Raw genomic sequence first — 113,281 nt, forward strand, 5'->3', positions numbered from 1 at the left:
GTTCGCGCACCAGGCGCTGCTCGTAGAAGCCGTCGCCCAGGCGCTTTTGCGTGGTGTCGGGGTTGTAGCCCAGCTGGTTCAGGTACCAGTCGCTGGAGAGCCAGGTCTGCTGGTTGGTGAAGGCGGGGTTGGTTTCTACCAGGTAGTGGCTGGTGGGGTTGGGGGCCAGGTGGAACAGGCCGCCACTGGAGCCGGGCAGTGTGATGTTGTTCAGCACGCTGGGCGCGGTGAGGGTATTGACGGCCAGGTTGCCACCCACCAGGCCGGTGGCTACCAGGTTGGGGTTGCTTTGGGGTGTGCTGCTGCGGGTGGGGACGCTGGCGCCGCTGGCGCTGCTGTGGCCCACGGCCAGGGCGTTCAAGCTGTTGGCGGCGGCAATGGCTCCCACCACGGCGATGTTGGGCGCAAAGGCTCTGCTGCCTGCCTGGGTCTGAACAGGGCCACTTGTGCCAGACGCTGCCGCTGCCGCACCGGCGCCATTCAACAGGGTGACGCCTACGCCGCTGATCGTACCGAGCGCTGTGAAGCTGCTGTCGTAGCCAGCTAGCACGACGTCGTTGGTTTGTGGTCCCCAGCGGCTGTCGAATGCGCCGTACGTCAATGTGCCGCTGGCCGAATAGGTAGGCCAGATATGGCCGTCGTAGGTGCGGTAGACATAGACACCGCTGCTGACTGTGCGCTCCAACAAAGGCGTGGCACCGCGCCAGGAGTCGTTGTCTACGGTGGCACTACCCAGGGCGATGCTGCCGGTGGCGGCGACCTTGCTCCAGTAGTTTTGCAGCAAATTGGCATCAAAGCTGATGTTGCCGCCTGCGAGGATGCGTGCTTCAGGGCTGACGCTGGTGAGCGCGTTGCGCTGGGTGGTTTGCGTGTAATCGGTGTAGAGGTAGTCGCTGTTGAATTGGCCACCGTGGGGCATCTCGATATAGCGGCCACCGACGACGTTCGGGTTGGCCTCGGTCCACGTGACCCGGCCGCTGGTGCTGGTGCCGTAGTCGGTGAAGGTGTCACCCGCCGTGAGGGTACGACGGGTGTTGGTGATCTGGTTGGCGGCCAGCAGCATGCTGGCGCCGGATTCGATCTGGGCGGATTGGTTGAGGATGCTTTGTGCGCGGATGGCGTTGCCGTTGGCGTCCACGCCGCCGGCCAGGATGACGTTGCCCATGCCGTAAATGAGGGTGCTGGGGGTGGTGTCGGTGGCGGTAGTGTCGTCGCGGTTTTCTATCACGGGGGCGAGCAGGGCCAGGGTACCGCTGCTGCTGGCCGCGCCCAGCAGGGCGCCGGGGCCGGTGTTGCGGATGGCCTGGCCGGCTTGCAGCGTAAGGCTGCCCATGCCCACGATGCTGCCTTGGTTGGCGATGGTGTCGCCGGCGGTGAGGGTGACGTCCTGCCCGGCGATTTGCGCGGTGGAGGTGTTGCTGATGTTGGCTGCATCTATGCGCAGGTCGCCCAGTACCTGCAGCGTAGCAAGGTTGGTGAAGTTACCGGTAAAGGCCAATGACAGTGCGCTGTCGGCCTGCCATTGCGCAGCGCCAGTGTGGGTGTAGTCGCCTAGCAGCTTGGCGCTAAGGGTGCCTTGGCTGGTGACACTGCCGTCAAAGCTGAGACTGGCGCTGTCGATCAGGACGCTTTGGCCGGCGCCGAGGCTGCCGCCGGTGTTGGTGAGCGCCAGGGTTTTGGCCAGGCTGTTGCTGGTGGTGTTGGCCTGGCTGTCCTGGATGCTCAGGCTGCGCGCGGATGTGAGCACGCCTTGGCTGTTGTTCAGGCTGCCGGACCCGGTGATGCTGAGGCTGTTGTCCGCCCGGATGTTGCCGTTCTGGTTGTTGATGCTGTTGGCTTGCAGTGTGACGTTGTAGCCAGCGATGCCTTTGGTGGTGCTATTGGTGCTGCTGTTGTTGATGCTGGCGGCTTGCAGCAGGGTACTGCCGCCCGCGCGGATGGAGCCGGCGGTGTTGTTGATAGCGCCCGAGGCTACGTTCACGCTGAGGTTGCCTACGGCTTGAATCTGGCCGCTTGCGCTGTTGTCCAACCCTGTGCCGCCCAGTAATAGGTTGCCACCGCTGGCCAAAACGCCGCTCGTATCGTTGGCAATGTGTGCCGCGGCAATGGTGAGGTCGCCTCTGGTCGCCAAATAGCCCGCGCTGTTGAGGAGGTCACCCGTGGTTAGGTTGGCGTTGCCTTGGGCCAAGATGCCGCCAGTGGAGCCGCTGTGCGTGTTGGTGAGGGTTTGGCCAGCGGTATTGATGGTCAGGTTGTTGCCCGCCTGGAGCAAGCCGGTGTCGTTGTTCAGTGCGCCACTGTTGATGGTCAGGTCGCCACTTCCCGTATTTCCAGCATTCGTACTTCCGGTGGCGATGATGCTGCCGCTTTGGTTGCCAAGGGCTTGGCCGTGGGTTTGGATTTGGATTTGGACACTGTCGCCCGTTATTGCGCCGCCGGTGTTGGTGAGCGTGCCGGTGTCGAGCGATGTGTTGCCCGCGGCTTGCAGACGGCCAGTGTTGTTGTCGAGCGCCGCTTGGCTGACCACCGCCAGGCTGCCTTGTGCGCTGATGATGGCGCCGGCATGGTTGCTCAGACTGGCTGCCTGCAGGTCCAATGCGCCATTGCTGGCGATGGTGCCGCTGGTGTTGTCGAGGCTGCCGGGTAGCTGGAGCTGGAAGCCGCCGGTACCCGTCTGCAGAATGGTACCGCCTACATTGGACAGGTCGTGTACGCTGATGCCCAGCTGGGCGGCAGAAACGGTGCCAGCGTCGGTGGTGATGGTCTGCGTGCTGCTGGCAGTCAAGGTTTGGCTGGCCACCAGCGTGGCGGTGCTGGCGGTGAGTGCGCCTGCGTTGGCGGTAATGGACAAGTTGGCCGCGCTGGTCTGGCTGCCAGAGATATCGACGCTGGCGCCACTGAGGCTGGCGTTACCACCGGCCACGTTTTGCCCATGGGCTGCCAGGGCCTGGCCGGTGCTGACGGTCAGGTCGCCGGTGCTGGCGAGGCTGCCGTTGGCCTGCAGGCCGGCGGCCAGCAAACTACCGGTGGCACTGCTGAGGCTGTCTGCGTTGATGTTGGTGTTGCCCTGGGCGGCAATCACGTTGCTGTTGCTAAGGATGCCGGTGGCGCTGAGGTTGGCATCGCCGCTGGCGTAGACGGTGCCGGTGTTGGACAGGTTGGCACTGCTGGCAATGTCCAGGCTGTGGCCAGCCAGCAGGCTACCCTGGTTGCTGATGTCGCCCTGGCTGCCGGTGCTGTGCAGGTGCAGGTCGTGGCTGGCGGCGATCTGGCCGGTGCCGGTGTTTTGCAGTGCGCCGCTGGTGGTGATGTTGAGGTCCTGTGCGCTGATGCTGCCGTTGGCGTTGTTCAGGCTTTGCGCGGCGATGGTGGCCATGCCGGCGGTTTGTACGGTGCCACCGCTGTTGTTGAAGCTGCCGGGCAGGTTCAACTGGAATGCACCGCTACCGGTTTGCACGATCTGGCCACCAATGTTGGACAGGTCGTGTGCACTGAGGCCGATGCTGGCGGCCGAGACGATGGCACTGTCGGTGCGCAGGGTTTGCGTGCTGCTGGCGTTCAGGCTTTGGGTAGCTACCAGCGTGGCATGGCTGGCGTCCAGATTGCCGCTGGTGGCGCTAAGCGTGAGATTGCTGGCGCTGGTCTGGCTACCGCTCAGGTCCAGGGTGGAGCCGCTCAGGCTGGCATTGGCTGCGGCGATGTTTTGCCCATGGGCGCTGAGGTTCTGGCTGGTGCTGACGGCCAGGCTGCCGGTGCTGGCCAGCGTGCCAACAAGCGTCCCGTCAGCCAGGAGGCCGGCGGCGAGCAGGCTGCTGGTGCTGCTGCTCAGGCTTTGCGCGGTGACCGCGGTGTCGCCCCGTGCAGCCAGTACCCCGCTGTTGCTGACGGCTCCGCTGGCGTCCATGGTCTGGTTGCCCACGGCATACAGCGTGCCGCTGTTGTTGACTGTGCTGGCCTGCGTGTGCAAGTTGGCGCCTGCGAACACGCTGCCGGTGTTGCTGAAGTCGGCTACGGTCAATGTGGTATTGCCGTTGGTGGCCTGCAGGGTGCCCCGGGTGTTGCTGAGCGTGCCGCCGTTGATCTCGAGGTTCTGGCTGGCGGCGATGCTGCCGTCGGTGTTGTCCAGCTGGGTGGTGGCGCTGACACTGGCGGTGATGCGGGCGCTCTGGTTGGCGGTAATGCTGCCGTGGTTGTTGTTGATGCTGGGGGCGCTGAGCACCAGGTTGCCATTGCTGGCCAGCGTGCCGCTGCTGTTGTTGACGCTCTGGCTGGCATTGACGGTGGTCTGGCCGGTACCGGTCTGCTGGATGCTGCCGTGCTGGTTGCTGAGCGTGGTGGCCGTGATGTTTAGCAGGTCCGCCACCAGCGTGGCGTTGTCGTGCACTACGGTGGCTGCGCTCAGATTCAGTGAGCCGTTGGAGGCGGTTTGCCCAGCCTGGCCGTTGAACGTGCTGGCGGTGATGGCCAGGGTACCGGTGCCGACATGGGTGATGTGGCCGCTGGTGTTGTCCAGGGTTTGGGCGATTAGGCTCAGGTTCTGGCTGTTGGCTGCGATGGTTCCGCCGGTGTTATCCAGGTTGCCCGCCAGGTTTAGCGCCAAGTCACCGGTGCCGGTTTGCAGCAGCTGCCCGCCTGCGTTGGACACGTCATGCGCGGCCAGGCTGAGCTGGTTGGCTGAGAACACGGCGCCATCGGTGCGCAGGGTTTGGGTGGTGCTGGCGGTCAGGGTCTGGCTGGCGATGACGGTGGCGCCGGTGGTGGCGACATCACCTGTGGAGGCTGCCAGGCCGAGGTTGCGGCCGCTGAGCTGCCCGTGGCTGATATCGACGCCGCTGCCGGTGAGTTGCACATCGGCACCGGCCAGGCTTTGGCCCGCCAAGGTAGCTGTGCCTGTGGCGGTGACGGCGAGGTTGCCACTGCTGCCCACGGTATTGTCTGCGGCCAGCCCGGCAGCCAGCACGGAGCCACTGGCGCTGGTGATGCTGCCGCCGCTGGTGACTGTGGTGTTGCCCAAAGCGGCGATCAGCCCGGTGTTGTTGGTATCGCCTCCGCTGGTGACGGCGGTGTTGCCGCTGGCGTACACGGTACCGCTGTTGGTGATAGCGCCACTGGTTTGTGCGCTAAGGTTCTGGCTCGCCGTCAGGCTGCCGGTATTGCTGAGCCAGCCATCGTTGCCCAGGACCAGGTCGCCCGCGTTGGCCACCAGTACCCCGGCGTTGCGCACGCCCAGGCCGGCTTCGGTACCGATCAGGGTGATCTTGCCCGCGTACATGCCGCCGATGGCCGATACGTCCAGAGCGAAGCCGGGGGCACTGCCGGTGCCGGCGATCGCTGTGGTGGCAGTGGCCGTGGTGGTACCTGCATCGACACTGATCTGGTTGGCGCCGGTGGTGATGTTCAGGGTGCTGGCCCAAATGCCAGCATTGAGGCTGACGGCCCGCGCCAGGATGGCGGTGTAGTCCGTGCTGCTGGCATCCAGCCCGGCGCCGGTGATGGTGATGGTGCCGGTTTGTACGCGGTAGCCGTCCAGACTTCCACCGTTCAAGATGGGCGTGCCGGTGGTGAGGGTGGCACGGCTGGTGTTGATGAAGCCTGCGCCGTCCACCAGGATGCCGGCCGGGTTGGCGATGACTACCTCGGCGCGCTGGCCCGCGACTTCGATGGCACCGCGCAACTGGCTGGGGTTGCTGGAGTTCACCTCGTTCAGGATGATCTTGGCGCTGCCAGTCGCCAGCCAGGGGTTGCCCTGCACCCAGCCGCCGAGCTGGGTTTGCACATTGGTGCGGCTGTTGTTCAGCACCGCGCCGTTGTTTTGCACGTCGAACTGGCTGTAGGTGTTGCGCGATACGCCAGCGGCGCTGGGGGTCTGGATGTTCACCAGGGGGATGTTGTTGCCGCTGCCGGTGGTCAGCACCGTGGGGCGCTGGTTGGCGGGGGCGCTGGGGTCGGCAACGATTTGCGCCTGTGCCTGAGGGGCTACCGCTACGGACGTGAGCAGCGCTGCCGAGGCCATGGCTAGCGCGAGTGTCTGCAGACCCGAGGCCAGCCGTGTGGGATACCCCGCCCCGCTATCAGCCGCACCACCCGCGGTATTGCGACGCTCACCGGCCTTGCCCTGCGCAGCAGCCGTTTCCGCCACGGCCATCAGGCAGCCACGGGCTTTGTTGAAGACGATGCGGTAGAGGTGCTGGTTCATGGCAGGAGGTGCGGGTCAGGAATAGGAGGAATCACTCGGCAATATCAAAATTGATAGCTGCTTGCGTAGGTGGAATATGCGCAGGGGGACGATTGAGCTATGAATGCATGTCAGAAACTCATAGTCAGGTTGAACCCCGCAGTGGTACCCGCCGTCTTGAAGCCATCGGGCTGGCGTACCGGCTGGCCGGCGAAGATGTCGTAGCCCAGGCTGCGTAGGTTTCCGCGCAGCCCGATGGCGGCTCCGGTGAGCCGGTGGCCGACCAGGTTCTGGCTGCTGGGGCCCCCGACTTCGCCATGGTCCAGGGCGATGTACAGCTCCTGCCCGCTTTGTCCTAGAGCAATGCTGAGCTCTTGGCGGATGAGCCAGCCGCGCTCTGCAGACAGGCTGGATTCGCCATCGAATCCGCGCACGGTGTTGCGCCCGCCGATGGCAAAGCGGTCTTGCGGCGTGAGGGGGCTGCGGTTCCACTGGGCGCGCCAGTTGTTGCTGTAGCGCAGGCTTTGACCGGCCAGATGGAATGGACTGTTCAGGCTGGCATCTGCAGTGAACAGTGTGAAGCGAGAAGTACCTTCACCAAAGGCTTCTTCCGGTGCGGGCATGGCGCCGAACGCACCGGTTCCGTGCCGGTAAGCCAGATTGCCTTCGACGCTGCCGGTGCCCAGGAATTCTTTGTGTCCCAGGCCCAGTTCCCAGCCGCCGACGACGCGGCGCTGTACTTCGACTTCGGTGTCGTCAATGAAGTTGTTGGACAGGCGCTGGAAGGCGCGCATCGATACCGTAGTTTTGCGGGTCTGGTCGCGGTACACCAGCCGCGACAGTTTGAGTTCGGTGTTGGCACTGGTACCGCGGTAGACGATGTCTTGGTTGGCACCGGCCACGCTTTGGTAGTAGCTGCTCTGGCTGTGGGTAAAGCCGAGCAGCCAGTAACCCCAGGGCAGGGAGTAGTGCACGGTGTGGCCGCTGGTGCCGCGCGCGCCGGCATCGGTGTCGCCCGGCAGTGCACTGTGGGCCAGGGCGCCACCCACGTTGTTGTTGAGGGTGATGTAGAACAGGTCGTTCAGGGTCCACCAGTTGTCATAGCTCAGCGTGATGCTGGCTTGGTTCTTACCGGTGCTTTTGCTGCCGCTGTCGTCGGCGGTCAGGCTCAGGCGCACTGGAAAGGCTTGCTTCCAACTGATGACGAGGTCACTGCTGCCGGGTTCTTGCGCGGGTTCGATCTGGATGTCGGCATCGGCGCTGGGGATGCGCTTGAAGTTTTCCAGGGCTTGCTCTACGTCGCGCAGGTTGAGGATGTCGCCAGGGCGGGCCGGCATGGCGTTCCAGGCGGTGGCACGTGCGTCTGTGTTGGCTGCAAAGCGGATGGCGTGGATGCGGCCGGGTAAAAAGCGCAGGACCAATTCACCGGATTTGAAGTCTTGCGGCTCGGCCAGCACGCGGCTGGTGACAAAGCCTTTGGCGATCAGGGCGTCCTGGGCACGCTGGATGACCAGGCCGATGCCTTGGGCGCCCAGGCATTGCTGGAGAGGGCTGTCTGTGCCTTGTGGGCCGGCGATGGCACCCAGCACCCACTGAAAGTGCTCGGCTTGGTCACCGCGCAGAGCGACGTTGTGCAATGCAAAACAAGGGGCTTCGTTGCGCGGCAGGCTTTGCGTCGGCGCGGCTGCGGGGCTGGGTAGCCGCACGTCCGGGCTGGGCTGCAGGCGTTCGCGCTCCAGCCGCTCGCGTTCTTGCTGGCGCTGCAGTTCCAGGGTGGGGTCCGGCGAGGCGCTGGGCGGGGGAGGTGTTTGTGCCCATGCGGCGGTGCCGCATAAGGCGCCGAGCGCGTATATCAATAGGCCGCTGCTCAGGCGCTGTGGAAGCCGTGCGGATGGTCTTTGTATGTAAGGCAATTGGTAACAAATGTATTTTTAAAGTTACATATATTGTCCTTCGTACAAAAAACTCACACGATTAACCAAGGGTTAACTCGCAGGGGAAATCCTCAAATTGGAGGATGCGTCCCTTTGTAAAGCTTATTGGCTGCGTGACTTATTTCACAAACGTGTGTAAATGAGCCACTTCATTCAAAGAGGCTCATTTATTTTTCCGCGCAGATCACACCACCGCCCAGGCATACCTCGCCGTCGTACAGCACGGCCGACTGGCCGGGGGTTACGGCCCATTGCGCGTCGGGGAATTGCAGTGCAAAGCCGTCGGCGCTGGCGCTGGTCAGCGTGCAGGGCGCGTCCGCCTGGCGGTAGCGGCTCTTGGCGGCGTAGGCGCCGGGCGTCGGGGCGTGGCCGGCGACCCAGCTGGCGTCGTCTGCGGTCAGCTGGTGCGACTGCAGCCAGGGGTGGTCGTGGCCTTGCACCACCCACAGGGTGTTGCGTTCCATGTCCTTGCGGGCCACGAACCAGGGCGCGTGCTCGCCGCCGCCGCGCTGCGCGCCCTTTTCCTTGATGCCGCCGATCCCTAAGCCCTGGCGCTGGCCCAGGGTGTAGAAGCTCAGGCCCACGTGCTTGCCCAGCACACGGCCTTTTTCGTCCTTGATCGGGCCGGGCTCCTTGGCGATGTAGCGGTTCAGAAAGTCGCGGAACGGCCGCTCGCCGATGAAGCAAATGCCGGTGGAGTCTTTCTTGGTGGCGTTCGGCAGCGCCATCTCTGCGGCGATGCGGCGCACTTCGGTCTTGTGCAGCTCGCCCACCGGAAACAGCGTCTTGCTCAGTTGCGCCTGGTTCAGGCGGTGCAGAAAATAGCTTTGGTCCTTGGACGGGTCCAGGCCCTTGAGCAGCTGGAACTGGCCGCCCACCTCGCGCACACGGGCGTAGTGGCCGGTGGCAATCTTCTCGGCACCCAGGCGGATCGCGTGGTCCAGAAAGGCCTTGAACTTGATCTCGGCGTTACAGAGTATGTCGGGGTTGGGCGTGCGGCCGGCTTGGTATTCGCGCAGGAACTCGGCGAACACGCGGTCTTTGTATTCGGCGGCGAAGTTGACGTGCTCTATCTCGATGCCGATCACATCGGCCACGGCGGCCGCGTCCACGAAGTCGACGTTCGACGAGCAGTACTCGCTGTCGTCATCGTCCTCCCAGTTTTTCATGAAGATGCCGATGACCTCGTAGCCCTGTTGCTTGAGCAGATAGGCGCTGACGGCCGAATCCACGCCGCCGCTCAAGCCGACCACCACCCGTTGTTTGCTGTGTGTACCCATGGCCCGATTGTAAAAACCTGGGGCACATCGGCGGCCTGGCGCCTGCAGTGGCGCCAGGCCGTGTAAGGGAATCACTGCAAAAATGAGAGCTGCTGGCGCAGGTGCTGCCTACGCTACAGGTCTTTTTCTTATAAATCTGCAGACGCGACGTTGGCCTACAGCCAAGCACGGCGCGGGACGCTAAGCTCAGGCTTTTTTGTGCAGGAGCCGCTTTTGCTACGACGCCAATTCCTCTCCCACAGCAGCAAGACACTCAGCGCCGCGGGCTTGGCCACCGGTTTACCCTGGCTGTCGTCATTGGCCCAGGCAGCGGGGTTGAAGCGCATGGGCCAGGCCCAGCCTTTCGACTACGCCTGGCTCAAGGGGCGCGCGCGCGAGCTGTCCGGCAAGCCCTACCAGGCGCGCTCGACTACGCTGCCGGCCGGTATTGCCAACCTGAACTGGGATCAGCACCAGGCCATCCGCTTCCGCGACGACCACGCGCTGTGGGGCGACGACAAGGCGCGCTTCGTGGCCAAGTTCTTCCACTTGGGTCTGTTCTTCAAATCGCCTGTGCGCATGTACGAGGTCAGTGGCGGCCAGGCGCAGGAGCTGGCTTATGACCCGGCCATGTTCGATTACGGCAAGAGTGGGGTGGACGGCAGCAAACTGCCGGCCAACCTGGGCTTTGCCGGCTTCCGGCTGAACTACCACACCGATCCGGTGCGCGATGTGGCGGCCTTTCTGGGCGCCAGCTATTTCCGCGCGGTGGGTGGCGAATGGCAGTACGGTCAGTCGGCGCGGGGCCTGGCGGTTAACACGGCCCAGCCCTATCCGGAGGAGTTTCCCGACTTCATAGCCTACTGGCTGGAAAAGCCAGACCCGAAGTCGCCCACCCTTACCGTCTACGCGCTGCTGGATTCGCCCAGCGTCAGCGGCGCCTACCGCTTCCTGATCACACCGGGCGATACGCAGACCATGGATCTGGACGTGGCGCTGTACCCGCGCAAGACCATCGAGCGCATGGGTATTGCGCCCTGCACCAGCATGTTTCAGACTGGCGAGAACGACCGCCGGATGGGTTGGGACTGGCGTTACGAGATCCACGATACGGACGGCCTGGCAATGCATACCGGCGCAGGCGAGTGGGTCTGGCGGCCGCTGAGCAACCCGGCGCAACTGCAGTTCAATGCCTTCCAGGACAACAATCCGCGCGGCTTCGGCCTGATGCAGCGCGACCGCAACTTCGACCATTACCAGGACGACGGGGTGTTTTACGAAAAACGCCCCAGTCTGTGGGTGGAGCCGAAAAGCGGCTGGGGCGCGGGATCGGTGCAGCTGGTGGAAATTCCCACCGTGGACGAAACTTTTGACAATATCGTGGCCTTCTGGAACCCGGCCGAAAAGCCGCAGCCGGGTCAGGAGCTGCTGTATGCCTACCGTCTGCACTGGGGCGGCAATCCGCCTGCGGTACGCATGGAGCTGGCGCGTTGCGTGGCGACACGTACCGGCCTGGGCGGTGTGGTAGGGCAAAAGCGAACGGCGTATTCGCGCCGTTTTGCTGTAGATTTTTCTGGCGGGGACTTTGCGCTGCTGAACGAGAAAACCAAGGTGGAGGCGGTGATCAGCGCCTCGCGCGGCAAGGTGGAGCTGACTTCGGCTCGCCCGCTGGCTGCCATCAATGGTTGGCGGGCGATGTTCGATCTGCGCCCTGACGGAGACAGTACCGCACCCATCAACCTGCGCATGTACTTGCAGGCCGACGGCCAGCCGCTGACCGAAACATGGCTTTACCAGTGGGCGCCGCCCCCGCTGGCGGAGCGCACGCTGTATTGAGCCAGCCTGGGGCCGGCCGCCGCTACCATGTCGGTCCAAACATTGCGCACGCGTCGAAGGTGTGCAGCAGCGAGTCAGGACTTTTTATGAAAATCTGTATTTATGGTGCCGGCGCCATTGGTGGCTGGATTGGCGCACGCCTGGCGGCCCAGGGCGAGTCTGTGAGCGTGCTGGCGCGTGGCGCCACGCTGGAGGCGCTGCGTACGCACGGCCTGCGCCTGCAGCAGGACGGCAGCCTGTTGCAGCTGCCCGTGCAGGTGGCCGACAACGCCGCCGCCCTGGGCGTGCAGGACCTGGTGGTGGTGGCCGTCAAGGCGCCGGCGCTGGCCGACGTGGCACGCGGCATCGCCCCGCTGCTGGGGCCGCAGACGATGGTGCTGACCGCCATGAACGGCGTGCCATGGTGGTTCTTCCAGGGCTTTGGCGGCCGCTACCAGGGTACGCCACTGCGGGCGGTGGATGCCACGGGCGCGATCGCGGCGGCCATACCGGCGGAGCAACTCATTGGCTGCGTGGTGCATGCGGGCACCTCGGTGCCCGAGCCGGGCCTGGTGCAGCACCATTTCGGCAACAAGCTGATTTTGGGTGAGCCGGCCGGCGGGCGCAGCCCACGGGTGCAGCAACTGGCGGAGTTGCTGGCGCGGGCCGGCTTCGAGGCGCCGGTGTCCGACTGCATACAGAAAGACATCTGGTTCAAGCTCTGGGGCAATATGACAGTCAATCCGGTGAGCGCGCTGACCGGCGCCACCACCGACCTGATCATGGCCGACCCGCTGGTCTGTGGCTTCACCACCCGGGTGATGCTGGAGGCCAAGGAGATTGGTCAGCGGCTGGGCATTCCCATCGACCAGCAGCCGGAAGACCGGCACGCCATCACCCGCAAGCTGGGGGCTTTCAAGACCTCCATGCTGCAGGACGTGGAGGCTGGCAAGTCGGTGGAGTTGGACGCTTTGGTGACGGCGGTGCAGGAGCTGGGCCGGCTGACCGGCGTGGACACGCCATTCATGGACGCACTGCTGGGTATGGCCCGCCTGCACGCGCGGGTGCGCGGCCTGTACCCGGCGGCCTAGCTTATTTTGGGCGCGGTGTACACCAGGTCCAGCGGGTAACGCCGACCGGCCAGGTAGTCCTCCACGCAGCGCAGCAGTAGGGGGCTGCGGTGACGTGCGGTGCTGGCGCGGATCTCGTCGGGTGTCATCCACAGCGTGCGCACAATGCCTCGGTCCAGCTTGCGCTGCGGCTGCAGGGCACCCAGGTCGCCGCAGAAGGCAAAGCGCAAATAGGTGGTGGACTCCTGTGTGCTGGTGTTGCGTAGCTGGGCCTGGTAAATGCCGACCAGGGCCGTGGGGTTGAAGAGGTAAGTGGTTTCCTCCAGCGCCTCACGCGCGCAGGCTTCCACCAGGGACTCACCAGCCTCCAGGTGACCGGCCGGGTTGTTCAGGCGCAGGCCCTCGGGGGTGTGTTCTTCCACTAACAGGAAGCGGCCGTTGTACTCCACCACGGCGGCCACGGTGACACTGGGTTTCCATCTGCTTTTCATGCATCCATTATGCGGACTGGCTGTCGCCTGGGTGTCGGTGTGTCCGGCGGGCGCGGCAAACTCAGTTAAGCTTGTCGGCAGAAGACATTAACTTTGGCGAAATTCCGCGAAAAGTATTGATGTACACCACCTTGATCCCATCCAGAGGAGACAAATATGCTGATTGGCGTGCCTGCCGAGACTGCGACCGGTGAGACCCGCGTTGCTGTCACCCCCGAAACCGCCAAAAAGCTCGCAGCGCTTGGCCACGCGGTACGCGTGCAAAGCGGTGCCGGCATCGCCGCCAGCGTGACCGATGCCGCCTATGCCGCTGCCGGGGCCGAGATCGTGGACGCCGCCGGCGCCTTCGGCTGCGATCTGGTGCTCAAGGTACGCAGCCCCTCGGACGCCGAAGCCGCGCTGATGCGCCCCGGCACCACCCTGGTCGGCATGCTCAACCCGTTTGACGCCCCTGGTCTGCAGCGCCTGGCTACCGCCGGCCTGACCAGCTTCGCGCTGGAAGCCGCCCCGCGCACCAGCCGCGCGCAAAGCATGGACGTACTCTCCAGCCAGGCCAATATCGCCGGCTACAAGGCCGTCATGATGGCCGCCGACAAATACCAGCGCTTCTTCCCCATGCTGATGACCGCCGCCGGCACCGTCAAGGCCGCCCGCGTGGTGATCCTGGGCGTCGGCGTGGCCGGCCTGCAGGCCATCGCCACCGCCAAGCGCCTCGGCGCCGTCATCGAAGCCAGCGACGTGCGCCCCAGCGTCAAGGAACAGGTCGAATCCCTGGGCGGCAAGTTCATCGAAGTCTCCTACGACACGCCGGAAGAGAAAGAAGCCGCCGTCGGCGTCGGCGGCTATGCCAAGCCCATGCCGCCCAGCTGGCTGGCGCGCCAGCAGATCGAAGTCGCCAAGCGCGTGGCCCTGGCCGACGTGGTGATCTCCACCGCCCTGATCCCCGGCCGCGCCGCGCCCACGCTGATCACCGAGGACATGGTCAAAAGCATGAAGCCCGGCTCGGTCATCGTTGACATTGCCGCCGGCAAGGGAGCGAACGGTGGCGGCAACTGCCCACTGTCCGAAGCCGACAAAACCGTGGTCAAACACGGCGTGACCCTGATCGGCGAAACCAATCTGCCGGCTCTGGTGGCGGCTGACGCCTCGGCCCTGTATGCCCGCAATGTGCTGGACTTCCTCAAGCTGGTGCTGACCAAGGAAGGCACGCTGAACGTCGACATGGCCGACGACATCGTCGCGGCTTGCCTGGTGACGCAGGGTGGAAAGGTGACGCGGGTATGAAGTTGAAATTGAAAAATATCTATGCCGCACTGGCCATGGGCGTGGCGGTGCTGACGGTGGCTAGGGCCGAACCAGTAGAGGGCTCGGCAATCACCATAGGCCGCGTCAAAGTGGCCCTGGCCGAAAGTAACTGGGAAAAGTACCCTGCACCGTCCTTGGGTATCAAAGTGTCAGGGGGCAATGGTGAGGTCCGCAGTGAAGCCGGGTTGCTGGTACTGCGCCACGCGGATGGCCAGGTGGCGGCGGCTTTCATGGTGGGCGCGACCTGGGGCCGCAGTCAGCTCTACATCAACAACAGCTGCCAAGCCCAGGAGCCGCTATATGCGCATGACTTCAGTGGGGGCCAGGCCAAGGCCATGGAATGTGCGCGGACCGGTGGTCCGTTCTCGACAGAGATGCTGCTGAAGCAAGCCATGCCTAAGCTGAAGGCGGCCGTTGAGCCGCTGTCGCCATCGCTAAAGTTGCCTGAAGTGGCGTATCCGGTATGGATCTTCATGTCCAACCACAATGCCTCCATTGTGATGGTGGAGGGCGTGGTGGCTAGGGATTTTGCAGGCTTGCCAAACCACGAGCCGCTGGACAAATTGCCGGTCAATTTGCGCCCGGTGGTTGCAGCCTGGGCTGACGCGCTGGGCGCGGCATCGAAAGAGGCGGTGAACTCGATGGGCGGTGAATTGCTGATGCCCGCCGTGGCGTTCAATGCCAACCAGCCTTCCCCATAAACAAGGAGACAAGAGCATGGACATACTTTCCCACACGGTCATCAACCTGATCATCTTCGTGCTGGCCATCTACGTGGGCTACCACGTGGTCTGGACCGTCACCCCGGCGCTGCACACCCCGCTGATGGCGGTGACCAATGCCATCTCGGCCATCGTCATCGTCGGCGCCATGCTGGCCGCTGCGTTGACCGAAACCGGCCTGGGCAAGACCATGGGCGTGCTGGCCGTGGCGCTGGCGGCGGTGAATGTGTTCGGTGGCTTCATGGTCACCCGGCGCATGCTGGAGATGTTCAAGAAGAAGGACAAGAAGGCTGCCGCCAAGGAGGCAGCATGAGCTTGAACCTCGTCACCCTGCTGTACCTGTTCGCCAGCGTCTGCTTCATCCAGGCGCTCAAGGGCCTGTCGCATCCCACCACATCCATCCGTGGCAATCTGTTCGGCATGGTGGGCATGGCGGTGGCTGTGCTCACCACCATTGCGCTGATCTTCAAGCTGGCCGGCCAGATGGGTGTGGACGGCGGCACCGGCATTGCCTGGGTATTGGGGGCTTTGGTGGTCGGCGGCAGCGTCGGCACACTGATGGCCAAGCGGGTCGAGATGACCAAGATGCCCGAGCTGGTCGCCTTCATGCACAGCATGATCGGCCTGGCGGCGGTGTTCATCGCCGTGGCCGCGGTGGCAGAACCCTGGGCATTTGCGATTGTGGAAAAAGGCGGCGCAATTCCCGGCGGCAACCGCATCGAGCTGGCGCTGGGCGCCTTCATCGGCGCGGTGACTTTCAGCGGCTCGGTGATTGCGTTTGGCAAGCTCAGCGGCAAGTACAAGTTCCGCCTGTTCCAGGGCACACCGGTTAGTTTTGCCGGTCAGCACAAGCTGAACCTGGTGCTGGGCCTGGCGGCGGTGTTCTTTGTGTTCGGCTTCTGGCATTCGCAAAGCTGGCTGGACATCTGCCTGGTGATTGCGCTGGGCTTTCTGCTGGGCGTGCTGCTGATCATCCCCATCGGTGGTGCAGACATGCCGGTGGTGGTGTCCATGCTGAACAGCTACTCCGGCTGGGCCGCGGCCGGCATCGGCTTCAGCCTGAACAACAGCATGCTGATCATTGCCGGCAGCCTGGTGGGCTCCAGTGGCGCCATCCTGAGCTACATCATGTGCAAGGCCATGAACCGCTCGTTCTTCAATGTGATCGGCGGTGGCTTTGGTGGCGATGCGGCGGCTGCAGCGTCCGGCGCGGCTGTGCAGCGCGCGGTGAAGAGCGGTAGCGCCGACGATGCGGCCTTTGTGCTGGGCAATGCCGAAACCGTGGTCATCGTGCCCGGCTACGGCCTGGCCGTGGCACGGGCCCAGCACGCAGTCAAAGAGTTGGCGCAAAAGCTCACAGCGAAGGGCGTCAACGTCAAATACGCCATCCACCCAGTGGCCGGCCGTATGCCAGGCCACATGAACGTGTTGCTGGCCGAGGCCGAGGTCCCTTACGACCAGGTGTTTGAGATGGAAGACATCAACGGCGAGTTCGGCCAGGTGGACGTGGCCATCATCCTGGGGGCCAACGACGTGGTGAACCCTGCCGCGCATGTGAAGGGCAGCTCCATTTACGGCATGCCGATCCTGGAGGCCTACAAGGCCAAGACCATCATCGTCAACAAGCGCTCCATGGCCGCTGGCTACGCGGGGCTGGACAACGAGCTGTTCTACATGGACAAGACCATGATGGTGTTTGGTGATGCCAAGAAGGTGGTCGAAGATATGGTCAAGGCCATTGAATAGGCTCGCCCCCAGGCTTGCCCACTTCGTGTGGCCTCCAACCCCCTGCAGGCGGCAACAGCAGCGGCCCGGCAAAGCCGGTTCCGCGCTGTACTGGGTTAATTGCTGTGTGTATGTATTTTTGAAGGAACGTGAATGACCGAGCGCATTTGGCTCAACAGCTATCCACCGGGCGTACCCGCCGACATTGATCCGGCGTGCTATCCCTCATTGCAGGCGCTGATCGAGGAGAGCTTCCAGAAGTATGCCGACCGCACGGCCTACAGCTTCATGGGTAAGGACTTGCGCTACAGCGAGACCGATGCGCTGAGTCGCAAGTTCGCCGCCTATCTGCAAGGTCTGGGCCTGGTCAAGGGCGATCGCGTGGCGGTGATGATGCCCAATGTGCCGCAGTACCCGGTGGCCGTGGCAGCTCTGCTGCGGGCCGGTCTGGTGCTGGTCAACGTGAATCCGCTGTACACACCGCGTGAGCTGGAGCACCAGCTCAAGGACTCGGGCGCCAAGGCCATCGTGATTCTGGAGAACTTTGCCGCCACGCTGGAGCACTGCATCGCTGCCACGCCGGTGAAACACGTGGTGCTGTGCGCCATGGGCGACCAGCTGGGGTTGCTCAAGGGCGCACTGGTCAACTACGTGGTGCGCAAGCTCAAGAAGCTGGTGCCACCGTTCCAGTTGCCGGGCGCGGTGCGCTTCAATGCAGCATTGGAAAAGGGCAGCCAAGGCGTCTTCAAACCGGTACCGGTGCAGCACGACGATGTGGCCGTGTTGCAGTACACCGGCGGTACCACCGGCGTGTCCAAGGGTGCGGTGCTGCTGCACCGCAATGTGATCGCCAACGTATTGCAGTCCGAGGCCTGGAACCAACCGGTGATGGACGCTGTACCCGCTGACGAACAGCCGACCAGCGTTTGCGCGCTGCCGCTGTACCACATCTTCGCTTTTACCGTGGGCATGATGCTGTCCATGCGCACCGGTGGCAAGCTGATCCTGATTCCGAATCCGCGCGACCTCAAGGCCGTGCTGAAGGAGCTGTCGCAGCACCGCATCCACAGCCTGCCGGCGGTGAATACGCTGTTCAACGGCCTGGCCAACCACCCCGACTTCAACACCGTGGACTGGAGCCACCTGAAGGTGTCCATCGGCGGCGGCATGGCGGTGCAGGCGGCCGTGGCCAAGCTCTGGCTGGAGAAGACCGGTTGCCCCATCACCGAAGGCTACGGGCTGAGCGAAACCTCGCCCACCGCCAGCTGCAACCCGCCCACTAGCAAGTCCTACAGCGGCTCGATTGGTGTGCCCCTGCCCAGCACCTATTTCAAGTTGCTGGACGATGCAGGCGTGGAAGTGCCCATGGGCCAGCCGGGCGAGATCGCAATCAAAGGCCCGCAGGTCATGGCCGGCTACTGGCAGCGCCCGGACGAAACCGCATCGGCCATGACGGCCGACGGCTATTTCAAAACCGGCGACATCGGCACCATGGACGAGCGTGGCTTCTTCAAGATCGTGGACCGCAAAAAGGACATGGTGCTGGTCAGCGGCTTCAACGTCTACCCGAACGAGGTGGAAGACGTGGTGTCGGCCATGCCCGGCGTGCTGGAGTGCGCCTGTGTGGGCGTGCCTGACGAAAAGACCGGCGAAGCCGTGAAGCTGGTGATCGTGAAGAAAAACCCCGAGCTGACCGAAGCCCAGGTACGCGAATACTGCAAGGCCAAGCTCACCGGCTACAAGCAGCCGCGCGTTATCGAGTTCCGCACCGAGCTACCGAAGACCCCGGTGGGCAAAATCCTGCGGCGAGAGTTGCGCGTCAAGGCGTGATCTGACATGACCCTGGCCATCTTGAGCGCCCTGGCCGAAGAGCAGCAGGGCATCTTTGAGCAGCTGGGGCAAGCGCGGCAGGTGCAGCACGCGGGGCGTGAATTTGGCTTGGGTGTCTGGTACGGCCAGCCGGTGGTGCTGGCGCTGTCGCGCATAGGCAAGGTGGCCGCGGCCACGACAGCTACGGCGCTGATCGAGAAATTCCAGGTCAGCCGCATCGTCTTTACCGGCGTGGCCGGAGGCGTAGGCGAGGGCGTGCAGGTGGGGGACGTGGTGGTGGCCCGCGACTTCATCCAGCACGACATGAACGCGGCACCGCTGTTTCCCACCTTCGAAATACCGCTCTATGGCCAGGCCCGCTTTGCCTGCGACCCGGCGCTGACTGCTATGCTTTTGCAAGCGACTACCGCAGGTATTTCCTGCGCTAGCGGCCTTTTTTCTTTAAATGCATCCAAGCCCCAAGTGCACCATGGCTTGGTGGCCAGCGGTGACCGTTTCGTCTCTGCCGCCACTGAAGTGCAGCGCTTGCAAGCTGTTTTGCGTGGCGCCGGCCATGAAGCCTTGGCCGTGGAAATGGAAGGCGCCGCCGTGGCCCAGGTCTGCCATGACTACGGCATTCCCTTTGCCGCCATGCGCACCATCTCCGACCGTGCCGACGACAGCGCGCACGTGGACTTCCCCGAGTTCGTCCGCACAGTGGCCAGCCGCTATGCGCAGGCCATCCTCACAGAATTTGTGCAGCGCTTGGGCTAAGTTAGCCATCCCCGTTTGTAGAAGTACCACATGGGTACCAGTGCGCTGGCCACCATCAGTGTGACGGTATAGGGGTAGCTCCAGCCGCCCAAAAATTCCAACTCAGGGAATTTCAAATTCATGCCGTAGACGCTGGCCACCAGGGTCGGCGGCAGCAGGGCCACGCTGGCCACCGAAAAGATCTTGATGATCTTGTTCTGATTGATGTTGATGAAACCGACGGTGGCGTCCATCAAGAAGTTGATCTTGTCGAACAGGAAGGCGGTGTGCGAGTCCAGTGAGTCGATGTCGCGGTGGATCTGGCGGGCCTCTTCAAACTGCTCGGCATTCAGCATCTTGCTGCGCATCATGAAGCTCAAGGCGCGGCGTGTGTCCATCATGTTGCGGCGGATGCGGCCGTTCAAATCCTCATGCCGTGCGATAGAAGCCAGCACCTCGCCCGCCAAGGCGTCGGTCATATTGCCGGCCAGTACCCGGCGGCTGACCTTTTCCAGGTCCACGTAGATGTCTTCCAGTGTGTCGGCGGAGTACTCTGCGTCGGCATCGAAAAGTTTCAGTAAAACTTCTTTCGCGTCTTCGATCAAGCCTGGCGCCCGGCGCGCGCGCATGCGCAGCAGGCGGAACACGGGCACGTCTTCATCGTGGATGGAAAACAGTACGCCGCGGCTTTTCAGCTCGGTGTTGTGTTGGTTCAGGATGAAAGCCACCCGCACGGTACGCGGGTCGGATTCGTCGGCTACCAAGAAGTCGCTGCGGATATGTAGTTCGCCGTTGTCTTCCTGGTAGAACCGGGCCGATTCTTCGATATCTTCGTCCATCGCGTCTTCTGGGATGGACAGGCCGTAGTACTGCTTGATCCAGCGCTTTTCTTCCAGCGTCGGCGACTCCAGGTCGACCCATATCGGTTGAAAACGGGACAGCTCTTCCAGCGATTCGATTTCCTCCTGGAATAAACGACCGTTGGCGAGCGAAAAAATATTGAGCATGGGGGCACTCCCTGGAAATGATGGCTACGGGCGGGGGAATGGGTTGGCTTTCAACCCCCACAGCAGCGCAGGGAGGTGAAAGCTACCGACTAGGTATGCTTTCCATGGGTTATTTCCGATGTGGTAACGCTATGGATTATGGCATCGCAAAAGTGCTGGTTTTTGTGTGCGTTTTGCGGTGTTGAATGGTGTATTGGCGTACTTATTCACGTTTTCGTTAGCCGTTGTAACAGCCATGTCATCAGGTCGGGTTAGTGCTTGCGTTCCGCCTGTATCGGGCGCATAGTTAATTGACTTTCAACGGTGAAAGTAATGCACTAGGAGGCTGTACATGAACTTGACGATCAGCGGACACCATCTGGAGGTGACTCCCGCACTGCGTAGCTACGTGACCACCAAGCTAGACCGAATAACCCGGCATTTTGACCAACTGGTGGATGTCAAAGTTCTTCTGACAATCGAGAAGCAAAAGGAAAAGCAGGGACGACAACGCGCCGAGTGCAACATCCACGTCAAAGGCAATGACATGTTCGCCGAGAGCTCCCATGCGGATTTGTATGCTGCCGTGGACGAGTTGGTCGACAAGCTGGATCGCCAGGTGGGACGCCACAAAGACCGTGTGCAAGACCACCACCATGAAGCGCCCAAGCGCCTGATGTAGTCTCGGGCGCTGCGCGCCAACCACAAAGCCGCCCGCATAATCAGGCGGCTTTTTTGTTGTGCGACGCAGCACGTGCATAATTCACTCCCCACCATGAACCGACTCGCCTCCATCCTGCCCTCCGCTCAAGTGCTCGTGAGCGTTGACGCGTCCAGCAAAAAGCGTGCTTTTGAAGAAGCCGGCTTGCTGTTTGAAAACCTGCACGGCCTGAGTCGCGCCCTGATCACGGACAGCCTGTTTGCCCGAGAGCGTCTGGGCTCCACCGGTTTAGGGCATGGGGTGGCCATTCCGCACGGACGCATCAAGGGGCTGAAGTCGCCCATGGCCGCTGTGGTGCAGTTGGCCCAGCCCATCGGTTTTGATGCACCCGACGAATTGCCCGTGGGCCTGCTGATTTTTTTGCTGGTGCCCGAGGCTGCAACCCAGAAACATCTGGAAATCCTGTCGGAAATCGCCGAGCTGCTCAGCGATGCGCCCCTGCGTGAAAAGATCAAGACCGCCGAAGACGCTGCGGCCCTGCACGGCCTGATCAGCACCTGGCAGTCGGCGCAACCCGCCTAGTCTGTTGGCTGTTTAATAGCGTCCAGGGTCGGTACCGTCTTTGAAACCCACCGTCGTCAGCGCTGACGTCCTGTTTGAAGCTTTTCGTGGCCTGTTGCGCTGGGAGTGGATTGCGGGCCTCGGTGCTTCGGAGCGGCGTTTTGACGAGGTGGCTGTGCGTGCGGCCCGTTCTGGTGCCGATCTGGTCGGCTACCTGAACTACATCCACCCCTACCGTGTGCAGATTCTGGGTGAGCGTGAAGTTGCTTACCTGACCAGCGCCTCTGGTGAGGACTGCGCGCGCCGCATCGCCCGCATCGTCACGCTGGAGCCGCCGGTGCTGGTGATCGCCGATGGCCAGGCGGCACCGGACGCATTGCTGTCCATGTGCGAACGCGCGCAAATCCCGATGTTTTCCACCCAGGATTCATCGGCCTTCGTGATTGACGTGCTGCGCGCCTACCTGTCCAAGCATTTCGCTGACCGCACCTCGATGCACGGCGTGTTCATGGACATTCTGGGCCTGGGCGTGATGATCACCGGTGAATCCGGCCTGGGCAAAAGCGAGCTGGGCCTGGAGCTGATTTCACGTGGCAACGGCCTGGTGGCCGACGATGCAGTGGATCTGTACCGCATCAACCAGACCACCATTGAAGGTCGCTGCCCCGAGCTGCTGCAAAACCTGCTGGAAGTGCGTGGCATTGGTTTGCTGGATATCCGTGGCATCTTTGGCGAGACCGCGGTGCGGCGCAAGATGCGGCTCAAGCTCATCGTGCACCTGGTACGCAAGGAGACCATGGAGCGCGAGTATGAGCGCCTGCCCTACGAGCCGCTGACCCAGGACGTGCTGGGTGTGCCGGTGCGCAAGGTCATCATCCAGGTGGTGGCTGGCCGCAACATCGCCGTGCTGGTCGAGGCGGCCGTGCGCAATACGATCTTGCAGCTTCGTGGCATTGACACCTACCAAGAGTTTGTCGAGCGCCACCGCAAGGCCATGGAAAACGAGGGCTAGGGCTTTTCAGGCCCTTGAGCAGGTTTTTAAGCCTGCTTTGCGCTGCAGTCGGCGCACAGTCCGTACAGCGACATGGCGTGGTCTTGCACCGTCCAGCCTTTTTCCTTGGCCACGATTTTTTGGCGCTGCTCGATTTCTGCGTCGTAAAACTCTTCCACCTTGCTGCAGGATGTGCAGATGAAGTGGTCGTGGTGGCGGCCTTCGTTCAGCTCGTACACCGACTTGCCCGATTCGAAGTTGCTACGCGACAAAATCCCGGCTTGTTCAAACTGGGTCAGCACGCGGTAGACGGTGGCCAGGCCGATGTCTGAATGCTCCAGCAGTAAAACCCGGAATACATCTTCTGCTGTCATGTGGCGCAGTTCGCCTTTCTGGAAAATCTCCAGAATCTTCAGTCGTGGCAGGGTGGCTTTGAGGCCGGTATTTTTGAGCTCGTCGATGTTGGCCATGGTGTCGTATCTTTCGGGTGCGGGGTGGCTGGGAGGCAGCCGCTACAATCGTTTGATCATATCGCCAGAGCCTTTATCCATGTTCGAACCTTTATTGCGCGGTACCCGTTGCGCCCTTGTGCTTGCTGTTTGCGCGGCCTCGGCGGCGTGCAGCGGAGTGGATACGAAAACGCGTAGTTTGCTGGCTGTCGTGTCGCCCTACAAGATAGAAGTGGTGCAAGGTAATTTTGTTTCCAAGGAGCAGGTTGAGGCCATCAAGCCCGGCATGTCCCGCGAGCAGGTCAAGGACATTCTGGGGACCTCTTTGCTGCAAAGCGTCTTCCATGCCGACCGTTGGGACTATGTTTTTACCTTGGATCGCCAAGGTACCGAGCCCCAGTCGCGCCAGCTGACTGTGTATTTCAAGGGTGATGCGGTAGACCGTGTAGAAGGCGACCCCATGCCGAGCGAGAGCGAATTCGTGGGCTTGCTGGCCCGCTCCCGTCCTGTCAAGACGGTACCTCTGCTGGAGGCCGATGAAAGCAGCCTGAAGTCCTTCCCCGCGCCCGCCGCTGCCGCATCTGCTCCGCAAGCGCCCGCCGCCCCGGTGACGGCGGCCACAACCTACCCCCCTTTAGAAGCCCCTGCGGCGCCTTAATTCTGGCTTTTCCATGACCGATTCTCTTTCCTTACAGGCCACCACGGCGGGCGTGCCCCACGCGATTGCTGTTGCTGGCGCTTCTGGCCGTATGGGCCGCATGCTGGTGGAGGCCATCCACAATGCCGACGACTGCGTGCTGGCTGGCGCCCTGGGTTTGGCTACCGACCCGAATATCGGCGCCGATGCCGCTGCATTTTTGGGCCATAGCACCGGTGTGGCCATTACGGCCGACGTGAAGGCCGGCCTGCAGAATGCCCGTACCTTGATCGACTTCACCCGGCCCGAAGGCACCATGCACCATCTGCGCATCTGCCGCAGCCTAGGTGTGAACGCCGTAGTGGGTACCACCGGTTTCAGCGACGAGCAAAAGGCCGAAATCGCCGACATCGCGCAAGACATCGCCGTCATGCTGGCGCCGAATATGAGCGTCGGCGTGAACGTCACCCTGAAGCTGCTGGAAATGGCCGCCAAGGCCCTGTCCACCGGCTACGACATCGAGATCGTCGAGGCCCACCACCGCCACAAGGTGGATGCACCGTCCGGCACCGCGCTGAAGATGGGCGAAGTGATTGCCGATGCGCTGGGCCGCGATCTGAAAGACTGCGCCGTGTACGCCCGTGAAGGCATCACTGGCGAGCGCGACCCGTCCAGCATTGGCTTCGCCACTATCCGCGGTGGCGACATCGTGGGCGACCACACCGTGCTATTTGCCGGCATTGGCGAGCGCATCGAGATCAGCCACAAGTCCTCCAGCCGTGTGACCTACGCACAGGGCAGCCTGCGTGCTGTGCGCTTCCTGGCCGACAAGCGCAAGGGCTTGTTCGACATGTTCGACGTCTTGGGCCTGAAATAACACCATGGATCCGCTACAGGTGCTGCTGCGGGGCGACATCGTCAGCCGCATCGTGGCGCTCGTGCTTTTGTGCATGTCTGTGGCCAGCTGGATGGTGATTTTCTGGAAGGGCTGGCTGCTGCGTCGTGCGCGCACCGACGTGGCCCGCAGCACCGCTGCGTTTTGGCAGTCGCCTAGCGTGGCCGAGGCCTCGGAACGTCTGGTGTCTTTTGACCCTCTGGCGCTCGTACTACCTTTGGTTGTAGCTACAAAAATGGAAGCAAGTGGTACCTTGGCCGCAGCCGGTGACCGCGCCCAGCAACTGACCCGCGTGTTGCGCAATGCCTTGCATTCCGTGCTGCACAAGCTGCAGTTTGGCCAGGTATTGCTGGCTACCGTGGGTTCCACTGCGCCGTTTGTCGGCCTGCTGGGCACGGTCTGGGGCATTTACCACGCGCTCGGCGCCATCGCACTCGAAGGCCAGATCAGCATCGACAAGGTGGCCGGCCCGGTGGGCGAGTCGCTGGTGATGACGGCCGCCGGCCTGGCAGTGGCAATTCCGGCGGTGCTGGCCTACAACGTGTTTGGACGCCTGATCGGCAGCATCGAGGCCGATCTGGAAGGTTTTGCCCGCGACCTGCGCGAGCTGTTGGCCAGCCATACGGCCTAAGGCCTGAGACCCAACATGGCATTCGGCCGTCTTGAGCGCACCAAGGGTTCCGAGCCCATGAGCGACATCAATATGACGCCGCTGGTGGACGTGATGCTGGTGCTGGTGGTGATCTTCATCATCACCGCGCCGCTGCTGTCCAGCTCCATCAAACTGGACCTGCCCAAGACCGATGCGGCCAAGTCGCAGGCCGCGCCCCAGTCCGTCACCTTGGTGGTGGACAAGTCCGGCCAGGCCTTTCTGGACGACAAACCGGTCAACGCGGCCCAACTGGCGACCCAGCTGGCCGCCGTGGCCGAGCAAAACCCTGATACCGAGGTGCAATTGCGTGCCGATACCACCGTGCCCTATGGCCGCGTGGTGGAAGTCATGGGTGCCGCGCAGGCCGCCGGCCTGAATCGCATAGGATTTGTGGCCCAGCCTATGGCCACGCCCTAAGAACCTGCTTAAGGTCTTTATGGGGCCGCGCAGCTGCCTTTTCGGGAGGGGCTGGTAGGCGCGGCTCGCCGCCCATAGCCTGGCTATGGGCAAGAGTCGCAACGTCCCAGACTGCCCGAAAAGGCAACTGCCCTGCGGGTTGGGGAGCAATCGGGCGATTTGCCCGCCATCACCTTTGCATGGGCAGAGAGCCCATGCTGCAGGCGCTGACAGTCAACTCATCCCGATTGCTCCCCAACGCGGCCCCATAAAGATCTTAAACAGGTTCTAGAATCAGCCCCTTGCGGCTTGTGTGCCGCCCCGTCTTTCTGCTTCTTCCCGCTTTTTACGCCTGCCATGCTCGAAAAATACAACCATCTCGACGTCGAACCGTCTGCGCAAAACTATTGGAATGGCCGCGACGCCTACCGCGTCACCGAAGATGCATCCAAGAAGAAGTTCTACGCCTGCTCCATGCTGCCTTACCCCAGCGGCAAGCTGCACATGGGCCATGTGCGCAACTACACCATCAACGACATGCTGGCGCGCCAGCTGCGCATGCAGGGCTACAACGTGCTCATGCCCATGGGCTGGGACGCTTTCGGCCTGCCAGCTGAAAACGCGGCGATGAAGAACGGTGTGCCGCCCGCGCAGTGGACCTTTGACAACATCGCCTACATGAAGAAGCAGATGCAGGCCATGGGCCTGGCCATCGACTGGAGCCGCGAGGTCGCCACCTGCACGCCCGAGTACTACAAGTGGAACCAGTGGCTGTTCTTGAAGATGCTGGACAAGGGCATTGCCTACCGCAAGACCCAGGTGGTCAACTGGGACCCGGTGGACATGACCGTGCTGGCCAACGAGCAGGTCATCGACGGCAAGGGCTGGCGCACCGGCGCCGTGGTTGAGAAGCGTGAAATCCCCGGCTACTACCTGAAGATCACCGACTACGCCGATGAACTGCTGGGCCAGGTCAAGGACGATCTGCCCGGCTGGCCCGAGCGCGTCAAGCTGATGCAGGAGAACTGGATCGGCAAGAGCGAAGGCGTGCGTTTTGCCTTCCCGCACACCATCCAGGACAGCAGCGGCCAGCTGATCGGCGACGGCAAGATGTATGTCTTCACCACCCGTGCCGACACCATCATGGGCGTGACCTTCTGCGCCGTGGCGCCCGAGCACCCGCTGGCCACGCATGCGGCCCAAACCAATCCCAAGCTGGCGGCCTTCATTGAGAGCTGCAAGCAGGGCGGCACTACCGAGGCTGAGCTGGCGGTGCGTGAAAAAGAAGGCATGCCCACCGGTCTGCAAGTCATCCACCCGCTGAACGGCCACAAGATCGACGTCTGGGTTGGCAACTATGTGCTGATGGGCTATGGCGACGGCGCGGTAATGGGCGTGCCCGCCCACGACGAGCGCGACTTCGCCTTTGCGCTGAAGTACGAGCTGCCCATCGTCCAGGTAGTGCACGTAGACCACCTGCATTACGACTACCACCACTGGAACGACTGGTACGGTGACAAGCAACGCGGCGTGACCATCAACTCCGACAGTTTCAGCGGCCTGGGCTTCCAGGACGCGGTGAATGCAGTGGCCCACGCGCTGCAGGTCAAGGGCCTGGGCGAGAAGAAGACCACCTGGCGTCTGCGCGACTGGGGCGTGAGCCGCCAGCGCTACTGGGGCACGCCCATCCCCATCATCCACTGCGAAGAACACGGCGCGGTGCCGGTGCCAGAGAAAGATCTGCCAGTGGTGTTGCCACAGGACTGCATCCCCGACGGCTCTGGCAACCCGCTGAACAAGCACGAAGGCTTCCACGCTGGCGTGGTCTGCCCGATCTGTGGCGCCAAGGCCCGGCGCGAGACCGACACCATGGACACCTTTGTGGATTCCAGTTGGTACTTCATGCGCTATTGCGACCCGCACAACACCGACAAGATGGTGGCCGAGGGCGCCAACTACTGGATGCCCATGGACCAGTACATCGGTGGCATCGAGCACGCCATCCTGCACCTGCTGTACGCGCGCTTCTGGACCAAGGTGATGCGCGACCTGGACTTGGTTCAGGTGGACGAGCCCTTCAGCAAGCTGCTGACCCAGGGCATGGTGCTGAACGGCGCCTTCTCGCACAAGCCGGCCAGCGGTGGCATCCAGTACCACTGGGAGAGCGAAGTCGATGTGAAGCGCAATGAGCGCGACCAGATCGTCGGTGGCACGCTGAAGGCCGACGGCACACTGCTGGACTACGAGCTCACCACCATGAGCAAGAGCAAGAGCAACGGCGTCGACCCGCAGGACCTGATCGAGAAGTACGGCGCCGATACCGCCCGCCTGTACACCATGTTCACCGCGCCGCCCGAAGCCACGCTGGAGTGGAATGACGCGTCTGTTGAAGGCAGTTACCGTTTCCTGCGCCGTGTGTGGAACTTCGGTGTCAAACTGGCTGCTATGGATTCCGTAGCGGCTGTCGCAAGTGTTACGGGCGCTAGCAGCCTGAAAGACGTGGAGTTCAGCAAAGAGGCCAAGGCCTTGCGGCTGGAGGTGCACACCGTGCTGCGCCAGGTGGACTACGACTACCAGCGCATGCAATACAACACCGTGGTGTCCGGCTGCATGAAGCTGCTGAACGCGCTGGAAGACTTCAAGGCGCAGGACTCTGCCGGTGCCCAGGTGGCGCTGATCGAGGCTTTCAGCATCCTGCTGCGCTGCCTGTACCCGGCCACGCCCCACATCACCCATGCGCTGTGGACCGAGCTTGGCTACGCAGACCGTTTTGGCGATCTGCTGGATGCGCCCTGGCCGGTGGTGGACCCGCTGGCCCTGGTGCAGGACGAGATTGAACTGATGCTGCAGGTCAACGGCAAGCTGCGCGGCTCCATCTTTGTGGCCGCCACTGCCGCCAAGCCCGAGATCGAAGCTGCGGCCCTGGCCTGCGAGGCGTTTACCAAGATCGCCGCCGGAGCGGCACCTAAAAAAATCATCGTGGTGCCCGGGCGCCTGGTGAACCTGGTGCTGTGATGCGCCGCCGCCTGCTTTTGGCATTGCCCGCTGCGATTTCCGCGCTGGGCCTGGCGGGCTGCGGCTTCCAGCTGCGCCAGGCACCCAACTATGCGTTCACCACCATTTTTGTGCGTGTGGCCGAGGCGTCTTCGCTGGGCATTGAGCTTAAGCGCAACATCAAGGCCAGCGGCAAGGTCGAGGTCATCACCGACCCGGCCAAGTTGGCGACGGCCCAGGTGGTGCTGGAGGTGCTGCAGGACCAGCGCGAGAAAACCGTGGCCTCGCTCACCTCGTCGGGCCAGGTGCGTGAATTCCAGCTGCGCGTGCGCATGAAGTTCCGCCTGCGCACGCCAGACGGCAAAGAGCTGATCCCCGATTCCGAGATCGTGCAGCAGCGCGACATTAGCTATTCGGAAAGCACGGCCCTGTCCAAGGAAGCCGAAGAGCAGCTGCTGTACCGCAGCATGCAGACCGACGTGGTGCAGCAGATCATGCGTCGGCTTGGCTCCGTCAAAGAACTCTAGCCGCCGCGATGCAACTGGCTCCCGGCCAACTCACGGCGCAGCTGCAAAAAGGGCTGCGCTCGCTCTACACCCTGCACGGCGACGAGCCGCTGCTGGTGCAGGAGGCGCTGGACGCGATCCGTGCCGTGGCGCGCAGCCAGGGCTTTACCGAGCGCACGGTGCATACCGTGTCCGGCGCGCATTTCGATTGGAGCGAAGTGCTGGCCGCCGGTGGCTCGCTCAGCCTGTTTGCTGACAAGCAGATGTTGGAGGTTCGCATCCCGTCCGGCAAGCCGGGCAAGGAGGGCAGCCCGGCCTTGCAGCGCCTGGCCGAGCAGGCTGAGGGCAATACCGACACCCTGACCTTGGTGGTCTTGCCGCGCCTGGACAAGCAGGCCAAGTCTGCCGCCTGGTTTGTGGCGCTGGAGCGTTACGGCGTGACGGTGCAGGTGGAGCCGGTGGAGCGCGGCGCCCTGCCGCAATGGATCGCCCAGCGCCTGCAGGCCCAGGGGCAGCGGGTCGAAGCCGGTGTCGAGGGCCAGCGCACTTTGCAGTTCTTTGCCGACCGGGTCGAGGGCAATCTGCTGGCCGCGCACCAGGAAATCCAGAAGCTGGCTCTGCTGTATCCGGCGGGCGAGCTGCAATGGCAGCAGGTGGAGGCCGCGGTGCTGAACGTGGCCCGTTACGACGTGTTCAAGCTGTCCGAGGCCGTGCTGGCCGGCCAGCGCCTGCGGGTGCAGCGCATGCTCGACGGCCTGCAGGCCGAGGGCGAGGCCGAGGTACTGGTGCACTGGGCGATTGCCGAAGACATCCGCGCGCTCAAGCGTGTGAAAGACGCCATGGACGCCGGCAAGCCCCTGCCCATGGCGCTGCGCGACAACCGCGTCTGGGGCGCCAAAGAGCGCTTGTTCGAGCGCGTGCTGCCGCGCCTGGGCTCCAACACCATCGCAGAGCTGCTGGCGGCCGCGCACCAGGTGGATGGCATTGTCAAAGGCCTGAAGCTGCCGAATTGGCCGGCCGATTCCTGGCAGGCCCTGCACCGTCTCGCCGGCATGCTGTGCCAGGCTTGTGTGCCCCCAGCCGGGCGCTAAATATTCTTGCGTGAGAAAATAGGGCGATGAACGCTCTGAACATCGCCGAATACACCCAGACTTTGGGTTTGCAAGCAAAAGTGGCTTCTGCGCAGATGGCGCGTGCGCAAGCAGCTACTAAAAACATAGCATTGCGCACCCTGGCCCGCCTGCTGCGCGACAACACCGCCGCACTGCAGATTGAAAATGCCAAGGACCTGGACCGCGCCCGCGCCGCCGGCCTGGCCGCGCCCATGGTGGACCGCCTCAAGCTCAGCCCGCAGACGCTGGAAACCTGCGCCCAGGGCTGCGAGCAACTGGCCGCCATGCCTGACAGCATTGGCGAAATCATCGGCCTGCAGCAGCAGCCCAGCGGCATCCGCGTGGGCCAGATGCGTGTGCCGATCGGCGTGTTCGGCATGATCTTCGAGAGCCGCCCGAATGTGACCATCGAGGCCGCGAGCCTGTCGATCAAGAGCGGCAATGCCTGCATCTTGCGCGGCGGCTCCGAGGCCATCGAATCGAACAAGGCGCTGGCTTTGCTGGTCCAAAAAGCGCTGACCGAGGCTGGCCTGCCGGCCGACGCGGTGCAGCTGGTGCAGACCACCGACCGCGAAGTCGTCGGCCAGCTGATCACCATGCCCCAGTACGTGGACGTGATCATCCCGCGCGGCGGCAAGAGCCTGATCGAGCGCATCAGCCGCGACGCCAAGGTGCCGGTGATCAAACACCTGGACGGCAACTGCCATGTCTACGTGGACGACCCCTGCGACATCGCCATGGCGGTGAAGGTGGCCGACAACGCCAAGACGCAAAAGTACAGCCCCTGTAACGCCACCGAGGGCCTGCTGGTCGCGCGTGGTGTGGCGGCCGAGTTCCTGCCATTGATCGGCGCCATTTATGCCGCCAAGGGCGTGGAAATGCGATGTGATCCGGCTGCGGCGCAGATACTGTCTGCACATGCAGCTACCAAAGATGTAGCAAATATCGTGGCCGCCACCGAGCAGGACTGGTCCGAGGAGTACCTGGCGCCGGTCATCAGCATCAAGATCGTCGAAGGTGTCGACGAGGCGATTGCCCATATCAACAAGTATTCGTCGCACCATACCGACGCCATCCTCACGCGCGACCACATGCATGCTCAAGCGTTCCTGCGCGAGGTAGATTCGGCCAGCGTGATGGTGAACGCCAGCACCCGTTTTGCCGATGGCTTCGAGTACGGTCTGGGCGCAGAAATCGGCATCAGCACCGACAAGTTCCACGCCCGCGGTCCGGTCGGCCTGGCTGGCCTGACTTCGCTCAAATATGTGGTCTTAGGCCAGGGCGAGGTGCGCGGTTAACAAAAGAAAAGCAGGCTAAGAATTCTCTGCTTGCCAGTTACCAGCGCCCGAAATAGTCGCTACGGTTTTTATCCCAGGAACCCGTGGAACCGGCTCCGCCGGGCCACTGGGTTCGCCCCCTGCAAGGGGGTTGGCGGAAACACGCAGTGTGGAGCCTGGGGGTGTGCTAATTTAAGTCGCCGACCTTGTCGCTGGGGTACTTGAACGAGTCGCGCAGCATATAGGGCATGGGCAGTGCCAGGTTGATGCCCTTGGGCGGTATCGGTAGCTGGAACCAGCGCGCGTACAGGGCGTTGATCTCGCCGCTCTGGATGATGCGGCGCATTTCCTGGTCCACTACTTTCTTGAACGGCGCGTCGTCCTTGGGCAGCATGATGGCGTAGGGCTCGATGGTCAGCGGCTTGCCCGTCACCACAAAGTCCTCAGGCTTGCTGGCATTGGCCCGCAGACCCGACAGCAGCACGTCGTCCATCGCGAACGCCGCGGCTTGGCCAGCGGCCACCATAGCGAAGGCCTGTGCGTGGTCGGCGGCCTCCACCACATTGATGTGCAGCGACTGCTCGTTGTTGATGCGCCGCAGGCGCTCCAGCGGCGTCGTACCCTTGGTCGAGACCACGGTCTTGCCCGCCAGCTGGGCCAGGGATTCGATGTGGTCATTGCTGCGCACCAGCAGACGTGCGCTGGAGATAAAGTGCGGAATCGTGAAGTCCACCGTCTTGCGGCGTTCCGCATTGTTGGTGGTGGAGCCGCATTCCATCGCGGCCTGGCCCTCGGAGATGGCGCTAAGGCGCTTGTCGGGCGTGACCAGCAGGTATTTCACCGCCAGCTTGTCCATTTTCAATTCGTGCTTGATGGCCTCCACCACTTTCAGGCACAGGTCCAGGGCATAGCCCATGGGGCGGCCGTCGGCTTCCACATACGAGAAGGGAATGGATGCATTGCGGTGCGCCAGGGTGATTTCACCACTGGCGCGGATGTTTTCCAGCGTGCCGGCACCTGCCGTCAGGCTGCAGCAAAAGACCATACAAGTGGACAAGCAAAAGGAGCGAAAAGCCATGGCAGGTGCAGGGGTGGGGAAAAAGTTGCGAATGGGCGGCGGCTGCATCTTGCAGAGCCGCAAAGAATCCGCATATTCTGTGCCAATGCCTTCGCGCGTGCAGGGATTTTTGCGTTGACCCATCCGGCTGCCTGGCGCCGGGTCTGTCTTGCCAGCTTCCTACAATGCGCTTATACCCTTCAAAGAAAAACCCATGGTTCCCCATCTCATTACTGCGCTGACCGGCCCTATCAATGAACTGGAGCAGCGCATCCTGGACTCCATGCCCGCGATCGAGCGCTGGTTTCGGTTGGAGTGGATGGAGCACACCCCGCCGTTTTATTGCGCGGTGGATATCCGCAACGCCGGTTTCAAGCTGGCACCGGTGGATACCAACCTGTTTCCCGGCAGCTGGAACAACCTGACGCCGCAAATGCTGCCCCTGGCCGTGCAGTCAGCCATGGCCGCCATCGAGAAGATCTGCCCCGAGGCCAAGAACCTGCTGCTGATTGCCGAAAACGATACGCGCAGTACCTTCTACCTGGCGAACCTGGCGCAGCTGCAGCGCATCTTCCACATGGCTGGCCTGAACGTACGCATTGGCTCCATCAGCCCCGACGCAAAGGAAGCCAAGACCATCAATTTGCCGAATGGCGAGCAGGTCACACTGGAGCCAGTGGTGCGCAGCAAGCGCCGCCTGGGTCTGAAGGATTTCGACCCTTGCACGATTCTGCTGAACAACGACCTGTCGGCCGGCCCTCCGGGCATTCTGGAAGACCTGCATGAGCAGTACCTCCTGCCGCCGCTGCACGCGGGTGGCTCGGTGCGGCGCAAAAGCACCCATTTCCGCAGTTACGAAGAGCTGGCCAAGCGCTTGGGCAAGCTGCTGGGCATAGACCCCTGGCTGATCAACCCCATGTTCAACCAGTGCGGCGCGGTGGACATGGCCGAAGGCCACGGCATGGACTGCCTGACCACCAATGTGGACGCCTTGTTGGGCAAGATCCGGCGCAAATACAAGGAATACGGCATCCATGAGAAGCCGTTCGTCATCGTCAAGTCAGACTTCGGCGCCCCCGGCATGGGTATTTTGACGGTGCGCGACGTGAAGGATCTGGCCGTGTTGCACCACCGTGCCAAGACCCGCAAGGACGATCTGCCGGTGCGCGACACCATCATCCAGGAAGGTGTGTTGACCAATGAGCGCATCAACGACGCCGTGGCCGAGCCCGTGGTTTACATGATGGACCGCTACGTGGTGGGCGGTTTCTACCGCATCCATGCCGAGCGCGGGGTGGACGAATACCTCAACGCACCGGGTTCCAGCTATGTGCCGCTGGCCTTCGCTGAAAGCGCCCATCTGCCCCAGGTGGGTGTGCGCCCTGGCGCCAGCGCGCCGAACCGTTTTTACATGTATGGCGTGGTGGCGCGCCTAGCCATGGCGGCAGCCAGCTATGAGCTGGAAGCCACCGACCCGGACGCTGAAACCTACGATTGAAGTAGCAGGGGGAATGAGTTGCTGCATTGCAACATTTTTTCAATTCCCCCCGAATAGGCAGTCTGCCCGGCTTGAAAGCGCTTGTGCAAGGCGCAAAATACGCTTCCCAAAGTTTATGGAACCCCGCTGACCTTATGGAGGTCGTCCCCGCGGGACCTTATTTGTGCAAAGTTCAAAATCTTCGCTTACGGCGCTCACACTCGGTGCACTCGGTGTGGTCTACGGCGATATCGGTACCTCTCCCCTCTACGCATTCAAAGAAGTTTTTGCCCACGGCCATGTGCAGGTAAGCGAGTTCAATGTGCTCGGCGTCCTGTCCCTGTTCTTCTGGGCTTTGATGGTGGTGGTGTCACTCAAATACGTGGTGCTCATCATGCGGGCCGACAACAACGGTGAAGGCGGGCTGATGGCCCTGCTGGCGCTGGCGGCGGAGTCGGTCAAGACCAGCCCTCGTCTGCGACAAGCTTTGCTCATGCTGGGCGTGTTCGGCCTAGCACTGTTTTTTGGCGATGGCGTGATCACCCCGGCCATCTCCGTGCTGTCGGCGGTCGAGGGCGTGGAAATCATCACACCGGGCGCAGCGCCTTACGTGAAAGCCATTTCCCTGGTGATCCTGGTGCTGCTGTTCATGGTGCAGCGCCGGGGTACGGGTGACATCGGCAAGTTTTTCGGCCCGGTGACACTGCTGTGGTTTGGTTTGCTGGCGGTGATGGGTGTCGCCCAGATCCTGCGCTACCCCGCCGTGCTCATGGCCCTGTCGCCTATTTACGCGCTGAAATTCTCGTTTCAGAACCTGCACATTGCCTTCATTACGTTGGGCGCGGTGTTCCTGTGCCTGACCGGAGCCGAGGCACTGTATGCCGACATGGGGCACTTTGGCAAACAGCCCATCCGTATTGCCTGGTTTGCGGTGGTGATGCCGGCGCTGACGCTCAATTATTTTGGCCAGGGCGCGCTGGTGTTGATGGACCCTGCGGCTGTTGACAACCCCTTTTACCTGATGGTTCCCGACTGGGCACTGATTCCGACGGTGGGCCTGGCGACTGCCGCCACGGTGATCGCCTCGCAGGCGTTGATTTCCGGTGCCTTCTCAGCCACCAAGCAAACCATCCAGATGGGCTATTTGCCGCGTCTGAGCATTTTGCACACCTCGGTGCGCGACACCGGGCAAATCTATGTGCCGGTAGTCAACTGGACCCTGCTGGCCGGGGTGGTGGCGGCGGTGCTGATGTTCGGCTCGTCCGATGCGTTGGCTGCGGCGTACGGCATTTCGGTCAGCCTGTTGATGGTTATCACCACCGCGCTGACCTTCTTTGTGGTGCGCTACGGTTGGGGTTATTCCCTGCCGTTGTGCTTGGCTGCGACCGGTTTCTTCCTGGTGGTGGATGTGGTCTTCCTGGCGTCCAATTCGCTGAAGATCCTGCAAGGCGGCTGGTTTCCGCTGGCCATGGCCATTGTTCTGTACATCGTGATGTCCACCTGGAAGGACGGCCGCCGGCTGCTGGCCCTCAAGCAGCGTGAAAACGCCATGGACCTGCAAAGCTTTCTGGACTCGGTGTTTATCAGCCCGCCCATGCGCGTGGAAGGCACTGCCGTGTTCATGACCGCTGACAAGGGCATGGTGCCCAATGCCTTGCTGCACAACCTCAAACACAACAAGGTGCTGCATGAGAACAACCTCTTCGTTACCGTGCACAACCACCCGATTCCCTGGGTGGGCATGGACAAGCGCCTGGAGGTGATCGCCTTGGGCCATAACTGCTGGCAGGTCACCATCCACTACGGCTTCAAGAACGGCCCGGACGTTCCACGTGCCCTGGAGCTGATCCGCGGCCGTGGTTGCGAGCTGGAGGTCATGACCACCAGCTACTTCCTGTCGCGCGACACCGTCATTCCTACCCTGGGCGGCGGCATGGCGCCATGGCGTGAAAAGCTGTTTGCCCAGATGCACCACAACGCCAGCGACGCTGCCGACTTCCTGCGTCTGCCCAACAACGCGGTGGTTGAGCTGGGCTCCAAGATAGAAATTTAGCCGCACCGCCAGGGTGCGACAATCCGGTCCGCACAGTGCCCCGGGCCCCCGGGGCTTTTCCGATTTGCCGCTTGCTTCCGGACCCATCCCACCGTGTTGTCTTCCCCATCCCCCCTGGATTTCGATGTCTTGATCGTGGGCAGCGGCCTTGCCGGCCTGAGCGCTGCGCTATTGTTGGCCCCCACCCACCGCGTAGCGGTACTCACCAAGCGTGGCCTGAACGACGGCGCCAGCGCCTGGGCCCAGGGCGGTATTGCGGCGGTGCTGGGCCAGGGCGACAGCTTTGCCGCCCATGTGGACGACACCCTGGTGGCCGGCGGCGGCCTGTGCGATGTGGACGCCACCCGCTACGTGGTCGAGCACGCGCCCGAATGTATCGCCTGGCTGCAGTCCATGGGCGTGCCGTTTTCCATGGAAGACGGCCAGCTGCACCTGACCCGCGAGGGCGGCCACAGCCACCGCCGCATCGTGCACGCCACCGATGCCACCGGCGCGGCCGTGCAGCAGACCATGATCGAGCAGGTGCTCCACCACCCGCACATCAGCTTGTTTGAAAACCACACCCTGGTGGACCTGATCGTGGGCAGCAAACTGGGCCTGGCCGAGCAGGGCTGCGTGGGACTGTATGCGCTGGACGGCGACAGCGACACCGTGCGCACCTTCAGTGCGCCCAACACCATCCTGGCCACCGGTGGCGCGGGCAAGGTGTATCTGTACACCTCGAACCCCGATACCGCCACCGGCGACGGCATTGCCGCCGCCTGGCGCGCCGGCTGCACGGTGGCGAACATGGAATTCATCCAGTTCCACCCCACCTGCCTGTACCACCCACAGGCCAAATCGTTTCTGATCACCGAGGCCGTGCGCGGCGAAGGTGGCCGCCTGCTGCGCCCCGATGGCAGCCGCTTCATGCCCGAGCACGACGAACGCGCCGAACTGGCCCCGCGCGACGTGGTGGCCCGTGCCATCGACTTCGAGATGAAGAAGGGCGGCTTCGACTGCGTCTACCTCGACATCTCGCACCAGCCCAAGGAATTCTTGCTGGAGCACTTCCCCAACATCTACGCGCGCTGCCTGGAGCTGGGCATAGACATTTCGCGCCAGCCTATCCCGGTGGTGCCCGCCGCCCACTACACCTGCGGCGGCGTGCTGACCGACCTGCAGGGCCGCACCGATGTGCCCGGCCTGTACGCGCTGGGCGAAACCGCTTGCACCGGCCTGCACGGCGCGAATCGCCTGGCCAGCAACTCGCTGCTGGAATGCATGGTGTTTGCCCGCGCCGCCGCCCAAGCCCTGGCCCTGCTGGAGCGCAAACCCGCCCCCCAGCTGCCAGACTGGGACGACAGCCAGGTCACCGACAGCGACGAGCTGGTGGTGCTGTCGCACAACTGGGACGAGTTGCGCCGCTTCATGTGGGATTACGTGGGCATCGTCCGCACCACCAAACGGCTGGAGCGCGCGGCCCACCGCATCGCCCTGCTGCAGAGCGAAATCCACGAGTTCTACGCCCGCTTCCATGTGACCCGCGACCTGCTGGAACTGCGCAATTTGCTGCAGGTGGCCGACCTGATCGTGCGCAGCGCCCGCTCCCGCCTGGAAAGCCGCGGCGGCCACTTCAGCCGCGACTATCCGGAACTGGCGCCGTCCTCCGAGTCCACGGTGCTGGTGCCTGGGAATTTATAAGAAATGAGGCGCTGGCGCAGATACTACCTGCGCCAGTAGCTACAAAAACAGTAGCTAAACCAGATCCGCGTCGATCCAGCCGCGCAGGCTGTTCACAAACGCGAAAGCCTGCAAGCGTGGCAGCTCGTCCACCCGTACCACAGCTTCGACCAAGCGGCCTTCCTGCAGGGCCACGGCCCGGCCTATGCCGCCCAGCAGGCCGCAGGCCAGGGGCGGCGTGACCCAACGGCCGTCCAGCAGCAGCGCGATATTGCCGCGTGTGCATTCCGTGATCTCGCCGGCCGGGTTCCACAGCAAGGTGTCGAAGATGCCGGGCGGTGTGGCGAAGGCGTCGTAGTGGGCGCGGCGGGTGGTTTTGAAGCGCACGAATTCGCCATAGGCCTCGGCCAGTGGGCGGTCCGCCAGCTGTAGCCGTACCCGGGCCGGCGAAGCTTCGAGCGCATAGGCCTCGGCCGTGGCCTGGCCTTGCGCATCGAGCAGCAGGCGCACGCGCCAGGACTTTTCTGGGTGGCCGGCGATCAAGGTGTCCAGGGTGTGCGCGACATGCTCTGGGTTCCACGGCGTGCCGAAATATGCGGCCGCTTGGGCCATCCGCGCCAGGTGCTCGGCGCGGTTGCGCAGCCTGCCATCGACCAGGGCCAGGGTTTCCAGCAGCGCGAACGGCGCACTGGCGCGCTGCACAAAAGCCTGCTTGTTGGCCCATTCCTGCCACTCGCCTTCGGCGCTGGCGTCGGAGGTGATGCCGCTGCCGATGCCGCATTGCGCGTGGGTGCCGCGCAGGGTCACGGTGCGGATAGGTACGTTGAAGGTCGATGTGCCGCCCGGCTGGACCACGCCGATGGCGCCGCAGTAGACGCCGCGCGCGTTGGGTTCCAGCGATTGGATCTTGCGCATGGCCTGCACCTTGGGCGCGCCGGTAACCGAGCCGCAGGGGAATAGCGCGGCGAATACCTCCGCCAGGCTGCAGCCGGCACGGGTGCGGGCACTCACATCCGAGGTCATCTGCCATACCGTCGGCAGTGCCTCGGTATGGAACAGCCGTGGCACTTGGACGCTGAACGGCTCGGCGATGCGCGACACGTCGTTGCGCAGCAGGTCGACGATCATCACGTTCTCGGCCCGTTCCTTGGGCGATGCGCGCAGCGCTGCCGCCAATGCTGCGTCCTCGGCCTCGGTCGCGCCGCGGCGTGCCGTGCCTTTCATCGGGCGGGCCAGGATATGACCGTCACGCCAGTCGAAAAACAGTTCGGGCGAGACCGACAGGATTTGTGTGTCACCGGTATCGATGAAAGCCGCATAACCGCCCGGCTGGGCACGCTGCAAGGCGGCGAACAAGGCCTGCGGTGCGCCGCTGAAGCGGCCCTGCATCTGCGCCGTCAGGTTCACCTGGTACAGCTCGCCATCGGCAATCGCCTGCAGCAGCGTTGCCATCGCGGCGTCGAAATCCGCGCGGGCGATAAAGCCTTGCCAATCGATCTGCGCAGTGCCTACAGCAAGCTCAGGCCAGGGCAGGGGTTTGTCGTACACCGCGAACCAGGCCAGCGGACCATCGGCCTTGTGCACCGCCAGCGCCGCATCGAAGGCTGGCGCGGCCTCGTACTGCAGATAGCCCACGCACCACAGGCCTTGGGCGCTGGCGGCCTGCACGGCATCCAGCAGCGGCCGCACCTGGTCCCGCGTGTGGGCTACCAGCGTCTGCAGCGGCGTGCCAAATGCATGGCGCAGCCGCGGCGCGTTGGGCTGTGAGGGATCGCTGAAGTCGACCAGCGCGGTGATACCGTCCATCAGGCTGCGCCGATATGCGGCACCAGGCCGGTCGTGGGCTGGCCGTTCTTCAGCGCTGCGGTGAAGGCCAGCATGCGGTCGATGGGCACGCGGGCGCGCAGGCCCAGCGCGGGGTTGATGTGGATCTCGTTGGTGCCCAACTCCAGCACTTGGGCCAGGCCGGCCAGGCCGTTCATCGCCATCCACGGGCAGTGCGCGCAGCTCTTGCAGGTGGCGCTGTTGCCGGCCGTGGGGGCTTCGATGAACAGTTTGTGCGGGTTCTGCGTGCGCAGCTTGTGCAGCATACCGTTGTCGGTGGCGACAATGAAGGTGGTAGCAATCATGGTCCGCGCGGCGTTCAGGATGGCCGAGGTCGAGCCCACGGCATCGGCCAATGCCACCACGTCGGCCGGCGACTCGGGGTGTACCAGTACCTTGGCTTCAGGGTGCTCGGCTTTCAGCGCCTGGAGCTCGAAGGCCTTGAACTCGTCGTGCACGATGCAGGCGCCGTTCCAGAACACCATGTCGGCGCCCGTTTCGCGCTGGATGTAGCTGCCCAGGTGCTTGTCGGGCGCCCACAGAATCTTGTGGCCCTGGTCTTTCAGTGCCCGCACCACGTCGAGCGCGCAGCCCGAGGTCACCAGCCAGTCGGCGCGGGCTTTGACCTCGGCGCTGGTGTTGGCGTAGACCACCACGGTGCGGTCCGGGTGGGCGTCGCAAAACGCATTGAATTCGGCGCTAGGGCAGCCCAGGTCCAGCGAGCAGGTGGCGTCCAGATCCGGCATCAGGATGCGCTTTTCGGGCGAGAGGATCTTGGCGGTTTCGCCCATGAAGCGCACGCCTGAGACCACCAGGGTCTGCGCCGCATGGTCGCGGCCGAAGCGGGCCATTTCCAGCGAATCGCTGACCAGGCCGCCGGTTTCTTCCGCCAGGTCCTGCAGATCGGGGTGCACGTAGTAGTGCGACACCATGACCGCGTTGCGCTCTTTCAGCAGGCGGCGGATGCGGTCCTTCAGCGCCAGGCGTTCGGCCGGGCCGGGCTCGACCGGCACGCGGGCCCAGGCGTGGCGTGGGGCGCAGGCCGTGCCCTCTGCCGGCTGCTCGTATTCGACTTCCATCATCGTGTGCATGGCCGTCTCCTCACAGGTCCAGGAAGCGCATCGAATAGTCGGTGGCCTTCACGTCCTTGGTCAGGCCGCCGATGGAGATGCGGTCTACGCCGACTTCGGCAAGACTGCGTAGGCTCTCCAGCGTGACGCCGCCAGAGATTTCCAGAACGGCTTTCTGCGCGCCGCGTGCCGCATTGCGGCGTACAGCCTCGTGCAGTGTGGCCAGGTCCATATTGTCCAGCAGCACCATGCGGGCGCCGGCGTCCAGCGCCTCGTCCAGCTGGGCCAGGGTTTCGACCTCGATCTCGATGAAGCTGGCCTGCTGGGCCAAGGCGGCAGCCCGCTGCAATACCTGGGTCACGCCGCCAGCGGCTGCGATGTGGTTCTCTTTGATCAACACAGCGTCATACAGGCCGATGCGGTGGTTGGTGCCGCCGCCGGTGCGTACTGCGTATTTCTGTGCCAGGCGCAGGCCGGGCAGGGTTTTGCGGGTGTCGACGATCTGCGTGCCGGTACCGGCCACGGCCTGTACGTGCAGGGCTGTGCGGCTGGCCACGGCGCTGAGCAGCTGCAGAAAGTTCAGGGCGGTGCGTTCGGCCGTCAGCAGGGCCTGGGCCGGGCCGTGCAGTTCCAGCACCACCTGGTCGGCGGCGCAGCGTTCACCTTCGGCGACCAGCCAGCGCCAGGTGGCGGTGGGGGCGATCTGGCGTAGCGTGGCTTCCACCCAGGGGGCGCCGCAGACGGTGGCGGCTTCGCGCGCCAGCACGCGGGCATGGACCTGCCGGGCCGGGTCTACCAGGGCGGCGGTCAGGTCGCCGGAGCCCACGTCTTCGGCCAGGGCACGGGCCGCGTCGGCCTCGGCCAGGGCCTGGATCTGCGCGGGAGAAAAGTCAAAAACCGTTGTCTTCATTGTTGTGGAGCGAGGGTCGGGCAGCTAGGAAGGAACGGAAGTGTGTCACATCCGTGTCGCACTTTTGCCGCCATGGGCTTGCAAGACTGGCACTATGTGCCATATGCATACCCCAGAAACTGAACTCCAGCGCCTGCTCACCTTGCAGCGCCAGGCCCACGCGGCCGACCCGGCACCTGCTTACGCGCTGCGCCTGGACCGCTTGCAGCGGCTGGATGCGCTGCTGGAGAAGCATGGCGAGCATTTCACGGCCCTGGTCAGCCAGGACTTTGGCAACCGTTCGGCGGTGGAGACCCGGCTGACCGAGCTGCTGCCGGTGCGCGGCGCGATACGCCATGCGCGCCACCATCTGCGCGCCTGGATGCGCTCTCGGCGGGTGGCGACGGCGCTGGCCTTCTGGCCCGGGCGCAGCCGCTTGCTGGTCCAGCCGCTGGGCGTGGTGGGTATCGTCAGCCCCTGGAACTACCCGCTGCTGCTGGCCTTGTCGCCGCTGGTGGATGTGCTGGCGGCGGGGAACCGGGCGCTGCTCAAGCCGTCCGAGCTCACGCCCTTGTTTGCCGATGCGCTGCAGGCCGCCGTGGCCGAATTTTTTGCGCCCGAAGAGGTGGCGGTGCTGACCGGCGACGCGGCCCTGGGCCAGGCTTTTTGCGCCACGCCGTTTGACCACCTGGTGTTCACCGGCTCCACCGCCGTGGGGAGGCTGGTGGCGCAGGCGGCCGCCAAGAACCTCACGCCGGTGACGCTGGAGCTGGGCGGCAAGTCGCCGGCCATCGTGGATGCGTCCTGTGATCTGGGCCAGGTGGTGGACCGGCTGGCCTGGGGCAAGCTGATCAACGCCGGCCAGACCTGCATCGCGCCGGACTACGTGCTGGTGCCGCGCGCTCAGCAGGCGGCTTTGGTAGATGCGCTGCGCGCCAGCATGCAGCGCCTGTACCCGCGCTTCCAGGGCAACCCCGACTACACCAGCATCGCCAGCGACCGCCATCTGCAGCGCCTGCACGCCTTGGTGGACGACGCGCGCCAGCAGGGCGCCAGGGTGGTGGAGCTGGAGGCATCCGCCGTGCCTGGCGTGGGCCGCCAGCTGTCGCCGGTGCTGCTGCTGGACGTGCACGTTGGCATGCGCGCGCTGCAGGAGGAAATCTTCGGCCCCATCCTGCCCATCGTGCCCTACGACACGCTGGACCAGGCGATTGCCTATGTGAACGCCCGCGACAAACCGCTGGCCCTGTACTGGTTTGGCACCGACACGGCGCACCGCGACCAGGTGCTGGCGCAGACCCAGTCGGGTGGCGTGTGCATCAACGATTGCCTGCTGCACCTGGTGCAGGACGGCCTGCCGTTCGGCGGTGTGGGGCCGTCGGGCATGGGGCATTACCACGGGGAATATGGCTTTCGCCAGTTCAGCAAGGAAAAGCCGGTGTTCCTGCAGTCGCGCTGGTCGGCGGGCGGCCTGGTGTATCCGCCGTACCGGCCGTCCATCCAGCGGCTGCTGAAGTGGATGGGCCGGTTGAACTAAGCCTTGCTATTGTTTAGATAGCTGCTTGCGCAGGTAATACTTGCGCTGGAGCCTGTTTTTCTTTAAATGTCTCAGGACGCTGTATCCGGCTCCCAGCCGCCGCCCAGCGCCAGGAACAGCAACACCTGGTCGTCGGCCAGCTGGGCCTGGGACGCGGCCAGGGCGGCTTCGCTGCTGGCCAGGGCGCGCTCGGCGTCCAGGGCTTCCAGGTAGCCGGTCTTGCCGTTGCGATACAGCTGGCGGGCTTGCTGGGCCACGGCGGCGTTTTCTCGGGCGGCAGCTTGCAGCGCGGCGTGGCGGTCCAGCTCGCGGGCATAGGTGTTCAGGGCGGTCTCGGTCTCGCGCAGGGCGGTCAGCACCGTGCCGTCGAACTTGGCCAGCGCGCCACGGGTGGTCGCCTTGGCCTGGGCGATGCGGGCCTGTACCACGCCGTTGATGGGGATGCTCCAGCTGATCAGCGGGCCTATGCCCCAGCTCAGCGTGTCCTTGCGGCCAAAGCCCACGGCCTCGCCTTCGGACGCGCCCTGCAGGCCAAAGCTGATCTTGGGGTACAGGTCGGCTGTGACCACGCCGATGCGGGCCGTGGCCTCGGCCAGGTTGCGCTCGGCCTGGCGGATGTCGGGCCGGCGGCGCAGCAGGGCCGCACCGTCGCCCACTGGCAGCGTGCCGGCGACTTGCGGTGGCGTGCTGCAGCCGGCCACGTCGCGCGGGAAGTCCTGCGGCAGCGCACCGGTGAGTGTGGCCAGCCGGTAGAGCGCGCTTTGGCGCTCGGCCTGCAGCGGTGGCAGGCTGGCGTTCAGCTGCTGCAGCTGGCCCCGGGCGCGGCCTGCGTCCAGGCTGCCGGCGCGGCCGGCTTGCTGCAGCTTCTCGGAGATGTCTACCGCCTCTTTTTGCAGGGTGATGGATTTCTCGGTGGCGGCGATGCGCAGCCCGCTGGAGCAGACCTCGGCATAGGCGCGGGTGGTGCCAGCGGCCACGTTGACGCGGGCCAGGTCCAGTGCGGCCTGGGCGCCATCGCCGGCGGCGTTGGTGGCCTCGATGCCGCGGCGGATCTGGCCGAACAGATCGACCTGGTAGGACAGGCCGGCGCTGGCGCTGTAAAGATAGCTGTTGGGTGGCTCGTAGTCTTTGTGTAGCAGCGACAGGCCGGACACATGACCGAACTCGGGGCCGGCCTTGGCGTTCAAGCTGGGCTTTTGGGTGCCGGCAGCTTCGTTTTCCAGGGAGCGCACACGCTCCAGATTGGCCACGGCCTGGCGCAGGTCGGTGTTGTGCTCCAGCGCCTGCTGCACCAGCCGGTCCAGCAGCGGGTCCTGGTACAGCCGCCACCAGTGGGCGGGCAGGGGCTGGGCGGAGAACGGGGCCTGGCCGTCCACCCCGGCAAAGGGCTTGGTGGCGGCTGGCTGGCTAGCCAGCGCCTGTGGCGGCAGCTGGTAGTTGGGGCCTACGGGGGCGGTGCTGCAGGCGGCCAGGGATGCCAGTGCGGTTGCAGCCAGCAAGGCCAGCAGCGGCCGCATGGGTGTAGGGCGGAATATCGCTTGCATGGTTTCAACCTTTGGGTGCGGCCGGTGCGGCGTTGCTGGCCAGGGGCTTGGCTTTTTCGGGTGCGGCCTTTTCCTGCACCTGCACGGTGACGGTCTCGCCGGCCACCAGGCGCACGCCGGTAGGCAGTGGGTCGAGCTGGATGCGTACCGGTATGCGCTGCGGCAGGCGCACCCAGTTGAAGGTCGGGTTCACATTGGGCAGCAGGTTGCTGCTGGGGCTGCGGTCGTGGTCGGCGATGCCGGCGGTCACGCTTTCCACCACGCCGGGCAGGGCCGCGCCGCCGCCCATGGGGGTCACGCCCACGCGGTCGCCCACATGGATGCGGGCCAGCTTGGTTTCTTCGAAGTAGCCCTCGACGTAGAAGGAGCGTTCGTCCACCAGGGCCAGTACCGGGTGGCCGGCGCTGGCGTAGCTGCCGGTGTGCAGATCCAGGTTGGTGATCCAGCCGTCGCTGGGCGCGCGCACCAGGGCGCGTTCCAGGTTCAGCCGGGCGGCGTCCACCGCCAGTTCACCCTGGGCCACGGTGGCCTGGGCCTGTTCGGCGCGGGTGCGGGCCTGTTCGCGCAGCTCTTGCGACACCAGGGTGCCCAGGCCGGCATCGCGCTCGCTTTCGCGTTGCGCCTGGGCCATGGCAATGCGCTGGGCACCCAGCACGGCCTGGGCCTGGCGCAGGGCCAGCGCGTAGCGGGCGCGGTCCACCTCGAACAGTAGCTCGCCGGCATGCACCTGCTGGTTGTCGCGCACGGCGACGGTGGTGACCAGGCCGGACACATCGGCTGCCACCTGGACCACATTGGCGCGCACCCGGCCGTCGCGCGTCCAGGGCGCCAGTTCGTAGTGGTCCCACAGGCGCAGCGCGGCCCAGATGGCGGCGGCCACCATCAGCAGGGTGATGAGGATGCGGGCGCCACGCAGGGCCCAGGTGGTGGGGGTGGAGGTAGAGCTTGTCATGATGAACTTAGTGCAAAAGAGCGGAGGCGCGGCTGATCGCATACAGCAGCAGCACATACAGGGCGAGGTCGAACAGTGCGGGGTGCCAGACCCAGCGGTACAGGCCGGCGCTGGCCAACAGCCTGCGCACGCCCCAGAGCGCGAACAGGGCGCCCAGGGCCAGCAGCATCAGCCAGGGCAGGTACAGGCCGTAAACACTGGTTTGGCCGATCATGTGGGGGCTCCTTCGGGGCTGAGTGCCGCTGGGGCATGGGGAAACAGGTTGCGGCGCAGGCCGACCAGCGCAGTCACGGCGTTGCGGCCGTCGGCCTGCGGGCTGGCCAGGGCGGCAGCCAGGCTATGGTCTATATGCGCCAGCAAGCTGGCAGGCCAGGGGCTGCTGCGGCCGGCGCCGCGCTGGCGGAAGAAGCGGGCCATGCTGGCCAGTACCGTGCCGACGGACTGCGCCGGCAACTGGTCGCGGCTGCCCTGCAGGCCAGCGATGTCCATGCCGACACGCAGATCGCGCAGGGCGTCATTCGTCACCAGATTCGGGTCGTCTGGACTGGCCAGGGCCACGCGCGGCGCCAGCAGGCCGATGCGGTCCAGCATGCGCACGGTGTAGTCGGTATTGCCTGGCGCGCTGCGGGCGGCGGCCATGTCGCCCAGTTCTCGCCAGATGGCGCGCTGGATGCGCCGGGCGCTCCATTCGGCGCCAACGGATCGCACCAGACGGGTCACCCGGGCGGCCACCACAATGCCGACGATCTGTCCGGCCATGGAGTTGAAGAACACCGCCAGGTCCACATTCGAGGTGTCGTGCAGCGCCAGGGTGCCGGCCACGCCGAACAGCAGGGCGAGTGCACTGCCCATGGTGGCGGGGCGGGCCATGTAGCAGCCGGCCAGTAGAAACAGCGGTGCGCAGACCATCACCAGCATGCCAAAGTCGTGCACCAGGGGCAGCAGTACCAGCACGTAGACGATGGAGATGGGCATGGACCACAGCGTGAATTTCAGAAAGCCGTGGATGGCCGGCACCGGGTCGTCCATGCTGGCGAAGAAGCTGCAGAACACCGCCGCCATCATCGCGGCGGCCGAGCCGGACGACCAACCGGTGGCGATCCAGAACGCGCTGCACAGGCAGATCGCCAGCACTGCAGCCAATGCCGATAGCAGGGCCATGCCGTAGTCGCGGTGCAGCACGCGGTTGCTACTGGCCTGGTGGTGTGGCATGGCCGCGCCCGACAGGCCGGCGTCGATGTCGCGCCGCAGCTGGGCGCAGGCGCGCCAGCCTTGCACCAGTTCTTCCAGCCCGGCGGCCAGGCCCATGCGCAATGCGCGTTCCCAGGCTGGTAGTGCGGGCTGCTCGGCGATGGCCTGGACGGCGGCTTGCAGCGCTGGCAGTTCTGCCGACTGGTCTGGCGTGGCCGCTTCCAGCCAGCGGCCTATCTGTGCCAGCAGCGCGGAGACGTCGGCGCTCAGCGTGCCGCCTTGGGCCTGCTCCAGCGCGGCCAGCCGGTCTTCGACGGAGGACAGCGTGGGCGTCAGCGCGGCGACGCGGTCCTGCATGGCGCGGATGGCGTCGGCGGTCCAGCGCAGATGGGTGGTGTCAAACGGTACGTGGGTAGACAGCAGGCGCAGCTGGGTGATGTCCATCGCCAGCCGGCGCCGGTCGGCACCCAATGCGTGCGGGTCTTGGGTTCCTTGGCGTGGGCCGGGGCGCAGCAGGTCACGCAGCCAGCGTTGGGCGTCGCCCAGGGTGCGGTCCATCAGCCTCAGCAGGGTCGGAGCCAGGCTGGTGGGCAGGACGATGCTGTGCACCAGGCTGGCGCAGAGGATGGCCAGGCCGATTTCTTCCACCCGGGCCACGGCGGTGTCGAACATCTGCAGCGGCGCCTGTACCGAGGGGAAGCCGATCAGCGCAGCGGTGTAGCCGGCCAGTAGAAAGATGTAGGCGCGCGGCGTGCGGTCCAGCAGTGAGATGAACAGGCACAGGCCGGTCCATAGTGCCAGAGCCAGGGTCAGCAGCTCGGGTGCGTTGGACAGCGTGGGCACCAGCAACACGGCGGCGCTGCTGCCCAGCAAGGTGCCCAGGAAGCGGAACAGCGCCTTGGAGCGCACTGCGCCGGCCAGCGGGTTGGCCACTACGTAGGCCGTCAGCAGCGTCCAGAACGGGCGCGGCAGGCCGGCCCGGTTGGCGATATACATGGCCAGCATGCCGGAGCCGAAAGTCTTGAGAGAAAACAGGACTTCGGCATGGCTGAAGCGTGGCAGCTTCATGGCGTGTCGGCTTTGGCGGGGACGGCCATGCCGAGCTCGGCACTGCTCTTGCGGCCCAGGCGTTGCTCCAGCGTGGCAAAGACGCGCAGGCAGGCGGCCACGTCTGCGTCGCTGACGCCTTCGTACAGCACGGCGCGCATGTCTTCCAGGGCGGCTTCGATGTGGGCGCGGGCGACGGCGCCGGCCGTCGTCATGTGCAGCGTCTTGGCGCGGCGGTCGGCTGGGTCTTCCTGGCAGCTGATGAGGCCGGACTTTTCCAGCTGAGCGATGGATCGCACCAGGGACGGGCCTTCGATGTTCAGCAGGTTGGCCAGCACGCCCTGGCGCAGGCCGTCGCCATGGCGGCCAATCATCACCAGCGGCAGGGCCAGTGCCTGCGACAAGCCGGCGTGGGCCACGGTCTTGTCCACCGCCGCCCGGTAGCCGCGCTGCAGGCCGGCCAGGGACACCGACAAAGCCATCAGGGACGCCGTGCGCTGGGCGCTGTCTGCGGGGGATGGGGTGGACATGGTGGAATATTAAATTAGTTAGCTTGCTATCTAGTTTAGCGGGTTTTGCGATTTCGTGCGTCGGGGACAATGCCGCATGCGATTTTTCAGAGACACCAATCTTTCGGCCGCCACCGCCGGCTTTGTGGCCGTGTTGGTGGGTTTCACCAGTTCCGTGGCCATCGTTTTCCAGGCCGCGCAGGCCTTGCACGCTACGTCCGAGCAAACCACCTCCTGGATGTGGGCGCTGGGCCTGGGCATGGGGCTGTGCACGCTGCTGCCATCGCTGTGGCTGCGCATGCCGGTGATGGTGGCCTGGTCCACGCCCGGTGCGGCGGTGGTGGCTACGGCGGCAGTGGCTGGGGGCTTCAGCATGGCCGAGGCGGTGGGGGCTTTCATGGTCAGCGCGGCGCTGATCACGCTGTGCGGCGTGACCGGCTGGTTCGAGAAGGTGATGGACCGCATCCCCATGGCGATTGCCGCCGCACTGCTGGCGGGCGTGCTGGCGCGCTTCGGGCTGAACGGCTTTGCCGCTGCCCATACCGCCTTGCCCCTGGTGCTGCTGATGCTGGCGGTGTACCTGCTGGCGCGGCGCTGGCTGCCGCGCTATGCGGTGGTGTTGACGCTGCTGGTTGCTATTGCTTTTGTAGCTTCTCGCGGAGAGGTGGCGGGCGCCAGCATCGTATTTTCCTTGGCACGGCCGGTGTGGGTCACGCCGCAGTTCAGCTGGGCTGCCACCATCGGCATGGCCTTGCCGCTGTTTGTGGTGACCATGGCCTCACAGAACCTGCCCGGCGTGGCGGCGATACGCGCGGCCGGCTACCCCATGCCGATCTCCAAGCTGATCAGCATCACCGGCCTGGCGACGCTGGTGCTGGCGCCGTTTGGCGGCTATGCGCTGTGCCTGAGCTCCATCACCGCCGCCATCTGCATGGGCCCCGAGGCGCATGCCGACAAGGCCAAACGCTATACCGCCGCCGTGTCGTGCGGCCTGATCTATGTGTTGATCGGCATCTTTGGCGCGGCCATCACCGGCCTGTTGACAGCCTTCCCGCGCGAGCTGATCGCCGCGATCGCCGGGCTGGCGTTGCTGGGTACCATCGGCAATGCGCTATCTGCCGCGCTGCAAGACGTGCAGCACCGCGAGGCCGCTACCATCACTTTCCTGGTCACGCTCAGCGGCGTGGTGATAGCCGGCATTGGCTCGGCGTTTTGGGGCGTGGTGGCGGGCACGCTAGCACTGTTTGTGCAGAGCCTGGGGCGCAGGGGGCGGGCCAGCACTTGAGAGGGCGTCCGGGTCAGATCACCCCTAGGCTTAGTTCGATGTCCAGGCGCGATGGCACAGCCCGGCCATGCAAAAGCCCAGGCACATAGGCGGTTGCCAGGAACATGGTTTTCATGTGCTCCACCGCCTCTTCGTCGCCGCTGCTGACCTGTAGCACGGCCACATCCACCACTCGACCCTGGGTGTCAATAAACAAGCGCAGGCGGATCGGGTAGCCGGTGAAGCCCAGGCCTTCCAACTGCCTGAGATCGGGTTCCGACTTGGGTAGTACCGGTTGGTCTAACTGGGTAGATGCGATGAATGGATCTGGCGGGGCTGCTGCTAGCGTGACGGCGGGGGAGGCAGCGGAAGGCGCTGCCGGCGCCGGTGCACGGCTGCTGGTTGCACGGGGCGACAGTAGCTGGACGTGCATTGGAGGCAATGTGGCGCCAGCTGGCGTCCTGGGCTGTGCAGGGGTGGTAGCGAGCCAGGCCTCGTACAGCACCAGGTGTACGAGCACGGAACAGACAGCCGCCCGAGCGAGGCCTGGTGTGCCAAGGAATCTCATCGCGGCGGGTTATTGCGCTGTTACGTCGCGCCAGTTCAGGCGCTTGACACCGCTGGCGGTGGATAGGGCTGCCGGCGTGGTTACCGCGGTGCCCGTGCTGTCGCCGGCCACCACGCGCAGCTTGCCGTTGACGTTCTGGATCACTACATCGACGATCACACCGGCCATGGTGGCCGACTGCCCGATGGTGGCGGTGCCCGCGCTGTTCTGCAGCACGCTGGCGCCGGTTGCGATATTGAAGCCCCGCAGGTAGCCGGTGCCGGACGGGCTGCACACCGAGCCATTCGGCAGGTTTACGCCGAAAACGGCCGTGCCGCTGTTGGCCGTGGGGTCGACGTTGACGCGTTCGGCAATGCCGGTAGAGGCGTCGACAGACAGGTCGTAGTACCAGCCCAAAGCCGAGGTGGGGGCGCTTCCAATGCCGGTCAGCATGCTGGTATTGGCCTCCAGTGCGCTGCGCGTCAGCGGTGTGGCATAGGTGCTTGCGGTCTGGAACGCGCCAAAGCCCATAGTGCCGTCATAAATGGAGTAAATGCTCTGGACTGCCGTGCTGGCAACATCGCTGTCGGCCAGCAAGCGGCCCGTGCCCACGACGACATAGCGTTTGGAGGTAGTGGGGTTGATTTCAACCAGTGGCCGCGTCGTTACGGGCTGCGGTGTGCCCGATGTCTTGTACAGGGTCGCCATCTTCGTTGGGGTGGAGTAGGCGGATGTTGTAGGGGTCAGGTCCACTCGCCACAGATTGCCTTGCAGGTCGCCGGCATAGATGGCATCGGCGGTGAAATCGGTGTGGTTAGGCGAGTAGCTTGTGGCATGGGCCAAATTGAGGGGCGAGGTGGTCGAACCCTCCGAGGTGGCTACCGTTTCCAGCAGGGCTCCTGTTTTTGGGTTGACAAAAAAGAAATAACCTTTGCCGTCGCTGTTGTTGTAGCCCGAGGTGAATACCATCACCCAGCCGTATTTGTTGGTTTTCATCGCCATGGGTTCGCCGAAGCTATAGCCCATGCGGGCAATGGTGGTGGTGTCGGTCACCAGGGGGAACTCCCACAGGACCTTGGCGGCCAACGTAGTTTCGCTGGTCCAGTCGCCATAGCTGGCACTGGTGGTGACCCCCGATGTGGTGGACTCGGCCTCGCCGGGGTTGGTGACATCCAGGGCGTAAAAGCCTTTGCCGCCTTTGCTCAGGCCGCCAATCAACAGGGTATGCCAATCTGGCGTGGCGCTGACCTTGCTGCAGACGGCCGTGGTGCTGCTGGTGTCGCTGGTGCAGACCTTGGCCAGGTCCATATCAAAATCCAGTGGCGTGGCGTCCACCTGGTAATAATGCGAGCGGCTTGGGCTGCCGATGGACGCCAGGCCGGTGGTCGCGGCAGTGCTGGATGTGCCATAGACAAAGCTGGGGATGAAGGCGAACAGTTCCTGGCCGCAGGTCGTGCAGGTGGAGGCAGCCGCTCTGGCGCCTGTGCTGGTGGTGCCAGGCATGGTGCCGTCAAAGGCGTGCAGCATGCCGTCATTGCTGCCGGCGTAGACCACAGTTTTGCGTTTGCTGTAGGCGATCTTGAAGGCGTTATAGCCCAGGTTGTACATCTCGTAATAGGGCATGCTGGGCGCTCCCACTGCCGTGACTTTGGAATTGACGATGTCGCCCAGCAAATAGTCGCGCTGGCGGTAGATCCGGTTCGTCGCGGTGACGGTAGCGCTCAATTCGTTGCTGCGGTCGCCGCGCAGATAGGCCAGGTAATCTGCCGCAGGTGTGCTGGAGGTTGACGTGGTGCCGATGATGCTGGTGAACGAGGGGTAGTACAGGCGGCCGGTGCTACCGCAGGCGGTCAAAGCTGTGGAGGTAAAGGCGATGCCGGTTTTGGCGGTGTCGCAAAAGGTGATGATCTTGCGCGTGCTTGCGGGTGTGGCCAGTGCTTCCAGTTTGTCGCGCGCATTCCAGATAGCTGTGGGGGTGGGATTGCCGCTGCTGTCGTAGCTGATGGTGGATCCAATAAGCTTGGAAGTCCAGTTTGTAGGGTCGTAGCTCGCCGAATAGCTGGCGTTACCGGAAACCACATTGGGCGACGGCATGGCAAAGGTGGAGCTGTTGGCCTCGCTCAGCTCGGTGGAAATCTTGTTGAAGGCGGCGGTCAGGCCGGACTTCATGGTGGCTGGCGAGCTACCGAAGAAGTAGTTGTCGGGGCGCTTATCCGATGTCCCGTCCGTACTGAAGGTGGTGGTACTGGTGGTGGTGAAGCTGGATGAGGTGTCTGAATTGGTATACCAAGAACTGTCCGCCAGGGTGGTGGTGCTGTTGCTGCCGGAATATGGTGAAAAGCTGCTCGGCACCGTAAAGCCACCATATTTGGCGGCCAGCCAATACTGGTTCTTGTGCAGGTAGGTTTGGTTCTCCATCACGTCCATCCAGTAGGTGTTGATGGTTTGCTTGCCCGTCAAATCGGGACGCATGTCCATGGTGTGCGCGTCGTAGGCCAGTCCTGCTATGTAGTAAGTGTTGCATTGCCTGGCGGCAACGGAGTTGCCGCTGGTGTTGTCGCAAGTGGTGCCGCCTGTTGCGGCGAATGTGCTGGCTAGGCTGTTTTTCCCTTCCAGAGTGCCGACCATATTGGTGGCGACTCCGACATCCACGGAGGTGTCGTCGCTTGGGTAGGAATTGGCGGTATCAATCGGTGTGCTGAGCGAGCGCACTGTGCTGCCGTACAAATTACCATCGCGATGGGTGTTGACGTCCCCAATGCCCAGTATGAAATTCTTCTGGCATGCATACACGATCGGATCCGCGCCCATGGTGCTGCTGTCCGTTGTGCGCCATTTGGTAATCACTGGGAAACCATCGGCATAGGCGGCCGTCGTGCCAGTGGTGTAGGTGGTGAAGTTGGCCAAACCTTTGTAATAGCGCAAGACCGTGTTGTACAGCTCGCTTACCGGGTCCTTGGATTTGTAACCTTGTGAGTAATAGCCAAATTTGTTCAGGTAGTTCATCGCACCACTTTGCACCACGGCTGTTGAGGCCAGGCTAAAAGTGCTGACGGTGTCTGATGCATCCAGTGGTGCGGGGTTGGTGGCCATGATGCCGGTGGTCGCACTCCACTCTGGGGCGCCGTCGTTGGTGATGTCAGCCGAGCCTGGAACGGGTTTCTTTGGACCGATGTAGTTCATGCGGGCCCGCATTACTCCGCCGTCACGCTGCTGGGCTGATGTGCCGGTCAAGGTTCCGTCATGATTGAGGTAGCCAAAAGCCGAATAGCGCAGCTGCATGGCATAGGTTTGCATCAAGCCCTCAGGCTTGTAGGCGTTGCCGTATAGCACGCAGTTGTCTTCTTTCAGTGCAGCGGAGACACAGGCCGCCACATTGATGTAGACCTCGTAAACGGTGTTGGAGTTTCCGTCGGAGCCGCTTTGGGCCTGGTAGGGCGTGGCTGTCGTTGCTGAGTCAATACTGCCGTTTTTGGTAATCCACATGCGGGAGCCCAATGCCCAGATGCGCGTGGTCGCGGCGCTCCAGTTGAAGGGTGTGGCACCCGATACCAGGCTTGTGGATTTGTTGGGCACATTGGACGACGTGGCACGCCCGGAAGCTGACCAGGTCTTGGTCAGGACGGTGTCGATCGTAGTGTCGCTGGTGCTGGTTGCTGTATTGGTGTCGGTGCTCCGGTAGCCCCCGGTCATGATCCAGCGAAACTCGTCCATGGTCTGCATGGAAGCCCAGTTGAGATAGTTGCCACTCCATAGGGGGGTGCTGGATGTGGTGCACACATGGCTGCTGGCGGCCATGTTGGGCTTGAAATAGCTGTTGGCTGGCGTCGTCGAGTTGTAGACGTACTGGTAGCACATCTCCGGGTTGAAATACCCGATGAACGTGGAGCTGGTGGCATACGCGGTGGTGCTCAGATAGGCTGAGGTGGTCGCCGTCGGCCACTCCACCGACAGGGCCAAGGCCAGATTGCCGGGCACCTTGACGGTGGAAAACAGCGGGTAATCCGCCAGGTCGATAGCGGCTTGCGCGGGCAGTGTCATGCAACAACCGAGTAAAGCGCCGCATACGGTGCTGACTAGACGGGTGAGCATTAGATGGAGCGGAGATTGCATCATTCGGGGCTCGGTAATGTGACGGTGATGCTTGAAGACAAGCGGAACCGGGTCGGAACCGGATCAATAGGCAACCACCATCTGGTGGAAAACCTGGGTGTTTCGCGGGCCTGTCACGCGCACGCTGATGCGGTAGCTCGCGCGGCTTTCGCCTTTAGGTCGTTTGATATGCATGGAGCCGGTCTGGGCTGCGGCTACAGGATCGGTGAAGCCGACGCAAGTGGCGGAATCGTAGGCGCCTGATGCCGAGCATTGGCGGTCAATGACGGTGACGATGGTGACCTGGGCGGCGTCGTCCCGAATGTCGTTGGTGCTGCTGTCAATGGCATTCACCAGAGCCAGGGGAATGCCTTGGGCATTGTTCTCCAGCGTAGAGGCCGAGTAGTGGACCCTATAAGTGGTGTCATTGGCTAAGTCTGTGGTGTTCAGGGTGCCGCTGTTAAGGGCCTTCACCGCCGCTGCCATGCCGCGCTCACCCTGGTTGAGCAGGTCGCGCCGGAAGGCCAGGTTGCCAGACTGCAGCAGCGAATTGGTCGAGGAGCGGGTCAGGGCAATTGCCGCCACCAGCATCAGCGTCAGGCAGATCAGCGTCATGACCATCACGATGCCGGACTGTGATCGGCGTTTGGCGGGCCGCTGCGGAAGGCGTTTGCACGCAGACGTTCTCATGGCAGCATCAACGGGTTGCGTATCGGAATGGTGGCCTCGACGGTGCGATAACGGTACAGACGCTCGGCGTCGGTGAGGTTGCGCGTGAAGGTTACCGCCGTGGTCGGTGGGCTGGTGGCCGCGTCCAGATCCGTAAACAGCCTGATACTGCTCTGGGTGCTGGTGCCCATCACGGTTTGGCTAGCGGCGTTTTGGCTGGTGGCCACGGCCTTTTCGGGTAGGCTGGTGCGCAGGATCAGGCCGACCCGGATGGCCAGAATTTTCTGCAGGAAGTCGTTGGAGGTGGTCAGACTGGCGCAGGCTGTGGTTCTGGCTGCGGCATTGGCGGGGCGGTTGTGTACCTCTTGCACTGTACCGGCCATCAGGGCAGATAGGCTGTAGGTGGTGTCGGTCGGCTTGAACCATTCGGTGCTGCTGATCCTGCCGTCACAGTCTGCGTCTATGCCATACAGGGCATGCATTTCAAACACCCCGTCGGCCCGGGCTACGGCGGCGCGGGTGCTGTCGTTGTTGGTATTGAGCAGGTCGTAGCTGTACAGTGTGTTGTTGTTGCCGACGCCAATGACTTGAAACTGGGGAGGGCTGTTTGTCGCCGTGGTGCTGGCGCTGAAACTGTGGATGTTCCCCAGCACCATGGCGGCACTGTGGTCGGACAGTGTGGCGAGCATGGTGCCGGCGGCGTGGTAGTCGCCACCCAAAGTCAGTGCCGCAGCTGTTTTGCCGGTGACTTGGTCAATCAGGCAGTTTGAGACTCCAACGGTGCTGGCATCGGGTTCTATCTGCGTGATGAGCACGAGGTCATTGGATTTGAATGGGACAGTATTGGTTAAATTTAGCTGCGCGTCGGTGGCAAAATTTGAAAAATCAACAGGTGTCTCCCCCACGCCTGCTGCTCCGCCCATCACTACCAGTACATCGGATGTCTGGTTGCTCACCGTGGGTTTGGTCTGGCCTGGCAATATCAGCACCGGTGCTAGGCGAAAGACACCCCGGGTGCTGCTGCCGGTGCCTTCATTGACGCTGGCAAAAGGTGCGGGCAGCGCCGCGTTGTTGGGGGTGGGCAGGATTTGCGAGGCCTGGTACGCATACAGCTGGCAGCCAAACGAATACGCTGCCGATTGCGTGAAGCCGCTGCCGGCACTGCGCACCGATTGCTCAATCAGCTGCATGGCATAGTTGCCGGCTTGGTTGGTGTCGTTGACCGAGGTCAGCGTGCGCTTGCGGCCTTCGGCGGCGGTCATGACCATGAACATGGCCAGCGACAAAATCATACCGATCAGCAAGGCCACCATCAACTCAAGCAGGGTCACCCCCCGTTGTTTGGCACGGGCGCTACGCATTATGGAATCACCACTTGCGTGACGTACTTGCTGTTGGCATCGCCACTTTTTTTTGATGGCGCTTTCCATTCGATGGTGATTGTGGTGACGCTTACGCCGGTGGAGTCTGTGCTGGTCTTTATTGCGTTTTCCACATCCGCGTTGGGTAGGCCGGAGCCTGTGGGGTCCTGGACGCGGGCTTTCCATTTCTCCAGGGTTGACGGGGAGGTGGTTTGCTCCGCCCACATACTGGCAACCAGTTCACCAGCCAGTTGCGCGGCCCGGGAGCGGTTTTCGGCGTCGACTGCATAGCCTGTAGCCTTGGCTTGCATGCCCACCATACCCAGCACCCCGATGGAGAACAGCAGTAGCGAAATCAGCACTTCGATCAGGGCAAAGCCTGCGGAAGAGGGGGGGCGGCGCATGCTGGATGGCCTTTGCAGTGTCGACCTAGCAGCCATCGGGGACTGTGCTGGAGAGGGTCTTTTTCGGATCGCACATTCGGACCTGCCCGCCCACCGAAAGCGTGACCTGGAGCGGGCGGTCGGAAGCGGTTCTGGCTACGGAATAGGTGTTGGCCGCGGAGGTGCATGCGGTGCTCAGCACGTTGATGGCACTGGAGGAGGCCAAAGTGACCACACTACCCAGTGGGCCAAAGCACACCATGGCCGGACCGGTAATCGTGACCCCGGCCTGTGTTGCATGGTTGCCGCCCTGGACGTAGTCTGTGGTGGCAGCCGTCTCGGTCGTGGCACCGCTGGTCACCGGCAGGGTCTGTACAAACCAGTTTGTGCCGTTGGCGCTGGGGGCTGCACTGAGGGCCGGGGTGGCGCTGGTCAAGGCAAAGACGGTCACTCGGTTGCGTCGCAAGGCCTCGGCCTGGGCCATGCGCAGACCGTTTTGCACGTCCTCGGCAACACTGCGCACTTTGGCGTTGGCAATCCAGGTGCTGAAGGATGGCATGCTCGCCAGTAGGAGCAGCGCGGCGACGGTTAAAGTCACCATCAGCTCAATCAGGGTGAACCCGCGCTGCTTCAGCATGTATCTCCCTGGCGCATGATCCAGCACGCTGCGGTGGTGCCGCCCCAGGCCGTGGACAGCGTGCTGGTTTTGCTGTCCGACTGGTCGATGGTGTAGCTGAAGCCCGCAATCACCCCTGAGCCGGTCGCAGTGGCGGTGAAGGCCGTACTGCTGATGCCGGAGCACACCAGCGAATACGGTGTGGGGTTGGTGTAGGTGCTGGCGGTCGCTGTGCAGGGCGCTACTGCGCTTGTCGACGTTACATAGGTGCGATTGTCCTGGTAGAACTGCTCCATCTTGGCTCGCGTGGCTTGCAAGTCATTGGTCAAGGTCGCCAAGTGCCCGCGTATGACGTAATTTTTGTAGGAAGGCAGTGCCACGGCGGCCAGGATAGCGACCACGGCCACGGTGATCATGAGCTCGATCAGAGTGAAACCCCTTACCGCTGATGGTTGGCCAGGTGGAGTGATGGCGGAGGAAGAGGGGATATGACAGCGCATGGAGCAAGTTACAAATGGGTAAGTTCCCCATTTGTATATATTCTTGTATATGTAACATTTGCCCCGGATACCAGCCAGTTGGCGGAAACGGGGACATCATTTTTGAAATTGAAACGGTTGTGACAACGCTCTCAGCATGACAGTTCATGGTCGTGCAAGCCATCAGGCCATCCTGATAATTGAGTCAGTAGGTATTTCAAGTGGTCAGAATTTCCTGACGCGTAGTTGTCATACATGGGTTTTTTTGTTTACTCTTAGGCGACATGAGGAGGGTATTGCGCTAGCTACAGCAGCTGTTGCGCCTGACTGTTAAGCTTTGCGCCGCTCACTATTCGACTGCCCAGACCCATGAACATCCTCTTCGTCGCCGACCCCCTCGAGTCTTTCAATATCTACAAGGACAGCACCTTCGTAATGATGCGCGAGGCGCAGCGGCGCGGCCACACCATCTCGGCCTGCGAGCCGCAAGACCTGCAGTGGCAGACCGGTGGCGTGGTGACGGCCCAGGTGCGCGACATCCACCTCACGGGTGACAAGACCGACTGGTTCAGCGTCAGCCAGCCGCTGTTTGCCAACAGCCCACGCGCGCTGAAGGACTTTGGCGCCATCATCATGCGCAAGGACCCGCCGTTCGATTCCGAGTTCTTCTACGCCACCCACCTGCTGGAGCAGGCCGAGCGCGAAGGCGCCAAGGTCTTCAACAAGCCGCGCGCGCTGCGCGACCACCCGGAAAAGCTGGCCATCATGGAGTTCCCGCAGTTCAGCGGGCCTACGCTGGTGACGCGCAGTGCCGAGGCCATCCGCCGCTTCCATGCCGAACACAAGGACGTGATCCTCAAGCCGCTGGACGGCATGGGCGGCATGGGCATCTTCCGCGTCAAGGAAGATGGGCTGAACCTGGGCAGCATCATCGAGACGCTGAACAAGAACGGCGCCGAGAGCGTGATGGTGCAGAAGTTTCTCCCTGCCATCGCCCAGGGCGATAAGCGCGTGCTGGTGATCGGCGGCAAGCCCGTACCGTTTTGCCTGGCACGCATTCCGCAGGGCGGTGAGGTGCGCGGCAACCTGGCCGCTGGCGGCAAGGGCGTGGCCCAGCCGCTGTCAGCGCGGGACCGCGAAATCGGCGAAGCCCTGGGCCCCATCCTGGCCGCGCGCGGCCTGCTGCTGGTGGGCGTGGACGTGATTGGCGACAGCGTGACCGAGATCAATGTCACCAGCCCCACCTGCTTCCAGGAAATCTTCGACCAGACCGGCTGCGACGTGGCGGCGCTGTTTGTCGACGCGCTGGAAGCCGCGCTGGCCTAGCGCGGCGCTGAAAAGCCTGACTTTATTCACGCTGCGGCCGAAAGCACGCGGCAGAGGGTAAATCCGCGCAAGCAAGAGTTGTTTGTGCGCGTGGTGGGCACTTATCATCTTTGTAAACTTCCAGCCGCCCATTGATGCCAGAACAAGCCCCACCCGGTCCCGACCCTGCCAGCCTACAGCGCTGGCTGGTGGGCATGGCCATGCCGGTGTGTGTCAAGGATGCTGGCAGCCGTTATCTGTTCGCCAACCAGGCATTTGAAGCCTTGTTTGGCACGACCGACGATGCATTGCGTGGCGGCCACGGCGAGCCGGTTTTTTCGCCGGAGCAGGTGGCCGATTCTCTGGCCGCTGATGCCAAGGTATTCGCCAGTGGCGTGACGGCTTCTTTTGAGTCGGTGTATTGCAGCCCTGTGGATGGGAAAAACCGCCTGCTGCACAGTCTGAAAACGCCGCTGTTTGACGCTGCGGGCCAACCGCAATTCTTGATCGAAGTCATACAGGACGTGACAGATAGCCGCCAGGCCTATGCTGACCTGCAGGCCTATGACCAGCGCTTCCGCGATCTGGTGGATTTCACCGACGGCATTGTGTGGGAGGCTGAAGCCACCACCTTTAACAACACCTTCATTAGCAAAAGCGCCGAACGTCTGTTGGGTTATCCGTCGGAAGACTGGCTGACACCTGATTTCTGGGCCAACCACATCCATCCTGAAGACCGCCGGCATGCCATGCAGTATTCATCCGACTGCATCGCCCGGGGCGAGGACCATGAGTTCCAGTACCGCTTCATCAAGCGGGACGGCAGTGTGGTGTGGATACACGACAGCACAAAGATCGCCATGCAGGACGGCAAACCCAAATGGCTGCGCGGGATGATGGTAGACATCACCGCGCGCCAGCAGGAGCAGCAGCAGTTGCGGGTCAGCCACCAGTCGCTGAAGGCGATCTCGCAAGGCGTGGTGATCGCCGACCCGCAGCAGCGCATCGTGTCGGTGAACGACGCCTTCTCTAGCATCACCGGCTACGCTCCCGCCGAGGCCATGGGCCGGACCTGGGACTTGCTGCAGGGGCCGGATACGGCCCTGGATTCCGTGGATGCGATGCGCTTGAACATGGCCTACGGCTCCAACTATTACGGCGACATCCTGCACTACCGCAAGGACGGCAGCACCTTCTGGGACGAGTTGACCATCTCGCCGGTGCGTGATGCGCGGGGCACCTTGACGCATTTCATCGGTGTCATCCGCGATAACACCAAGCGCCACCAGAACGAGGAGGAAATCCGCCGTCTGGCGTTTTACGACCCGTTGACCGGCCTGCCGAACCGGCGCCTGCTGCTGGACCGGCTGCGCCATGCCCAGCTCGGCACCACCCGTACGCTGCAACATGCGGCCGTGTTGTTCCTGGATCTGGATAACTTCAAGCAGCTCAACGACACCCTGGGCCATGATGTGGGCGACATGCTGCTGCAAGAGGTGGCGCAGCGGCTCACCTCCTGTGTGCGCGAAGGCGACAGCGTGGCGCGGCTGGGGGGCGACGAGTTTGTGCTGCTACTGGAAGCACTGAGCCCGCATGGCCCGGAGGCCGCAGCCCAGGCCGAGATGGTGGCCAGCAAGATTCTGCACACCCTGGGCGAGCCCTATGCGCTGGGCAAACACCGGCACCACAGCACGCCCAGCATAGGCATCGTGGTTTTCGTCCAAGACAACGAATCCATCGACGAGCTGTTGAAGAAAGCCGACATCGCCATGTACCAGGCCAAAGCGGCGGGCCGCAACGTGGCGCGTTTTTACGAGCCCGCCATGCAGGCTGCCGCGGCGGCCCGGGCGCAGCTGGAAAAAGACCTGCGCCAAGGGTTGGTGCGTGGCGAGTTCCTCCTGTACTACCAGGTTCAGGTGGAAACCCATGCTGACGGCACCGTGCGCACCATTGGCACCGAAGCGCTGGTGCGTTGGCAGCATCCGACACGCGGCCTGGTGTTGCCCGCCGCGTTCATTCCGATTGCCGAAGAGTCCGGCCTGATCCTGCCGCTGGGTCAGTGGGTACTGGAAGCCGCCTGTGCCCAGCTGGTGGCCTGGGCCAGGCAGCCGGACACGGCGCACTGGACGGTGGCGGTCAACGTCAGCGCCGCACAGTTTTCCAAGGCCGACTTCGTGTCCACCGTCAGCACCGCGCTGCAAGCGACGGGGGCCAACCCGGACCGCCTGAAGCTGGAGATCACTGAAAGCATGCTGATGCATGACGTGGAGGAGGTGGTGGCCAAGATGAATGCCATCAAGGCCTACGGTGTACGCATGTCGCTGGATGACTTTGGGACAGGCTTTTCCTCGCTGAGCTCCTTGAAGCGCCTGCCGCTGGACCAACTGAAGATCGACAAATCCTTTGTGCGCGACCTGCTGACCGACCCCAGCGATGCCGTCATCGCCCGCACCATCGTGGACATGGGCCACAGCCTGGGTTTGCGCGTGGTGGCCGAGGGTGTGGAGACGCAAGGCCAGCATGCATTCCTGGCCAATATAGGCTGCGATGCCTACCAGGGCTACTACTTCGGGCGGCCCGTGCCCAGCAGCCAACTGGTGTTGCCAATACAGCGCGCGGCATAGGCCCGCAGCGGTCAGGGCAGGTTGTAAGGCGTCACTACCTGCACGGCGGACGAGGTGGTTGAGATGCCGGCCGGCGCCGCACCATGCGCCGCCATGATGTGCAAGCAGGCCTGGCGCATGTCTTGTTGCAGATCGTGGTGCAGCACGGCCTGCAGAGTGCCGTCGCGCAGTAGCGCCAGGTTGTCGGCATCTAGGTCGTGGGCGATGAACACCCGACATGGGCGCTGCAGCTGCGCGAAGGCTTGCTGTATCGCCGCGTTGGCGCCGCCAATGGAATACACCGCTTCTACATCCGGTAGCTGCTTGAGCCGCTTGCGCACCAGGGCTACCGTGGCATCGTGCAGTCCTAGTCCCTCGCTTACCTCGTGCAGCACCAGGTTTTTGAACTGGGAGCGCACGGCCTGGCGAAAGCCAATTTCCCGCTCCTCCTCGCCCCGGAAGCGGTTGCTGCTGATGGACACCAGCACGCCGGTTTTGCGCTTACCCAGCCACTGCGACACCAGGTAGGCCGCGGTGTGGCCGGCGGCGCGGTTGTCCATGCCCACATAGGCAAGGCGTGCCGAACCCGGCAGGTCGGTCACCAGCGTCACCACGGGAATGCCCTTGGCCTGCAGGCGGGCAACGGCTTGGGACACCTCGGGCACATCGGGGGCCTTCAGCAGCACGCCGTGGCTACCCTGCTGCAGGATCTTGTCTAGCGTGGCCACCAGCTGCGTGGTGGCTTGGTCCTCACCCAGGTGGTAGCGGGCGCGGAAGATGGCCGGGTGCAGGCCCGGCAGCACCTGCTCCAGCGCCGTGCGTACCAGCAGGCTGAAGCGCTGTGGCGCCTGCATCACCACATCCACCCAGAACTTGCGCCCGATCAGGCCGACCTGGTTCTTCTGCCGGTCCAGCTCCTGCAGCGCCTGTTCTACCCGCCGCACCGTGTGCTGGCGCACACCACCGCGCTGGTTCAACACCCGGTCCACCGTGGCCAGGCTGGTTCCGGCCTGCGAGGCGATGTCTTTCAGAAGGTGCGTATGGGCCATTTTTTGATGGATTTTTGAGGTGTTTTTGAAGGCTTTTGAGTCCCTATTATTCATCTGCAATACCTACACTGGCACATCTTTCACCGATGGACTCCAGCCATGCCCTCCCTGCAAAACGACACAGCCGCATCCCGCTCGCACCACTGGCTCAGACCCGAAGACTGCACGGTGGCCGAGCTGGATGCGGTGCTGCGCACCCCTGCCAATCCCGCCGATTACCCGCTGGCCAGCGGGGTGGACATGGGCGTGCCGCAGTACGACTGCGCGCAGTTGCGCCAGCAGGTGGCAGCGACTTCCCAGCCGGTGCTCTTCCAGCAGCAGCTGATGGCCGAATGGAGCCGGGTGTGGAGTGACGGTCCGGGTGTACTGGCCTTGCAAGGCCTGTTTGCCGACCTGGCCGTGGTGGATGCCGCCACCGCCGTGTTCCTGCGCATGATTGCCGCCGAGCGGCTGCTGGGCGCCAAGGCCGACCATTTCGCCAAGCCCGGCGCCAACGACCGGGTGTGGAATGCGCTGGAGAAGTTTTGTGTGGAAGCGCCCGAGGTATTCGCCGCCTACTACGGCAATGAGCTGCTGGCGCTGGTCTGCGAGGCCTGGCTGGGCCCGGCCTACCAGATGACCTCGCAGATCAACAGCGTGAACCCTGGCGGCGTAGCGCAGATGGCCCACCGCGACTACCACCTGGGCTTTTTGACCGCCGCGCAGGCGGCGCGCTACCCGGCGCCGGTGCACCGCCTGTCGCCCTATCTGACGCTACAGGGTGCGGTGGCGCATGTGGACATGCCGCTACACAGCGGGCCCACGCTGTACCTGCCGCATTCGCACAAATACCTACCGGGCTATCTGGTGGCGGGTCAGCCGGAGTTCCAGGCGTATTTTGATGCCCACCATGTGCAGCTGCCGCTGCGCAAGGGCGATGCGGTGTTTTTCAACCCCGCGTTGATGCACGCCGCGGGCCATAACCGATCTACCGACATCTGCCGCATGGCGAACCTGCTGCAGGTGTCCTCAGCCTTCGGCCGCGCCATGGAGTCGGTGAACCGGCAGCGCATGGTGCAGGCGCTGTACCCGGCGCTGCGTGCACTGCAACAGGCGGGTGCTGTAACAGACGCAGCCCTGGCTTGCGCCGTCGCCGCCTGCGCCGAGGGCTATGCCTTCCCGACCAATCTGGACCGCGATCCGCCCCTGGGTGGTCTGGCGCCGGAGAGCCAGCAAGGCCTGGTGTTGCGCGCCCTGGCGGAGCAGTGGCCGGCGCCGCAATTGAACCAGGCTCTGCAGCAGCAAGCGGACAAGAAGAAAACCACGTCCTAGGTTTGGGTGGTTTCAGCTGCGTGGGCGGCGCATGTGCGGTGGCTTGTCTCGTTGCCGGAGTCGCACTGATTCGCTATTGATTTGGTAGCTGCTTGCGCAGGTATTTCCGGCGCCAGAGGTGTATTTGACTTGAAGCCGCTAGCCGACCAGTGCGCCGTCCACAAACACCTTCAGCTCGCCCGGTGCGAAGGCCGTCCAGGCCTCGTTGGTGGTCAGCGGCGCGGTGGCCACCAGGGCCACGCGGTCCTGGGCGGTGGTGTGTTCGGCAAAGTTGACGCTCAGGTCCTCGTCCTTCAGCGTGGCGTGGGCGAACGGATGCTGGCGCTCCAGGTAGTGCAGCTGCGTGGAGGCATGGGCCCACAGCGCCTCGCCGTTGCTGAGCAGGAAGTTGAAGGTGCCGTGGCGGGCGATGCGCTGGCCCAGCTCGCGCAGGGTCAGGGTCAGCTCGGCCACGCTGGGCACGCCGGCGTGGGACTTGGCCAGCTCTTGCATCACCCAGCAGAAGGCGCGTTCACTGTCGGTATTGCCCACCGGTTGGAAGCTGCTGTGCAAGCGGGGGTGGAAGTCTTTCAAATCACCATTGTGGGCAAACACCCAGTAGCGGCCCCAGAGTTCGCGCACAAAGGGGTGGCAGTTCTCCAGCGCTACCACGCCTTGCGTGGCTTTGCGGATGTGGGCGATGACGTTGCGGCTCTGGATCGGGTAGCGGCGTATCAGCTCGGCCACCGGCGACTCGCAGGCCGCCTGGTGGTCCACGAAATGGCGCAGGCCCCGGCCCTCAAAAAAGGCGATGCCCCAGCCGTCGCTGTGGTGGTCAGTGCGGCCGCCGCGTTCGGCGAAGCCGCTGAAGCTGAACACCACGTCGGTCGGCGTGTTGCAGTTCATTCCCAGCAGTTGGCACATGGGGTCAGTCTTTCGGCGTGGAGAGGGGGCCCGCAGCACAGCGTGGGCACAGGCAGGCCCGGTTCAGTGCCTCGGGTGGCAACTGGGCCAGCGCCTGCGGGGCCACGCTTTGTGTTGTGCACCAGCACGGGGGTTGCGCAATGCCGCTGCTGCGCTCCAGTTCCAGGGCGCAGTGGTTGGCCTGACCGCACAGCGGGCACTGGCTGGGGAGGATGGCTGTAGGGGGCGTATCGGCGGGCATGGGGAATCTTAAGGCGAAGGGGCTGGCCGGCTGGGGTTTAGGTAAAAAACGGGGTTCCGTGCTCTATTTACGTACGCTTGGCGCTACTTATTTTGTAGTGTTTCCGGCACAACCCAGTAGGCTCGCAGCATAAATATCGGGTGCTGGCGGTTTTCCCTAAAATCAAATGTATCAATACCTTACACAATCGAAGATGGGGCAGACAATATTTACTTTGCGGTGAGAAAGCAAAGTAGTGCAAAGGCCGGATATGCGCATAAATTTCACAATAAAAGCACTGTTGACGCTGATGGGTATGGGCCTGGGGTCTATGGTTTTTGCCGCAACACAGGCCGGTTTTGCAGGCATGTCGGCTGGAAGCCCGGCGACTGCGGCGGCCTTGGATCTTCCGGTTGGCAATGATGCAGCCTCCGCCGAGGCAGCGCGCAAATCTCCGGTCACCAAGACCGACGAAGCCCCTTCGGCAGCCCGTGCAGCCCCTGAAGCACCAGCTGCCGTGACGAACGCGAATGTCTCCATTGGCAAGCCTGCCAATGACGAGTCGATTAGCGCCGCTTACAAAGACCTGGTGAAGGCGACCGGCGCCCAGGATACCTACCAGAATCTGAGTGCCGACTTGAGCATGGAAAAGGCCCGCCAGGTGCTGGATGCGGGCAGCGAGGACGAGATCGATGCCGCGCGCAGGGCCCGTGCGAACAACGATGTATCTGCCGGCATGCGCACCGCTGGCCCGGCGCGCACAGAAGAGCAAATGCGCCAGGACGAGGCCCGTGCGTCCTTGTTGGCCGCGCAACTGTTGGACGAGGTGGCGCCCTGGGTGGGGGGGGCCGTGGTCCTGTATCTCGGCATGAAGATCGCGCGCTATTTTTTGCTGCGTAGCCGGGCGAAATCGTCTCGGCGGCGCAGGCACCGCCGCTCCATGGTCCGTTCCCGCTGAGTTCTCTACCTGCCCGTGTGGCTTTGTACCGTCGGCCGCATACAGGCAAGAGTACAATTCAGATGCAATTAATTCGTATTTGCATTTTTGTGGAGCGGGCATAGGGTCTGCACCCTTGGAATGCAGCTCCTACCCTCACCATTCTTTTCATGAAAATTTCCATTCCGTTTTTGGCACGCGCTGCGGCACTGGCAGTGGGTGTGTTGGCGACGTCCGTGTGGGCGCAGGCGTCTGATCCGCTGGTGGTGTACAACGCCCAGCACGTCAGCCTGACCCAGGCCTGGGCCGATGGTTTCACCAAGGAAACCGGCATCAAGGTGATTTTGCGCAATGGTGGCGACAGTGAATTGGGCAACCAACTGGTGCAAGAAGGCGCGGCCTCCAATGCCGACGTGTTCCTGACCGAAAACTCCCCCGCCATGGCCCTGGTGGATGCCGCTGGCTTGTTCGCGCCGCTGGACCCGGCCACCCTGGCCCAGGTGCCTGCCAGCTTCCGTCCTGAACACGGCCGCTGGATTGGCGTTGCTGCCCGCACCACGGTGTTTGTTTACAACAAGAAAAAATTCACCCCTGAACAGTTGCCCAAGTCCATGATGGATCTGGCCAACCCCAACTGGAAAGGCCGTTGGGCCGCATCGCCTGCGGGCGCAGACTTCCAGGCCATCGTCAGCGCCATGCTGGAACTCAAGGGTGAGCCCGCGACGGCCGCTTGGCTGAAGGCGATGAAGGAAAACGCCACGCCTTACAAGGGCAATAGCGTTGTCCTGAAGGCCGTGAATGCAGGCCAGATCGATGGCGGCATCATCTACCACTACTACCGTTTCGGCGACCAGGCCAAGACCGGTGAAAACAGCAACAACACCGCGCTGTACTACTTCCGCAACGAAGATCCGGGTGCTTTTGTCAGCATCTCTGGTGGTGGTGTGTTGGCTAACAGCAAGCGCCAAGCCCAGGCCCAGGCCTTCGTCAAATGGGTGACGGGCAAGGGCGGCCAGGAAATTCTGCGCACCGGTGACTCGTATGAGTATGCCGTGGGTTTCGGTGCCCCATCCAATTCCAAACTGGTGCCTCTGGCAGAGTTGCAGGCACCTAAAGTCGAGCCTTCCAAACTGAATAGCAAAAAAGTGTCGGACCTGATGACCCAGGCGGGCTTGCTATAAAAATTGAGTGTCCGTAGTACCTTCGGTTCTTCCTAGCGCGCCTGCCATGCCAGGCGCGCTGCCGCATTTCTTGCGCCGCATGCGGCGCTTTTCTGCGTCCTGGGTGGGTGTAGCGGCGGTTTTGGTGTCTTTGTTTGCGCTGTTGCCGCTGGGCTTTGTGGTCTGGGTGGCCTGGAACACGGGGTGGGAGCTTGCTGCTCCGCTGGTGTTCCGCCCGCGCGTTGGCGAACTCCTGATCAACACCGCCTGGCTGGTGGCCTGCACCGTTCCCCTGTGTGCGATCTTGTCCTTGGCGCTGGCCTGGCTGACCGAGCGCAGTGACCTGCCCGGTGCCCGTACCTGGGCCTGGCTGGCGGTGGCACCCCTGGTGGTGCCGGCTTTTGTCCATAGCTATGCCTGGATCACCGTGGCGCCCGGTCTGCATGGCCTGGCTGGTGGCATGCTGGTGTCCATCCTGGCATATTTCCCGTTCATGTACTTGCCCTTGGCTGCCGCGCTGCGCCGCCTGGACCCGGGCATGGAAGACGCGGCTGCGTCGCTGGGCCTAGGGCCCTGGGCGGTGTTTTTCCGCGTGGTGCTGCCGCAGCTGCGCCTGGCCCTGTGTGGCGGCGGCCTGCTGGTGGGGCTGCATCTGTTGGCCGAATACGGCTTGTTCGTGATGATCCGGTTTGACACTTTCACCACCGCCATCGTGGACCAGTTCCAGTCCACCTACAACGGTCCCGCCGCGAATATGCTGGCCGGCGTGCTGGTGGTGTGCTGCTTTGCCCTGCTGGCGCTGGAGTCTGGCCTGCGCGGCAACGAGCGCTATGCCCGCGTGGGCACGGGTGCGGCCCGCATGCCCATGCGCGCCCGGCTTGGCCGCTACACCGTGCTGGCCTGGCTGTTGCCGGCCGTGACGGCATTGCTGTCTCTGGGCGTGCCGCTGTTTACTCTCGGGCGTTGGCTGATTGCCGGTGGTGCGGCCGTTTGGCACTGGGATGTGATGGCCTCGGCCCTCGGCCAAACCTTGGCCTTGGCGGTGGCGGGCGGCATTTTGACCACGCTGGTGTCCGTGCCCATGGCCTGGTTGTCCATCCGCGCACCGGGTCGTCTGCAGCGGCTTACCGAGGCTTGCAATTACTTGGTCGGCTCCTTGCCTGGCGTGGTGGTGGCCCTGGCATTGGTCACCGTAACCGTGCGCGTGGCGTTGCCGATTTACCAAACCGTGTTCACCGTGTTGCTGGCCTATGCGCTGATGTTTTTGCCGCGTGCCCTGGTCAGCCTGCGTGCGGGCATTGCCCAGGCGCCGGTCGAGCTGGAATACGCGGCGCGCAGCCTGGGCCGCTCGCCCGCGCAGGCGCTTTGGTCCGTGACCCTGCGTCTGGCCGCGCCGGGTGCTGCGGCCGGCATGGCCATGGTCTCTCTGGGTATTACCAATGAGTTGACGGCCACCTTGCTGTTGGCGCCCAGCGGCACGCAAACCCTGGCAACGGCCTTCTGGGCTTTCAGCAGCGAAATCGACTACGCCGCAGCCGCGCCTTATGCCTTGACCATGGTGCTGTTGTCCATGCCCATGACCTGGCTTTTGTATGTGCAATCGAAACGGACCGCCGGAAGATGAGTTTTCTTGAATTGAATGCGGTGCGTAAAAGCTATGGCCAGGTGGTAGCACTGGACGGCGTGGACCTGCATGTGCCCGCCGGTAGCCGAACCGCCATCGTCGGGCCTTCCGGCTCAGGTAAAACCACGCTGCTGCGCCTGATCGCCGGCTTTGAAGCGCCCGACGCCGGCCGCATCAGCCTGGGGCGCCAGCAACTGGCCCAGGGCCTGCAATCCGTGCCGGCCCACCAGCGCGGCATCGGCTTTGTGCCGCAGGAAGGGGCTTTGTTTCCGCACCTCAGCGTGGCCGACAACATTGGTTTCGGCCTGGCCCGCAACGCGCCCGACCGCAGCCAGCGCATCACCGAGCTGATGCAGATGGTGACCCTGGACCCGGTCATGCTGTCACGCCGCCCGCACGAGCTGTCGGGCGGACAGCAGCAGCGCGTGGCCCTGGCCCGCGCCCTGGCCTTGCGACCACGCCTGATGCTGCTGGACGAGCCGTTTTCGGCGCTGGACACCGGTTTACGTGCCAGTACCCGCAAGGCCGTGGCCCAACTGCTGGGCGCGGCCGGTATCACCACCATTCTGGTCACGCACGACCAGGCTGAGGCTTTGTCGTTCGCCGACCAGGTCGCTGTGATGCGCGGCGGCAAGCTGGTCCAGGTTGGCGCACCCAATGCGCTGTATCTGCGCCCGGTAGATGCCGCCACGGCCCAGTTTCTGGGTGAAACCATTGTTCTGCCGGCCCAGTTGGCGCAGGGCTGGGCGACCTGCGCGCTGGGCGTGATCCCTGTGCACGACAGTGAACGCACCGGTTCGGCGCAGATCATGTTGCGTCCTGAGCAACTGCAGCTGACCCCGGTTCCGGCGGAACAGCTGGACCCAGACGCTGAAGCCTGCTGCGGCGTGGTGGAGGACATTGACTTCGGCGGCGCCCTGTGCGGGCTCACCGTGCGCCTGCTGGGCGAGGCGCAGGCGGGTACCGAGCCGCTGCTGGTGCGTAGCCCCGCCATCCACATTCCACCGCTGGGTTCTACCGTGCAAATTACCGTGATGGGCCAGGCCCACGTTTTTGCCAATTCCGTCACGGTATAAAAAACTTGTAAAAACTTTGTCAACCGATGCTTGGGACTGCTCGTTGTAGGTGCACAAGGAGTTTCCCATGACATCGATAGCCCACCCCACTGAATACAACTGGCCCTCTGACGACCGCGATCGTCGCCGGATGCCCGCACGTTAAAGTGCCTGCGACCCACCCCCCGGTGCCACGCCGGGCGAGCAGTGGGTTTGTAACAAAATCGGCAGCGCAAGCTGCCGTTTCCTATTGTGGGGAAAATGGGCTCTAGCGCAGGTGTTGCCTACGGTAGTAGCTGCATATTTCACAGCAAAACCGGCTTGAGCCGACCTGTTGCAAGTTAAAAAAATGGCACCCTAGGGTGCCATTTTTTATGCATGAAATCAGCCTCTGGTGCAGGTAATATCTGCGCAGGTAGCTACTGATTCAATAGCAAAACCTCAGGCCGTGCCGGCCTTCACCTTCAGGCGCCACGCGTGCAGCAAAGGCTCGGTGTAGCCGCTGGGCTGTTCCAGGCCCTTGAACACCAGGTCGCAGGCAGCTTTGTACGCGGCCGAGGTGCCAAAGTGGCCGGCCATGTTCTTGTAAAGCTTGTCGCCAGCGTTCTGCTTGTCCACCACGGCGGCCATGCGCTCGAAGGTTTCGGTGATCTGCTCTTTGGTCACCACGCCGTGGTGCAGCCAGTTGGCCATGTGCTGGCTGCTGATGCGCAGGGTGGCACGGTCTTCCATTAGGCCCACGTTGTGGATGTCGGGCACCTTGGAGCAGCCCACGCCCTGGGCCACCCAGCGCACCACATAGCCCAGGATGCCCTGGGCGTTGTTGTCCAGCTCCTGCTGCTTCTCGGCGGCGCTCCAGTTCGGCGTGGCGGTGACCGGGATTTGCAGCAGGTTGTCCAGAATGCCGTCGCGGGCCTTCTCGTAGTTGGTTTTTTCCAGTTCCTTCTGCACGTCGCGCACCAGCAGCTGGTGGTAGTGCAGGGCGTGCAGGGTGGCACCGGTGGGGCTGGGCACCCAGGCGGTGTTGGCGCCGGCCTTGGGGTGGGCAATCTTTTGCTCCATCATGGCCTTCATCAGGTCGGGCATGGCCCACATGCCCTTGCCGATCTGTGCCTTGCCGCGCAGGCCGCTGCTCAGGCCGGCCAGCACATTGTTCTTTTCATAGGCCTGGATCCAGGCGCTGGTCTTCATGTCACCCTTGCGCACCATGGGGCCGGCCAGCATGGCGGTGTGCATTTCGTCGCCGGTGCGGTCCAGGAAGCCGGTGTTGATGAAGGCCACGCGACTTTCGGCGGCGGCAATACAGGCTTTCAGGTTGACGCTGGTGCGGCGCTCTTCGTCCATGATGCCCAGCTTGACGGTGCTGTCGGCCAGGCCCAGCATTTTTTCCACGCGGCTGAACAGCTCGGCGGCAAACGCCACCTCGGCGGGGCCGTGCATCTTGGGCTTGACGATGTAGACCGAGCCCTTGCGCGAGTTGCGGATGGCGTCCTTCTTGGTCTTCTTCAGGTCGTGCAGGGCGATAGTCGTGGTGATGACCGCGTCCATGATGCCCTCGGGAATCTCTTGCGTGCTGCCGTCGGCGGCGGTGTAGGTGATGGCCGGGTTGGTCATCAGGTGGCCCACATTGCGCACAAACATCAGGCTGCGGCCGTGCAGCTTCACGTCCTTTTTGCCCTCGGGCGAGGTGTAGATGCGGTCGGCGTTCAGGCCGCGGGTCAGCGTCTTGCCGCCCTTGTCGAAGCTCTCGGTCAGCGTGCCTTGCAGAATGCCCAGCCAGTTGCCGTAGGCCAGTACTTTGTCTTCCGCGTCCACCACGGCCACCGAGTCTTCCAGGTCCAGGATGGTGCTGAGCGCGGCTTCCAGCACCAGGTCGCTCACGCCGGCCGCGTCGCTCTTGCCGATGGGCGTGGTGCGGTTGACGATGATGTCCAGGTGCAGGCCGTTGTGCTCCAGCAGCACGGAAGAGGGCGCCTTGGCCTCACCCTGGAAGCCCACGAACTGCGACTTGTGCTCCAGCTTGGAGGTGCTGCCGTCCTTCAGCGTGACGACCAGCTCGCCGCCCTTGACGCGGTAGCCGGTGGAGCCTACGTGTGTGCCCTTCTTCAGCGGCGCGCAGCGGTCCAGCACATTGCGTGCGTATTCAATGACCTTCTTGCCGCGCTTGGGGTTGTAGCCTTTCGGCCCCACTTTCTCGCAGCCTTTTTCTTCGCTGATCACGTCCGTGCCGTACAGCGCGTCGTACAGCGAGCCCCAGCGCGCGTTCGCGGCGTTCAGTGCGTAGCGGGCGTTCAGCACCGGCACCACCAGCTGCGGGCCGGCCTGGATGGCCAGCTCGGCGTCCACATTCTTGGTGCTGATCTTTACCTTCTTAGGCGCGGGCACCAGGTAGCCGATTTCTTCCAGAAAGGCCTTGTAGGCAGGCATGTCGGCGATGGGGCCGGGGTGGGCTTTGTGCCAGCTGTCCAGCGCGGTTTGCAGGCGGTCACGCTCTGCCAGCAGGGCAATGTTCTTAGGTGCCAGGTCGGCCACGATCGCACTGAACCCGGCCCAGAAGCTGGCGCTGTCCACACCGGTACCGGGTAGCACTTTCTCTTCAATGAACTGGTCCAGAACGGTGGCTACCTGGAGCTGGTGGCGGGTGGTGCGTGCTGTCATAGTGGTGCGCCTTTGCAGTGGGGTGGATCGGTGGAAAATGCTTCAAGCAAACGATAGGCCTACTTTATTCGATACTTAATCGGGTATTAATTCGATTAAATTGCATTTATATGTGACAAAAATAGATGTAATGAGTCCTTGCTTCCTTATTGTCACCAATCCTGGGAAAAACCTGCATGTCCGCTGTCCACAATGAAGAAAACCCGGCGCCCGCACTGCCCTACGCCGGCCTGCGCGTCGTTGAATTCACCCACATGGTCATGGGCCCCACCTGTGGTTTGGTGCTGGGGGACTTGGGGGCGGAGGTGATCAAGGTTGAGTCCATCGGCCATGGCCGCGAGGGCGATGCCACGCGCCAGTTGCTGGGGGCGGGCGCCGGCTTCTTCGCGCTGTTCAACCGCAACAAGAAAAGCCTGGCGCTGGACCTGCAGACACCTGAAGGCAAGGAGGCGGTGCTGCGCCTGATCGCCACGGCCGACATCGTGAGCGAGAACTTCAAGCCTGGCACCATGCAAAAGCTGGGGCTGGACTACGCCAGCCTGAAGACGTTGAACCCGCGCCTGATCTACATCAGCCACAAAGGCTTTTTGCCCGGCCCCTACGAGCACCGCACGGCGCTGGACGAGGTGGTGCAGATGATGGGCGGCCTGGCCTATATGACCGGCCGATCCGGCGACCCGCTGCGCGCTGGCACCAGCGTGAATGACATCATGGGCGGCATGTTTGGCGCCATCGGGGCCATGGCGGCCCTGGCGCAACGTGAGAAAACCGGCCTGGGCCAGGAGGTGCAAAGCGCGCTGTTTGAAAACAACGTCTTCCTGGTGGCCCAGCACATGATGCAGTACGCCGTGACTGGCAAGCCCGCCGCACCCATGCCCGAGCGCCTGTCGCCCTGGGCGATTTACGACGTGTTCAAGGTCAAGGATGGCGAGCAGATATTTCTGGCCGTGGTCAGCAATTCGGCCTGGGCCGTGTTCTGCGAGGTGTTTGGCTTTGCCGACCTGTTTGCCGACGAGCGCCTGAAGTCCAGCAACGACCGTGTGCGTGCCCGCGAATGGATGATGCCCATCCTGCGCGAGCGCATGGCGCCGTTCAGCGCGGCGCACATCGCCGAGGTGTTTGAAAAGCACGCGCTGCCCTACGCGCCCATCACCCGCCCGCAGGATCTGCTGGATGACCCGCATCTGCTGGCCACCGGCGGCCTGGCGCCCATGGAGTTGCCCGATGGCCGTGCCAGCCAGACCGTGCTGCTACCGCTGACGCTGGACGGCCAGCGTCCCGGTGTGCGCCTGAACCCGCCCAAGCTGGGCGAGCACAGCCAGGAACTGCTGGCACAGCTAGGCTATGGCGAGGCCGAGATTTCTGCCTTGACGCTATTGAATAAATAGCTGCTTGCGCAGGTATTACCTGCGCTGGAGCCTTGTTTTCTTTAAATTTTTGGACCGATGGACCGCCTCAAAACCCTGGAAACCTTTGTTGCCGTCGTGGCGCGCGGCAGCCTGACGGCGGCGGCCCAGGCCGAGGGCGTGGCCCCGGCCATCATCGGCCGCCGGCTGGACGCGCTGGAGGAGCGGCTGGGCGTCAAGCTGCTGCTGCGTACCACCCGGCGCATCAGCCTGACGCACGAAGGTACGGCCTTTCTGGAAGATTGTCAGCGCGTGTTGGGCGACCTGGCGAATGCCGAGGCTAGTGTGTCGGCAGGCGGCGTCAAGGCCAGTGGGCATTTGCGCATTACCGCGCCGGCGGGTTTTGGCCGCCGCCATGTGGCGCCGCTGGTGCCCTGGTTCCGCGAGCGTCACCCGGAGGTGACGGTGTCGCTGAACCTCAGCGACCGCGTGGTGGACCTGGGCGGCGAGGGCTTTGACTGCGCGGTGCGCGTGGGCGACCTGCCCGACTCCAACCTGGTCAGCATGCGCCTGGCCGATAACCGCCGCCTGTGCGTGGCCACCCCCGCTTTTCTGCAGCGCTTTGGGACGCCGCAGCACCCCAGCGAGTTGGCGCGCTTTGCCTGCCTGGCCTTGTCCAGCGAGTCGTCGCAAACCCGCGGCTGGGCCTTCCAGCTGCCGGTGGCGGGCGGCGACAAGGATGCGGTTGAGCTTTTCTACACCAAGCCCGGTGGCCCGCTGGCCTGCAGCGACGGCCAGGTTTTGCATGACTGGTGCCTGGCCGGCTATGGCATTGCCTGGCGCAGCACCTGGGAGGTGGAGGCCGAGATTGCCAGCGGCCAGCTGGTGTCGGTGCTGGACGCCTTTGCTGCGCCGCCGAATGGCATTTACGCGGTGTTCACGCAGCGCAAGCACCTGCCGCTACGGGTGCGGCTGTGGATCGACTTTTTGAAGCTGCACTATAGCCGGCCGGGCTTCTGGACCTCGGCAGACATGAAAAAGCCCGGCTAGCCGGGCTGTGGGGGCGTACGGGACTGTGTCACTGTCCAGAAACACCGCAGAACTGGCTTTGCCAGGCTGCTGGTGTTGCCCCCTGCAAGGGGGTTGGCGAAAAGCGCTTGCGCTGTAGCCTGGGGGTTAGCCCTTTAAGCAGTCGCTCATGAACTTCTTGCGCTCGTCGCCCTTCAGTGCCTTGGTCTTGGCGTCGGCGTTGCAGGTCTTCATTTTTTCCTGTTGCGTGGGCTTGGCATCTGCTGCGGCTGCAGGTGCATCGGCGCTCAGGCAGGCTTTTACGGCAGCCTTGTATTCATCGCCTTTTTTGCCCTTGGCTTCTTTGCTGCAGGCCGACATCTTGGCTTGCTGGGGCGTGGGCTCCTTGTCGGCCGCGTGGACCAGGCCCATAGACAGAGTCAGACCCAGGGCGGCGACGAGAGGTAATAGTTGTTTCATGCAGGCTCCAGAAGAAGAGGTTGTGGGGAAAATCCTGTGCGCAAGGTCCGAAGACGACTGGATTGCAACCCATAACGCCGCAATGCGCAAGCCGGATGACTAGAGAGGTAACCACCCCCCGGTAAAATCCGGCCATGCTCTCAGTCAAACACGAATTGCTCGCGGCGCTGGCCGTCGGGCTGGAAAAAATTGCCCCCGGCGCTGGCGCCAAAGCCGCGTTCGAGTCCCCCAAGGTGGCTGCGCACGGCGATTTCGCTTGCACCGCCGCCATGCAACTGGCCAAGCCGCTCAAGTTGAACCCGCGCCAGCTGGGTGAAAACCTGCGCGTGGCCCTGCTGGAGCAGCCAGCGTTCGAAAAGTGGGTCGAGGCCATCGACATCGCCGGCCCGGGCTTCATCAATATCAAGCTCAAGCCTGCCGCCAAGCAGGAAGTGGTGCGTGAAGTGCTGGCCGCCGCTGCCAGTTTCGGCGTGCAGCCCAGCAACAACCAGCACATCCTGGTGGAATTCGTCTCGGCCAACCCCACCGGCCCGCTGCATGTCGGTCATGGCCGCCAGGCGGCGCTGGGCGATGCCATCTGCAACCTGTACGCCACCCAGGGCTGGGATGTGTACCGCGAGTTCTATTACAACGACGCCGGCGTGCAGATCGGCACCCTGGCAACCAGCACGCAGATGCGCGCCCGGGGCTTCAAGCCAGGCGACGCCGAGTGGCCCGAAGCCGCCTACAACGGCGACTACATCGGTGACATCGCGCAAGACTTCCTGGCCGGCAAGACCGTCAAGGCCGACGACCGCGAAGTCACGGCCTCGGGCAAGGTGGACGACCTGGACTCCATCCGCGAATTCGCCGTGGCCTATCTGCGCCGCGAGCAGGACCTGGACTTGCAGGCTTTCCAGGTCAAGTTCGACAACTTTTACCTGGAGTCCAGCCTGTACACCAGCGGCCGGGTGGACGCCACGGTCAAGCGCCTGCAGGAAGCTGGCAAGACCTACGAGCAGGACGGCGCGCTGTGGCTGCAGTCTACCGACTACGGCGACGACAAGAACCGCGTCATGCGCAAGACCGACGGCAGCTACACCTACTTTGTGCCTGACGTGGCCTACCACATCGCCAAGTGGGAGCGCGGCTTTACCAAGGTGGTGAATATCCAGGGCACCGACCACCACGGCACCATCGCCCGCGTGCGCGCTGGCCTGCAGGCGGCCAATGTGGGCATTCCCCAGGGCTATCCTGATTACGTGCTGCACACCATGGTGCGGGTGGTGCGCGGCGGCGAAGAGGTGAAGATCTCCAAGCGCGCCGGCAGCTACGTGACCCTGCGCGACGTGATCGACTGGACCAGCAAGGACGCGGTGCGCTTCTTCCTGCTGAGCCGCAAGCCGGATACCGAATACACCTTCGACATCGATTTGGCGCTGGCCAAGAACAACGACAACCCTGTGTACTACGTGCAGTACGCCCATGCCCGCATCTGCAAGATGCTGCGCGACTGGGGTGGCGATGTGGCGTCGCTGCAGGGCGTGGACCTGTCCAGCCTGCTGGTGCCCCAGGCCCAGACCTTGATGCTGCAGCTGGCCAAGTACCCCGAGATGCTGACGGCAGCCACCGAAGGTTTTGCGCCGCATGACGTGACCTTCTACCTACGTGAGCTGGCCGCCAACCTGCATAGCTACTATGACGCCGAGCGCGTGCTGGTGGACGACGAGCCGCTCAAGCTGGCCCGCCTGGCCCTGGTCGCCGCCTGCGCGCAGGTATTGCACAATGGCTTGGCAGTACTGGGCGTGGATGCTCCAGAAAAAATGTAATTGACAGCAAGCATGACAAAACAAAAGCAAAGCGGCGGCACCATCCTGGGTTTCATCATCGGGGTGGTGGTCGGCCTGGGCTCGGCGCTGGCGGTGGCGGTCTATGTCACCAAGGTGCCGGTGCCGTTCATGAATGGCAAGACCCAGGCCAATGGCGCCGACCACGACGCGGTCGAAAGCCAGAAAAACAAGGACTGGGATCCGAATACCCCCTTGCACGGCAAAAACCCGGTGCGCTCTGCGGCGCCCGCAGCATCCGGCGCGGTGGATGCGGCGGCTCCGCTGGTGGTGCCGCCACCGGCGCCAGCGGCGACTCCGGCCGTGGTGCCCACGCCACCGGCGGCCGTTGCGGTGAAGCCGGATGCCAAGCCGTCGGCCGCAGCCTCGGCCGACCCGCTGGGCGATCTGGCCAAGGTCAAAGCCAAGGCGGCTGCGTCTGCCACCGTGGCCACGGCACCTGCGCTGGCACCCACAGCCGAGCCGTTTGAGTACTTCGTGCAGGCCGGTGCCTACCGTACGCCCGAAGATGCCGAGGCCCAGCGTGCCAAGCTGGCCATGATGGGCATGGAAGCCAAGGTTACCGAGCGCGAGCAGTCCGGCCGCACCGTCTACCGTGTGCGCATGGGCCCGTATGCCAAGCGCGACGATGCCGAGCATGCCAAGGACCGGCTGGAAAGTGCCGGTAGCGAAACCACCCTGGTGCGCGTGCAGCGTTGACCAGTTCTCTTGAAGCTGGTGCTGCGCGCTGAACTTTTGCGCTCGGCACCGATCCGACCCCCCACAAGGAGTGATTTGCAATGAAACGTCGTGAGTTTTCGCTGGCTTCAGCGGGTGTGCTGGCTGGTTCCACGCTGGCCGTAGGCCATACCGGTAGCGCCCTGGCGCAGGGCAAGCCGCCCGTGGCGGGCACGGATTACCTGGTGCTGGACAAGCCAGTCGCCACAGAAGCGCCGGCCGGCAAGGTCGAGGTGATCGAGTTCTTCTGGTACGCCTGTCCGCATTGCAATGCGTTTGAGCCCACCTTGGTGGAGTGGCTCAAGCGCCTGCCCAAGGATATTGCCTTCAAGCGTGTGCCAGTGAACTTCCAGGACAGTTTCATCCCGCCGCAAAAGCTGTACTACACGCTGGAGGCTCTGGGCCAGCTGGACGCACTGCATGGCAAGGTGTTCAACGCTATCCATGTGGAGCATCAGCGGCTGGACAAAGATGATCTGGTGATCGCCTGGGCCGTGAAGCAGGGTCTGGACAAAACCAAGTTCACCGAGACGTACCAGTCTTTTGGCGTCAGCACCAAGGTGCGTAAGGCATCCCAGCTGCAGCAGGCCTACCAGGTCGCGGGCGTGCCCGCTTTGGGCGTGGCCGGCAAGTTCTACACCGATGGCAGCCAGGCGCAAACCATGCCGCGTGCATTGGTTGTTGTGGAATATCTGGTGGCCGAGCAGCGCAAGAAAGCCTGATTCCGGCATGGCCGGCAAGGCCGGAGAGATGAAAAAGCCCGCGTCAGCGGGCTTTTTTCTGGCTACGTCCAACTCGGGGTGAGGGGCCGTTACAATGAATTGCAAGATTCGTGCCTCTATGAAAATCAACACCCTACTCTCACTGCTCGTGGTTTGTTTCGTCGGTCTAGGCGGAGCGGCCCACGCGGAAAAAGCCGACAAACTCAAGCCTATGAATATCGAGGCGGACGCGGCGCGTTATGACGATCTGAAGCAGACCAATGTCTTTACCGGCAAGGTGGTGATGACCAAGGGCACCATCATCATCCGTGGCGCCCGCGTCGATGTGCGCCAGGATGCCGAGGGCAACCAGTTCGGCGTGGTGACGGCGGAGCCGGGCAAGCTGGCGTATTTCAAGCAAAAACGCGACGGCCTGGACGAATACATAGAAGGCGAGGGCGAAACCATCGAGTACAGCAGCAAGCTGGACAACGTGCGCTTCATCAAGCGGGCCATTTTGCGCCGTCTGGTCGGCAGCAAGGTGAATGACGAAATCACCGGCGAACTGATCGTCTACGACAACACCACCGATGTATTCACCGTGGACAGCGGCACAGCCGGCAGCAATCCCGGTGGCCAGAATGGCCGCGTACGCGCCATGTTGACACCCAAGGCTGCAGCGTCGGCTGCTAGCGGCGCGGCACCTGCCGGGCCAGCCCCGGTGCTGCGTTCCACCACCACGCTGGAGGGCGTGAAGAAGTGACGGCGGTGGTGGAGTCGGGAGAAAGCCGCCTGGAGGCGCGCCATCTGCAAAAAGCCTACGGCAAGCGCAAGGTCGTGAAAGACGTGACGCTGGCCGTCAAAAAAGGCGAGGTGGTCGGTTTGTTGGGCCCCAACGGCGCGGGCAAAACCACTTCCTTCTACATGATCGTGGGCCTGGTGCGGGCTGATGGCGGGCATATTTCCATCGACGGCCAGTCGGTGGAGCACATGCCCATCCACCGGCGTTCGCGCCTGGGCCTGAGCTATCTGCCCCAGGAAGCCTCGATTTTCCGCAAGCTCACGGTGGAAGAAAATGTGCGCGCCGTGCTGGAATTGCAGCACGACGAGGCCGGCAAGTCCCTCACCCGCACCGAGATCGAAAAGCGCCTGACGGCGTTGCTGCAGGATTTGCGGGTGGAGCATTTGCGTGATTCGTCGGCCATGGCCTTGTCCGGTGGCGAGCGCCGCCGCGTGGAAATCGCCCGTGCCCTGGCCACCCAGCCGCGTTTCATTTTGCTGGACGAGCCTTTTGCCGGTATCGACCCGATTGCGGTGATCGAGATCCAGCGCATCATCGGCTTCCTGAAGTCGCGTGGCATCGGCGTGCTGATCACCGACCACAATGTGCGCGAGACGCTGGGCATTTGCGACCACGCCTACATCATCAGCGACGGCAATGTGCTGGCCGAGGGTACGCCGTCCGAGATCGTGGACAACGCCGATGTGCGTCGCGTCTACCTCGGCGAACATTTCAAGATGTGATGCTCCGATGAAGCAAGGCTTATCCCTACGCGTTTCACAGCATCTGGCGCTGACGCCCCAGCTGCAGCAGTCCATCCGCCTGCTGCAACTGTCCACCCTGGAACTGAGCCAGGAAGTGGACCAGATGCTGGACGACAACCCGTTTCTGGAACGCAATATGGACGAGGCTGCACGCGAGGAGTTCGGCCTGGCCCAGTCCGACACGCCGGTCAGCACAGGGGAGCGCGAGGCTGAAATTGCTACAAGTTCTGTAGCTGAATACGCAAGTGAATCCAGCGCAGAAGCCCCAAATGATGCCGAATCCCCTTTAACTGGCGGTGACGACACCAGCTGGGACGGCGATGGCACTTCCGAGATCAAACCCGACGACAGCGAATGGGGCGGTGACGCCCCGGCGCGCCAGAACAACCTGGGTGAAGACGGCGAGATGGACGCCACCGAGCTGGCCCGCAACCAGGAGTCGCTGACCAGCTTTCTGCACCGCCAGGCCCTGGCCCTGCGGCTGGGGGAGGTGGACCAGGCAGCGCTGCGCTTTCTGATCGAATCGCTGAACGACGACGGCTACCTGGAAGACGATTTCGAAACCCTGGCGCGTGGTCTGGCGGGCGACGACGCCGAGGCCGTGGAAGAGCTGGTACACCGCTTCACGGTGGCCCTGAGCCTGCTGCAAAGCCTGGAGCCGGCGGGCGTGGGCGCGCGGCATCTGGGTGAATGCCTGTTGCTGCAGCTGGAGGGTTTGCAGCCCGTGCTGGGCGATGACCCGGCGCGCAAGGTGGCCATGCGCATCTGCCGCCAGTCCATGGACCTGCTGGCCCGGCGCGACGTGAAGCGCCTGGCCCAGCTGTGCCGCGCCACCGAGACCGATATCAAGGCTGCCATGGCGCTGATCGCCCGGCTGGAGCCCAAGCCGGGGCGGCGCTTTGTCGATGTGGAGCGCAACATCGTGGTGCCCGACGTGATCGTGGTCAAGGTTGGGCGCGGCGCCCAGGCCCGCTTCCGGGTACAGCTGAATGCCGAGGTCATGCCGCGCCTGCGCGTGCACGACATCTACGCCAATGCGCTGCGCCAGCACAAGGGGGGCGGCAAGGATTCATCGAACAACGCCGCACTGCAGCAGCGCCTGCAGGAGGCGCGCTGGTTCATTAAGAACATCCAGCAGCGCTTCGACACGATTTTGCGGGTCAGCAACGCCATCGTGGAGCGGCAGAAGAACTTCTTCAGCCACGGCGCGCTGGCCATGCGCCCTCTGGTGCTGCGCGAGATCGCCGACGAGTTGGGACTGCACGAGTCCACCATCAGCCGCGTGACCACCGCCAAATACATGGCCACGCCCTACGGCACCTTCGAGCTGAAGTATTTCTTCGGCTCGTCCCTGGGGACGGAGACCGGCGGCAACGCCTCCAGCACCGCGGTGCGGGCGCTGATCAAGCAGTTTGTCTCGTCCGAAGACCCAAAGAAGCCGCTCAGCGACAGCCAGCTGTCCGACATGCTGAAAGAGCAGGGCATTGAATGCGCGCGCCGTACCGTGGCCAAGTACCGCGAAGCGCTGCGCATAGCCCCCACGAACCTGCGCAAAGCGCTGTAGAACATGCTCTCCCCCAGGCCGCGTGCACGGTATGCCGCAGCTGGAGGAAAGAGCTTCGCCCCGCTTGCCCCAGGCTGCGTAGCGTGACACCATGGAAATAACGATATGAACCAACTCCAATTATTTTTACCCTGCGCCGCCGGCGTGGAAGAGCTGCTGGCCGAAGAGGTGCACGGCATTACCGGCCTGCAGGGCGAAGACCTGCGGGTGATGCGGGGCGGCACGCTGGTGCGCTCCTCCTGGCGCGACGCGATGCGCTTGAACCTGCACAGCCGCCTGGCGCAGCGCGTGCTGATCGAGCTGTCCAACACCGAATACCGCAGCGAAAAAGACCTGTACGAAGCCGCCAGCAACGTGGCCTGGGAGATCTGGTTCACGCCCAAGCAAAGCTTCAAGATCGAAGTCACGGCGCAGCACAGCCCGCTCAATTCGCTGAACTTCGCCGCGCTGAAAGTGAAGGACGCGGTGGCCGACCGCTTCCGCTTCAAGACCGGCGTGCGCCCCGACGTGAATGTGCAGTGGCCCGATGTGCGCATCTACCTGCACCTGACCACCGAGCGCGCCACCATCTACATTGACACCTCGGGTGACGCGCTGTTCAAACGTGGCTGGCGTGAAGACAAGGGCGATGCGCCGTTGAAGGAAACCCTGGCCGCCGCCATGATCGCCGCCAGCGGCTGGGATGGCACCACGCCCCTGTACGACCCCTGCTGCGGCAGCGGCACCATTGCCATAGAGGCCGCGCAGATCGCCTGCAATATTGCGCCCGGCAGCCTGCGCCGCTTTGGCTTTGAGAAGCTGTTGCCCTTCCAGCCCCATGTGTGGAGCGTCATTCAGGAGCAGGCCCACGCCGCCGAGCACGAGCCGGAGACGCAGATCTTCGGTAGCGATGTGGCCTTCCGTATGGTCGATTTCGCCACCCGCAATGCCGAGCGCGCGGGCGTCAGCGGCGTGGTCGAGTTCCGTGGCGGCGATGCCTTGCAGCGCATGCCGCCGGCCGAGTCCGGCGTGATGTTGCTGAACCCGCCCTACGGCGAGCGGATTGAGGTGGCAGGTGTCGCGGGCCGGCGCGAAGCTGCACAGACCGAGGACGGCAGCGCCGACTTCTTCCCCCAACTGGCCACCCACTGGAAGCGTAACTACGCGGGCTGGACCGCCTGGATGCTGACGCCCGACCTCAAGCTGCCCGGCAAGATGCGCCTCAAAGAGTCGCGCCGCGTACCCATGTGGAACGGCCCCATCGAATGCCGCCTGTTCCGTTTCGACATGGTCGCTGGTTCCGCCCGTCGTGGTGCGGACGCTCCCAAGGATGTCTGAGCCGCAGCCAGTGCGCAATGCGGTGCTGGACACCAACATCGTGCTGGACATCTTTTTGTTCGACGACAAGGTCGCCAAGCCGCTGAAACCCGCGCTGGAGGCGGGCCAGCTGCGCTGGCTGGCAACCCAGCACATGCGCAATGAGTTGGAGCGGGTGCTGGACTACGCCCACCTGGTGCCCAAGCTGGCGTTCTACCAGCTGACCGCTGCCGACGTGCTGGCCGCGTTTGACCGCCACACCACGCTGGTAGAGGTGGCGCCGCGTGTCCCACTGGTCTGCAAAGATCCGGACGACCAGTGTTTCATCGACCTCGCTGTGGCCCATCGCGCCCTGTTGCTGAGCAAGGACAAGGCTGTACTTTGTATGAAAAAACGCCTGCTAGCGCACGGTGTATCTGCGCAGAAAGCTATCTAAATAATAGCAATTGGCGTCTGCTTCAGTGTCTTCTCGATGCGTAGCGAGCTGATTACTCCAGGGAACCCACGGAACCGGCTCTGCCGGGCCGTAGGGTTCGCCCCCTGCAAGGGGGTTGGCGAAAACACGAAGTGTGGAGCCTGGGGGTGTACCTATTCTTCCATCTGCAGCTTGAAGCTGTCCGCGCTGGCATGCGGCCAGTAGAACTTGAACACATTCGGTAGGCTGCTGATGTCGCGGTCCAGCAGTGCATTCATGGCCAGGGGCGGCATGATGGTCACTAGCAGCTTGACCCCGGTTTCATTCACCCGGCGCACGATGTGGTGGGCGGTGATCTCATTCGGATGCAGCAGGCCGGCGGCCTGCACCATTTCCTTCAGTGCCTTCAGTGTGTTCTCGTGGAACTGGTGTACCCGTTCGGCCTTGTCGGGCACGATCAGCGCCTGCTGGCGCACCGGGTCCTGGGTGGTCACGCCGGTGGGGCAGTGGCCGGTATGGCAGGACTGGGCTTGCAGGCAGCCCAGGGCGAACATGAAGCCGCGTGCTGAATTGCACCAGTCGGCGCCCAGCGCCATCATGCGTGCGATGTCGAAGGCGCTGACCACCTTGCCCGCACAGCCTAGCTTGACGCGACTGCGCAAGCCCACGCCGCGTAGCGTGTTGTGCACCAGCTGCAGGCCTTCCTGCAGGGGGGCGCCCACGTGGTCGGTGAACTCCAGCGGCGCCGCGCCGGTGCCGCCTTCGGCCCCATCGACCACGATGAAGTCGGGGGTGATGCCTGTGACTTGCATGGCCTTGACCATGGCAAACCATTCCCAGGGGTGGCCTATGCACAGCTTGAAGCCGGTGGGCTTGCCGCCCGAGAGTTCGCGCAGCCGGGCGATGAAGAGCATCATCTCCACCGGCGTGTTGAAGGCACTGTGGGCCGAGGGTGACACGCAGTCCACGCCCTCCGGCACGCCGCGCGCTTCGGCAATTTCAGCGCTGACCTTGGGGCCGGGCAGCACACCGCCGTGTCCTGGCTTGGCACCCTGGCTCAGTTTGAGCTCGATCATCTTGACCTGCGGCTGGCAGGCATTCACGGCGAAGCGCTCGGGGTTGAATGTGCCGTCGTCGTTGCGGCAGCCAAAGTAGCCCGAGCCAATCTCCCACACCAGGTCGCCGCCGTGCACCTTGTGGTGCACCGAGATCGAACCCTCGCCGGTGTCGTGCGCAAAGCGCCCGCGCTGCGCGCCCTTGTTCAGCGCCAGGATGGCGTTGGCGGACAGTGCGCCAAAACTCATGGCCGAGATGCTGAACACGCTGGCGTCATAAGGCTGGGTGCAGTTGGAGCTGTCAGCCTGCAGGCCGGTCTGGCTGTCCAGTCCGATGGTGATGCGGAAGTCGTGGGTCGGCACCTCGGTCGGCGATACGGAATGGTTGATCCACTCATAGCCTTCGGCTAGCACGTCGAGCTGGGTGCCGAATGGGCGCTTGTCGATATCCCCTTTGGCGCGCTGGTAGACCAGGGCGCGCTGCGATCGTGAAAACGGCGTCGCGTCGTTGTCGGCTTCGATGAAATACTGGCGGATCTCCGGGCGCACGAACTCCAGCATATAGCGCATATGGCCTATTACCGGGTAGTTGCGCAGCACCGATTTTTTGGTTTGCTGAAGGTCATACAGGCCCAGGCCGACCAGACCCAGAAACACCAGCCCGGGCAGGGCGCCGGTGTGGAACACGAGCAAGCTGAACAGGCTGAGCAGCAAACCCATGATGCACATGCCGAACACGGTGTAGCGGATGGGGTAGATCGAATTCAAATAGTCCAGCATAAGGGTGTTTTCTCCTGGCGCGATGCTACTGGCTAAACTTGGGGTTTGCTATCCGAGAACACCATGACCGCCCCTACCGCTGCGCCTTTACAACCCGACGACTTCGATGCCCTGGACCTGATTCTGGAGGACTTGCGCGAGCGTTATGACGAAACCCCACAGTGGGAGTTTTGTGAAGGCTTCATGGCCGCCGTGGTGTGCTGCCGCAGAGCCATTCCGGCCAGCGAATATCTTCCGGTGCTGCTGGATATCGGCGAAGACGGTGAAGGCAGTTTTGCCGACGAAGCCCAGCGTGCACGCTTCATGGAACTGTGGGGCCGTCGCTGGAACGAGGTGAAGGCCGCACTGGATGAAAAAGATGTCAACAACCTGTCCGACGAGCGTGCCTACACCCCCGAGGTGCTGGATGTGCGCGCCATGATGTTGTCACTCAGCCCCGAAGAGCGTGCCGAGGCCTTGGTCGGTGAAGAAGAAGGCCCGCTGCCTTCGTTCGGCCAGGTCTGGGCATTGGGCTTCATGTTTGCAGTCGAGGCCTGGCCCGACGAGTGGGAAGCGCCGGCCAAGGACAAGGAGGCCGTGCAGTGGCTGGACGGCGCCCTGAGCGCCATCGTGGCCCTGACCGAGGACGACACCGGCCCGGCCGAGGTGTCGGCTTTCGGCCCTGAGGAAGAGGGCGGTGAAGAGCCGCCACCCAGCATGTCTGAGGCGCGCATGGAGGCCTTTGGCGAAGCCATGTGGGCGGTATATGACTTGCGCGAACTCTGGCGCTCACTCGGCCCCCGCGTGGAGCAGGTGCGTAGGGAACCTACCCCCGGTCGCAACGACCTGTGCCCCTGCGGTAGTGGCAAAAAGTACAAGAAATGCCACGGCGCCTAGCTTATTGAACACCCCCAGGCTGCAGTGCTTCGCATCTTCCGCCAACCCCCTCGAAGGGGGCGATGCCAGTGGCCTGGCAAAGCCAGTTCCACGGCATCTCTAGGGGTGTGCGTTCTGGCTGAAGCAGTGGGTTATGCCCGTATGCTGTGTCGCTTCACGGTTGCGCCAGAAATTTCTCCAGGTTCGTAGCCGCCAGTCGGCGTACCTTGTTGCGCAACAAAGGCGTCCAGCCCAGCAGCAGGCCGGGCGTGCCCAGTGCCTGGCGTGACCAGGCCCAGAAATCAAACTGGTCGGTGTGCTGGGTGATCAGTCCGGCCGCATTGAAGCGGAAGCGTCCGTCAATGCGGTTGTGCACCATGCGCCCGGTGGTGCTGAAGCGGTAGTGCGCCTCCCAATGCGCCTGGCCGGTTGTGGCGTCGGCCTGTAGATCGCGATATTCCAGCTTCCATACGTCCAAGCCCTTGCTACGGGTGGCGGCGCACAGCATGCGCCACATGCCGCCAACTTCGCGCCGGCCGCGCAGCGTAAATACCGGGTCGTTGAACTGCACATCCTCGGCATAGCAGCTGGCCATGGTGTCGGCGTCCAGGCGGGCGAAGGCAGCGTAGAAGCGCTCAAGTGTGTGCTGATGGGCATGCATAAAAATTTCTTCTCTATGTAAAACTTTGGCAGGGTAACGAATTTCGTAATATGGAGCGCAAATTCATTGGACAAATTCACGGGCTGACGACAAAGCGTCTATATTGCGGCTGCGAACCCTTTTAGCGGGTTCGCCAAGGTGACAGAATGCCGGTCTTTCAGCAAGCCTCCCGACCTGCAGTCGCGTCCTGCTCCGTGGTGCCGACACGCCATCGCCAATATTTAGCGAGGATATGTCAGCTGTTTTAGCCCGAATTCATGAGAGTGCCCGTTTGTGCAGTCCCTCAGTCCGATCAGCCCGGTGATTACTTTCCGAAACAGCCATAACGAGGCTATGCGGGGCACCCTCATCAGCCACCAGCGCGGCTCCATGGTGTTGGAGGTGTACAACCCCGACTCGCTGATGCAGGTCAGCGAGGTTTTGCACGAACTGACCGTGCGTTCCGGTCATCAGAGTATCTATACCGGCAAGGCTGTGGTGGTGAGTCTGTTGAATACCGGGTTGATGGCGGTGGTGTCGCTGAATTTGATGGACGCCTGGAACGATGTCGTGTTGATGCAACCGGGTGTGGCTGGCGTGGCCAGCGCAGCCGGGTTCTTTATCCAGGACTGGGAATCCCGTTTCAATGTGCGACGTGATTACCAGGTGGTGGTTAGCGAGATGCGCGCCTACTTTGCTGAGGTGGCACGCTGGGTGGACCAGATGGATGTGGCGGGCCGCCTGCCGCATGAGCCCGATGGCCGGGTGCAGCAGGATGTGTTCCAGGAACTGAGCTTGCCGCTACTGCGCAAGGGCCGCGAGTACTTGGAATGGTTTGACCGCGAAGCCTCCCTGGTGCCCGAGGATGCCGTGCCCCTGCACCGTGCGTTTGCCCAGGCGGCCATCCACCCGCTGGTTTTGCGGGCTCCGTTTGTGCACCGTACTTTTTCCAAGCCTTTGGGCTATGCCGGCGATTACGAAATGGTGAACCAGATCGTGGGCGACCCGCGCCAGGGCCCGACCAGCTATTTCCAGTTGGTGAATTTCATGTTCCTACAGGCTGGTGTAGCCCAGGCGCATCGCAATCGCATCGACATTCTGTACAGCCGCCTGGAGTCGTTGACGCAACAAGCAGTGCAAGCTGGGCGGCCCATGCGGGTTTTGAATATCGGCTGCGGGCCGGCGCAGGAGATCCAGCGCCTGGTTCTGCAATCTGCGCATTTCGACCAACTAGAGTTTGTGCTGGTGGATTTCAGCGAGGAAACTCTTGCCTATACGCGTGAAAGACTGGAAAGCCTTCAGCACAGCGGCAAGCAGCTGCACTTGCGTACGCAGCACGAGTCGGTAAACCAGCTGCTCAAACGCTCGGCCCAGGCCCAAGTGATAGAAGAATCAGACAAGTTTGATTTTGTGTATTGCGCTGGCCTTTTTGATTATCTGACCGATAAAGTGTGTGCCCGCTTGGTTAAATATATGGCTTTGCGCACCCGCGCAGGCGGTCAAATATTATTCACCAATGTGCACTCCAGCAACCAGGAGCGGCGCTGGATGGAGTATTTTTTGGAATGGCATCTGATATACCGCGACGAAAACGATGTGCGCAGAATATTGCCAGCCGGTTTGAAGGATATTGAAGTATTTAATGACGTCACAGGTGTCAATCTATTTGTGGAATCTCGAGTTCCTGCGCTTATTGGGCATTGATGCTTGAATTCATAACAAAGCGTAAAAACGAAGATTACCAGGCAGAGCTGCACAGCTATTTGATTTTCAATAGCCGGGCGGCCTGTTTGATGACTATGGGCCTGATCATGGCCGGATTGTCGCTGGATGCAGTGTTTTATCCGCTGCATGCTTTGGAATTTGCCCAAGCCCGGTTGCTGGCATGCCTGCTGATCGGCGCGGTACTGATGAGCTACCAGTTTGCTTGGGGTAGACGCAATATCAAGGCACTCACCTATTTTTGGCTGTGTGTGCCCCAGGTCATGATTGCCTGGATGATCTTTTATACAGAAGGCGAGTCCTCTATTTATTTTGTAGGCTTGACTTTTGTTTTGAGCGGCATGGCTTTTTTTCTGCCCATTACGTTAATCGAGGCCGGTTTGGCCGGCATTTTGACCTTGCTGGTTTATTGTGCGGCATGCATATCACGGACTGGCGGAATTCAAAATTTTCATGCCTTTTGGGGCAATATGATCTTCATGTCGTTTTACGTGTTGATCGGTATAGCCTTGGCGCTATATAACGAGCGCTGGCGCTGGCTTTCTTTTCAGTTGAAGAAAGAAATCCAGGAAAAAAACACCATCCTGCAAAGCACCAACCAGGCACTGGCCGATATTAAGGGTCACATGATGCAGCAGGAAAAAATGGCCGCCCTGGGTACGCTGGCGGCGGGCTTGCTGCATGAGGTCAATAATCCGGTCAATTACAGCCTGATGGCGCTGAATATGTCCATGATGGATGCCGCAGTCGTGAACAGCCCCGACCTGAAGGAAAGCCTGGGCGATGCCAAGGAGGGCATGCAGCGGGTGCAAAGCATCGTCTCGGACCTGAAAACCTTTGCCTACCAAAAGCCGGGTGACGACCCGGGCCGCATCTTTTTGTTTGAAAAAGCCCTTCAGTCGGCTCTGCGCCTGACTGGTTTCGAGCTCAAAGGCATTGCCGTGTCGGTCGAGCTACCCATGGACACCCATGTGCGCGGCGACGAACCCGCCTTGATCGGGGTGCTGATCAACCTGCTGGGCAATGCGGCGCTGGCGCTGCACAAGGCCGCGCGCAAGGCGCCGCGTATCGAGGTGCGGGCCGTGCGCACCGCCAGCCGACTGGAGGTGACAGTGCGCGACAACGGCACCGGCATCCTGCCCGAGCATCTGGCCCGCGTATTTGAACCTTTCTTCACCACCCGAGATGTAGGCAAGGGCCTGGGCTTGGGCTTGAGTGTGAGCTATGCCATCGTGCAGCGCCACGGTGGGGCATTGCGGGTCAGCAGCGAGCCCGGTGTATGGACCGAATTCGCTTTTGACCTGGGTCTGGCAACCGAAAATGCCTGAATCTAGTCCTTTTTGTTGATAACCCTGGCAAGATCACGCTATGCGACCTGACAAAATTCTGTATGTAGACGACGAACCCATGGCGCTCAAGTATTTTGAACGCCTGATCAGCCCCATGGCGCCAGTGCTGACCGCGCTTTCCGTGGAGGAGGGCAAGGCCGTGCTACAGGCGCGCGGCAACGAGATTGCCGTGCTGGTGTCCGACCAGCGCATGCCCGGCGCCCACGGCAACGAGCTGCTGCGCTACGCCCGTGACCACCACCCGGCCATGGTGCGCATGCTGACCACCGCCTACTCCGAGCTGGGCGAGGCCATAGAGGCTATCAACACCGGCGAAATCTACCGCTACATCACCAAGCCCTGGGACCTGGAGCTGCTGCGCGCGGATATCCGCAATGCGCTGGAGTTGTCCGACACCCGCTGCGAGCGCGATGACCTGCTGCGCGAGAAGATGGCGGTGCACCGCCAGCAGCTGCTGGCCAGCCGCATCTCGCAACTGGCTGTGGTGTGTGCCGGCTTTCTGAATGCCGACTACGAGCCTGGCCTGTTGGCCTATCTGCGTGCGGCCGAGCTGGCCGGCTGCATGCTGCCGCCCATAGACTGGCGCAGCATGGACCATGCGGAGCTGATGCAGTACGAAGCCCAGCGCAGCGTCTCCGTGGGCCAGGCCTTGGCACAGTGGCAGCCGCGGTTTGCCGCACTGGAAACGCCGGCGCAGGCGCTACAGGCTCTGGTCGATGCCCTGCCGGGCCAGATCAGCTTGCAGGGCGACACTGCAGTGTTCAACGGCCGCCATCCACTCACCTGGTTGCTGGAAGCACCGAGCCACGAGCCGCCATCCGGCCTGCTGGTGGCCTGGCTGGCCTGGCTGATGTGGTGGGGCAGCAATGCCCAGCTGCAGGTCAGCGGCCAGGGCCTGAGCGTGCGCCTGTCCGTGGGTGGCACACCCGCAGCACTGCCTTCGGACTGGATGGCCCTGGCCATCGAGCGCATCAGCCAGTCTGCGACGGAGTAAGAACTTGCAGCAGCTGCGCCACACGGCGCAGCGCATAGTTCACAGTGGCGGCGCGCACTGCGGCACGGTCGCCAGGGAAATGCTGCACCTCGGTATGCACCGCGCCTGGCAGGGCAAAGCCCAGCCACACCATTCCCACCGGCTTTTCTACGCTGCCTCCCGTGGGGCCGGCAACGCCAGTCACGGCAATCGCTACCTGGGCCCGCGCATGGGCCAGTGCACCGGCCGCCATGGCCCGCGCTACGGGTTCGCTGACAGCGCCATGCGTAGCAATCAGGGCGGCGTCCACACCCAGCATGTCGGTCTTGGCGGCGTTGGAGTAAGTCACAAAACCCCGGTCAAACCAGGCGCTGGAGCCGGCCAGGTCTGTGCAGGCGGCGGCAATCATGCCGCCGGTACAGCTTTCAGCCGTCGCCAGAAACCAATTATTTTTCAGCATCAAATCGGCCACCAGCGCAGGTGTTGCCTGTGCAGGATGCTCTGAGTTTGATAGCGTATCCATCACCAGGCCCTCCAGGCTGCAATCACCAGCAGCGTGCAAAAAGCCGCCACCAGGTCGTCGAACATGATGCCGAAGCCACCGCGCGCGTTCAGCCCCTTGAAGGCCCGGTCGGCCCAGGCCACCGGCCCGGGTTTGGCTGCGTCGAAGTAGCGAAACAGCCCGAACGCCACCGCCTGCCCCAGCAGCCCTACCGGCATCACCAGCCACAGCACCAGCCAGAAGGCTGCTACCTCGTCCCAGACTATTGCGCCGGGGTCGGCCACGTTCATGTGCCGCGCGCAGACAGTGCAAGCCCACCAGCCCACCACAAAAGACGCGGCAATCAACCAGCCCATTTGTGCCGTGGTCAGCAGCGGCTGGATCACCAGAAACGCCAGCCAGGCCCACAATGTGCCGGCGGTGCCGGGGGCGATGGGGCTTAGCCCAGAGCCAAAGCCCAGGGCCATGAAATGGGCGGGATGCGAAAGCAGAAACCGGGCGGTGGGGCGGCGCATGGGCGACGCGGAAGAAGGACTATCCATGGCGGTCGATTATCCGGCAGCCCCGTATCATTCGCGGATGACCGCATTGCATATCTCCTCCCAGTTCGATGGAGGCTCTATCCAGGTGCTCAGCCTGGCCGACCCGCAAGACATCCAGCTGAACATCCGCCCCGACAACGCCAGTCCCTACGCGCAGTGGTTTTACTTTTGCCTGCAGGGTGCCGCTGGCGTGCCGGTGGTGATGAAATTCCTGAACGCAGGTCAAAGCGCCTATCCGCCCGGTTGGGACGGCTACCGCATCGTCGCCAGCGTGGACCGCCAACACTGGTTTCGCCTGGATGCGCAGTACGACGGCCAGGTTATGACCGTGGCCACCACGCCCGGCCACAACCGCATGTACTTCGCCTATTTCGAGCCCTATTCGCACGAGCGCCACCTGGACCTGCTGGGCCGGGCCGCCGCCTCCGACTTGGTGCGCGTGGAAAGCCTGGGTGCCACGGTCGAGGGCCGCGACATGACCCTGCTGCACGTCAACGATGCGCAATTCGCCACGCCGAAAAAGAAGGTCTGGCTCATCGCCCGCCAGCACCCCGGCGAAACCATGGCCGAGTGGTTCGTCGAGGGCTTTCTGGACCGCCTGCTGGACCGCCAGGACCCCACCAGCCGGGGCCTGCTGCAGCACTGCGAATTCTTCGTGGTGCCAAACATGAACCCCGACGGCGCCGTGCACGGCAACCTGCGCACCAACGCCGCCGGCGCCAACCTCAACCGTGAATGGCGCCGCCCCAGCCTGGACACCTCGCCCGAGGTCTTCCATGTGCGCAACAAGATGGAGGCAGTGGGCGTAGACCTGTTCCTGGACGCCCACGGCGATGAGAATTTGCCCTATAACTTCGTCGTCGGCACCGAGGCCAACCCCGGCTTCAACCCACGCATCGAGGCCCTGCAAAACACCTTCAAAGCCGCCTGGCTGGCCGCCAGCCCGGATTTCCAGACGGAAGTCGGCTACCCCCGCGCCGCGCCCGGCCAAGCCAACCTCAGCCTGGCCACCAACTGGGTCGGCCAAAACTTCGACTGCCTGGCCTTCACGATCGAGATGCCATTCAAGGACAACGCCAACTTGCCGGATCTGGAACGCGGCTGGAACGGCGAGCGTTCGCGTAAGTTAGGGGCTAGTGTGCTAGCGGCTGTCAGGGCGGTGGTTGGGGGGTAGAAAAGGTCGCTGGCGCATATGTTGTCTGCGCTGGAGGCTATTTAAATCGTAGCAATGTGTGACGTGCGCGCTTTGCCTTTGCGAGCCTGTTCCTTGGACGATTAGGTCTTACTTTGACTGGAGCAAGATTCTTGCGTGCAATTACCCAACAATACTTTTTATGAGTGCGAATAGTCTGGGAACAATCGCCAGAGCGAAGAGTGTGGGTAGTCCGTAGGCAACAAGTTTGCTTGGCCAGCCTGGGTAATGCTCTTTGAAGCGGCGAACCTCAGACCATAAAGATTGGCTAGAACCCTTCGGGAGTGGCGGCAGAGGATATCGGAAGTGAAACCAACCAATGCCAACGAAGAACGCCACGACAGCAAGAATGGAGAGTGCACCCGAAGCGGCTTTCCAGTTGCCAGAGGCGGTAAGTAGAAGAGCGAGAAGACTGAGGGCGGCAAGGACGATTGTGACGAAGACTTTGAATGCGGTGCTTATGGAGGTACTGTAAAGGGCTGAGCGCCCAGTACTAGCGAGGCAAAGCTGAATCTCTCCGATTTTTTGGGGAAAGGCAGTGCTGGGCCTGTCCTTTGACAAGCTTAGGCCGAACGGTTTGCGCGGGGCGCTGAAATTTGAAGAAAATGGGTCACAGCGCATATCCAACCAACGCAAGCAGCTATCTAAACCGTAGCAACCTCAACCCATTCCCCACCACCAGCAAACTGGCCCCCACGTCGGCAAACACTGCCATCCACATGGTGCCGGAGCCCATCAGCGTGAGCACCAGGAAAACGGCCTTGATGCCCAGGGCGAGGACGATGTTTTGTACCAGCAGGGTGTGCGTGGCGCGGGACAGGCGGACGAAGCGGGGGAGCTTGCGCAGGTCGTCGTCCATCAGGGCTACGTCGGCGGTTTCTATGGCCGTGCCGGTGCCGGCGGCGCCCATGGCGAAGCCTATGTCGGCGCGGGCCAGGGCGGGGGCGTCGTTGATGCCGTCGCCCACCATGCCGACCCTGCCTTGCGGGCCATGTTCGGTCAACGCGGTCTCGATGCGCTGCAGCTTGTCCTGCGGCAGCAGGTCGCCGTGGGCTTCGGCGATGCCGACCTGGTCGGCGATGGCGCGGGCGGTGTGGGTGTTGTCGCCGGTCAGCAGGCTGGTGCGCACGCCCAGGGCGTTCAGCTCCTGGATGGCCTGGCGACTGCTGTCTTTGAGGGTATCGGCCACGGCGAATACGGCCAGCACGCTCTGGGTGTTGGCCAGCAGGATGGCGGTCTTGCCTTGCGACTCCAGCGCGGTGAGCTGGGCTTCGAGCGCATCGGAGCACAGGCCTTGTTCGTGCACCAGGCGGTGGTTGCCCAGGGTGTAGCGTGTGCCCGCGATCTGGCCCTGGGTGCCGCGCCCGGGCAGGGCTTCAAACTGGTCCACGGTTTGCAGGGCGATGCCGTCGCGCTGTGCGGCCTGGGCCACGGCGCGGGAAACGGGGTGGTCGGAACGGGTGGCCAGACTGGCGGCCAGGCTGCGTGCGTCGGCTTCGGTTGTTTGGCCTAACAGGGCAAAGTCGGTCTGCACCGGTTTGCCGTGGGTCAGCGTGCCGGTCTTGTCCAGCGCCAGCCAGGCCAGTTTGCGGCCCTCTTCCAGGTACACGCCGCCCTTGACCAGAATGCCCAGGCGCGCGGCGGCGGCCAGGCCGCTGACGATGGTGACGGGGGTGGAGATCACCAGCGCACAGGGGCAGGCGATCACCAGCAGCACCAGGGCTTTGTAGATCCAGCCCAGCCAGTCGCCGCCGAGCAACAGCGGGGGTAGCACCGCGACGGCGACGGCCAGGGCAAAGACGATCGGGGTGTAGACCTGGGCAAATCGGTCCACAAAGCGCTGGGTGGGTGCGCGTGCGCCCTGTGCAGCCTGCACCGCGTGCAGTATGCGGGCCAGGGTGCTGTCGCCGGCGCGGGCGGTGACGCGGTATTCAAACGAGCCGGTGGCGTTGACCGTGCCGGCAAATACGTCGTCGCCCTCGGCCTTGTCCACGGGCAGGCTCTCACCGGTGATGGGAGACTGGTCGATGGTGGAGCGGCCTTGGGTGATCTGGCCGTCCAGCGCCAGGCGTTCGCCGGGTTTGACGCGCACCTGGGCGCCCAGGGTCACCGATTTGGCGTCTACCTCGCGCCAGCTGCCATCGGGCTGCTGCACGGTGGCCTGCTCGGGGGCGAGTTGCATCAGGCCCTGGATGGCGTTGCGCGCGCGGTCGAGCGAGCGGGCTTCGATCAGTTCGGCCACGGTGAACAGCACCATCACCATGGCGGCTTCGGGCCACTGGCCCAGCAGCAGCGCGCCGGTGACCGCGATGCTCATCAGGGCGTTGATGTTGAGGTTGCCGTTGCGGATGGCGATCCAGCCCTTCTTATAGGTGCTCAGCCCGCAGGACAGCACGGCCATGATGGCCAGCAGCGCCGGCACCCAGACCGGCAGCCCGGCCCAGTGGCTGGCCTCGGAGGCGATGGCGGCAATGCCAGCCAGCGCCAGCGGCGACCAGGGTTTGGCGGGTTCGGGGGCAGGAGGCGGGGCTGCCGCATCGGCCAATTCGGGGGTGAAACCCAGCGAACGCACGGCGTCCAGGATGGCGTCAATGGCCTTGGGCGCGTGCGTGACGGTCAGCACACGCTGCATGAGGTTGAACTCCAGGCCGGTTACGCCGTCCATGCCGCCCAGCTTTTTGCGCAGCAGGGCTTCTTCGGTGGGGCAGTCCATTTGCAGGATGCGGATCGGGGTGGTGCTGCCCTGGGCGCTGCTGACAGGTGTTGCCAGCTGCTCCATTGCCGGCGCCTGCGCACAGCAACTGCTGGCGGCGTGGTCGTGACCATGCTCATGCGCATCACCATGTGTGTGGTCATGGTGCGCATGCGAATCGTGGTCGTGTGTGTGGGCGGGCATAAGGGCTTTCTGGATAGCGTTGCGCCCATTAGACAAGCTGAAGTTACTATAGAGTCAACCCCATTCTTGGATAGCCTTATGAAAATCGGCGAATTGGCCCAGGTGGCCCAGTGCACGGTGGAGACGGTGCGCTACTACGAGAAGGAAGGGCTGCTGCCCGCGCCGGCGCGCACGGCGGGCAACTTCCGCGTGTATGGGCCGGAGCATTCGGAGCGCCTGCGTTTCATCCGCAACTGCCGTGCGCTGGATATGAGCCATGAAGAAATCCATAGCTTGCTGCGCCTGGCCGACAAGCCAGCTGAGGGCTGCGGCGCCATCAATGCGGTGTTTGACCAGCACATCGCCCATGTGGACGAACGCATACGCGAGTTGACCCAGCTGAAACAGCAACTGGCGGGTTTGCGCGAACGGTGTAGCAGCGAACAGGCTTCGGATGCCTGCGGCATCTTGCAGGGCCTGGCGGCGATGGAAGTGGAATCCCGGCCCGAACGGCATACGCACCTGGGTTGAAAGTGCTGCACGTCAATAGGTGCCTAAATGAATGCTGGCGCAGATAGATAGTGCGCAGCATGCTACTTAAAATGTAGCAATTGATGGTGTTTCCCATGCTGGCAGGTCAATGCCAGCATGGTCGTTCAACCCCACCATAGGGTTTTCGGCCTGGTTCTTGCTAAATGTCCCAGGCTTGGCCTTGAGGCCTTACGCCAGGGGACACGGCAGCGGTGACCCGGAGCCGAAGGAGCTTTTTAGGCGCGGTTTTGCAGTTCGTGGCGGTCGGCTGCGGCGAACAGATCAGCGGCGAAGCCACGGTCGGTGTCGGCGTAGCTTTCGGCCAGCATGCGGACTTGTTCGGCTTCTTCGAACACGGTCAGGGCACGTGGCGCAGCTGTCTTGAACAGCGTGGCGTGCAGAGCGGAAAACAGGTTGGACGTGGCGGCGAAGAATTCGCGGGCAGCGGAACTGACGGCAGGTGCGGTTGCGGAACTGGTCAGTTGGTAAGCATTGGTAGTCATGGTGGTTACTCCTGTACATCGGGTTGACGTTGGAGTGAATTATAGGGTTAACCCTAGATTCGGTCCATGAAAATCCTAGGGTTAACCCTCTATCGTGATTTAGATCACATGCTGTTGTTTTTATTCCAAAACCGTTTGACGTACGGCATGTTCCCAACGCGCCATCAGTTCGGTCGCCCGTGCGGTGCTGAGTGTGGGCAGGAAGCGCCGCTCGGCGCGCCACAGCGCGGATAGCTCCTCGGTATTACGGTACACGCCCACGGCCAGACCGGCCAGGTAGGCGGCGCCCAAGGCGGTGGTTTCGGTCACGGCAGGGCGTATCACCGGGATGCCCAGCAGATCGGCCTGGAACTGCATCAGTAAATCATTTACACAGGCACCTCCATCCACCCGCAGCTCGGCCACCGGCGTGCCGCCAGCTTGCACTGCGTCGCGGCCCATGGCCTGTAGCAGGGCAGCACTTTGGTAGGCAATGCTTTCCAGCGCCGCCCGGGCGATGTGGGCCAGTGTGGTGCCGCGGCTCAGGCCGGTAATGCTGCCGCGCGCATCCGGCTTCCAATAGGGCGCACCCAGGCCGGTGAAGGCCGGCACGAACATCACGCCGCCCGAGTCGGGCACGCTTTGCGCCAGGCTTTGTACCTCGCCACTGTTATGGATGGCATGCAGGCCGTCGCGCAGCCACTGCACCACCGCGCCGCCCACGAAGACGCTGCCTTCGGTGGCGAATTCGGGCTGTGCCGTGGGTTGGGCCGCACTGGTGGTGAGCAGGCCGTTGTGGGATGTCTGGAAGGTGCTGCCGGTGTGCATCAGCATGAAGCAGCCCGTGCCATAGGTGTTCTTGGCCATGCCGGCTTTGAAACAGGCCTGGCCGAACAGCGCGCTTTGCTGGTCGCCGGCCACGCCGCCGATCGGGATGGCCTGGCCCAGCAGTGCGGGGCTGACATCGCCGTAGATGGCGCTGCTGGGTTTCACGGAGGGCATCAGGCTGGCAGGGATGTTCAGTGCGGCCAGCAGCTCGGCGTCCCACTGGTTGCTGTGCACATTGAACAGCATGGTGCGGGATGCGTTGCTGACGTCGGTGGCGTGCACCTGGCCTTCGGTCAGCTGCCACATCAGCCAGCTGTCGATGGTGCCAAAGGCCAGCTCGCCGCGTTCCGCCTGGGCGCGGGCATTGGGCACATGGTCCAGCAGCCATTTCAGCTTGGTGCCCGAGAAATAGGCATCGACCAGTAATCCCGTCTTGCGTTGGATTACATCGGCCAGGCCATCGGCGCGCAGCTGCACGCAGGTGGGCTCGGCGCGGCGGTCCTGCCAGACAATGGCGTGGTGGATGGGCTGGCCGGTCGCGCGGTTCCACACTACCGTGGTTTCGCGCTGGTTGGTGATGCCGACGGCGCGGATGTCCTTTGCCTGCAGCCCTGCCTTTGCCAGGGCTTCGCGGGCGGTGCTGAGCTGGGTGCGCCAGATCTCCATCGGATCATGCTCGACCCAGCCGGGTTGGGGAAATATCTGGGGCAGTTCCAGTTGCGCCTGGCTGACGATGTGGCCGTCGGCGTGGAAGACGATGCTGCGGGAGCTGGAGGTGCCCTGGTCCAGGGCGAGCAGGTAGGTCATGGTTGTGTGGCGAGGTGACAGCGGACTTGGGCGTCGCGCAGCAGGGATGGAAAGGGGTCGGGTACCGGGCCGTCGGTGAACAGGCGGTCGATCTGTGACAGGCTGGCCACTTCCACCATGGCCGCGCGGTTGAATTTGCTGCTGTCGGCGGCCAGCCAGACTTCGCGGGCGTGGCTGATGATGGCCTGCGAGACCTTCACTTCGCGGTAGTCGAAGTCGCGCAGCGTGCCATCGGCTTCAATGGCCGAAATGCCGATCAACGCAATATCCACCTTGAACTGCCGTATGAAATCGATAGCAGCTTCACCCACCACGCCGCGGTCGCGCCCGCGCACCACGCCGCCGGCAATGATGACTTCACACTGCGGATTGGCGCTGAGGATGGTGGCTACGTTCAGGTTGTTGGTGATAACGCGCAGCCCTTTGTGTTGCAGCAGGGCCTTGGCAATCGCCTCGGTGGTGGTGCCAATGTTCAGGATCAGCGAACAGTCGTTGGGCACCTCGGCCGCCACTGCGCGCGCAATGCGGGCCTTGCCTTCGGCGTGCAGGTTCTCGCGCTGCGGGTGGGCGATGTTCTCAATCGTCGAGCTGGGTACGCGCACGCCGCCATGGAAGCGCGTCAGCAGGCCATCGTCGGCCAGGCGCTGCACGTCGCGGCGTACGGTTTGCAGTGTGACGCCGAGCTTGTCGGCCAGCTGGTCTACGGTGAGAGAGCCCTGGGCCTGTACGGCCTGCAGCAGCAGCAGTTGTCGGGGGTTGGGGTTCACGGGGTTTCGTTTCGGAAAAAACTAGCGCTTGACTTTAAAACGAAAGACAAAGAACGTTCTAAGGGTTGCTACCGATAAAAAAGAAACACAAACGAACAATAATCATCAAATTCGAAAACGCAAGTTTGTAAATTCGGCAAAGGATTGTGATGCAGTTGAGCTTAGAAGGCGTCAGCAAAAAGGTGGGGGCACAGACCTGGCTGTACGAGATGGGTTTGGCGCCTCAGCCCGGTGCCGTGACCGTGTTGCTGGGCGCAACCCAGGCGGGCAAGACCAGCCTGATGCGCATCATGGCTGGGCTGGACGTGCCTACCCATGGGCGGGTGCTGGTGGACGGTGTGGACGTGACCGGTCAGCCGGTCCGCGAGCGCAATGTGGCCATGGTCTACCAGCAGTTCATTAACTACCCCTCGCTCACAGTGCGCGACAACATCGCCTCGCCGCTGAAGCTGCGCGGCGAAAAGAACATGGACCAGCGCGTACGCGAGCTGGCCGAAAAGCTGCATATCGAGATGTTCCTCGAGCGCTACCCAGCCGAGCTATCGGGCGGCCAGCAGCAGCGCGTGGCACTGGCCCGGGCGCTGGCCAAGGCGGCACCTCTGATGCTGCTGGACGAGCCGCTGGTGAATCTGGACTACAAGCTGCGCGAAGAACTGCGCGACGAACTCAGCTCGCTGTTTGCCGCGGGTGAATCCACTGTCATCTATGCCACGACCGAGCCGGGTGAAGCCTTGCTGCTGGGAGGCTACACCGCGGTGATGGATGCGGGCGAATTGCTGCAATACGGTCCCACGGCCGAGGTATTCCACCGGCCCAAGTCGCTGCGCGTGGCGCGGGCTTTTAGCGACCCACCGATGAATCTGGCTGCAGGTCATACGGCGGCTGGCGGCGTGCAGTTGCAGGCAGGGCCGCTGCTGGCCCTGGCCTTGCCGGCTACGCAGGCCGGGAGCTTGACGGTAGGCCTGCGCGCCAGTGCGCTGCGGGTGCAGCAGCGCCCCGGTGACGTGGCCCTGAACGGACAGGTCGAGCTGGCGGAAATCTCCGGTTCCGACACCTTTGTGCACGTGGCGACGCCGATTGGTGAACTGGTGGCCCAACTCACCGGCGTGCATTATTTCGAACTGGGGGCTGCATTGACCTTGTATTTTCATGCCACCCAGGCTTATGTGTTTGATGGTCAGGGCAGCTTGCTGCTGGCCCCGGTCCGCCAGGGAGCTGTGTAATGGCCCGCATTGAACTGGACCTGGCGCACGCCTACCGCGCCAACCCCACGCAAGATAGCGACTACGCACTGCTGCCCTTGAAGATGAGCTTCAACGATGGTGGTGCCTATGCCTTGCTCGGCCCCTCGGGCTGCGGCAAGACGACCATGCTGAACATCATGTCCGGTCTGCTGGCGCCATCGCAGGGCACCGTGCTGTTTGACGGCAAAGACGTGACCCTCGCCTCGCCGCAGGAGCGCAACATCGCCCAGGTGTTCCAGTTCCCGGTGATCTACGACACCATGACAGTGGCTGAAAACCTGGCTTTTCCACTGCGCAACCGCAAGGTGCCGCAGGCGCAGATCGACAAGCGCGTGGGCGAAATTGCCGAGATGCTGGAAATGAGCGGCCAGCTGAACCAGCGCGCCGCCAACCTGGCGGCGGACGCCAAACAGAAGATCTCGCTGGGCCGAGGCCTGGTGCGGCCCGACGTGTCGGCCGTGCTGTTCGACGAGCCGCTGACAGTGATCGATCCGCACCTGAAATGGCAGCTGCGCCGCAAGCTCAAGCAGATCCACCGCGAGCTGAAATTGACGCTGATCTACGTGACCCATGACCAGGTGGAGGCGCTGACCTTTGCCGAGCAGGTGGTGGTGATGACACGTGGCCGCGCCGTGCAAGTGGGCTCGGCCGATGCCTTGTTCGAGCGGCCCAGCCATACCTTTGTCGGTAACTTCATCGGCTCGCCGGGGATGAACTTTTTGCCTGTCCATGCTTCGGCCGAAACTTTGCAAGTCGCCGGTGCGCAATGGCAGCTGCCACGGGCGCTGCCCCAGGGTGCGTTAAAGCTGGGCGTACGGCCGGAATACGTCTCGCTGGCACAACCCGCCACGCGGGGGGCTCTGCTGTGCACGGTATCGAAGATCCAGGACGTGGGCACGCATGTGATGCTGACTGCCGCGGTCGATGGGCAGGTGCTCAAAGCCCGGCTGAGTCCCGAGGTGCAACTGCCAGCGGTGGGTGAAGTGGTCTGGCTGCAGGTGCTGGGCGAGCACACCTGCTTTTATAAGAACGAGGAGATTGTGCAATGAACGCCGTGCCGAACCGCTTCAAACAAGTTCGCGCCCCCTTGGGGGGGAGCGCCACCGCTTTGGCGGCAAGCGTGGGGGCTATATGAGCACCACAACCAAACCGGTGAACCAGAAGGCCTGGTTCTTGATCTTGCCGGTGCTGATCTGCGTGGCGTTTTCTGCCATTGTGCCGCTGATGACGGTGGTGAACTATTCGGTGCAGGACATCATTTCACCCGAGCGGCGTGTGTTTGTGGGCACCGAATGGTTTGTCCAGGTGATGCGCGACGAGGAGCTGCATGCCGCGCTGTTGCGCCAACTGGTTTTCTCCTTGTCGGTTCTGGCGGTGGAGTTGCCCTTGGGCATCTTGCTGGCCTTGTCCATGCCAGCCGAGGGTTTGAAGGCGTCGGTGGTGTTGGTGATCGTGTCGCTGTCCCTGCTGATTCCGTGGAACGTGGTGGGCACTATCTGGCAGATTTTTGGCCGTTCCGACATCGGTTTGCTGGGGGCTGCGCTGCAGGGCATGGGTATCGACTACAGCTACACCGGCAACGCCACCCATGCATGGCTGACGGTGCTGGTGATGGATGTGTGGCACTGGACGCCGTTGGTTGCCTTGCTGGGTTATGCGGGTTTGCGTTCAATACCAGATGCCTACTACCAGGCCGCGCGGATTGACGGTGCCAGCAAGTTTGCGGTGTTCCGCTACATCCAGCTGCCCAAGATGCGTGGTGTGCTGATGATTGGCGTGCTGCTGCGCTTCATGGACAGCTTCATGATCTACACGGAGCCCTTTGTGCTGACGGGTGGTGGGCCTGGCAATGCGACCACCTTCCTGTCGCAGTTCTTGACGCAGAAGGCTGTGGGCCAGTTTGACCTTGGGCCTGCTGCTGCGTTCTCGCTGATCTACTTCCTCATCATCCTGCTGCTGTGCTTCATCTTGTACAACTGGATGCAGCGCGTTGGCACCCAAGAGAAAGAAGGCGGTCAATGAGCGCAGTGCAGGGCCGTCCCAAACAAGCTCGCACCCCCTTGGGGGGCTGCGATTACACGAAGTGCATCGCATGGGGGTCACATGTCTAAGCCAAAATTTCAGAAGCGGACGATCTTTCTGTTCGCCTACATCATCTTCGCCCTGGTACCCATCTACTGGATGGTGAATATGTCGTTCAAGACCAACCAGGAGATCGTGGCCAGCTTTTCGCTGCTGCCCCAGCATTTCACCTGGGACAACTACCGCACCATCCTGACGGATTCGTCGTGGTACTCGGGCTATATCAATAGCCTGATCTACGTCAGCATGAATATGGTGATCACGCTCACCGTATCCCTGCCTGCGGCCTATGCGTTCTCGCGCTACAGCTTCCTGGGCGACAAGCATGTATTCTTCTGGCTGCTAACCAACCGTATGACCCCGCCTGCGGTGTTCTTGCTGCCGTTCTTCCAGCTCTACACCACCGTAGGCTTGATGGACACGCACTTGGCGGTGGCGCTGGCGCACTTGCTGTTCAGCGTGCCCCTGGCGGTGTGGATTCTGGAAGGCTTCATGAGCGGCATTCCACGCGAGATCGACGAGACGGCTTATATCGACGGCTATACCTTCCCACGCTTTTTCCTGACCATCTTCTTGCCACTGATCAAGGCAGGTGTGGGTGTGGCGGCATTCTTCTGCTTCATGTTCAGCTGGGTAGAACTGCTGCTGGCCCGCACCCTGACCAGTGTGAATGCCAAGCCTATCGTGGCGACCATGACGCGCACCGTGTCGGCGTCGGGCATGGACTGGGCCACGCTGGCGGCGGCCGGTGTCTTGACCATTGTCCCAGGCGCCATCGTGATCTGGTTTGTGCGCAACTACATCGCCAAGGGCTTCGCCATGGGGCGGGTGTGATTGGTCTAACAGGAGATTTGTATGTTTGAGTGGATGGCTTGGACCTTGCCGGTCGCAGTGTTCTTTATTTGTATTGCGCTGATGTTGGTGGGCATGACGGTGTGGGAGATCAAGTCGCCCACAACCTTGCGACGCGGCTTCTTGCCGATGGACACCACGCGCGGCGACCGCTTGTTCATTGGCTTGCTGAGCGCGGCCTATGTGAATCTGGCTTTTGTGGGATTGAGCGGCAAGTTTGCCGAGTGGTTCCAGCTGGACGGTGACCCGTCCATATGGATCAGTTTTGTGCTGTCCGTAGCCCTGCTGATGGTGATCATGCGCAAGGGCTAGGCATGGTGTTCCGAGGATCCGGCTTTTACTGCCCCCAGAGCCGAGCACGCCTTTCGTTGAATGGGGGTGTATACCAATGAGGAGACGAGACATGAAGATGCGTTATTCCATACTGGCCATCGCCGCAGCTTGTGCGCTGACGGGCCATGCGTTCGCCGACGAAGCGGCTGCGAAGAAGTGGATCGACAGCGAGTTCCAGCCATCGACCCTGAGCAAGGACAAACAGGCCGCTGAGATGAAGTGGTTCATCGAAGCCGCGAAGAAGCTGCAAGCCAAGGGTGTCAAGGAAATCTCGGTGGTGTCAGAAACCCTGACCACGCATGAATACGAGTCCAAGACCCTGGCCAAGGCGTTTGAAGAAATCACCGGCATCAAGGTCAAGCATGACGTGATCCAGGAAGGCGACGTGGTCGAGAAGCTGCAGACTTCCATGCAGTCGGGCAAGTCGATTTACGACGGCTGGATTTCGGATTCGGACCTGATTGGTACCCACTACCGTTACGGCAAGATATTGGCGCTGTCGGACTATATGACTGGCGCGGGTAAGGAGTTCACCGATCCAGATCTGGATTTGAAGGACTTCATCGGCACCAGTTTCACCACGGCGCCCGACAAGAAGATGTACCAGCTGCCGGACCAGCAGTTCGCCAACCTGTACTGGTTCCGTGCCGACTTGTTTGCGCGCCAGGACCTGAAGGACAAGTTCAAGGCCAAGTATGGCTACGACCTGGGCGTACCACTGAACTGGAGCGCCTATGAAGACATCGCCGCCTTCTTCAGCGAAGACGTGAAGACGCTGGATGGCAAGCCCATCTACGGTCACATGGATTACGGCAAAAAAGATCCATCGTTGGGCTGGCGTTTCACCGATGCCTGGCTATCGATGGCGGGTGCGGCAGACGTAGGCATTCCAAATGGCATGCCTATCGATGAATGGGGCATCAAGGTGGCCGATGACAAATGCACGCCGGTGGGTGCATCGGTGTCGCGCGGTGGGGCGACCAACTCGCCAGCGGCTGTGTACGCTTTGACCAAGTACATCGACTGGATGAAGAAGTACGCGCCCAAGGAAGCCATGGGCATGACCTTTGGTGAATCCGGTCCAGTGCCAGCACAAGGCCAGATCGCCCAGCAAATCTTCTGGTACACCGCTTTCACGGCCGATATGGTGAAGCCCGGTCTGCCCGTCGTTAATGCAGATGGCACTCCCAAGTGGCGTATGGCGCCCGGCCCGAATGGCCCGTACTGGAAGCAAGGCATGCAGAACGGCTACCAGGACGTGGGTTCCTGGACCTTCTTCAAGGACCACGACGCCAACAAGGTCGCGGCGGCCTGGCTCTACGCCCAGTTCGTGACCAGCAAGACTGTGTCTTTGAAGAAGTCGATCACTGGCCTGACCTTCATCCGCGACAGCGATATCCGTGCTGACTACTTCACGCAAAACGCCAACAAGTACGGCGGCCTGATCGAGTTCTACCGCAGCCCAGCACGTGTGGCCTGGACGCCGACCGGCACCAATGTGCCCGACTACCCCAAGCTGGCACAGCTGTGGTGGAAGAACGTAGCTGAGGCGGTAACGGGTGAGAAAACGCCGCAGAAAGCCATGGATAACCTGGCCGATGAGATGGACAACGTGATGTCGCGTCTGGAACGCGCTGGCATGGCCAATTGCGCGCCAAAGCTCAATCCCAAGGGTGATCCCAACAAGTATCTGAGCGATGCACATGCCCCGTGGAAGAAGCTGGCGAACGAAAAGCCTAAGGGCGAAACCATTGCCTATGACACCTTGTTGAACGCCTGGAAGAACGGCAAGGTCCGCTAAGCGCGTAACAGAGATGCAATAAGCTCTGCAATGGCTGCGTGGCCCTCTGCGCCACGCAGCCCTTTTGGTTGGCATGCTTCGCGCATGTCAACTTGTTTGATTGCTGGAATCTTGGTTTATGACGCTTGCCCCCTCGCCCCGATCGACTTTGCGCACTGCAGTAATGGCGCAGCTCAGCGGGCCTGCTCAATTCGATGTGGTGGTTATCGGCGGTGGCGCGACAGGTCTAGGGGTGGCTCTGGATGCAGCTTCCCGCGGATTCAGCGTGGCCTTGATCGAATCACATGACTTTGCCAAGGGCACTTCATCGCGTGCAACCAAGCTGGTGCATGGCGGTGTGCGTTACTTGGCCCAGGGCAATATCGCGCTAGTGCGTGAAGCCCTGCACGAACGTACCACGCTGCTGCATAACGCGCCCCATCTGGCGCAGCCGCTGGCGTTTGTGATGCCGTCCTACAAGCTGCTGGACACGCCCTTTTACGGCATAGGGCTCAAGATGTACGACGCTCTCGCCGGTAAGGCGGGCCTGGGGTCCACAGAATTTTTGGGTAAAGAAAAGACCCTGCACTATCTGCCGACTGTACGTGCGCAGGGGCTCAAGGGCGGGGTCAAGTATTGGGATGGCCAGTTTGACGATGCCCGTTTGGCATTGGTGCTGGCCCGCACTGCGGCCGACCAAGGGGCTGTGGTGGTCAATTACTGCGCCGCGACCGGTTTGTTGCATGAAGACGGCAAGGTGGCGGGCGTGCATTGCCAGGACCGCGAAACCGGTGCCCACATGACGCTGCGCGCAAGGTGTGTGGTGAATGCCACCGGTGTCTGGGTGGACGAATTTCGCCAAAAGGACGGCGACGCAACAGGTCGCACCGCCAAGCCCATGGTAGCGCCCAGCCAGGGTGTGCACATCGTGGTGGACCGTGAATTTTTGCCAGGTGACCATGCGATGCTGGTGCCGAAGACCGCCGATGGCCGGGTTTTGTTTGCCGTGCCATGGTTGGGCAAGACCATTCTGGGCACCACGGATACGCCGCGCCATGACCTGGACCGTGAGCCTTTGCCGTTCAAGGAAGAGGTGGAGTTCATTTTGGGTGAATCAGGTAGATATTTGAGCCGGGCACCTACCCGGGCCGACGTGAAAAGCGTCTGGGTTGGCCTGCGTCCGCTGGTCAAGCCGCAAGATGAGGATGGCGGCAATACCAAGGGCATCAGCCGCGAGCACACGGTGTTGGTCAGCCGCAGCGGCATGGTCACGGTGACCGGCGGCAAATGGACCACCTACCGCGCGATGGCCGAGGACGTGTTGGACAAATGCTTTGGCGCGGAGTTGCTACAGCCGCGCAAGCCGGTCTGTACAGCGACCTTGCGCCTGATTGGCGCGGGCACGGTGCCTGCGGGGGGCTTGCAGCACAAAATGAGCGATGCGCCGGGCTTGCAAGCCTACGGTACAGAACAGGATCTGGTGCGGTCTCTACCTGGTGGTGGGCGCGCGCTGGGCGGAGGCCTGAGCGAAGCCATGGTGCGCTTTGCTGCCCGCTTTGAATATGCCCGCACGGTAGAGGACGTGTTGGCGCGCCGTAGCCGGCTGCTGTTTCTGGACGCGCGTCAGGCCGCCTCCTTGGCGCCGGCGGTGGCAGACATCCTGTTGCAAGAAACCGGTGTGGACCCGCAGACCGAGGCGTTTTTGACCCTGGCCGAGCAATACGCCACCTTGCCTGCATGAAACCCCTGGCGCAATGGCCGCTCGCGCAGCGGCGTGGCGTGCGGGGTGTGCTGACGGATATAGATGACACCCTGACAACAGACGGTGCGATCACCCCCGACGCCTTGCAGGCTTTGCAGGATTTGAAGTCTGCTGGTTTGGCGGTGATTGCAATTACCGGGCGCCCGGTGGGTTGGAGCGAGCCGTTTGCCCAGTCTTGGCCGGTCGATGCCATCGTTGCCGAGAATGGCGCCGTCGCGCTGATAAATAGCAAGGAAATTGGCATTCAGCGCAGTACTCATCTGCGTCAGGCGCTATCAAAAATATATATACAGGATGCTGTTACGCGGCAAGCCAATAAGGTGCGCATGCAGAGGCTGGCAGAGCGCGTGCTGGCCGAAGTGCCCGGTGCTTGCTTGGCCGAAGATTCTGCGGGCCGGGAAACCGATATCGCCATTGACCACAGCGAATTCAGCCATTTGTCGCCGGCCCAGATCGCCCAGGTGGTTGCCGTCCTGGAGGAGGGAGGCATGCGCGCCACCGTCAGTTCCATCCATATCAATGGTTGGTTTGGCGAGCACAACAAGTGGGAGGGCGCGCGCTGGATCGTGCAAACCCTGTTTGGGCGGGCGCTGGAGGCGGAAATGGATCGCTGGGTCTATATAGGTGACTCGACCAATGACCAGCGGATGTTCGAGGCGATGCTGCAAACCGTGGGCGTAGCCAACATCCGCAGATTTGAGGCTGATTTGGCATTTAAACCACAGTACGTAGCCGAAAATGAGCGGGGTGCGGGCTTTGCCGAGATCGCAAACGCCGTTCTGGCGGCATTTCGACCTGAAAAAACATAATTGGCGTTGCTGTGCATGTCTTTTATATGCACGCAGTTGACGCGCTTTTAAATATTCTGCATAATTGCGGGCTTCGCTCCTAAAAAGCGATGCTTCTGCCCAAAGGAAGCGCTATGAGTGGTTTGTAGCGTGGACGACGGGCCCAAGACTGATTGCGTGCTGCGGCTTAGGCTGAGGCACTCGATGCAAGTTGGGAAAACATAGACATGATCCAAACTGAATCCCGGTTAGATGTTGCCGACAATACCGGCGCGAAATCCGTTCTCTGCATCAAGGTGCTGGGCGGGTCCAAGCGTCGTTACGCTAGCGTTGGCGACATCATCAAAGTGAGCATCAAAGAAGCCGCTCCACGTGGTCGCGTCAAAAAAGGCGAGATCTACAGTGCAGTGGTGGTGCGCACGGCCAAAGGTATCCGTCGTGCAGACGGTTCGCTGGTCAAATTCGATGGCAACGCAGCTGTGTTGCTGAATGCAAAGCTGGAGCCCATCGGCACCCGCATCTTCGGACCAGTGACGCGCGAATTGCGCACTGAAAAGTTCATGAAGATCGTGTCCTTGGCCCCTGAAGTTCTGTAAGGACGCGACATGAACAAGATTCGCAAAGGCGACCAAGTCGTCGTGCTCACCGGGCGCGATAAAGGCAAGCGCGGTACTGTCGCGCTGCGTAAAGATGATTCTTACCTGTTGGTCGATGGTATCAACATGGTCAAGAAGCACGCCAAGCCCAATCCCATGAAGGGTGAGGCTGGCGGCATCGTCGAAAAGAACATGCCAATTCACCAGTCCAACGTAGCCATTTTCAATGCTGCTACTGGTAAGGCTGATCGTGTTGGAATCAAGGTGCTGGCGGACGGCAAGCGCACACGCGTTTACAAGTCCAGCGGCGAAGAAATCAAGGTGGCATGAGCATGGCACGTTTACAACAACACTACCGCGAAAAAGTCGCTCCAGAGTTGATGGCCAAGTTTGGCTACACCTCGGTGATGCAAGTTCCACGTTTCACCAAGATCACCTTGAACATGGGTGTGAGCGAAGCCGTATCCGACAAGAAGGTTATGGACAACGCCGTTGCTGACCTGACCAAGATCGCTGGCCAAAAGCCTGTGGTGACAAAGGCCAAGAAGGCTATCGCCGGTTTCAAGATCCGCGAAGGCCAGGCCATTGGTTGCATGGTGACTCTGCGCGGCGTTCAGATGTTTGAGTTCCTGGACCGTTTCGTGACCGTGGCTTTGCCCCGTGTACGTGACTTCCGTGGTATCTCCGGTCGCGCTTTTGATGGCCGTGGTAACTACAACATCGGCGTAAAAGAGCAGATCATTTTCCCTGAAATCGAGTACGACAAGGTTGATGCCTTGCGCGGTCTCAATATCAGCATCACGACGACGGCAAAGAGCGATGAAGAGTGCAAGGCACTGCTCGCTGGTTTCCGTTTTCCGTTCAAGAACTGAGGTGACGTGTGGCTAAAAAAGCTTTGATCGAGCGCGAGCTCAAGCGTGACCGTCTGGTCGCCAAATATGCAGCTAAGCATGCGGAACTGAAGGCAACTTCGAACGACGCAAAGAAAAGCGAAGAAGAGCGCGCAGTAGCCCGTCTGGCTCTGCAACAGCTCCCACGTAACGCGAACCCCACTCGCCAACGCAATCGTTGCGCGATCACGGGTCGTCCACGTGGCACGTTCCGTCAGTTCGGTCTGGCCCGCGCTAAGGTGCGTGAGCTGGCTTTCGCTGGCGATATCCCCGGTATGGTTAAGGCCAGCTGGTAAGTAAGGCAGGAGAACTAGACATGAGTATGAGTGACCCCATTGCCGACTTGCTGACCCGTATCCGCAATGCGCAAATGGTAGCCAAGACTACCGTATCGATCCCCTCTTCCAAAGTGAAGGTGGCGATTGCCCAAGTGCTGAAGGACGAAGGCTACATTGACGGCTTCAAGGTGAAAACCGATGCTGGAAAAAGTGAGCTGGAAATCACTTTGAAATACTACGCCGGTCGCCCAGTGATCGAACGTATCGAACGCGTAAGCCGTCCTGGCCTGCGTGTTTACAAAGGCCATGATGCCATCCCTCAAGTCATGAATGGCTTGGGCGTGGCGATTGTCACCACCCCCCAAGGCGTGATGACCGACCGCAAAGCCCGCGCTACCGGCGTTGGCGGCGAAGTCTTGTGCTACGTCGCTTAAGCAGGAGAAATAGCAAATGTCTCGCGTAGGAAAAATGCCTGTTGCCATCCCCGCTGGTGTGGATGTGGCAATCAAGGACGACCAAATCAATGTCAAGGGCACCGGCGGCACGCTGTCGTTGACCCAAAATGCACTGGTCAAAGTGGTGAATGATGCCGGCAAGTTAACCTTTGCCCCAGCGAATGAATCACGTGAAGCCAATGCCATGTCGGGCACCATGCGTCAGCTGGTAAACAACATGGTTGTTGGTGTGACCAAGGGCTTCGAGAAGAAGCTGAGCCTGATAGGCGTGGGCTACAAAGCCGCCGCTCAAGGTGCCAAGCTGAACTTGGCTGTGGGTTACTCCCACCCCGTTAATATCGATATGCCTGCTGGTATCACCGTTGCGACGCCCACCCCGACAGAAATTCTGATCAAGGGTGCGGACCGTCAACGCGTTGGCCAAGTGGCTGCTGAGATTCGTGCGATTCGTCCTCCCGAGCCTTATAAGGGCAAGGGCATCCGTTATTCGGATGAGAAGATCACGATCAAAGAAACCAAGAAGAAGTAAGGAGCCGCAACATGTTGACCAAAAAAGAACAGCGTCTCCGCCGTGCTCGCCAAACCCGCATTCGTATTGCGACCCAAGGCGTTGCACGCTTGACGGTAAATCGTACGAATCTGCACATCTACGCCAGTGTTATCTCTGGCGACGGTGCCAAGGTTTTGGCCAGCGCTTCGACTGCAGAAGTTGCGGTTCGCAAAGAACTTGGTGGTTCTGGCAAGGGTGGCAACACAACTGCTGCTCAAGCTATCGGCAAACTGATTGCCGAAAAAGCCAAAGCCGCTGGTGTTGAAAAAGTAGCGTTTGATCGCTCAGGTTTTGCGTACCACGGCCGCGTCAAGGCGCTTGCCGATGCTGCCCGCGAAGCTGGCTTGCAGTTCTAAGCAGATCGGAAAAAATCATGGCTAAAGTTCAAGGAAAAATGCAGGGTAAGGCTGAAGGGCCTGAGGACGGTCTGCGCGAGAAGATGATCGCGGTGAACCGCGTGACCAAGGTTGTTAAAGGCGGCCGAATTCTCGGTTTTGCAGCTTTGACCGTGGTCGGCGACGGCGAAGGCCGCGTTGGCATGGGCAAGGGCAAGTCCAAGGAAGTTCCAGCAGCTGTTCAAAAGGCGATGGAAGAAGCGCGTCGCAATATGGTCAAGGTGACCTTGAAGAACGGTTCCGTTTTTCATAAGGTGACCGGTCAGCATGGCGCAGCCAACGTAATGATGGCTCCGGCTCCCAAGGGTACCGGCATCATTGCAGGCGGCCCAATGCGCGCTGTCTTTGAAGTAATGGGTATCACCGACATCGTTGCGAAAAGCCACGGTTCGTCCAACCCTTACAACATGGTGCGTGCAACTCTGGACGCCTTGCGTAACTCGACCACTCCAGCGGATATTGCAGCCAAGCGCGGCAAGAACGTTGAAGAGATCCTCGCTTAAGCAAGGGCATTGATATGACAACGCAACAAACAATCAAAGTGACGCTGGTTCGTAGCCCTATCGGCACGAAAGAATCGCATCGCGCTACCGTTCGTGGTTTGGGTCTACGCAAGATTCGCAGTGTTAGCGAATTGCAAGATACGCCTGAAGTCCGCGGCATGATCAACAAGATCAGTTATCTGGTCAAAGTCCTCTAAGGGATGACGATGGAACTCAATGGCATTAAGCCCGCAGCGGGCGCAAAGCACGCCAAGCGTCGCGTCGGTCGCGGCATTGGCTCTGGCCTGGGTAAAACCTCAGGTCGTGGCCACAAAGGTCAAAAATCGCGTGCCGGTGGTTACCACAAGGTAGGTTTTGAAGGCGGTCAAATGCCTATGCAACGCCGCTTGCCAAAGCGTGGTTTCAAATCGCATTTGCTGAAGTTCAATGCTGAAGTGACTCTCACTGCTCTCGAGCAACTGGGCGCAGCAGAAGTTGACGTCATGCTGTTGAAGCAAGCTGGTTTGATTGGTGAATTGGCCAAAGTCGTCAAGGTCATCAAGACTGGCGAATTGACCAAGGCTGTCAAATTGACCGGTATCGGCGCTACGGCCGCAGCCAAGGTTGCGATCGAAGCTGCTGGCGGCAGCTTGGTTTGACTTTACAGTTGAAGGAAATATTCGGTGGCAACTAGCGCTCAAATTGCAAAAACGGGTAAGTTTGGTGACCTGCGTCGCCGCTTGGTGTTTTTGTTGCTGGCGCTGGTTGTGTACCGAATTGGTGCGCATATTCCGGTTCCCGGAATTGATCCAGCACAACTGCAACAGCTTTTCAAAGGGCAGCAAGGTGGCATATTGAGTCTGTTCAATATGTTTTCGGGTGGCGCTTTGTCGCGCTTCACAGTATTTGCCTTGGGAATCATGCCCTATATATCGGCCTCCATCATTATGCAATTGATGGGATATGTGGTGCCGATGTTTGAGCAGATGAAAAAGGAAGGCGAATCTGGTCGTCGTAAGATTACCCAGTACACACGCTATGGAACGTTAGGTTTGGCGTTGTTTCAATCCTTGGTAATTGCAACAGGGTTGGAAAGTTCGCCTGGTTTGGTTTTGTCGCCTGGTTTCGGTTTCCGTATGACGGCTGTTGTCAGCTTGACAGCAGGAACCATGTTCTTGATGTGGTTGGGTGAACAGATCACTGAGCGCGGTTTGGGTAACGGTATTTCGATTCTGATTTTTGCCGGTATTGCTGCGGGTTTGCCTGGCTCTATTGGTGGACTGCTGGAATTGGTGCGGACTGGTGCGATGAGCATTATTTCTTCCATTTTCATTGTTGCTGTAGTTGCATTGGTTACCTACTTCGTTGTTTTCGTTGAACGGGGTCAGCGCAAGATTTTGGTGAATTACGCCAGAAGGCAAGTTGGTAATAAAGTTTATGGTGGTCAGTCTTCGCACTTGCCGTTGAAGCTAAATATGGCGGGCGTGATTCCTCCAATATTCGCATCTTCCATCATCTTGTTGCCAGCCACAGTAGTGAACTGGTTTAGCACCACGGAATCGTTGCGTTGGTTAAAGGATGTGGCAGGAATGCTGAGTCCCGGTCAACCAGTCTACGTGCTGTTTTATGCAAGTGCGATAGTGTTTTTCTGCTTTTTCTATACGGCCTTGGTTTTCAATAGCCGTGAGACAGCAGATAACTTGAAGAAGAGTGGCGCTTTTATTCCTGGTATTCGGCCTGGTGAGCATACAGCGCGTTATATAGACAAAATTT

General features: G+C 62.4%; 101 protein-coding genes (1 of these 101 cut by a window edge). 66 read left to right on the top strand and 35 right to left on the bottom strand.

Annotated elements, in window-relative coordinates:
* The 3 genes from AC07R0_RS16075 to mnmA all read right to left on the bottom strand — a co-directional run.
* The coding region (locus AC07R0_RS16075; protein ID WP_495105603.1) for a two-partner secretion domain-containing protein at window positions 1-6,196 on the bottom strand (6,196 nt) is incomplete at its 3' end.
* 110 nt (window positions 6,197-6,306) lie between these two features.
* A complete protein-coding gene (locus AC07R0_RS16080) occupies window positions 6,307-8,028 on the bottom strand; it encodes a ShlB/FhaC/HecB family hemolysin secretion/activation protein (RefSeq protein WP_495105775.1) in 1,722 nt (573 codons plus the stop codon).
* Window positions 8,029-8,276: 248 nt separating this feature from the next.
* Window positions 8,277-9,389, bottom strand: coding sequence for a tRNA 2-thiouridine(34) synthase MnmA (gene mnmA / locus AC07R0_RS16085; RefSeq protein WP_495105604.1), 1,113 nt, complete (start codon window positions 9,387-9,389; stop codon window positions 8,277-8,279).
* Window positions 9,390-9,602: 213 nt separating this feature from the next.
* Here mnmA and AC07R0_RS16090 point away from each other — a divergent pair, with 213 nt between their 5' ends.
* Both AC07R0_RS16090 and AC07R0_RS16095 read left to right on the top strand, forming a co-directional pair.
* Window positions 9,603-11,204, top strand: coding sequence for an OpgD/OpgG family glucan biosynthesis protein (locus tag AC07R0_RS16090; protein ID WP_495105605.1), 1,602 nt, complete (start codon window positions 9,603-9,605; stop codon window positions 11,202-11,204).
* 86 nt (window positions 11,205-11,290) lie between these two features.
* Window positions 11,291-12,274, top strand: coding sequence for a 2-dehydropantoate 2-reductase (locus AC07R0_RS16095; RefSeq protein ID WP_495105606.1), 984 nt, complete (start codon window positions 11,291-11,293; stop codon window positions 12,272-12,274).
* Here AC07R0_RS16095 and AC07R0_RS16100 read toward each other — a convergent pair.
* Window positions 12,271-12,744, bottom strand: a complete 474-nt coding sequence (locus AC07R0_RS16100) for an NUDIX hydrolase (RefSeq protein WP_495105607.1) — start codon at window positions 12,742-12,744, stop codon at window positions 12,271-12,273. The genes AC07R0_RS16095 and AC07R0_RS16100 overlap by 4 nt on opposite strands.
* A gap of 156 nt (window positions 12,745-12,900) precedes the next feature.
* Here AC07R0_RS16100 and AC07R0_RS16105 point away from each other — a divergent pair, with 156 nt between their 5' ends.
* The 6 genes from AC07R0_RS16105 (at window position 12,901) to AC07R0_RS16130 (ending at window position 19,079) form a co-directional block, all read left to right on the top strand.
* Complete coding sequence (locus tag AC07R0_RS16105) at window positions 12,901-14,028, top strand: Re/Si-specific NAD(P)(+) transhydrogenase subunit alpha (RefSeq protein ID WP_495105608.1); 1,128 nt, start codon at window positions 12,901-12,903, stop codon at window positions 14,026-14,028.
* A complete protein-coding gene (locus AC07R0_RS16110; RefSeq protein WP_495105609.1) occupies window positions 14,025-14,750 on the top strand; it encodes a hypothetical protein in 726 nt (241 codons plus the stop codon). Before AC07R0_RS16105 ends, AC07R0_RS16110 begins: the two co-directional genes overlap by 4 nt.
* A 16-nt stretch (window positions 14,751-14,766) precedes the next feature.
* Complete coding sequence (locus tag AC07R0_RS16115) at window positions 14,767-15,084, top strand: NAD(P) transhydrogenase subunit alpha part 2 (RefSeq protein WP_495105610.1); 318 nt, start codon at window positions 14,767-14,769, stop codon at window positions 15,082-15,084.
* Entirely contained in the window at window positions 15,081-16,517 is a 1,437-nt protein-coding gene (locus tag AC07R0_RS16120; protein WP_495105611.1) for an NAD(P)(+) transhydrogenase (Re/Si-specific) subunit beta, read from the top strand. Before AC07R0_RS16115 ends, AC07R0_RS16120 begins: the two co-directional genes overlap by 4 nt.
* Before the next feature lie 132 nt (window positions 16,518-16,649).
* A complete protein-coding gene (locus AC07R0_RS16125) occupies window positions 16,650-18,326 on the top strand; it encodes a long-chain-fatty-acid--CoA ligase (RefSeq protein ID WP_495105612.1) in 1,677 nt (558 codons plus the stop codon).
* Window positions 18,327-18,332: 6 nt separating this feature from the next.
* Window positions 18,333-19,079: a 5'-methylthioadenosine/adenosylhomocysteine nucleosidase gene (locus AC07R0_RS16130; protein ID WP_495105613.1), complete on the top strand. Its 747-nt coding sequence runs from the start codon at window positions 18,333-18,335 to the stop codon at window positions 19,077-19,079.
* On the opposite strand, the gene AC07R0_RS16135 is transcribed toward AC07R0_RS16130, so the two are convergent.
* Window positions 19,076-20,065 carry a magnesium and cobalt transport protein CorA gene (locus AC07R0_RS16135; RefSeq protein WP_495076873.1) on the bottom strand — a complete coding sequence of 330 codons (990 nt, stop codon included), beginning with the start codon at window positions 20,063-20,065 and terminating at the stop codon, window positions 19,076-19,078. The two genes, AC07R0_RS16130 and AC07R0_RS16135, sit on opposite strands and share 4 nt — an antisense overlap.
* Before the next feature lie 331 nt (window positions 20,066-20,396).
* Between AC07R0_RS16135 and hpf the strand changes: the two genes are divergently transcribed.
* The 3 genes from hpf (at window position 20,397) to hprK (ending at window position 22,278) form a co-directional block, all read left to right on the top strand.
* Window positions 20,397-20,726 carry a ribosome hibernation-promoting factor, HPF/YfiA family gene (gene hpf, locus AC07R0_RS16140; RefSeq protein WP_490591461.1) on the top strand — a complete coding sequence of 110 codons (330 nt, stop codon included), beginning with the start codon at window positions 20,397-20,399 and terminating at the stop codon, window positions 20,724-20,726.
* A 93-nt stretch (window positions 20,727-20,819) separates the two neighbouring features.
* Window positions 20,820-21,287, top strand: coding sequence for a PTS sugar transporter subunit IIA (locus AC07R0_RS16145; protein ID WP_495076872.1), 468 nt, complete (start codon window positions 20,820-20,822; stop codon window positions 21,285-21,287).
* A 40-nt stretch (window positions 21,288-21,327) separates the two neighbouring features.
* Window positions 21,328-22,278, top strand: a complete 951-nt coding sequence (gene hprK, locus AC07R0_RS16150; protein ID WP_495076871.1) for an HPr(Ser) kinase/phosphatase — start codon at window positions 21,328-21,330, stop codon at window positions 22,276-22,278.
* Between the two features lie 26 nt (window positions 22,279-22,304).
* Here hprK and fur read toward each other — a convergent pair whose 3' ends face one another.
* Window positions 22,305-22,727 (bottom strand): ferric iron uptake transcriptional regulator, encoded by a 423-nt coding sequence (fur, locus tag AC07R0_RS16155; protein ID WP_495105614.1) that lies wholly within the window; start codon window positions 22,725-22,727, stop codon window positions 22,305-22,307.
* Window positions 22,728-22,884: 157 nt separating this feature from the next.
* Here fur and AC07R0_RS16160 point away from each other — a divergent pair, with 157 nt between their 5' ends.
* The 8 genes from AC07R0_RS16160 (at window position 22,885) to AC07R0_RS16195 (ending at window position 31,196) form a co-directional block, all read left to right on the top strand.
* Complete coding sequence (locus tag AC07R0_RS16160) at window positions 22,885-23,364, top strand: outer membrane protein assembly factor BamE (RefSeq protein ID WP_495076869.1); 480 nt, start codon at window positions 22,885-22,887, stop codon at window positions 23,362-23,364.
* Window positions 23,365-23,377: 13 nt separating this feature from the next.
* Window positions 23,378-24,220 (top strand): 4-hydroxy-tetrahydrodipicolinate reductase, encoded by an 843-nt coding sequence (gene dapB / locus AC07R0_RS16165; RefSeq protein ID WP_495105615.1) that lies wholly within the window; start codon window positions 23,378-23,380, stop codon window positions 24,218-24,220.
* Window positions 24,221-24,224: 4 nt separating this feature from the next.
* Entirely contained in the window at window positions 24,225-24,869 is a 645-nt protein-coding gene (locus AC07R0_RS16170) for a MotA/TolQ/ExbB proton channel family protein (protein ID WP_495105616.1), read from the top strand.
* Between the two features lie 15 nt (window positions 24,870-24,884).
* A complete protein-coding gene (locus AC07R0_RS16175) occupies window positions 24,885-25,307 on the top strand; it encodes an ExbD/TolR family protein (RefSeq protein WP_495105617.1) in 423 nt (140 codons plus the stop codon).
* Between the two features lie 336 nt (window positions 25,308-25,643).
* Window positions 25,644-28,301 (top strand): leucine--tRNA ligase, encoded by a 2,658-nt coding sequence (gene leuS / locus AC07R0_RS16180; RefSeq protein WP_495105618.1) that lies wholly within the window; start codon window positions 25,644-25,646, stop codon window positions 28,299-28,301.
* Window positions 28,301-28,807, top strand: coding sequence for an LPS-assembly lipoprotein LptE (locus tag AC07R0_RS16185; protein ID WP_495105619.1), 507 nt, complete (start codon window positions 28,301-28,303; stop codon window positions 28,805-28,807). Before leuS ends, AC07R0_RS16185 begins: the two co-directional genes overlap by 1 nt.
* An 8-nt stretch (window positions 28,808-28,815) precedes the next feature.
* Entirely contained in the window at window positions 28,816-29,877 is a 1,062-nt protein-coding gene (gene holA / locus AC07R0_RS16190) for a DNA polymerase III subunit delta (protein WP_495105620.1), read from the top strand.
* A gap of 26 nt (window positions 29,878-29,903) precedes the next feature.
* Window positions 29,904-31,196, top strand: coding sequence for a glutamate-5-semialdehyde dehydrogenase (locus tag AC07R0_RS16195; protein ID WP_495105621.1), 1,293 nt, complete (start codon window positions 29,904-29,906; stop codon window positions 31,194-31,196).
* 166 nt (window positions 31,197-31,362) lie between these two features.
* On the opposite strand, the gene AC07R0_RS16200 is transcribed toward AC07R0_RS16195, so the two are convergent.
* Window positions 31,363-32,253 carry an amino acid ABC transporter substrate-binding protein gene (locus tag AC07R0_RS16200; protein ID WP_495076861.1) on the bottom strand — a complete coding sequence of 297 codons (891 nt, stop codon included), beginning with the start codon at window positions 32,251-32,253 and terminating at the stop codon, window positions 31,363-31,365.
* Window positions 32,254-32,446: 193 nt separating this feature from the next.
* On the opposite strand from AC07R0_RS16200, the gene gshA reads away from it, so the two are divergent.
* The 3 genes from gshA (at window position 32,447) to nadB (ending at window position 37,445) form a co-directional block, all read left to right on the top strand.
* Window positions 32,447-33,730 (top strand): glutamate--cysteine ligase, encoded by a 1,284-nt coding sequence (gene gshA, locus AC07R0_RS16205; RefSeq protein ID WP_495105622.1) that lies wholly within the window; start codon window positions 32,447-32,449, stop codon window positions 33,728-33,730.
* Window positions 33,731-33,893: 163 nt separating this feature from the next.
* Window positions 33,894-35,762, top strand: a complete 1,869-nt coding sequence (locus AC07R0_RS16210; protein WP_495076859.1) for a potassium transporter Kup — start codon at window positions 33,894-33,896, stop codon at window positions 35,760-35,762.
* 93 nt (window positions 35,763-35,855) lie between these two features.
* Window positions 35,856-37,445 carry an L-aspartate oxidase gene (nadB, locus tag AC07R0_RS16215; protein WP_495105623.1) on the top strand — a complete coding sequence of 530 codons (1,590 nt, stop codon included), beginning with the start codon at window positions 35,856-35,858 and terminating at the stop codon, window positions 37,443-37,445.
* Between the two features lie 54 nt (window positions 37,446-37,499).
* On the opposite strand, the gene pabB is transcribed toward nadB, so the two are convergent.
* From pabB to nadC, 3 genes are read right to left on the bottom strand one after another with little or no spacing between them, the layout of a single operon-like run.
* Entirely contained in the window at window positions 37,500-39,230 is a 1,731-nt protein-coding gene (gene pabB, locus AC07R0_RS16220; protein WP_495105624.1) for an aminodeoxychorismate synthase component I, read from the bottom strand.
* A complete protein-coding gene (nadA, locus tag AC07R0_RS16225) occupies window positions 39,230-40,339 on the bottom strand; it encodes a quinolinate synthase NadA (RefSeq protein WP_495105625.1) in 1,110 nt (369 codons plus the stop codon). The genes pabB and nadA overlap by 1 nt, the downstream gene beginning before the upstream one ends.
* 10 nt (window positions 40,340-40,349) lie before the next feature.
* On the bottom strand, window positions 40,350-41,228 hold the full coding sequence (nadC, locus tag AC07R0_RS16230; RefSeq protein ID WP_495105626.1) for a carboxylating nicotinate-nucleotide diphosphorylase: 879 nt from the start codon (window positions 41,226-41,228) through the stop codon (window positions 40,350-40,352).
* A 103-nt stretch (window positions 41,229-41,331) separates the two neighbouring features.
* Between nadC and AC07R0_RS16235 the strand changes: the two genes are divergently transcribed.
* Complete coding sequence (locus AC07R0_RS16235; protein WP_495105627.1) at window positions 41,332-42,744, top strand: coniferyl aldehyde dehydrogenase; 1,413 nt, start codon at window positions 41,332-41,334, stop codon at window positions 42,742-42,744.
* Between the two features lie 71 nt (window positions 42,745-42,815).
* Here the strand turns inward: AC07R0_RS16235 and AC07R0_RS16240 are convergent, their stop codons facing one another.
* The 5 genes from AC07R0_RS16240 to AC07R0_RS16260 are packed head-to-tail and all read right to left on the bottom strand — an operon-like array spanning window position 42,816 to window position 48,008.
* Window positions 42,816-44,261 (bottom strand): efflux transporter outer membrane subunit, encoded by a 1,446-nt coding sequence (locus tag AC07R0_RS16240; RefSeq protein WP_495105776.1) that lies wholly within the window; start codon window positions 44,259-44,261, stop codon window positions 42,816-42,818.
* Window positions 44,262-44,292: 31 nt separating this feature from the next.
* Complete coding sequence (locus tag AC07R0_RS16245; protein WP_495105628.1) at window positions 44,293-45,240, bottom strand: efflux RND transporter periplasmic adaptor subunit; 948 nt, start codon at window positions 45,238-45,240, stop codon at window positions 44,293-44,295.
* A 7-nt stretch (window positions 45,241-45,247) separates the two neighbouring features.
* A complete protein-coding gene (locus AC07R0_RS16250) occupies window positions 45,248-45,454 on the bottom strand; it encodes a DUF1656 domain-containing protein (protein ID WP_495076851.1) in 207 nt (68 codons plus the stop codon).
* Window positions 45,451-47,499, bottom strand: coding sequence for an FUSC family protein (locus tag AC07R0_RS16255; RefSeq protein ID WP_495105629.1), 2,049 nt, complete (start codon window positions 47,497-47,499; stop codon window positions 45,451-45,453). The genes AC07R0_RS16250 and AC07R0_RS16255 overlap by 4 nt, the downstream gene beginning before the upstream one ends.
* Window positions 47,496-48,008, bottom strand: coding sequence for a MarR family winged helix-turn-helix transcriptional regulator (locus AC07R0_RS16260; protein ID WP_495105630.1), 513 nt, complete (start codon window positions 48,006-48,008; stop codon window positions 47,496-47,498). The genes AC07R0_RS16255 and AC07R0_RS16260 overlap by 4 nt, the downstream gene beginning before the upstream one ends.
* A gap of 76 nt (window positions 48,009-48,084) precedes the next feature.
* On the opposite strand from AC07R0_RS16260, the gene AC07R0_RS16265 reads away from it, so the two are divergent.
* Window positions 48,085-49,272 (top strand): benzoate/H(+) symporter BenE family transporter, encoded by a 1,188-nt coding sequence (locus AC07R0_RS16265; protein ID WP_495105631.1) that lies wholly within the window; start codon window positions 48,085-48,087, stop codon window positions 49,270-49,272.
* A 13-nt stretch (window positions 49,273-49,285) separates the two neighbouring features.
* Here the strand turns inward: AC07R0_RS16265 and AC07R0_RS16270 are convergent, their stop codons facing one another.
* The 7 genes from AC07R0_RS16270 to AC07R0_RS16300 all read right to left on the bottom strand — a co-directional run bounded on the left by AC07R0_RS16270 (window position 49,286) and on the right by AC07R0_RS16300 (window position 57,335).
* Entirely contained in the window at window positions 49,286-49,684 is a 399-nt protein-coding gene (locus tag AC07R0_RS16270) for an energy transducer TonB (protein WP_495105632.1), read from the bottom strand.
* Window positions 49,685-49,828: 144 nt separating this feature from the next.
* Complete coding sequence (locus AC07R0_RS16275; RefSeq protein WP_495105633.1) at window positions 49,829-53,839, bottom strand: pilus assembly protein; 4,011 nt, start codon at window positions 53,837-53,839, stop codon at window positions 49,829-49,831.
* A gap of 135 nt (window positions 53,840-53,974) precedes the next feature.
* On the bottom strand, window positions 53,975-54,580 hold the full coding sequence (locus AC07R0_RS16280; RefSeq protein ID WP_495076845.1) for a pilus assembly PilX family protein: 606 nt from the start codon (window positions 54,578-54,580) through the stop codon (window positions 53,975-53,977).
* Window positions 54,577-55,920: a PilW family protein gene (locus AC07R0_RS16285; protein WP_495105634.1), complete on the bottom strand. Its 1,344-nt coding sequence runs from the start codon at window positions 55,918-55,920 to the stop codon at window positions 54,577-54,579. The genes AC07R0_RS16280 and AC07R0_RS16285 overlap by 4 nt, the downstream gene beginning before the upstream one ends.
* A complete protein-coding gene (gene pilV / locus AC07R0_RS16290) occupies window positions 55,920-56,324 on the bottom strand; it encodes a type IV pilus modification protein PilV (protein WP_495105635.1) in 405 nt (134 codons plus the stop codon). Before pilV ends, AC07R0_RS16285 begins: the two co-directional genes overlap by 1 nt.
* Before the next feature lie 25 nt (window positions 56,325-56,349).
* Window positions 56,350-56,940: a GspH/FimT family pseudopilin gene (locus AC07R0_RS16295; protein WP_495105636.1), complete on the bottom strand. Its 591-nt coding sequence runs from the start codon at window positions 56,938-56,940 to the stop codon at window positions 56,350-56,352.
* Window positions 56,934-57,335: a type IV pilin protein gene (locus AC07R0_RS16300; RefSeq protein ID WP_495105637.1), complete on the bottom strand. Its 402-nt coding sequence runs from the start codon at window positions 57,333-57,335 to the stop codon at window positions 56,934-56,936. The genes AC07R0_RS16295 and AC07R0_RS16300 overlap by 7 nt, the downstream gene beginning before the upstream one ends.
* Window positions 57,336-57,767: 432 nt before the next feature.
* On the opposite strand from AC07R0_RS16300, the gene gshB reads away from it, so the two are divergent.
* Together gshB and AC07R0_RS16310 are read left to right on the top strand one after the other, a co-directional pair.
* On the top strand, window positions 57,768-58,724 hold the full coding sequence (gshB, locus tag AC07R0_RS16305) for a glutathione synthase (protein ID WP_495105638.1): 957 nt from the start codon (window positions 57,768-57,770) through the stop codon (window positions 58,722-58,724).
* 134 nt (window positions 58,725-58,858) lie between these two features.
* Complete coding sequence (locus AC07R0_RS16310) at window positions 58,859-61,327, top strand: sensor domain-containing protein (protein ID WP_495105639.1); 2,469 nt, start codon at window positions 58,859-58,861, stop codon at window positions 61,325-61,327.
* Between the two features lie 11 nt (window positions 61,328-61,338).
* Here the strand turns inward: AC07R0_RS16310 and AC07R0_RS16315 are convergent, their stop codons facing one another.
* Window positions 61,339-62,355: a LacI family DNA-binding transcriptional regulator gene (locus AC07R0_RS16315; RefSeq protein WP_495105640.1), complete on the bottom strand. Its 1,017-nt coding sequence runs from the start codon at window positions 62,353-62,355 to the stop codon at window positions 61,339-61,341.
* A gap of 99 nt (window positions 62,356-62,454) precedes the next feature.
* Here AC07R0_RS16315 and AC07R0_RS16320 point away from each other — a divergent pair, with 99 nt between their 5' ends.
* Entirely contained in the window at window positions 62,455-63,666 is a 1,212-nt protein-coding gene (locus tag AC07R0_RS16320) for a phytanoyl-CoA dioxygenase family protein (protein ID WP_495105641.1), read from the top strand.
* Window positions 63,667-63,804: 138 nt separating this feature from the next.
* On the opposite strand, the gene AC07R0_RS16325 is transcribed toward AC07R0_RS16320, so the two are convergent.
* Both AC07R0_RS16325 and AC07R0_RS16330 read right to left on the bottom strand, forming a co-directional pair.
* The gene (locus AC07R0_RS16325) at window positions 63,805-64,569 is read right to left on the bottom strand and encodes a class II glutamine amidotransferase (RefSeq protein ID WP_495076836.1); all 765 of its coding nucleotides are present in this window, start codon (window positions 64,567-64,569) and stop codon (window positions 63,805-63,807) included.
* A gap of 4 nt (window positions 64,570-64,573) precedes the next feature.
* Window positions 64,574-64,810 carry a cysteine-rich CWC family protein gene (locus AC07R0_RS16330; protein WP_495076835.1) on the bottom strand — a complete coding sequence of 79 codons (237 nt, stop codon included), beginning with the start codon at window positions 64,808-64,810 and terminating at the stop codon, window positions 64,574-64,576.
* Between the two features lie 250 nt (window positions 64,811-65,060).
* Here AC07R0_RS16330 and AC07R0_RS16335 point away from each other — a divergent pair, with 250 nt between their 5' ends.
* The 4 genes from AC07R0_RS16335 to AC07R0_RS16350 all read left to right on the top strand — a co-directional run bounded on the left by AC07R0_RS16335 (window position 65,061) and on the right by AC07R0_RS16350 (window position 69,586).
* On the top strand, window positions 65,061-65,747 hold the full coding sequence (locus AC07R0_RS16335; protein WP_495105642.1) for a hypothetical protein: 687 nt from the start codon (window positions 65,061-65,063) through the stop codon (window positions 65,745-65,747).
* A gap of 149 nt (window positions 65,748-65,896) precedes the next feature.
* Complete coding sequence (locus AC07R0_RS16340) at window positions 65,897-66,907, top strand: iron ABC transporter substrate-binding protein (protein ID WP_495105643.1); 1,011 nt, start codon at window positions 65,897-65,899, stop codon at window positions 66,905-66,907.
* Window positions 66,908-66,953: 46 nt separating this feature from the next.
* Window positions 66,954-68,510, top strand: coding sequence for an ABC transporter permease (locus AC07R0_RS16345; RefSeq protein WP_495105644.1), 1,557 nt, complete (start codon window positions 66,954-66,956; stop codon window positions 68,508-68,510).
* Window positions 68,507-69,586: an ABC transporter ATP-binding protein gene (locus AC07R0_RS16350; protein WP_495105645.1), complete on the top strand. Its 1,080-nt coding sequence runs from the start codon at window positions 68,507-68,509 to the stop codon at window positions 69,584-69,586. Before AC07R0_RS16345 ends, AC07R0_RS16350 begins: the two co-directional genes overlap by 4 nt.
* Window positions 69,587-70,006: 420 nt before the next feature.
* Here the strand turns inward: AC07R0_RS16350 and AC07R0_RS16355 are convergent, their stop codons facing one another.
* Window positions 70,007-72,223 (bottom strand): malate synthase G, encoded by a 2,217-nt coding sequence (locus tag AC07R0_RS16355; RefSeq protein ID WP_495105646.1) that lies wholly within the window; start codon window positions 72,221-72,223, stop codon window positions 70,007-70,009.
* 176 nt (window positions 72,224-72,399) lie between these two features.
* Between AC07R0_RS16355 and AC07R0_RS16360 the strand changes: the two genes are divergently transcribed.
* Both AC07R0_RS16360 and AC07R0_RS16365 read left to right on the top strand, forming a co-directional pair.
* The gene (locus tag AC07R0_RS16360) at window positions 72,400-73,611 is read left to right on the top strand and encodes a CaiB/BaiF CoA transferase family protein (RefSeq protein WP_495105647.1); all 1,212 of its coding nucleotides are present in this window, start codon (window positions 72,400-72,402) and stop codon (window positions 73,609-73,611) included.
* A gap of 57 nt (window positions 73,612-73,668) precedes the next feature.
* Window positions 73,669-74,619 carry a LysR family transcriptional regulator gene (locus tag AC07R0_RS16365; protein WP_495105648.1) on the top strand — a complete coding sequence of 317 codons (951 nt, stop codon included), beginning with the start codon at window positions 73,669-73,671 and terminating at the stop codon, window positions 74,617-74,619.
* A 126-nt stretch (window positions 74,620-74,745) separates the two neighbouring features.
* On the opposite strand, the gene AC07R0_RS16370 is transcribed toward AC07R0_RS16365, so the two are convergent.
* On the bottom strand, window positions 74,746-75,057 hold the full coding sequence (locus tag AC07R0_RS16370; RefSeq protein WP_495099306.1) for a PsiF family protein: 312 nt from the start codon (window positions 75,055-75,057) through the stop codon (window positions 74,746-74,748).
* Between the two features lie 134 nt (window positions 75,058-75,191).
* Here AC07R0_RS16370 and argS point away from each other — a divergent pair, with 134 nt between their 5' ends.
* From argS to AC07R0_RS16410, 8 genes are all read left to right on the top strand, one after another.
* Window positions 75,192-76,865, top strand: a complete 1,674-nt coding sequence (gene argS, locus AC07R0_RS16375; protein ID WP_495105649.1) for an arginine--tRNA ligase — start codon at window positions 75,192-75,194, stop codon at window positions 76,863-76,865.
* Window positions 76,866-76,877: 12 nt separating this feature from the next.
* Window positions 76,878-77,582 carry an SPOR domain-containing protein gene (locus AC07R0_RS16380; RefSeq protein ID WP_495076825.1) on the top strand — a complete coding sequence of 235 codons (705 nt, stop codon included), beginning with the start codon at window positions 76,878-76,880 and terminating at the stop codon, window positions 77,580-77,582.
* Between the two features lie 80 nt (window positions 77,583-77,662).
* Window positions 77,663-78,322, top strand: a complete 660-nt coding sequence (locus tag AC07R0_RS16385) for a thiol:disulfide interchange protein DsbA/DsbL (RefSeq protein WP_495105650.1) — start codon at window positions 77,663-77,665, stop codon at window positions 78,320-78,322.
* Window positions 78,323-78,440: 118 nt separating this feature from the next.
* Complete coding sequence (gene lptA, locus AC07R0_RS16390) at window positions 78,441-79,064, top strand: lipopolysaccharide transport periplasmic protein LptA (RefSeq protein ID WP_495105651.1); 624 nt, start codon at window positions 78,441-78,443, stop codon at window positions 79,062-79,064.
* A gap of 8 nt (window positions 79,065-79,072) precedes the next feature.
* On the top strand, window positions 79,073-79,825 hold the full coding sequence (gene lptB / locus AC07R0_RS16395) for an LPS export ABC transporter ATP-binding protein (RefSeq protein ID WP_495105777.1): 753 nt from the start codon (window positions 79,073-79,075) through the stop codon (window positions 79,823-79,825).
* Between the two features lie 7 nt (window positions 79,826-79,832).
* Entirely contained in the window at window positions 79,833-81,410 is a 1,578-nt protein-coding gene (locus AC07R0_RS16400; protein WP_495076822.1) for an RNA polymerase factor sigma-54, read from the top strand.
* Window positions 81,411-81,515: 105 nt separating this feature from the next.
* Window positions 81,516-82,727: a THUMP domain-containing class I SAM-dependent RNA methyltransferase gene (locus AC07R0_RS16405; RefSeq protein ID WP_495105652.1), complete on the top strand. Its 1,212-nt coding sequence runs from the start codon at window positions 81,516-81,518 to the stop codon at window positions 82,725-82,727.
* Window positions 82,720-83,142 carry a putative toxin-antitoxin system toxin component, PIN family gene (locus tag AC07R0_RS16410; RefSeq protein ID WP_495105653.1) on the top strand — a complete coding sequence of 141 codons (423 nt, stop codon included), beginning with the start codon at window positions 82,720-82,722 and terminating at the stop codon, window positions 83,140-83,142. Before AC07R0_RS16405 ends, AC07R0_RS16410 begins: the two co-directional genes overlap by 8 nt.
* 152 nt (window positions 83,143-83,294) lie before the next feature.
* On the opposite strand, the gene AC07R0_RS16415 is transcribed toward AC07R0_RS16410, so the two are convergent.
* On the bottom strand, window positions 83,295-84,956 hold the full coding sequence (locus AC07R0_RS16415) for an FMN-binding glutamate synthase family protein (protein WP_495099297.1): 1,662 nt from the start codon (window positions 84,954-84,956) through the stop codon (window positions 83,295-83,297).
* Window positions 84,957-85,019: 63 nt separating this feature from the next.
* Here AC07R0_RS16415 and AC07R0_RS16420 point away from each other — a divergent pair, with 63 nt between their 5' ends.
* Window positions 85,020-85,832: a UPF0149 family protein gene (locus tag AC07R0_RS16420; RefSeq protein ID WP_495105654.1), complete on the top strand. Its 813-nt coding sequence runs from the start codon at window positions 85,020-85,022 to the stop codon at window positions 85,830-85,832.
* A 154-nt stretch (window positions 85,833-85,986) separates the two neighbouring features.
* Here AC07R0_RS16420 and AC07R0_RS16425 read toward each other — a convergent pair whose 3' ends face one another.
* Window positions 85,987-86,472 carry a nuclear transport factor 2 family protein gene (locus AC07R0_RS16425; protein ID WP_495105655.1) on the bottom strand — a complete coding sequence of 162 codons (486 nt, stop codon included), beginning with the start codon at window positions 86,470-86,472 and terminating at the stop codon, window positions 85,987-85,989.
* Between the two features lie 273 nt (window positions 86,473-86,745).
* Between AC07R0_RS16425 and AC07R0_RS16430 the strand changes: the two genes are divergently transcribed.
* The 3 genes from AC07R0_RS16430 (at window position 86,746) to AC07R0_RS16440 (ending at window position 90,516) form a co-directional block, all read left to right on the top strand.
* Window positions 86,746-88,155, top strand: coding sequence for a class I SAM-dependent methyltransferase (locus tag AC07R0_RS16430; protein WP_495105656.1), 1,410 nt, complete (start codon window positions 86,746-86,748; stop codon window positions 88,153-88,155).
* Window positions 88,156-88,244: 89 nt separating this feature from the next.
* Window positions 88,245-89,501, top strand: coding sequence for a sensor histidine kinase (locus tag AC07R0_RS16435; RefSeq protein WP_495099293.1), 1,257 nt, complete (start codon window positions 88,245-88,247; stop codon window positions 89,499-89,501).
* Window positions 89,502-89,541: 40 nt separating this feature from the next.
* On the top strand, window positions 89,542-90,516 hold the full coding sequence (locus AC07R0_RS16440; protein ID WP_495105657.1) for a response regulator: 975 nt from the start codon (window positions 89,542-89,544) through the stop codon (window positions 90,514-90,516).
* Here AC07R0_RS16440 and AC07R0_RS16445 read toward each other — a convergent pair.
* On the bottom strand, window positions 90,494-91,018 hold the full coding sequence (locus tag AC07R0_RS16445) for a CinA family protein (protein ID WP_495105658.1): 525 nt from the start codon (window positions 91,016-91,018) through the stop codon (window positions 90,494-90,496). The two genes, AC07R0_RS16440 and AC07R0_RS16445, sit on opposite strands and share 23 nt — an antisense overlap.
* On the bottom strand, window positions 91,018-91,539 hold the full coding sequence (locus AC07R0_RS16450; protein WP_495099290.1) for a phosphatidylglycerophosphatase A family protein: 522 nt from the start codon (window positions 91,537-91,539) through the stop codon (window positions 91,018-91,020). The genes AC07R0_RS16445 and AC07R0_RS16450 overlap by 1 nt, the downstream gene beginning before the upstream one ends.
* Between AC07R0_RS16450 and AC07R0_RS16455 the strand changes: the two genes are divergently transcribed.
* Window positions 91,538-92,713: a M14 family metallopeptidase gene (locus tag AC07R0_RS16455; RefSeq protein ID WP_495105659.1), complete on the top strand. Its 1,176-nt coding sequence runs from the start codon at window positions 91,538-91,540 to the stop codon at window positions 92,711-92,713. The two genes, AC07R0_RS16450 and AC07R0_RS16455, sit on opposite strands and share 2 nt — an antisense overlap.
* Window positions 92,714-93,371: 658 nt before the next feature.
* Here the strand turns inward: AC07R0_RS16455 and AC07R0_RS16460 are convergent.
* A complete protein-coding gene (locus AC07R0_RS16460) occupies window positions 93,372-95,627 on the bottom strand; it encodes a heavy metal translocating P-type ATPase (protein WP_495105660.1) in 2,256 nt (751 codons plus the stop codon).
* A 78-nt stretch (window positions 95,628-95,705) separates the two neighbouring features.
* On the opposite strand from AC07R0_RS16460, the gene cadR reads away from it, so the two are divergent.
* Window positions 95,706-96,137, top strand: a complete 432-nt coding sequence (cadR, locus tag AC07R0_RS16465) for a Cd(II)/Pb(II)-responsive transcriptional regulator (RefSeq protein ID WP_495105661.1) — start codon at window positions 95,706-95,708, stop codon at window positions 96,135-96,137.
* Window positions 96,138-96,373: 236 nt separating this feature from the next.
* On the opposite strand, the gene AC07R0_RS16470 is transcribed toward cadR, so the two are convergent.
* The 3 genes from AC07R0_RS16470 to AC07R0_RS16480 form a co-directional block, all read right to left on the bottom strand.
* Entirely contained in the window at window positions 96,374-96,640 is a 267-nt protein-coding gene (locus AC07R0_RS16470; protein WP_495076807.1) for a hypothetical protein, read from the bottom strand.
* Between the two features lie 120 nt (window positions 96,641-96,760).
* A complete protein-coding gene (gene glpK / locus AC07R0_RS16475) occupies window positions 96,761-98,254 on the bottom strand; it encodes a glycerol kinase GlpK (RefSeq protein ID WP_495105662.1) in 1,494 nt (497 codons plus the stop codon).
* The gene (locus tag AC07R0_RS16480) at window positions 98,251-99,021 is read right to left on the bottom strand and encodes a DeoR/GlpR family DNA-binding transcription regulator (protein ID WP_495105663.1); all 771 of its coding nucleotides are present in this window, start codon (window positions 99,019-99,021) and stop codon (window positions 98,251-98,253) included. The genes glpK and AC07R0_RS16480 overlap by 4 nt, the downstream gene beginning before the upstream one ends.
* Window positions 99,022-99,170: 149 nt before the next feature.
* Here AC07R0_RS16480 and AC07R0_RS16485 point away from each other — a divergent pair, with 149 nt between their 5' ends.
* The 19 genes from AC07R0_RS16485 to secY form a co-directional block, all read left to right on the top strand.
* Window positions 99,171-100,244, top strand: coding sequence for an ABC transporter ATP-binding protein (locus AC07R0_RS16485; RefSeq protein WP_495105664.1), 1,074 nt, complete (start codon window positions 99,171-99,173; stop codon window positions 100,242-100,244).
* Window positions 100,244-101,314: an ABC transporter ATP-binding protein gene (locus AC07R0_RS16490; protein ID WP_495076803.1), complete on the top strand. Its 1,071-nt coding sequence runs from the start codon at window positions 100,244-100,246 to the stop codon at window positions 101,312-101,314. The genes AC07R0_RS16485 and AC07R0_RS16490 overlap by 1 nt, the downstream gene beginning before the upstream one ends.
* A gap of 82 nt (window positions 101,315-101,396) precedes the next feature.
* Window positions 101,397-102,287: a carbohydrate ABC transporter permease gene (locus tag AC07R0_RS16495; RefSeq protein WP_495105665.1), complete on the top strand. Its 891-nt coding sequence runs from the start codon at window positions 101,397-101,399 to the stop codon at window positions 102,285-102,287.
* A gap of 81 nt (window positions 102,288-102,368) precedes the next feature.
* Complete coding sequence (locus tag AC07R0_RS16500; protein WP_495105666.1) at window positions 102,369-103,181, top strand: carbohydrate ABC transporter permease; 813 nt, start codon at window positions 102,369-102,371, stop codon at window positions 103,179-103,181.
* 21 nt (window positions 103,182-103,202) lie between these two features.
* Window positions 103,203-103,511: a DUF2160 domain-containing protein gene (locus tag AC07R0_RS16505; RefSeq protein ID WP_495076800.1), complete on the top strand. Its 309-nt coding sequence runs from the start codon at window positions 103,203-103,205 to the stop codon at window positions 103,509-103,511.
* A gap of 91 nt (window positions 103,512-103,602) precedes the next feature.
* On the top strand, window positions 103,603-105,333 hold the full coding sequence (locus AC07R0_RS16510) for an ABC transporter substrate-binding protein (protein ID WP_495105667.1): 1,731 nt from the start codon (window positions 103,603-103,605) through the stop codon (window positions 105,331-105,333).
* Between the two features lie 118 nt (window positions 105,334-105,451).
* Window positions 105,452-107,053 (top strand): glycerol-3-phosphate dehydrogenase/oxidase, encoded by a 1,602-nt coding sequence (locus tag AC07R0_RS16515; RefSeq protein ID WP_495076798.1) that lies wholly within the window; start codon window positions 105,452-105,454, stop codon window positions 107,051-107,053.
* Window positions 107,050-107,883 (top strand): HAD-IIB family hydrolase, encoded by an 834-nt coding sequence (locus AC07R0_RS16520; protein ID WP_495105668.1) that lies wholly within the window; start codon window positions 107,050-107,052, stop codon window positions 107,881-107,883. Before AC07R0_RS16515 ends, AC07R0_RS16520 begins: the two co-directional genes overlap by 4 nt.
* 206 nt (window positions 107,884-108,089) lie before the next feature.
* On the top strand, window positions 108,090-108,458 hold the full coding sequence (gene rplN, locus AC07R0_RS16525; RefSeq protein ID WP_315192381.1) for a 50S ribosomal protein L14: 369 nt from the start codon (window positions 108,090-108,092) through the stop codon (window positions 108,456-108,458).
* A 9-nt stretch (window positions 108,459-108,467) separates the two neighbouring features.
* On the top strand, window positions 108,468-108,788 hold the full coding sequence (gene rplX, locus AC07R0_RS16530; RefSeq protein ID WP_495076796.1) for a 50S ribosomal protein L24: 321 nt from the start codon (window positions 108,468-108,470) through the stop codon (window positions 108,786-108,788).
* Window positions 108,789-108,790: 2 nt separating this feature from the next.
* The gene (gene rplE / locus AC07R0_RS16535) at window positions 108,791-109,330 is read left to right on the top strand and encodes a 50S ribosomal protein L5 (RefSeq protein WP_495076795.1); all 540 of its coding nucleotides are present in this window, start codon (window positions 108,791-108,793) and stop codon (window positions 109,328-109,330) included.
* A gap of 8 nt (window positions 109,331-109,338) precedes the next feature.
* A complete protein-coding gene (gene rpsN / locus AC07R0_RS16540) occupies window positions 109,339-109,644 on the top strand; it encodes a 30S ribosomal protein S14 (RefSeq protein ID WP_490591334.1) in 306 nt (101 codons plus the stop codon).
* Between the two features lie 20 nt (window positions 109,645-109,664).
* Window positions 109,665-110,060, top strand: a complete 396-nt coding sequence (gene rpsH, locus AC07R0_RS16545; protein WP_490591333.1) for a 30S ribosomal protein S8 — start codon at window positions 109,665-109,667, stop codon at window positions 110,058-110,060.
* A gap of 16 nt (window positions 110,061-110,076) precedes the next feature.
* Window positions 110,077-110,610 (top strand): 50S ribosomal protein L6, encoded by a 534-nt coding sequence (rplF, locus tag AC07R0_RS16550; protein WP_495076794.1) that lies wholly within the window; start codon window positions 110,077-110,079, stop codon window positions 110,608-110,610.
* Window positions 110,611-110,621: 11 nt separating this feature from the next.
* The gene (gene rplR / locus AC07R0_RS16555) at window positions 110,622-110,987 is read left to right on the top strand and encodes a 50S ribosomal protein L18 (RefSeq protein WP_490591331.1); all 366 of its coding nucleotides are present in this window, start codon (window positions 110,622-110,624) and stop codon (window positions 110,985-110,987) included.
* A gap of 17 nt (window positions 110,988-111,004) precedes the next feature.
* A complete protein-coding gene (gene rpsE, locus AC07R0_RS16560) occupies window positions 111,005-111,529 on the top strand; it encodes a 30S ribosomal protein S5 (protein ID WP_490591330.1) in 525 nt (174 codons plus the stop codon).
* Between the two features lie 14 nt (window positions 111,530-111,543).
* Window positions 111,544-111,726: a 50S ribosomal protein L30 gene (gene rpmD / locus AC07R0_RS16565; RefSeq protein WP_495076793.1), complete on the top strand. Its 183-nt coding sequence runs from the start codon at window positions 111,544-111,546 to the stop codon at window positions 111,724-111,726.
* 9 nt (window positions 111,727-111,735) lie between these two features.
* Window positions 111,736-112,167: a 50S ribosomal protein L15 gene (gene rplO / locus AC07R0_RS16570; protein ID WP_495099278.1), complete on the top strand. Its 432-nt coding sequence runs from the start codon at window positions 111,736-111,738 to the stop codon at window positions 112,165-112,167.
* Window positions 112,168-112,191: 24 nt separating this feature from the next.
* Window positions 112,192-113,281, top strand: the 5' portion of a protein-coding gene (secY, locus tag AC07R0_RS16575; RefSeq protein WP_495076791.1) for a preprotein translocase subunit SecY. It continues 227 nt past the right edge of the window; the window shows 1,090 of its 1,317 coding nt (coding positions 1-1,090); its start codon is at window positions 112,192-112,194; its stop codon lies beyond the right edge, outside the window.

This window comes from Rhodoferax sp. GW821-FHT07F03, from assembly GCF_059418745.1.

Coding starts and splice junctions, on each gene's coding strand:
- mnmA (WP_495105604.1), bottom strand. CDS start 9,389: ATGGGTACACACAGCAAACAACGGGTGGTGGTCGGCTTGAGCGGCGGC.
- AC07R0_RS16095 (WP_495105606.1), top strand. CDS start 11,291: ATGAAAATCTGTATTTATGGTGCCGGCGCCATTGGTGGCTGGATTGGC.
- AC07R0_RS16100 (WP_495105607.1), bottom strand. CDS start 12,744: ATGAAAAGCAGATGGAAACCCAGTGTCACCGTGGCCGCCGTGGTGGAG.
- AC07R0_RS16105 (WP_495105608.1), top strand. CDS start 12,901: ATGCTGATTGGCGTGCCTGCCGAGACTGCGACCGGTGAGACCCGCGTT.
- AC07R0_RS16110 (WP_495105609.1), top strand. CDS start 14,025: ATGAAGTTGAAATTGAAAAATATCTATGCCGCACTGGCCATGGGCGTG.
- AC07R0_RS16115 (WP_495105610.1), top strand. CDS start 14,767: ATGGACATACTTTCCCACACGGTCATCAACCTGATCATCTTCGTGCTG.
- AC07R0_RS16120 (WP_495105611.1), top strand. CDS start 15,081: ATGAGCTTGAACCTCGTCACCCTGCTGTACCTGTTCGCCAGCGTCTGC.
- AC07R0_RS16125 (WP_495105612.1), top strand. CDS start 16,650: ATGACCGAGCGCATTTGGCTCAACAGCTATCCACCGGGCGTACCCGCC.
- AC07R0_RS16130 (WP_495105613.1), top strand. CDS start 18,333: ATGACCCTGGCCATCTTGAGCGCCCTGGCCGAAGAGCAGCAGGGCATC.
- AC07R0_RS16135 (WP_495076873.1), bottom strand. CDS start 20,065: ATGCTCAATATTTTTTCGCTCGCCAACGGTCGTTTATTCCAGGAGGAA.
- hpf (WP_490591461.1), top strand. CDS start 20,397: ATGAACTTGACGATCAGCGGACACCATCTGGAGGTGACTCCCGCACTG.
- AC07R0_RS16145 (WP_495076872.1), top strand. CDS start 20,820: ATGAACCGACTCGCCTCCATCCTGCCCTCCGCTCAAGTGCTCGTGAGC.
- fur (WP_495105614.1), bottom strand. CDS start 22,727: ATGGCCAACATCGACGAGCTCAAAAATACCGGCCTCAAAGCCACCCTG.
- dapB (WP_495105615.1), top strand. CDS start 23,378: ATGACCGATTCTCTTTCCTTACAGGCCACCACGGCGGGCGTGCCCCAC.
- AC07R0_RS16170 (WP_495105616.1), top strand. CDS start 24,225: ATGGATCCGCTACAGGTGCTGCTGCGGGGCGACATCGTCAGCCGCATC.
- AC07R0_RS16175 (WP_495105617.1), top strand. CDS start 24,885: ATGGCATTCGGCCGTCTTGAGCGCACCAAGGGTTCCGAGCCCATGAGC.
- leuS (WP_495105618.1), top strand. CDS start 25,644: ATGCTCGAAAAATACAACCATCTCGACGTCGAACCGTCTGCGCAAAAC.
- AC07R0_RS16185 (WP_495105619.1), top strand. CDS start 28,301: ATGCGCCGCCGCCTGCTTTTGGCATTGCCCGCTGCGATTTCCGCGCTG.
- holA (WP_495105620.1), top strand. CDS start 28,816: ATGCAACTGGCTCCCGGCCAACTCACGGCGCAGCTGCAAAAAGGGCTG.
- AC07R0_RS16195 (WP_495105621.1), top strand. CDS start 29,904: ATGAACGCTCTGAACATCGCCGAATACACCCAGACTTTGGGTTTGCAA.
- AC07R0_RS16200 (WP_495076861.1), bottom strand. CDS start 32,253: ATGGCTTTTCGCTCCTTTTGCTTGTCCACTTGTATGGTCTTTTGCTGC.
- gshA (WP_495105622.1), top strand. CDS start 32,447: ATGGTTCCCCATCTCATTACTGCGCTGACCGGCCCTATCAATGAACTG.
- pabB (WP_495105624.1), bottom strand. CDS start 39,230: ATGGACGGTATCACCGCGCTGGTCGACTTCAGCGATCCCTCACAGCCC.
- nadA (WP_495105625.1), bottom strand. CDS start 40,339: ATGCACACGATGATGGAAGTCGAATACGAGCAGCCGGCAGAGGGCACG.
- nadC (WP_495105626.1), bottom strand. CDS start 41,228: ATGAAGACAACGGTTTTTGACTTTTCTCCCGCGCAGATCCAGGCCCTG.
- AC07R0_RS16235 (WP_495105627.1), top strand. CDS start 41,332: ATGCATACCCCAGAAACTGAACTCCAGCGCCTGCTCACCTTGCAGCGC.
- AC07R0_RS16240 (WP_495105776.1), bottom strand. CDS start 44,261: ATGCGGCCGCTGCTGGCCTTGCTGGCTGCAACCGCACTGGCATCCCTG.
- AC07R0_RS16245 (WP_495105628.1), bottom strand. CDS start 45,240: ATGACAAGCTCTACCTCCACCCCCACCACCTGGGCCCTGCGTGGCGCC.
- AC07R0_RS16250 (WP_495076851.1), bottom strand. CDS start 45,454: ATGATCGGCCAAACCAGTGTTTACGGCCTGTACCTGCCCTGGCTGATG.
- AC07R0_RS16255 (WP_495105629.1), bottom strand. CDS start 47,499: ATGAAGCTGCCACGCTTCAGCCATGCCGAAGTCCTGTTTTCTCTCAAG.
- AC07R0_RS16260 (WP_495105630.1), bottom strand. CDS start 48,008: ATGTCCACCCCATCCCCCGCAGACAGCGCCCAGCGCACGGCGTCCCTG.
- AC07R0_RS16265 (WP_495105631.1), top strand. CDS start 48,085: ATGCGATTTTTCAGAGACACCAATCTTTCGGCCGCCACCGCCGGCTTT.
- AC07R0_RS16270 (WP_495105632.1), bottom strand. CDS start 49,684: ATGCACGTCCAGCTACTGTCGCCCCGTGCAACCAGCAGCCGTGCACCG.
- AC07R0_RS16275 (WP_495105633.1), bottom strand. CDS start 53,839: ATGACACTGCCCGCGCAAGCCGCTATCGACCTGGCGGATTACCCGCTG.
- AC07R0_RS16280 (WP_495076845.1), bottom strand. CDS start 54,580: ATGAGAACGTCTGCGTGCAAACGCCTTCCGCAGCGGCCCGCCAAACGC.
- AC07R0_RS16285 (WP_495105634.1), bottom strand. CDS start 55,920: ATGCGTAGCGCCCGTGCCAAACAACGGGGGGTGACCCTGCTTGAGTTG.
- pilV (WP_495105635.1), bottom strand. CDS start 56,324: ATGCGCCGCCCCCCCTCTTCCGCAGGCTTTGCCCTGATCGAAGTGCTG.
- AC07R0_RS16295 (WP_495105636.1), bottom strand. CDS start 56,940: ATGCTGAAGCAGCGCGGGTTCACCCTGATTGAGCTGATGGTGACTTTA.
- AC07R0_RS16300 (WP_495105637.1), bottom strand. CDS start 57,335: ATGATCACCGTGGCCGTGGTCGCTATCCTGGCCGCCGTGGCACTGCCT.
- gshB (WP_495105638.1), top strand. CDS start 57,768: ATGAACATCCTCTTCGTCGCCGACCCCCTCGAGTCTTTCAATATCTAC.
- AC07R0_RS16310 (WP_495105639.1), top strand. CDS start 58,859: ATGCCAGAACAAGCCCCACCCGGTCCCGACCCTGCCAGCCTACAGCGC.
- AC07R0_RS16315 (WP_495105640.1), bottom strand. CDS start 62,355: ATGGCCCATACGCACCTTCTGAAAGACATCGCCTCGCAGGCCGGAACC.
- AC07R0_RS16320 (WP_495105641.1), top strand. CDS start 62,455: ATGCCCTCCCTGCAAAACGACACAGCCGCATCCCGCTCGCACCACTGG.
- AC07R0_RS16325 (WP_495076836.1), bottom strand. CDS start 64,569: ATGTGCCAACTGCTGGGAATGAACTGCAACACGCCGACCGACGTGGTG.
- AC07R0_RS16330 (WP_495076835.1), bottom strand. CDS start 64,810: ATGCCCGCCGATACGCCCCCTACAGCCATCCTCCCCAGCCAGTGCCCG.
- AC07R0_RS16335 (WP_495105642.1), top strand. CDS start 65,061: ATGCGCATAAATTTCACAATAAAAGCACTGTTGACGCTGATGGGTATG.
- AC07R0_RS16340 (WP_495105643.1), top strand. CDS start 65,897: ATGAAAATTTCCATTCCGTTTTTGGCACGCGCTGCGGCACTGGCAGTG.
- AC07R0_RS16345 (WP_495105644.1), top strand. CDS start 66,954: ATGCCAGGCGCGCTGCCGCATTTCTTGCGCCGCATGCGGCGCTTTTCT.
- AC07R0_RS16350 (WP_495105645.1), top strand. CDS start 68,507: ATGAGTTTTCTTGAATTGAATGCGGTGCGTAAAAGCTATGGCCAGGTG.
- AC07R0_RS16355 (WP_495105646.1), bottom strand. CDS start 72,223: ATGACAGCACGCACCACCCGCCACCAGCTCCAGGTAGCCACCGTTCTG.
- AC07R0_RS16360 (WP_495105647.1), top strand. CDS start 72,400: ATGTCCGCTGTCCACAATGAAGAAAACCCGGCGCCCGCACTGCCCTAC.
- AC07R0_RS16365 (WP_495105648.1), top strand. CDS start 73,669: ATGGACCGCCTCAAAACCCTGGAAACCTTTGTTGCCGTCGTGGCGCGC.
- AC07R0_RS16370 (WP_495099306.1), bottom strand. CDS start 75,057: ATGAAACAACTATTACCTCTCGTCGCCGCCCTGGGTCTGACTCTGTCT.
- argS (WP_495105649.1), top strand. CDS start 75,192: ATGCTCTCAGTCAAACACGAATTGCTCGCGGCGCTGGCCGTCGGGCTG.
- AC07R0_RS16380 (WP_495076825.1), top strand. CDS start 76,878: ATGACAAAACAAAAGCAAAGCGGCGGCACCATCCTGGGTTTCATCATC.
- AC07R0_RS16385 (WP_495105650.1), top strand. CDS start 77,663: ATGAAACGTCGTGAGTTTTCGCTGGCTTCAGCGGGTGTGCTGGCTGGT.
- lptA (WP_495105651.1), top strand. CDS start 78,441: ATGAAAATCAACACCCTACTCTCACTGCTCGTGGTTTGTTTCGTCGGT.
- AC07R0_RS16400 (WP_495076822.1), top strand. CDS start 79,833: ATGAAGCAAGGCTTATCCCTACGCGTTTCACAGCATCTGGCGCTGACG.
- AC07R0_RS16405 (WP_495105652.1), top strand. CDS start 81,516: ATGAACCAACTCCAATTATTTTTACCCTGCGCCGCCGGCGTGGAAGAG.
- AC07R0_RS16410 (WP_495105653.1), top strand. CDS start 82,720: ATGTCTGAGCCGCAGCCAGTGCGCAATGCGGTGCTGGACACCAACATC.
- AC07R0_RS16415 (WP_495099297.1), bottom strand. CDS start 84,956: ATGCTGGACTATTTGAATTCGATCTACCCCATCCGCTACACCGTGTTC.
- AC07R0_RS16420 (WP_495105654.1), top strand. CDS start 85,020: ATGACCGCCCCTACCGCTGCGCCTTTACAACCCGACGACTTCGATGCC.
- AC07R0_RS16425 (WP_495105655.1), bottom strand. CDS start 86,472: ATGCATGCCCATCAGCACACACTTGAGCGCTTCTACGCTGCCTTCGCC.
- AC07R0_RS16435 (WP_495099293.1), top strand. CDS start 88,245: ATGACTATGGGCCTGATCATGGCCGGATTGTCGCTGGATGCAGTGTTT.
- AC07R0_RS16440 (WP_495105657.1), top strand. CDS start 89,542: ATGCGACCTGACAAAATTCTGTATGTAGACGACGAACCCATGGCGCTC.
- AC07R0_RS16445 (WP_495105658.1), bottom strand. CDS start 91,018: ATGGATACGCTATCAAACTCAGAGCATCCTGCACAGGCAACACCTGCG.
- AC07R0_RS16455 (WP_495105659.1), top strand. CDS start 91,538: ATGGCGGTCGATTATCCGGCAGCCCCGTATCATTCGCGGATGACCGCA.
- AC07R0_RS16450 (WP_495099290.1), bottom strand. CDS start 91,539: ATGGATAGTCCTTCTTCCGCGTCGCCCATGCGCCGCCCCACCGCCCGG.
- AC07R0_RS16460 (WP_495105660.1), bottom strand. CDS start 95,627: ATGCCCGCCCACACACACGACCACGATTCGCATGCGCACCATGACCAC.
- cadR (WP_495105661.1), top strand. CDS start 95,706: ATGAAAATCGGCGAATTGGCCCAGGTGGCCCAGTGCACGGTGGAGACG.
- AC07R0_RS16470 (WP_495076807.1), bottom strand. CDS start 96,640: ATGACTACCAATGCTTACCAACTGACCAGTTCCGCAACCGCACCTGCC.
- glpK (WP_495105662.1), bottom strand. CDS start 98,254: ATGACCTACCTGCTCGCCCTGGACCAGGGCACCTCCAGCTCCCGCAGC.
- AC07R0_RS16485 (WP_495105664.1), top strand. CDS start 99,171: ATGCAGTTGAGCTTAGAAGGCGTCAGCAAAAAGGTGGGGGCACAGACC.
- AC07R0_RS16490 (WP_495076803.1), top strand. CDS start 100,244: ATGGCCCGCATTGAACTGGACCTGGCGCACGCCTACCGCGCCAACCCC.
- AC07R0_RS16495 (WP_495105665.1), top strand. CDS start 101,397: ATGAGCACCACAACCAAACCGGTGAACCAGAAGGCCTGGTTCTTGATC.
- AC07R0_RS16500 (WP_495105666.1), top strand. CDS start 102,369: ATGTCTAAGCCAAAATTTCAGAAGCGGACGATCTTTCTGTTCGCCTAC.
- AC07R0_RS16505 (WP_495076800.1), top strand. CDS start 103,203: ATGTTTGAGTGGATGGCTTGGACCTTGCCGGTCGCAGTGTTCTTTATT.
- AC07R0_RS16510 (WP_495105667.1), top strand. CDS start 103,603: ATGAAGATGCGTTATTCCATACTGGCCATCGCCGCAGCTTGTGCGCTG.
- AC07R0_RS16515 (WP_495076798.1), top strand. CDS start 105,452: ATGACGCTTGCCCCCTCGCCCCGATCGACTTTGCGCACTGCAGTAATG.
- AC07R0_RS16520 (WP_495105668.1), top strand. CDS start 107,050: ATGAAACCCCTGGCGCAATGGCCGCTCGCGCAGCGGCGTGGCGTGCGG.
- rplN (WP_315192381.1), top strand. CDS start 108,090: ATGATCCAAACTGAATCCCGGTTAGATGTTGCCGACAATACCGGCGCG.
- rplX (WP_495076796.1), top strand. CDS start 108,468: ATGAACAAGATTCGCAAAGGCGACCAAGTCGTCGTGCTCACCGGGCGC.
- rplE (WP_495076795.1), top strand. CDS start 108,791: ATGGCACGTTTACAACAACACTACCGCGAAAAAGTCGCTCCAGAGTTG.
- rpsH (WP_490591333.1), top strand. CDS start 109,665: ATGAGTATGAGTGACCCCATTGCCGACTTGCTGACCCGTATCCGCAAT.
- rplF (WP_495076794.1), top strand. CDS start 110,077: ATGTCTCGCGTAGGAAAAATGCCTGTTGCCATCCCCGCTGGTGTGGAT.
- rplR (WP_490591331.1), top strand. CDS start 110,622: ATGTTGACCAAAAAAGAACAGCGTCTCCGCCGTGCTCGCCAAACCCGC.
- rpsE (WP_490591330.1), top strand. CDS start 111,005: ATGGCTAAAGTTCAAGGAAAAATGCAGGGTAAGGCTGAAGGGCCTGAG.
- rpmD (WP_495076793.1), top strand. CDS start 111,544: ATGACAACGCAACAAACAATCAAAGTGACGCTGGTTCGTAGCCCTATC.
- rplO (WP_495099278.1), top strand. CDS start 111,736: ATGGAACTCAATGGCATTAAGCCCGCAGCGGGCGCAAAGCACGCCAAG.